Here is a 112,230-nt window from a genome sequence, read left to right as displayed (position 1 = left end):
GCCTCGGCAGCCAGCTCCGTGGCGCGGTAGCGGCCGCTGGGCAGGGCACCGTCCACCAGCCGCAGCAACGCGGGGACGACGGACGCCGGCTCCGGCAGCCCGGAGGCGTCGGGGTCGGCCGCGCGGTGCATGTCGGTGGCCATGTCGCCGGGGTCCACGGCGTACACCCGCAGCGTCGGGTGCTCGACGGCGAGGACGGCGGTCAGCTGGTCCAGCGCGGCCTTGCTCGCGCCGTACCCGCCCCAGCCCTCGTACGCCTCGACCGCGGCGTCGCTGCTGACGTCGAGCACGACCCCGCCGGCCCGCTCGAGCGCCGGCAGCACCGCCTGGACCAAGGCGAGCGGGGCGACGGTGTTCACCGCCAGCACCCGCTCGAGAGCCGCCGGGGAGAGGTCGGCCAGCCGGGGCAGCGGGGTGGGGCCGAGCTCGCTAGCGTTGTTGACCAGCAGGTCGAGCCGGTCGCCGACAGCGGCGGCGAGGGCGGCGCGGTGCGCGGGGTCGGTGACGTCGCCGGGGACGGCGGTGACGAGGTCCGGGCGGGGCAGCGCGGCGACGGTGACGGCCAGCCGGTCGGGCGTGCGGCCGTCGACGACGAGCCGCCAGCCGCGGCGGCTCAGCCCCTCGGCGAGGGCGGCGCCCAGGCCGCGGGAGGCCCCGGTGACGAGTGCGGTGGGAGGTGTCATGGCGCTACCGTCGGACCTCAAGTGGAGTTGAGGTCAAGGGGGAGTGGTGGAGGGTCTGCTGACCATCGGGCAGGTGGCCGAGCGCTCGGGGGTGGCGGTCTCCGCGCTGCGCTACTACGAGTTGCAGGGGCTGGTCACGGCCACCCGGACGCCCGGCGGCGCGCGGCGCTTCCCCCGGAGCGTGCTGCGCCGGCTCGCGTTCGTCCGTGCCGCGCAGAACGTCGGGCTGACACTGCCGGAGGTCCGCGAGGCGCTGGCCACGCTGCCCGACGGACGCACGCCGTCGGCCCGCGACTGGGCCCGGCTCTCGGAGTCGTGGCGGGACCGGCTCGACGAGCGGATCCGCGCGTTGGAACAGCTGCGCGACGGGCTGTCGTCGTGCATCGGCTGCGGCTGCCTGTCGCTGACTCGCTGCGCCCTCTACAACCCCGGCGACATCGCGGGCGCAGAGGGACCGGGGGCGCGCCGGCTGTCCCCGGCGCTGCGGCGGGTGCCGCCGACGTCGAACGCGGGTGACCACGGCGACGGACGCGGGGTGACCACCGCGACGGACGCGGGGTGACCACGGCGACGGACTCGGAGTGACACTTCCCGTGTCGCACGGCGGCCGGGAGCGGGAGAGGATCGCGGCGTGGGGTTGATGCCGGCTGCCTTCATCGGCCACGGCAACCCGATGAACGCGCTCGAGGACAACCGCTATACCCGGGCCTGGCGCGCGTTCGGCCAGGCGGTGCCGCGGCCACGGGCGGTCCTGGTCGTCTCGGCGCACTGGTACGTGCACGCGACGGCCGTGACGGCGATGGGGCGACCCCGGACCATCCACGACTTCTTCGGCTTCCCGCGGCCGCTCTACGACGTGCGCTACGACGCACCTGGGCTGCCCTCGCTGCACCAGGAGGTCGCCGACCTCGTCCACCCGACGTGGGTCGGCGCCGACCTCGACAGCTGGGGCCTCGACCACGGCGCCTGGGCGGTGCTGCGCCACGTCTTCCCCGACGCGGACGTGCCGGTGGTGCAGCTGTCGGTCAACGCGCTGGAGCCGGCCGAGCACCACCTGCGGCTCGGGGCCGCGCTCGCCCCGCTGCGGGAGGACGGCGTCCTCGTGATCGGCAGCGGCAACGTCGTCCACAACCTGAACGCGGTCAGCCGCACGATGCCCGACGCCGGGTTCGACTGGGCGCGGCGCTTCGACGACGCCGTCCGCGAGGTCGTGCTCGAGCGGCCGACCGAGGTCGCGGCCCTCGACGGGCACCCGGACGCCGCGCTCGCCGTCCCCACGCCCGACCACTTCGTGCCGCTCCTCTACGTCGCCGGCATCGCGGGGGCGACCGGCGCGACGGCCGAGCTGCTGGTCGACGGGTTCACCGACGGGTCGCTGTCGATGGCGTCCTACACGGTCGGCATGGCGCCGCTCCGGGTGGACGACGACACCTGAGGCCCGCCCGGGTCGTTGCGGATCGGTCCGTCACCCCTCGGTGAGCTCGTCGTCGTCACCCGGAAGGCGTGCCGATCAGATCCACGGGGGTCGAGGTGCACACGGTGGCCGAGGCTCGCGGCATGGTGCGCTACGAGAACCCGTCCACCGGTCAGCCGGTCGACGGGTTCGGCGTGCCGGAGGTCGATGACGACGACGTCCTGGCGGTCCAAGGGCTCGCAGCCCGGGTCCCGGGCAGGCGGCGATAATGCTCGGGCACGGCCAGGACTCCGCGTACGCGGTCGTCGACGTCCGCCCTGGCCGACGCGCTCAACGGCCAGACGCCGGACGCCGACGTGGCACTGGTGACCCGCGGCGGCGACGTCGACGAGGACGCCGGGGCGAGCGAGGACGACACCGTCGTCTTCGCCACGGTCGTCTGATGCGTGCCTATCCCGCGGCCGCGGGTGCGTCCGGAGTGCCCGCGTCGCTGATCCGCGGGAACGGCCGGGTGGAGAAGACCATCTCGACCGGCAGGCCGAAGAACTCGGCGATGCGCAGCGCCAGGTGCAGGCTGGGGTTGTACTCGCCGCGTTCCAGGTAGCCGACGGTCTGGTAGTGCACGCCGAGGGCGTCGGCCAGCTCCCGCCGGGTGATGCCCTGCTCGGCGCGCAGCAGCGCGATCCGGTTGTAGACGGCGTCCCCGGGCCGGTCGCCGGTCACCGCACCCACTGCAGGGCGGCGTCGCGGGCCGCGGCGACCTGGGAGCCGGACTGCCGACGCGCCATCCGCCGCAGCACCCCGGGGGTCACCAGCAGGCCGGCGACGGCCCAGGCGGCGAGCACGAGGGCGACCTGCCCGGTCCGCCACGAGCCGCCGAGTTCGAGGGAGGCGGCGGCGTCGGGCAGGAAGGCCGAGCGCATGCCCAGGCCGATCCAGTAGGTCGGGAACACCTGCGCCACCGTCTGCACCCAGCCCCACAGTGCCTGGACCGGGACGAAGATCCCCGAGATCCCCGTGACGACGAGGACGGGGAGCATCCCCCAGGTGCCGACCTTCTGGGTGTTGGGCACCACCGAGCCCAGGACCATCCCGATCGGGAGCGTGGCCAGCATGCCGAGGACCAGCACCCACGCGACGGTCAGCCAGCCACCCACTCCGGAGGGCATCACGTCGTCGAACAGCAGCGCGCTCGGCACCAGGATCACGAGGAACTGGGGGAGGGCGCTCAGCGAGTGGAAGACGAGCTGCCCGGTGACGTAGCCCTCCATGCCGTGCGGCAGGGCCTTGTGCCGCAGCAGCGTGCCGTCCTCCCGCTCCATGGCGAGGGCGAACGCCGGCCCGATGACGACGCCGAAGGCCACCAAGGCGCCGAGGATGCTCGGCAGCGCGACGGTCGGGTACAGCAGCGTCGTCCCCTCGACCGTGTCGTCGCGGTTGAACCACAGGAAGGCCAAGGTGGCGACGCCCGTGAACAGGTAGAAGCCCTGGTCCTGCGGGCTGCGCACGCTGTTGAGGAACTCCGTCCAGCCCCGGCGGACCCCGAGCCGGACGGCGTTCAGGGTCAGGGTCACCGGGCCACCTCCTCCAGTTGGGGCCGGACGCCCGCCTCGTGCTGGGCGACCATGGCGATGTAGGTGTCCTCGAGGCTCGCCCGGCGGACCTCCAGGTCGGCGACCTCGTCGCCGTGCTGCTCGAACAGTTGCCGGACGAACGAGGTCGGCTGGTCGGTGGCGTGCACGAAGCGCTCACCGTGCAGCCTCCAGCGCACCTCGCTGGTGCCGGCCACCCGACGGGTGAGGGCCTCCGCGCTGCCGTCGGCGACGATCCGGCCACCGGCGAGGATGAGGATCCGGTCGGCCAGCCGCTCGGCCTCGGCCAGGTCGTGCGTCGTGAGCAGGATGCTCGTGCCCTCCAGGTCGGAGAGCCGGTGCACCAGGTCGTGGAAGTCCCGACGGGCCTGCGGGTCGAACCCGGCGGTCGGCTCGTCGAGGAAGAGCAGTTCCGGGCGGCCGATGATCCCGACCGCGACGTCGAGCCGCCGACGCCGTCCGCCGGAGAGGGTGGCGATCCTGCGGTCGGCGTCGTCGGTCAGGCCGACGGTGTCGAGCAGCCAGTCGACGTCGTACGGGCGGGGGTGCGTAGACGTCGAGTAGGGGCGGTAGAAGCCGCCGAGCTGGGTGAGCAGCCGGCGCGGCGTCCAGCGGCCGTGGTCGCGCCAGGACTGCAGCACCACCCCGACCCGGGCCCGCCACGCGTCGCCGGCACGAGCGGGGTCGGTGCCGAGCACCTCGACGTCCCCGGCGGACGGCAGCCGGAAGCCCTCGAGGACCTCGATCGTGGTCGTCTTCCCCGCGCCGTTGGGCCCGAGCAGGCAGACCACCTCACCGGAGTGGACGTCGAAGTCGACACCGGTCAGCACCTCGTGGGCGCCGTAGCTCATCCGCAGGCCGCGCACCCGGACGACCGGCTGCTCGGGAACCTCTCGGGTCATCGCCCCTCCTGGAGGGCTTGTCGGTAAGGCGATAGTAGGTGTACTACATCCGCAGTACAACTGCTCCACGGCCTGGCCGCCAGGTCGCCGGACGACGGGGGGTCGGGATGACGGCGCGGACGGTGCTCCTGTCGGCAGCCCGGTGGCTGGCCGTGGTGATCCCGCTGACCGACGTCGCGCTGGTGCTCACCGGAGTGCTGTCGCTCCGGACCGGCATCGTCGTCGCGCTGGCCCTGGAGGCGCTGCTGGTCGTCGTCCTGGTCGTGGAGGCGGCCGCCTTCCGCAGGGCTTACCGGGCGGTGCGCCGGGACGGCGGTAGCCGGCGGGCGGGGCTGGTGGCGGGCGCGGAGGCCGTGTGGCCACCGGTGGTGCTGCGGCTGGCGCGCGCGGAGGTCGGCGTCGTCCGCGCGCTGTGGTGGGCGGTGCGGCGCCGTTCGGCCGTGGGACCGGAGGAGGTCGCGCTGCCCTACGCTGGCCGCTTCCGCCTGGTCCTCGGCGCGGTGACCGCCCTCGGCGTGCTGGAGACCGCGGTCGTGCACGTGCTGCTCCCGTGGGAGACCGCGCGGTGGGTGCTGCTGGCGGTGTCGCTCTACGCACTGGTCTGGGTGCTCGGCTCGGGCCTGTCGCTGTTCCAGCACCCGCACCTAATCCGTGACGACGAGCTGGTGCTGAGGTTCGGGCACCTGCGCGAGGTCGCCGTCCCGCTGGCCGGCCTGGTCGCGGTCCGGCGCAGCGTGGAGTCGGAGCACAAGCGGGTCCTGCTGCGCGACGGCGACCGGCTGGTGCTGTCGGTCATGGGCGACACAGACGTCGAGCTGCGCTTCGACCCGCCGGTGCACGTGGCCGGCCAGGACGAGCCGGTGGCCCGCGTCGCCTTCTGGGCCGACGACCCGCGCGCCGTCGTCCGGCTGCTCCGCGAGCGGTCCGTGCCCGCGGCCGGCTGAGCCCACCGGCGTCCCCGCGGGAGCGCGGCCCCCTCGGGGGGAGCGTGTCGGTGGGAGGTCCCTGGAGGAGTGCAGCCGCGCGGACGTCCCCGCGGGAACGTGGCCCCTGGGCGCCTGGTGACGCCAGGTCTCTGCGGGCGTGCGGCCGTTCGCGTTCCCGCGGGAGCGACGGCGTTGCTCCTCGGCCCAGGCCTCGCGCGACCTCGGCGCTGGCTCGTCGTTCCGCAGGAGCACCGCTGACCTGCGGTTCTGTCACCCCCGCGCCCTAGCCTCCGTACAGGTGTTCGAGGAGGAGGGTCCGGTGTCGGAGGAGCGTGAGAGCGGCGAGCTCCCGCTGGAGGAGCTGGCGCGGCGCGTCACCAGTGGGGCGGTCCGGTTGGCCGCGGCCACGGCGGCGTGGCTGGCGTTGGTGGCCGAGTTCGACCGCCGCGGCGGTTGGGGCGCGGTCGGCATCCGGTCGTGCGCGCACTGGCTGGCCTGGCAGTGCGGGCTCTCACCCGGCGCGGCGCGCGAGCACGTGCGGGTGGCCCGTGCCCTGGGCGTCCTGCCGGCGACCGCGGCGGCCTTCGCCGCCGGCCGGCTGTCCTACGCCAAGGTCCGGGCGCTGACCCGGGTGGCCGACCCGGACACCGAACCGGCGCTGTTGGAGCTGGCCCACGAGCTCACCGCGTCGCAGCTGGAGCGGGTGGTCCGGGAGTGGCGCCGGTCGGACGCCGTCGACGGTGCGACGGTCGCGGCCAGACGGCGCTTCGACTCCTGGTGGGACGACGACGGGATGCTGCAGGTCCGGCTGTCGCTGCCCGCCGAGGAGGGCGCGGCGTTCCTGGCCGGGGTGGACTCCGTGGCCGAGCGCACCGCCCGCCGGGAACGGGCTGCCGCCAAGCGCACGGGTGCCCACCCGACCGGCGCGCAGCAGGACGAGGATGACGAGGTGGCCGCTGCGCGGGACCGCACGACGGCGCGTCGCTGCGCCGCGGTCGCGCAGCTCGCCACCGCGGCCGCCGACGCCGACCGGCGGGCCGGGGACCCGCCGCGCCGGGAGGTGGTGGTCCACGCCGACGCGGCGGTCCTCGCCGACGACGCCGCGGCGGGACGGGCGTACCTGGAGGGCGGCCCGGCCCTGCACCCGTCCCAGGTCCGGCGGATGCTGTGCGAGGCCACCGTGGTGACGATGCTCGAACGCGGCCGGGAGCCGCTGGCCGTCGGTCGCGCGCGCCGTCACGCCACCCGGGCCCAGCGCCGCGCCCTGCACCGCCGCGACGGCGGCTGTGCCCGCCCGGGCTGTCCGGAGACCCGCATCGAGCGGCTGCACGCCCACCACATGCGGCACTGGCTGCACGGCGGGGCGACCGACGTGGCCAACATGGTGCTGCTCTGCGACACCGACCACGGCCTCGCCCACGACCTGGGACTGGTCATGACCCGGCGCGCGGGCCACCTCGTCGTCACCGCTCCCGACGGCCGGCGGGTGTGGGGTGCCGCCGACGCCGCCTTCCACGACGGGGTGGCCGGGCTGGGCGGCGGGGTGGACGACGGACGGGTCGCCGGGGTCCAGCCGCTCGACACCGCGGTCGGACGCCGCCCGACCGCGGTCCGTCGTCCACCGGCCGCCACCGCCGCGCCCGCCGCAGCGGGGACGCCTGCGTCGATCACCCGGCTGCTCTTCCCCGACCGCCAGCCGGACCTGCCCGACGAGATGCACGTCAACGGCGAGCCGATGGACCTCGCCTACGTCGTCGGCGTCCTGCTGGCCAATCGCGACCTCGAACGCCGACTCGCCGCGGAGGACGCGAGGCGGCGGGCCGCCGTGGCCTGACCGGCCCATCGGCCCATCGCCGTTCCCGCGGGAACGCCGATGGATCGGGTCGTCAGCGCGGCGCCCCGAGCTCCGCGCTCAGCCGCACGACCTCGCCGACCACCCAGACGGCGGGCGGCCGGACGTCCTCGTCCGCCAGGGTCCGTGCCAGACCGGCCAGTGTGGTGCGCACGGTGCGCTGGGTCGGCGTCGACCCGTCGGCGACGACGGCGACCGGCGTCTCCGGGGCCCGGCCGTGCTCGACCAGCGCCGCCGCGATGGCCGCGGCCGTGTCGACCCCCATGAGGACGACGACCGTCCCCCGCAGCCGACCCAGCGCCGCCCAGTCGACCAACGACTGCGGATGGCCCGGCGGCACGTGCCCGGAGACCACGACGAACTCGTGGGTCAGCCCGCGGTGGGTGACCGGGATGCCGGCCAGCCCGGGGACGCCGATCGCCGACGTCACCCCGGGCACCACCTCCACCGGCACGCCCGCGGCCACACAGGCCTCGAGCTCCTCCATGCCGCGGCCGAAGACGAACGGGTCGCCGCCCTTGAGCCGCACCACCCGCCTGCCGGCCCGGGCGTGCTCCACCAGCAGCGCGTTGATCTGCTCCTGGGCCATGTACCGGCCGCGCGGCAGCTTCGAGGCGTCGATGACCTCAACCTCCGCGGGCAGCGAGGCCAGCAGCGACTGCGGCGCGAGGTGGTCGGCCACGACGACGTCGGCCTGCGACACCGCCTGCTGGCCGCGCACGGTGATCAGCCCCGGGTCGCCCGGCCCGCCGCCGACGAGCGCGACCGAGCCGGGCCGCCCGCCGGGGACCTCCCGGCCCGTGTGGTCGCGAATGGTGCCGTCGGTCAGGCCCGCCAGGACCGCGTCGCGCACCCCGACCGCGCGCTGCGGGTCGCCGCCGCCGTGCACCCCGACGACGAGGTCGCCCTGCCGGCCGACCGCCGGCGTCCACACGCTGGACGCCGACCGGTCGTCGGCCCGCGCGCAGAACACCCGCGACCGCTCGGCCTCCTCGGCGACCGCCGCGTTCACAGCCGGGTCGTCGGTCGCGGCCACCGCGTACCAGGCGCCGTCCAGGTCGCCGGCCTCGTAGCGGCGGCGCACCCAGGTGACCGCTCCCGGTCCGACCAGCGCCTCCAGCGCCGGGGTCACCTCGGGGCTGACCACGGTGACGCGGGCGCGGGCCTCCAGTAGTCCGGCGACGCGGCGGTGCGCGACCTGCCCGCCGCCCACGACGACCACCTTCCGGTCGAGCAGCCGCAGCCCGACCGGGTAGACGACCCCGCTCGCGGGGTCGACCGGGGTGGCGTTCACGCCTTCTCCGTCACACCGGCCGAGTCGAACGTCGCCACCTCGCGCAGCGCCCGCGCCGCGCTGGCCACCAGCGGCAGCGCCAGCAGCGCGCCGGTGCCCTCACCCAGGCGCAGGTCCAGCCCCAGCAGCGGGCGCAGGCGCAAGTGCCGCAGCGCGATGCCGTGCCCGGGCTCGGCGGAGGTGTGCCCGGCCAGCGCGTGCTCCAGCGCCGCCGGGCACAGCGCGGCCGCCACCAGGGCCGCGGACCCGGCGATCACGCCGTCCAGCAGCACCGGCACCCGCACCGCCGCGGCGCCCAGCACGAAGCCGGCGAGCGCGGCGTGCTCCAGGCCACCGAGCTCGGCCAGCGCCGCCAGCGCGGCCTCCGGGGTCGACGGCCGCTCGGGCACCCGGGCCGCCGCCCGGCCGACCACCTCGACCTTGCGGGCCAGCGTCGGGTCGTCCACCCCGGTGCCGCGACCGGTCGCGGCGGCCGGCGTCGCACCCGTGAACGCGCAGACCAGCGCCGCCGACGCCGTCGTGTTGGTGATGCCCATGTCGCCGGTCACCAGGCAGCCGTGCCCGGCGGCCAGCTCGGTGGCCACCTCGATGCCGACCTCGACCGCCCGCCGCGCCTCGTCGAGCGTCATGGCCGGGCCGACGGCGAGGTCGGCGGTGCCGGACCGAACCTTGCGGGACAGCAGCGCGGGGCTCACCTCGACCGCGTACGGCGTCGCGACCCCGACGTCCACCACGACGACGTCCGCGCCCAGCTGCGCGGCGAAGGCGTTGACCACCGCACCGCCGCGGGCGAAGTTGGCCACCATCTGCGCGGTGACCTCCTGCGGCCAGGGGGTCACGCCCTGCGCGTGCACCCCGTGGTCGCCGGCGAAGACCGCGACCGCGGCGGGGGTGGGCAGCGGCGGCGGGCAGGTACCCGCGGTGCCGGCCAGCTGCGCGGCGACGTCCTCCAGCACGCCCAGCGAGCCCGGTGGCTTGGTCATCCGGTCCAGGCGGTCGCGGGCGGCGCGCTCGGCGGCGGCGTCCCTCGGGGTGATCGCGGCGACCGTCTCGCCCAGGAGGGTGCCGGCGAAGGGGGCGTCGGACGGGGTGGTGGGGCGGCTCAGCGGATCTCCTCGGGGAGGCGGGGCAGGTCCTGGAACGCCGGTGTCCCGGGGTCCAGGATGGCAGCGAGGTCTGCGGCGAGGGCCACCGAGGTCGCGGGATCGCGGACGGCGACCCGCAGGTGGTCGGCGCAGAGCCCGGGGAAGGTCTCGCCGCGGCGCACCGCCCAGCCCCGGTCGCGCAGCGCCGACCGCACCCGCGCGCCGTCGGGCACGCGGAGCAGCACGAACGACGACCGCGGCCGCCCGACCACCTCCACCCCCGGGGGGAGCGCGGCCAGCAGGGCCTCCCGGTCGGCGGTCAGCGCGCGCGCCGCCGCCTCGGCCTCCGCCCGCGCCGCCGGGGCGGTGCAGGCGACCAGCGCCGCCAGCGCCGGCGTGGACACCGGCCAGTGCGGCTGCTGGGCGGTCAGCGCCGCGACCAGGTCCGCGGGGCCGAGCGCGTAGCCGACCCGCAGCCCGGCCAGCCCCCACGTCTTGGTCAGGCTGCGCACCACGAGCAGCCCGGGCAGGTCCCGGCGCCCGGCCAGGGACCCCGGCTCGCCGGGCACCGTGTCGGCGAACGCCTCGTCGACCAGCAGCACCCGCCCCGGCCGGGCCAGCGCGGCGACGGCGTCGGCCGGGTGCAGCACCGACGTCGGGTTGGTCGGGTTGCCGAGCACCACCAGGTCGGCGTCCTCCGGCACCGCCCGCAGCAGGTAGCCGGGCGGCTCCAGCAGCAGCCGCTCGACCGGGTGCCCGCCGGCGCGCAGGGCGGCCTCCGGCTCGGTGAAGGACGGGTGGACGACGACGGCCCGTCGCGGCCGCAGGGCCCGCGCGACCAGGGTGAACGCCTCGGCGGCGCCCGCGGTGAGCAGCACCTCCTCCGGCGGGCGGCGGTGCGCCGCAGCGACGGCGGCGCGCGCCGGACCCGCGTCGGGGTAGGCGGCGGCATCGTCGAGCGCCTGGTGCAGGACGGCGCGCAGCCACGGCGGCGGCGTCCCCGCGCGGACGTTGACGGCGAGGTCGACCAGGCCGGGCGCGAGGTCGGCGTCCCCGTGGTGGTCCAGGTCCGGTTCGAGGGTCACCGGGCCACCGCCACGGTCACCCGCCCGACGACCGTGCGGCCCACCAGCAGCGTCCCGCCGTCCAGGAGCGCCGCGGCCTCGGCGACCGAGGGCGTCCCCACCGCGGCGGCCACCCGCGGCGACGGCGACGGCACCGGGACGGCGGCCAGCGCGGTCGCCGGGTGCCCGGTCAGCGGCCAGCCGCGGGCCGCGGCGGCCGCGACCACCCCGGGCTCGGCGGCGCGGGTGTCGAGGGTGGCCAGTCGGACGCCCGCCGCGCCGGCCGGCAGGACGGCGTCCACCGCGGCCAGCACCTCCGCGGCGCTCACCCCCGGCCGCGCGCCGACGCCGACGACCGTCACGGGGTCACCCCCTCGGGCAGCGCCGCCAGCAGCGACCCGGCGTCGCGGGGGAGGGCGCCGTCGGGCAGCAGGCCCAGCGCGCGCAGCCGGGCGCCGACGGTCAGCGCCCACGGCCGGTCGAGGCGGGCGCGGGCGAGCAGGTCGTCGTCGGCCAGGACGTCGGCGGGGGCGCCCTGCACCACGGCCCGGTCGACGACGACGGCGACGTCGTCGGCCCAGCGCAGCGCCAGGTCGACGTCGTGGGTGCTCATGACGACGGTCGAGCCCGATGTCCGCAGCCGCTCCAGCGCGGCCAGCGCCTCGGCCACCGCCGACGGGTCGAGCCCGGCGGTGGGCTCGTCGAGCAGCAGCACGCACGGGCGCATCGCGACCGCGCCGGCGATGGCCACCCGCTTGCGCTCGCCGTAGGAGAGCTGGTGGGTGGGCCGGCCGGCCAGGTGGGCCACGGCGAGCAGGTCGAGGGCCTCGGCAACCCGCTCGCGGACGGCGTCCTCGGGCAGGCCCAGGTTGAGCGGGCCGAAGGAGACGTCCTGCGCGACCGAGGCGCTGAACAGCTGGTCGTCGGGGTCCTGCAGCACCAGCTGGACCTCCTGCCGGTGCGCGCGCAGGCCGCGCCGGGTGTGCTGCAGCCGGGCCCCGTCGACGGCGACCGTGCCCGCCGCCGGCTCAAGCGCGCCGGACAGGCAGCGCAGCAGGGTCGTCTTGCCCGAGCCGTTGGCCCCGAGCAGCGCCAGCCGGCGCCCGGCCGGCACGGTGAGCGCGGCGCCGTCGAGCACCCGGCGGCCGCGCTCGTAGCCGGCGACCAGCCCCTCGGCGGTGAGCGCCCGGTGGCTCATGCGAGCAGGCCCACCGTGACCAGCGCCGCCAGTCCGACGACGGTGGCGGTCACGAACGCCCGGGACGACGGCAGCACCTCGGGCAGCACCCGAAGACCGGTCTCCATGCCGCGGCCGGCCAGCCCCTCCTGCATCCGGCGGGCGCGGTCCCAGGAGCGGGTGAGCACCGCGGCGGCCAGCGCGCCGGACGAGCGGTAGCCGCGGCCGACGGTGGCGTAGCCCATCCGCGCGGTCTGCGCCTCGCGGACGGCGTGCAGGCTCGCGAGCAGGACGAACAGCAGCCGGTAGGTCACCGCGGCGACCTCGACGACCGCCGCCGGCACCCGCAGACCGCGCAGCGCCGGCAGCAGGTCCGACACCGGGGTGGTGGTGGCCAGCAGCAGCACCGCGGCGCTGCCGGCGAGCGCGTGCCCGGTCAGCGAGCCGGCACGGGTCGCGGCGTCCGGCGCCCAGCCGAGGCCGCCGGTGCCGACGGTGACCACCGAGGTCAACGCGCCGACGGCGATGAACGCCAGCGGCCAGCGCACCGCCCGGCCGAAGGTGCGCGCGGGCACCCGGGCCGGCCCGAGGGCGAGGACGACGGCGGTGAGACCGACCAGCACGCTGCCCGGCCAGGCGGGGAGCGCCAGCGCGCACGCGACCAGGCCGCCGCACAGCAGCAGCTTGTCGGCGGGGGAGCGGCGGCGCCAGGCGCTGGCCCAGGCGGCGTCGTCGACCGCCAGGCCGGTCACGGGCGGCCCGCCGCCGTGATCATCGGCGGGTGGCTGCCGACACGCCGGAAGGGGGCGACCACTCGACGGTGATCACGGCGGAGGGGGCCGCTCACGAGCCGCCATCCTCCCGGGGCCCCTCGGCCCGCGAGCCCTCGGCCGGCCGGCGGCCGCGCAGCCGGCCCAGCACGTAGCCGAGCACGCCCCCGCCGAGCGCCGCCTGCAGCGCGAACAGCCCGGACTCCACGGACGCGGACGAGGGGGTGAACAGCGACTCGAACCAGGGCTCGCGGCCCTCCGCCTCGAGCAGCTCGGTGGCCTGCGCGTCCGAGCCGGCGAACTCCGACGTCCCGCCGTCCAGCACGAGCGGCAGCGCGACGAGCGCGACGACGCCCAGGACCAGCAGCGCGGTGACCAGCCGCGACCGGGTCACCGGGCCGGCTCCGGGCGCAGCAGGCCCAGGCGTTCCAGCTCGGGCCGGGCGTTGGCGGTGAGCACCCGGAACAGCAGCACGCCGAGCAGCCCCTCGCCGACCGCCAGCGGCACCTGGGTGAGGGCGAAGACGGAGAGGAACTTGGCGAACGCGCCGGCGACCCCGGTCCCGGCGTCGGGCAGGGCGAGCGCGAGCTGTCCGGCCGTCGTGACGTAGGTGGCCAGGTCGGCGACGGCCATCGCGGCGAAGACCCCCGGCGGCAGCCCGCCGCCGAGGCGCCGCGTGAGCCGGTAGGCGCCGTAGCCGGCCCACGGCCCGACCACCGCCATGGCGAACGCGTTGGCGCCCAGCGTGGTCAGCCCGCCGTGCGCCAGCAGCAGCGCCTGGAACAGCAGCACGATCGTGCCGAGCAGCGCCATCACCGGCGGCCGGAACAGCACGGCGCCGGCGCCGGTGCCGGTCGGGTGGCTGGAGCTGCCGGTGAACGAGGGCAGCTTGACGGCGCTGAGCACGAAGGTGAACGCGCCGGCCGCGCCGAGCAGCAGCGTGTTCTCCGGGCGCTCGCGGACCTCGGCGACCACCTGCCGGGCCCCGTGGACGACGAAGGGTGCGGCGGCCAGCGTCCAGCCGACCGCGTGCGTCACTGGCAGGAACCCCTCAGCGATGTGCATGCCGTGCCCCTCCCGGGAGGACAGCCGCCGCGCAGGCGAACACGAACCGCTCGGCCAGAGCCGGGAAGCCGGCCCAGTTCAGGTGCAGGTAGGAGGCGTGCACGCTCCCGCTCACGAACCCCTCCGGTCCGGCGCCCGCCCACCGCCAGGCCGGCGTCGGACCCGCGGCGGGCGTGGCGACCGTGCGGTGGAACTCGTGGCCACGCACCCGGGTGCCGGCCGGCGCGAGCACCGAGTCGCCGAGCGCGACGGCCTCCCGGTAGCCCAGGGTCAGCCGCGGCGACATGACCGCGTCGGTGGCCAGGACGCCGCACATCCGGACGCCGTCCAGGCTGCGGGCCAGGTAGAGCAGGCCGGCGCACTCGGCGGCGACCGGACCGCCCCGCGCGGCGAGCGCGGCGACGTCGGCCCGCAGCGTCTCGTTGGCCGAGAGGTCGGCGGCGTGCACCTCGGGGAACCCGCCGCCGACGACCAGTCCGGTGGTCCCCTCCGGGAGCGCCTCGTCGCGCAGCGGGTCGACCGTCACGACCTCGGCGCCGGCGGCCTCGAGCAGCTCGGTGTTCTCCGCGTAGCCGAAGGTGAAGGCCGCCCCGCCGGCGACGGCGATCCGCGGCCGGCCGTCCAGCGGTGCGACCTCGGCGGCGGGGTCCCACGGGGCGGTGTCCAGGGCGGGCGCCGTGCGGGCCAGCTGCAGGACGGCGTCCAGGTCGACCGCGCCGGCCACCACCTCGCCGAGCCGGCCGACGGTCGCCAGCGCCTCGGCCGACCGCTCGGCGGCGGGCACCAGGCCGAGGTGGCGCGAGGGCGTCCCGAGCTCGGCGAGCCGGCGGACCGCGCCGAGCACCGGGACACCGGACCCGCCGAGCGCCTCGCGCAGGATCTCCTCGTGCCGGTCGCTGCCGACCCGGTTGAGCACCACGCCGCCCAGCCGCACGGTCGGGTCGTAGGTCGCGAAGCCGTGCACCAGCGCGGCCACGCTCTGCGCCTGCGCGCTCGCGTCGACGACCAGCACCACCGGGGCGCGCAGCAGCCGGGCCACGTGCGCGGTCGAGGCGAACCCGGGCTCGAGCCCCGGCCGGGTCGCGCCGTCGAACAGGCCCATGACCCCCTCCACGACGGCGACGTCCGCGCCGCGCGCCCCGTGCAGGAACAGCGGGACGACGCGCTCCTCGCCGACCAGCACCGGGTCGAGGTTGCGCCCGGGCCGCCCGGCGGCCAGGCCGGTGTAGCCGGGGTCGATGTAGTCGGGGCCGACCTTGTGCGGGGAGACGGCCAGCCCGCGGGCGGTCAGGGCAGCGACGAGCCCGGTGGCGACCGACGTCTTCCCCGCGTTGCTCGACGGGGCGGCGACGACCACGCGCGGGACGGTCACGGGCGGCCCTCCGTGATCATCGGCGAGTGGCTTCCGACACGCCGGACGCGGGCAGCCATCCGCCGATGATCACGGCTGGAGGGAGCGGGCACCGTCACCACTCGATCCCCCGCTGGCCCTTCTGGCCGGCGTCCATCGGGTGCTTGACCTTGGTCATCTCGACGACCAGGTCGGCGGCCGCGACGAGCGCCGGCGGGGCGTCCCGGCCGGTGACGACGACGTGCTGGGTGCCCGGCCGGTCCGTCAGCGTCCGGACCACGTCGTCGACGTTGACCCAGCCCCACTTCAGCGGGTAGGTGAACTCGTCCAGCACGTAGAAGCGGTGCGCCTCGGCGGCGAGGTCGCGCTTGATCTGCGCCCAGCCCTCCGCGGCGTCGGCGGCGTGGTCGACCTCGGTGCCCTGCCGGCGCGACCAGCTCCAGCCCGAGCCCATCTTGTGCCACACGACCGGCCCGCCCTCGCCCGTCTCGGCGTGCAACCGGCCCAGCGCGGTCAGCGCGTTCTCCTCGCCGACCCGCCACTTCGCGCTCTTGACGAACTGGTAGACCGCGATCGACCAGCCGTGGTTCCACGCCCGCATCGCCATGCCGAACGCGGCGGTGGACTTGCCCTTCATCTCACCGGTGTGGACGGCGAGCAGCGGCCGGTTGCGCCGCTGCTTCGTGGTGAGCCCGTCCTGCGGCGTGACCGCGACCTGTCCCTGCGGCACTAGTCCTCCTCGCTGGCGCTCGTCGGCCGAGTGCCTCGGGGCGCTGTGCTCATCGGTGAGCTCGCACGCTCGCTCACTAGGCCGCCTCCCGCACGCTGCGCACGGTCTGTGCCAGCGACTCGGCGGCCAGCTCCTCCAGCCGGAGGGTCTGTCCGCCGAGCGCCGTCCCGAGCGCGCCGGCCAGGCCGAGCCGCACCGGCCCGGACTCGCAGTCGACGACGACGGTCGCCGTCCCGTCGGCGGCCAGCAGGCCGGCCGCCCGCCGCGCCTCGCCGAGGTGGTCGCCGCCGCGCGCGCCGGTGGCCCGCCCGTCGGTGACGACGACCAGCAGCGGACGGCGCTGAGGATCGCGGACCCGCTCCACCCGCAGCGTCTCGTGTGCCCGCAGCAGCCCGGCGGCCAGCGGGGTGCGCCCGCCGGTGGGCAGCGCGGTGAGCCGGGCCGCGGCGGCCTCGACCGACCAGGTCGGCGGCAGCGCCAGCTCGGCCTCGGCGCCGCGGAAGGTGACCAGGCCGACCTTGTCCCGCCGCTGGTAGGCGTCGAGCAGCAGCGAGAGGACGGCGCCCTTCACCGCGGCCATCCGCGAGCGCGCGCCCATCGAGCCGCTGGCGTCGACGACGAAGAGGACGAGGTTGCCCTCGCGGCCCTCGAGGACGGCCTGCCGGAGGTCCTCGCGGGCGATCCGCAGCCCCGGGCCGGTGCGGCCGCGGGCGACCTGGTGGGGCGCCGCGGCGAGCACCGTGCCGGTCAGGTGCAGCCGGGTGACCGTGCCGTTGGGGCGGGTCGCGCCCACGACGCGGCCCCGGTCGCCCCGTGCCCGCGAGCGCCGGCCGGCCACGCCCGCGCCGGTGCCCGGCACCTCCAGGCGGCGGGTGCGGAACGGGTCGGCGGGCGCGACGGCGGCGCGGTCGGGGGCGGGTGCGGTCCCGGCGGAGCCGTCACTCGTCGAGGGAGGGGGGTCTCCGGTGCCGTCGGCGGTCGACGGGGACTGCGCGGCCTCGCCGTCCCTGGACGGGCCGGGCGGCGGGGGAGGCGGGGTGCCGCCGTCACCGGGGCCCTCGGGCGGGTCCTCGTGGGGGCGGGACTCCTCCAGCGCCTGCTCGAGGGTCTCCTCGTCCAGGCCGGGCGCGTCGAACGGGTTGCGGCGCCGGCGGTGGGGGAGCGCCAGCCGGGCGGCCACCCGGACGTCGTCCTCGGTGACCTCGTCGCGGCCGCACCAGGCGGCGTGCGCGATGGCGGCGCGGGCGGTGACCAGGTCGGCGCGCAGCCCGTCGACGTCGAAGGCGGCGCACACCGAGGTCACCTGGCGCAGCGCGTGGTCCGAGAGGACGACGTGCGGCAGCCGGGCGCGGGCCTCGGCGATGCGGCGCGCCAGGCCGGCCTCCTCGCCGGCCCAGGACGCGGCGAACCCGGCCGGGTCGGCGTCGTGGGCGAACCGGCGGCGCACGACCTCGGCGCGCTCGGCCGGGTCGCGGGGTGCGGCGACCTCCACGGTGAGCCCGAACCGGTCGAGCAGCTGGGGACGCAGCTCGCCCTCCTCGGGGTTCATCGTCCCGACCAGCAGGAACCGCGCCGCGTGCCGCACCGAGACGCCCTCGCGCTCGACGTAGGCGGTGCCCAGCGCGGCGGCGTCCAGCAGCAGGTCGACCAGGTGGTCGTGCAGCAGGTTCACCTCGTCGACGTAGAGGACGCCGCGGTGCGCGGCGGCCAGCAGCCCCGGCTCGAAGGCCTTGACGCCCTCGGTGAGTGCCCGCTCGAGGTCCAGCGAGCCGACGACGCGGTCCTCGGAGGCGCCCACCGGCAGCTCGACCAGCCGCGCGGGGCGGGTGGGTCCCGGGGCGCCGGGGTCGTGCGGGCCGTCGGGGCAGGCGGGGTCCGGGGCGGCGGGGTCGCAGGCGAACCGGCAACCGGCCACGACGGCCACGGGCGGCAGGACGGCGGCCAGCGCACGCACCGTCGTCGACTTCGCCGTCCCCTTCTCCCCGCGGACGAGCACGCCGCCCACGGCGGGGGAGACGGCGTTGAGCAGCAGGGCGAGCCGCATGTCGTCCATGCCGACGACGGCGCCGAAGGGGTACGTCATGCGGGGGCACGTGTCCTCTCCCCGGGTGTCCACGCCCGGAGGTGGCAGGAGGCGACGACGGGAGTTCCTGACTCCCCGGCGACTGCCGGGTCACAGTGGCGGGACCGCGCCGGAGTCGCACCGGGCTTCCTCCACTGCCGTCGCTGTGGCCGCGCCATCAGACCACGACCGCCCCGTCGGATGACACCCCGGCCTCGTCCCTTGACGACGTGGAAAGTGACCGGGCAGTCTTTCCGACATGGAAAGCAACGAGGTCTCCGACCGTGCTGCCGCCGAGGCCGGACTGGCCGCCCTGCGGTCCCAGCGGGCCGCGCTGGCCGAGCGCGCTATGCAGCCATGGTGGTATGACGCCCTGCTGAGCCTGTTGCTGTTCGGGTTCATCTCCTCCTACTCGTTGCGCAACAACTGGGTGACGCTCGCCGCCGTCGTGGTCTTCCTGCTGTGCCTCCGCGGGATGGTGGTCCTGTACCAGCGGCACACCGGCTTCTGGGTGCACGGGTTCCGCAAGGGCAGGACCCGCAAGGCGATCCGCGTGTGGTTCGGGTGCGTGGTGGTCGTGCTCGCCGCCGGCTTCACCGCGGAGCTGGCGCTCGACCTCCGCGGGGCCATGGTGGTCGCGGGCGCGGTGCTCGCGGTCGCCCTCCTGCTGGTCAACCGGTGGTGGAGTCGCATCTACATCGCCGAACTGCGGGGAGAACGGTGACCGCGGTCGCGCCGCGCTTCGACGCGGTCATCCACCCATCGCCCCGGCTGCAGGTCTGCGGCCTGCTCGCCGCCGTCGACACGATGGACTTCGCCACGGTCCGCGACACGGTCGGGGTCAGCGACTCGGTGCTGTCCAAGCACGTCAAGCAGCTGGAGGAGGCCGGCTACGTGCGGGTGCACAAGGCCACCCGCGCCTCCCGGCTGCGCACCAGCCTGTCCCTCACCAAGGAGGGGCGCGCGGCCTTCGACGCGCACGTCGCCGAGCTGCGCCGCATCACCGGCGGCTAGGGGCGGGGTCGCCCGGCAGAGTGGGCCGGGTGGGCAGGGGTGCGCGGGCGGCCGACCTGGCGCTCGTGGTCGTCGCCGCCCTCGCGCTCACGCTGGCCCTCGACGTCCTCGACCTGCCCGCGCCGGCGCTCTTCGGCGGGCTGCTCGCCGGCTTGGCGCGTGGCCTGGCCGGCCGGCTCCGGCTCGCCGTCCCGCGGCCGGTCACCACGGCGGCCCAGGGACTGGTGGGCGTCTCGATAGGCGCGCTGGTCGACGGAGCCACCCTCGAGGCGATTGGCCGCGACTGGCTGCCGGTCCTGCTGGTCACCGCCGGCACCCTCCTGCTCAGCGTGCTGGCCGGTCTCGTCCTGCGGCTGCAGCCGGGGGTCACCCCCGTGACGGCCGCCTTCGCCATGGTCGCCGGGGGCGCCTCGGGCGTCACGGTGATGGCTGGTGAGCTGGGCGCCGACGACCGGACCGTCGCCGTCCTGCAGTACCTGCGGGTGCTGGTCGTCGTCGTCCTCGTGCCGGGAACGGCGGTGACCCTCTTCGATGCCGACCCCGGCTCCGGGGGGACGACGGTGGACGACGCCGGCCCCGGATGGCCGGCTGGGCTGCTGTTCGCGGCGGTCTGCGTGCTCGCCGGTGCACCGCTGGCCCGGCTGCTGCGGATCCCCGTGCCGGCGCTGCTCGGGCCGATGCTGGTCGCCGCCGGGCTCGACCTCGGCGGGCTCTCGGGCGGGGCGGCGGTCCCGGTGCCGCTGGAGGTCGCGGCCTTCCTGGTCATCGGGCTGGTGGTGGGGCTCGGCTTCGACCGCGACGGCCTGCGCGCCGTCGCCCGGACGCTGCCGCTCGGCCTCGCCGTCATCCTCGGCCTGGTCGCCGCCTGCGCCGGGCTGGGTGCGCTGCTGGCCGCCACCACCGGGGCGAGCGCGCTGGACGCCTACCTCGCCACCACCCCCGGCGGCCTGTACGCCGTGCTCGCCACGGCCCGGGACGGTGGCGCCGACGTCACCTTCGTGCTCGCCGTCCAGGTGCTGCGGCTGTTCGCGGTGCTGCTCGCCGCGCCGCTGCTGGCCCGCTGGCTGCGGTACACCGGGGAGTGACCGAGGCCGCCGGCCCGGTGCCGCGGGCGCCGAGCGCGCCTACCCTCGATCCGGTGTCGGAGGAGGTGAGGGAGCTGTCCGAGGACCAGACCGGCGCGGACGCCGGCACGCAGGACGCGGTGCTGCTGTTCGTCGGTGGCCCGCTCGACGGCCGGGTGGAGATCCGGGAGGCGCGGCACGGGGAGCCCCTGCCGACGATCACGCACGTGCACCTGCACGACGGCCCCAAGGTCGTGCACCGCTACGACCTGACCCCGCTGGGCCCGCAGGCCGGGGTCTACCACCTGCGCCCGCGGCAGGCGGTGCGCGACCAGTCCGTCGCAGAGTGACCCGTACACCTGTCACACCCGGGTGCTGACGGACGGCACTGCCCGGGCGGCCGGGCCGGCTGACACCGTCGGCTCATGCCCGGCGACCCGCTGCTCCTGCTCCACGTGACCGCCGGGACGGCGGGCCTGCTGCTCGGTCCGGTGTGGCTCGCCGCCCGCCTGGCGGGGGCGCGAGGGCGGGTCGCGGCCGGCGGCTACCAGGTGGCGGTCGCCGGCGTCGCGGCGAGCGGCGCGGTGCTGGCGCTGTCGGCGCCGGGCCTGGCCTGGCTGCTGGCGGTGGCGGTGGCCACGCAGGGGCTCGCGGTCGCCGGTGCGCTGGCCCGGCGGCGGGGCTGGCGGCACTGGCGGACGCTGCAGCCGCACCTGCTGGGTGGCTCGTACGTCGCGCTGGTGACCGGGCTGCTGGTGGCCGCCACGGGAAACCCGGTGTGGTGGGTGCTGCCGGCGCTCGCCGGCCAGCTGCCCATCGCGGTCGCGAAGCGCCGGCTGCACGGTGCGGGTGCCGCCGCGGGGCCGGCCGGTCAGCCGGCGCGCAGCACCAGCGCGAGGTAGCCGAACTCGTCGCGGTGGGCCTGCCGGACGTCGACCTCGCGGCGGGCCTCGGCCAGGACCGCCGCCGTCCCGGGGTCCGGGTCGGGCCACGCGTCGATCGCCGCGGCGAGCGGGCCGTGGTACTCGTCGGTCCAGTCCGCGTCGGGCAGCAGGTGCGTCGCCAGGACCTCCCAGCCCGCCGACCGGGCCGCCGCGACCAGCGCCGCCTCGTCGCGCATCGCCGGGTACTCGGCCCAGAATCGGCGGGCCTCCCCGGAGGGGGCGGCGGTGGTCCAGACGGCGTCGGTGAGCACGAGGGCGCCGCCCGGGCGCAGCAGCCGGCTCCACTCCCGGAGCGCCCGGTCCACGCCCATGAGGTAGGCCGCGCCCTCGCACCAGAGCAGGTCGAACCCGCCGTCGGGGTGGGGGAGAGCGGTCATCGATGCCCGCTCGACGGCGACCCGCGCGGCCAGGCCCGCGTCCCGCGCCGCGGCCCGGGCGCGCCGCAGGAACGGCTCGTGCAGGTCGACCGCGGTCACCCGGGCACCGTCGGCGGCCAGCACCAGCGACGCCCGCCCGGGACCGCAGCCGACGTCGAGGGCGCGGGGCGACGCCGGCAGCGGCGCGGTGAGCTCCAGCAGGGTCCGGGTGGTGGCGTCCGAGCCCACGCCCTCCCGGGGCAGGTCGCGGTGCAGGGCCCAGAAGACCTCGGCGGCGTCCACTGCCGTCAGTCCGGGTGCAGGCCGCGCAGCGCCGTGACCACGTCGTCGAACACCGCCCGCCCGATGGCCGCGCCCTCGCGGCGCGCCGAGCCGGGCGGGAGCAGCAGCAGCCGGTCCAGCCGCACCTCGCTGGGCCGCCCGCGCGGGTCCCAGCCGCCGCGGCCGACGTCCATCCAGGTCCGGCCGTGCCGGGCCTCGTCGGCGGCGTCCCGGTCGTGGTCCTGGCTCGAGAGCATGAGGCCGACGAGGTCCGCGCCGCGGCTGCCGACGACGAGTACCGGGCGGTCCTTGCCGCGGCCGTCGCCCTCGTCGTAGGGCACCCACGCCCAGACCACCTCGCCGGGGTCCGGCCGGCCGTCGTCCTCCGGGCGGTGCGCGAGGTCGACGCCGGCCAGACCGCCGGGGAGGTCGCGCACGCCGCCGCCGGACGGTGTCCCCCGCCGGGCGGCCGCAGGCCGGGTGGGGGCGGGCCGCAGCGCCGTCCGGAGCAGCGACCTGAGCACCCGGGGCAGGGAGGGACCGGCCATGCCCGGCACGGTACGGGTGGGACTCCCGGGACGGGTGGGACAGGGGAGGTGTCCTGTGTGACACACCGGTGGCAATCGGTCACGAGAACGGTTGCGCCGGCCGATGGAGGGGCACCATGTCCGCACGGGGCCGGGGCGGAGCCGTCTCCGGGAGAGGGGGGTCGTCATGACCTCGGCCGAGCCACTTCCCCCTGCTCAACCGCGGGGGCGCGAGGTGAAGGCGAGCGTGCTCGCCGCCTTCCAGCTTGTGGAGGACGCCCGCTACCTGGGCACCGGTCCGCGCACCCGGCACGGGCGCCGGCGGGCGCTGGCCGAACGCACCGTCGCCTATCGGAAGCTCGCCCGCGACCTGCGCGCCAGCTGAGAGAGGACCCCTGCAGGGGGGCGGCGGGGCCAGGGGGACGGGTCCTTCCTCAGGCGACGCAGAACTCGTTGCCCTCGGGGTCGGTGAGGGTCGCCCACTCGAACGGGCCCTGCAACTGCCGGTAGAGCTCGGTCGCGCCCAGCCGAAGCAACCGGGCGACCTCGTCCTCCCGCCGGTCGGCGCCCACGTGCACATCGAGGTGCACGCGGTTCTTGACGGTCTTGGGCTCGGGGACCCGCTGGAACAGCACCCGCGGCCGGTGGGGGTCGGGGGAGGTGATCGCCGCGCCCGAGTTCCAGACCAGTGCGCCGCGGTGCGTGGTGGTGTCGGCCTCGGTCGCGGCGCCCGACTCGACCATGCGTCGGATGAACGCCTCGTCCTGCGGCTCGACCTGCCAGCCGAGGACCTCGGCCCACCAGTCGGCCAGCCCGTGCGGGTCGGCGGAGTCGATCACGATCTGGACGTCGGTGGCCATGCGCGGACGATAGGGCGGACCACCGACAGGTCCCTCGTCAGAGCTCCTGCGCCAGCTCCGCGCGCATCTCCTCCTGGCCGGGCAGGGGCGTGCTCAGCCCGCAGTGGTCGCGCAGCACCTCGCCCAGCGACGGGAAGGTCGAGCGCTCGACCTGCCGGCCGGCGTCCCACAGCCCGGAGCGCATGACCGCCTTGCCGCACTGGAAGTAGGCCTGCTCGACGGTCAGCACCAGCACCGACCGCGGCGGGCGGCCGAACTCGGTCAGGTCCACGCCCAGGTCGTCCGGGCCCACGAGCATCGTCGTCCCGAAGACCTTGAGGGTCTCCTCGAAGCCGGGCACGAAGAACAGCAGGGCAGCGTGCGGGTTGCCCACGGTGTTGCGCAGGCTGTCGACCCGGTTGTTGCCCTGCCGGTCCGGGAGGGCGAGCGTCCGCTCGTCGAGGACCCGCGCGAACCCCGGGTCGCCGCCGCGCGGGGAGACGTCGGGCCGGCCGTCGGGCGCCGCCGTGGCCAGCGTGGCGAACGGCGACAGCGCGATGAAGGCCCGGCAGTGCCGGTCGAGGTGGTCGACGACCTTGTCCTGCACCAGCTTCGAGGGCGGTCGGTACCCGGCCAGGACGTCGGCAGCGGTGTCCACGGGTGCACCGTAGCCCGGCTACGGTGACCGGCCGTGGCTGCACGGTGGAGCTCCCCGGTCCGGTACGTCGAGTGCGACCAGCAGGGCGTCGTCTTCAACGCCCACTACCTGACCTGGGCCGACGAGACCTCCAACCACTGGTGGGCGGCGATCGGGCTGCCCTGGGAGGACCTCGTCGCCCGCGGCCTCGACCCGCTGGTCAAGGCCAGCTCGCTGGAGTGGACGTCGTCGGCCCGGTGGGGCGACACCGTCACCGTGGACGCCGGGACCGAGCAGCTCGGCCGTACCAGCGTGACCGTGCGGTACACGGTCCGGGTGGGGGAGCGGGTCTGCTGCGTCGTCCGCAACACCTACGTGTGCGTGGCCGACGGCGTGGCCACCCCCTGGCCCGACGACGTCCGGGCCCGGCTCAGCGAGGGCTGAGCGCGTCCCCGGGCGGGAGCACGGGCAGGCCGCCCGGGACGCCGTCCTCGACCAGCCGCCACAGCGCGCCGGTGTCGGCGTGCTCGGCGACCAGGTCGCCGAGGGCGTCCAGCCGCCGCTCGCGGACGGCGGCGAAGTCGGTGTCCGGCGCGGCCACGAAGCGCCGTCCGGCCACCCGGGCGACCTCGGCGAGGAACGCCCGCCGGAAGCCGTCGACCTCCAGCGCCCCGTGCCACGTGGTCCCGAACACCGACCCGGCGCGGGCGCCGTCGAGGAAGGGCTCCGCGGTGTCGTCGATGGTGACCACGCCGTGGTGGATCTCGTAGCCGCGCACCGGCTGCCCGAACGCCGTGCCCTCCGGCCGGCCCAGCGTCTTTCCCCGGGCGAACCGGACGTCGGCCGGCAGCAGCCCGAGCCCGGGCACCGTGCCGGCCCGCGACTCGACGTCGTCGGTGATCGTCCGCGCCAGCATCTGGGAGCCGCCGCAGACGCCGAGCACCGGCCGGCCCGCGGCGGCGTGCCGGGCGACGGCGTCGGCCAGGCCGGTGGCGCGCAGCCAGCCGAGGTCGGCGACCGTGGCGCGGGTGCCGGGCAGCACGACGAGGTCGGCGTCGGCCAGTTCCTCGGGGGTGGTCGCGAAGCGCACCAGCACGCCGGGCTCGGCGGCCAGCGCGTCGAGGTCGGTGAAGTTGGACAACCGCGGCAGCCGGGCGACGGCGACCCGCAGCACTTCCTCGCCGTGCGGCTGGCCGGCGGAGGAGACGCCGGTCGGGACGCCGAGGGAGTCCTCGACGTCCACCGCCGCACCGGGCAGCCAGGGCAGCACGCCGAGCGTCGGCCGGCCGGTGAGCGCAGTGAGCTGCTCCAGCCCGGGCGCGAGCAGCCGGACGTCGCCGCGGAACTTGTTCACCAGGAAGCCCGCGACGAGCCGCTGGTCGGCCGGCGGCATGAGCGCCACCGTGCCGTAGAGGGCCGGGAAGACCCCGCCGCGGTCGATGTCGCCGACGACGACCACGGGCAGCCCGGCCGCGGTGGCCAGGCCCATGTTGGCGATGTCGTCGGCGCGCAGGTTGATCTCGGTGGGGGAGCCGGCGCCCTCGCAGACGACGACGTCGAACCGGGACCGCAGGTCGGCGAGGCTGGCCAACACCTGCTCCAGCAGCGCGGCCTTCATCGGCCGGTACGACAGCGCGGTCACGTCGGCGACCGCCCGGCCGAGGACGACGACCTGGCTGGAGTCCTCGCCGCCGGGCTTGAGCAGCACCGGGTTCATCGCGGCCTCGGGCTCGACGCGCGCCGCGGCGGCCTGCATGACCTGTGCCCGGCCGATCTCCGCGCCGTCGAGGGTGACCATCGAGTTGTTGCTCATGTTCTGCGCCTTGAACGGCGCGACCGACACCCCCTGGCGGACCAACCAGCGGCAGATGCCGGCGGTCACCACCGACTTGCCGGCGTCGGACGTCGTCCCCGCGACGAGCAGGGCGCCGCCGGAGGCCGGGCGCCGGGGAACGGTGCCGCTCATGCCCGCGGCTGCCCCCAGCCGGCCTTCTCCTGGCCGGAGAGCTCGGCGATCGCCTCCATGATCCGGTCGGTCACCACCCGGCGGGCCCGGCCGTTGCCGGCCATCCCGCGCTGCTCGGGGAAGGTCAGCGGCTCGCCGAAGGTCACCGACACCTTGTGCGGCCGCGGCCAGCGGGAGTCGACCGGCTGCACCCGGTCGGTGCCGTGCACGGCCACCGGGACGACGGGGCAGTCGGCGGTCAGCGCGAGCCACGCGACGCCGGTCTTGCCGCGGGCCAGCCGGCCGTCGCGGGAGCGGGTGCCCTCCGGGTAGATGCCGAAGCCCTCACCGCGGCGCAGCACGCCCAGCGCGGTGTCCAGCGCCTCCTGCGCGGCGCGGTGCGTCTGCCGCTCCACCGGCATGGCCCCCAGTGCGGTGAACAGCGTCCGGGTCAGCCAGCCACCGACGCCCGTGCCGGTGAAGTACTCGGCCTTGGCCAGGTAGTGCACGCGGCGCGGCGCCGACAGCGGGATGACCATGCTGTCGATGAAGGACAGGTGGTTGCTGGCGAGGATCACCGGGCCGGTGGCCGGCACGTTCGCCCGCCCCGTCACGCGCATCCGCAGCGCGACGTGGAACAGCGGGCGCAGCAGGAACCGGACGACCAGGTAGAGCACGCCGCGTTCCCCTCTCGGCTCGGGGACCGCCGGAGGGCACCGGCGTCAGCGGCATCCTCTCCTGCGGTCGGGGAGCCGTCGCCTCCCGGGGCGCGTGGCGTGCCTCAGTGGTGCGGGCGGGGCGGGCAGACGTCCCGGATCAGCGCCTGGATGTCCTCCGGCAGCCCGGCGTGCCCGGCGGCGGACTCCACGATGGCCACCGCGACGTCGCGCACCTTGCGGTGCGAATTGCTCGAGATGTGCGCGAGCAGGTCGAAGGCCACCTGCTCGCTGCAGCTGGTGAGCAGCATGAGGATGCCCTTGGCCTGCTCGATCGCCGCGCGGCTGCTCATCGCGGTGCGCAGCTGGGCGACCTCGGTCTCCAGGGCGCGCACCCGGTCGTCCTCGGTCCCCGCGTCCCCGGGCCGGGCCGCCGCCTGGCGGGGCTCCGGGGGGACCTCGACGAGCAGGCCCTCCAGCGCCTCGACCGCCCCGGCCGCGTCGACCACGGGCTCGCCGACGAGGACGGCGGGTCGCTCGAGCCCGCCCCTGCTGCCCAGCCGGACCCGCAGCGCGAAGGGTTCGCCGGCGGTGCAGGCGGCGGCGATCGCGTCGAGCGCCCGGGGCCGGTCGCCGGGGTGCAGCGAGTGGACCAGCAGCTCGGTGCACGGCTGCCCCCCGGTGTGGGCGAGGTTGAGCAGCGCGGAGGTCTCCGGGGACCAGCTCCACGTGCCGGCGCGGCGGTCGTACCGGTAACGGCCGGCCAGCCGCCGGGCAGCCGGGAGGGGCCGTGCCGGCGGCGGCGCTGCCGGACGGGGCCGGCCGACGCTGCTGCGGGCCAGGATCGGGGAAGGGGTCGCTGTCATCTCGACTCCACGGGGTGCCACCGGGCCGGACCCGGCCGGGGCGCCGCCGGCCGTGGGTTCGACCGATGCGGTACGCCGGTGACGGTGTGTCACCAGCCGCTCCGTGTCACCGGACCGTACGGCGTCCCGGGGCGACACGCCCGCCCCTCGGTCCCGGTCTGATCACGGCTCCGCGTGTCCCGTGGTGCCGTACCGCCGAGGGTGACGCACCGGGGTCGGGCTGCGCCGCTGCGTCAGTGGCGGGGCAGCGCCCGCGCCGCGACGGCGAGCGCGGCGGCCGCGGTCCACACCGCCCGGGACAGCCGGACGGCGCGCGGGACGTCGGAGGCTGCGGGCGCCCGGCCGTCGCCCAGCGGCGGGCGCTCCTCCACCCGGCTGCCGTAGACGTTGCGGCCGCCCAGCCGGAGGTCCAGCGCGCCGGCGAGGGCCGCCTCGCACCGGCCGGCGTTGGGCGAGGGGTGGGCCGCGCCGTCGCGGCGCCACGCGGTCCACGCCCCGCGAGCCGAGCCACCCGTCAGCGGTGCGGCCGCCACCGTGAGCGCCGCGGTGAGCCGGGCGGGCAGCCAGTTGGCGACGTCGTCGGTGCGCGCGGCCGCCCAGCCGAACCGGGCGTGGCGTGGCGAGCGGTGGCCCACCATCGCGTCGAGGGTGTTGACCGCGCGGTACGCCAGCAGGCCGGGCAGCCCGGCGAGCGCTCCCCACACCAGCGGCGCGACGGCGGCGTCGGACGTGTTCTCCGCGACCGACTCGACGGTGGCGCGGGCCAGTTCGGCCTCGCCCAGCCCGGCGGGGTCGCGGCCGGCCAGCGTGGGCAGCAGCGCGCGGGCGGCCGGCAGGTCGCCGGCGTCCAGCGTGCGCGCCATCGCCGTCCCGGCGCGGCCCAGCGAGGTGCCCCCGAGCACGGTCCAGGTGGCGGCCGCGGTGACCAGCGTGCGGACGGCGGGCTTGCCGCGGGTGGCCCGGTCGAGCAGGACACCCAGGCCGGCCGCCGTACCGGTCAGCAGCCCGGCGTACGCGGCCCCGGCGGCGAGGGAGTCCCGCCAGAGCCGGCGCTCCAGGACCGCGGCGGCCCGGCCGAACCCGGCGACCGGGTGCCGGTGGCGCGGATCGGCCAGCAGCAGGTCGGCGGCGGCGCCGAGGGCCAGCCCCGCGGCGGTCGGGAGGTCGCGCGGGGGCACGAGGTCCATCCTGGGCCCATCGGGCCGACCGGCGCCGTCCCTAGGATCGACGGTCATGCGCCTGCCCGGCCGTTACAGCGGCGTCGCCCGGCCGATCGTCACCTACGGCACCGACCCGGTCCTGCACCGGCCGTGCGCGCCGGTGACGGCGTTCGGCAAGGACCTCCGCCGGCTGGTCCTCGACATGTTCGCGTCGATGGAGGCCGCCGACGGCGTGGGCCTGGCGGCCAACCAGATCGGCGTCGACGCGCGCGTCTTCGTCATCGACTGTCCGGACGCCGACGGCGAGGACGTCGTCGGCTACGTGGTGAACCCGCAGTTGGCCGTCCTGGAGCCGCACGAGGGGGAGCCGGCCGAGGAGGTCACCGAGGAGGGCTGCCTGTCGGTGCCCGGCCCCTACGCCGAGCTGCCGAGGGCCTTCCGCGCCCGGGTGGACGGCGTCGACGCCGACGGCGTGCCGGTGTCGATCGAGGGCACCGGGATGGCCGCCCGCTGCCTGCAGCACGAGGTCGACCACCTCGACGGCACCGTCTACGTCGACCGGCTGCCCGAGGAGCAGCGGGAGCGGCTGCTGGCGGAGGCGGCCGGGCCGGCGGGGGAGCTGCCCGCGTGAGCACGCCGATCGTGGTCGTCGGCATCGGCGCGGACGGCTGGGACGGGCTCTCGCCGCGGGCGCGTCGGGCGGTCGAGGACGCCGACGTGCTGCGCGGCAGCGCCCGCCAGCTGGCGCTCGTGCCGGACGGCGTCCCCGCCGAGCGGGTGCCCTGGCCCTCGCCGATGGCCCCGGCCCTCGCCGGCCTGCTGACCGAGCACCCGGGCCGGCGGGTCGTCGTGCTGGCCAGCGGCGACCCGATGCTCTCCGGCGTGGGCAGCTCGCTGGTCCGGCTGCACGGCGCGGGCGCGGTGGAGGTGCTCGCGCACCCGTCGTCGGTGACGCTGGCCTGCGCCCGGCTGGGCTGGGCGGTGGAGGAGACCCAGGTGGTGCCCGCGGTGGGCCGGCCGGTCGAGCTGGTCGTGCCGCACGCCACCCCGGGACGGCGGCTGCTGGTGCTCGGCTCGGACGGCGGCACCCCCGCCCAGGTGGCCGCGCTGCTGACCCGGCTCGGCTACGGCGCCAGCCGGCTGGTCGCGCTGGCCCAGCTGGGCGGGCCGGCGGAGCGGCGCTTCACCGGCACCGCCGCCGGCTGGCCGCACGCCGCGACCGACCCGCTCGTGGTCACCGCCGTCGAGGTGGTCGCCGACCCCGGCACCGTCGTCCTGCCGGCCGTGCCCGGGCTGCCCGACGCCGCGTTCGAGGACGACGGCCAGCTGACCAAGCGCGAGGTCCGCGCGGTGACGCTGTCGCGGCTGGCCCCGGTACCCGGGCAGCTGCTCTGGGACGTCGGCGGCGGAGCCGGGTCGATCGGCATCGAGTGGATGCGCACCTCCCCGTCCTGCCGGGCGATCGCCGTGGAGGCCCGCGCCGACCGCGCCGGGCGCATCCGCCGCAACGCCGTCCGGCTGGGCGTGCCGGGGCTCGAGGTGGTCGAGGGCCGCGCGCCCGGGGCGCTCGCCGGGCTGCCGGCGCCGGACGCGGTGTTCGTGGGCGGCGGCGCGACGGCGCAGGGGCTGCTGGAGGCGTGCTGGGCCGCGCTGCCGGCCGGCGGGCGGCTCGTGGCCAACGCGGTGACGGTCGAGAGCGAGGCGGTCCTGGCGACCTGGTTCGCCGGGGTCGGTGGCGACCTCGTGCGGCTGGCGGTGCAGCGGGCGGAGCCGGTCGGCGGCTTCACCGCCTGGCGGTCCGCGATGCCCGTGACGATCTGGGCGGTGGTCAAGCCGTGACCGTGCACTTCATCGGGGCGGGCCCGGGGGCGGCCGACCTGGTCACGCTGCGGGCCGCCCGGATCATCGCGTCGGCCCCGGTCTGCCTGTACGCCGGTGCGCTGGTGCCGCGCGAGCTGATCGACACCGCCCCGGCCGGCGCCCGGCTGGTCGACACCGCCGACCTCGACCTCGACCGCATCACCGCCGAGCTGGTCGCCGCCCACGAGGCCGGGCACGACGTGGCCCGGCTGCACTCGGGCGACCCGTCGGTCTACAGCGCGATGGCCGAGCAGATGCGCCGGCTCGACGCCGCCGGCGTGCCCTACGACGTCGTCCCCGGGGTGCCGGCGTTCGCCGCGGCGGCCGCGTCGCTCAAGCGGGAGCTGACCGTGCCGGGGGTCGGGCAGACCATCGTCCTCACCCGGACCAGCGCGCGGTCCACGCCGATGCCGCCGGGCGAGGAGCTCGCCGCCTACGCCGCCACCGGCGCGACGCTCGTGCTGCACCTCGCCGTCCAGCGGATCGGCGAGCTCGCCCCGCAGCTGGCCGCGCACTACGGGGACGACGGCCCGGTGGCCGTGGTGGCCCGCGCCAGCCGGGACGACGAGCTGGTGCTGCGCGGCACGCTCGCCGACATCGCCGGCCAGGTCGAGGCGGCCGGCGTGCGGCGGACGGCGGTCGTGATCGTGGGCCCCGTGCTCGCGGCGGCGGAGTTCCCCGACAGCCACCTGTACTCGACCACGCGATGTCGCGGCTAGGCGCGCCCGACCACGGTGCCGCCGCGGTCGATCACCACGACGTCGACCGCCACCGGGGCTCCCCGCAGGACGCCGAGTGCGGTGTCCCGCGCGCCGGCCGCCACCAGGTCGCCCAGCGGCAGCCCGGCGGCCCGGCACTGCTGCAGCGCGTCGAGCGCGGTGTTCGCGCCGCGCACGCCCTCGACCAGCTCCGGCGCCCCGCCGGCCTCGCGCACCATCGCGGCGAGCGACTCCGTCGACACCTGCGAGCGGCCCGAGTGCAGGTCGAGGTGGCCGTCGGCGAGCTTGGCCAGCTTGCCGACGCCCCCGGCGATGGTCAGCCGCGGCACCGGGTGGCGGCGCAGGTACTTGAGCACCGCGCCCGCGAAGTCACCCATGTCGAGCAGCGCGTCCTCGGGCAGGCCGTACAGCTCGGCGACCACCCGCTCGCTGGTCGAGCCGGTGCAGCCCGCCACGTGCTGCCGCCCGGCGGCCCGCGCCACGTCGACGCCGCGGCGGATCGAGTCGATCCACGACGAGCACGAGTAGGGGACGACGACGCCCGTCGTCCCCAGGATCGACAGCCCGCCGAGGATGCCCAGCCGCGGGTTCCAGGTCCGCCGGGCCAGCTCCGCGCCGTTCTCCACCGAGACCTCGACGACGACGTCGCCGGTGCCGCCGTGCCGGGCGGCCACCGCGGCGACGTGCTCGCGGATGAACTGCCGCGGCATCGGGTTGATCGCCGGCTCCCCGACCGGCAGCGGCAGCCCGGGCTTGGTGACCGTCCCGACGCCCTCGCCGGCCCGGAAGACGACCCCGCTGCCCCGCGGCCCGGTGGTCACGCGCACGGCGACGAGCGCGCCGTGCGTGACGTCGGGGTCGTCGCCGGCGTCCTTGACCACGGCGGCGGAGGCCGCGTCCGCCTCGAGGTGCTCGGTCGCCAGGGCGAAGGACGGGTGCCGGTCGTTCGGCAGGTCGACCCGGACCGGGTCGGGGAACTCGCCGGTGAGCAGCGCGGTGTACGCGGCGGTCGTGGCGGCGGTCGCGCAGGCGCCCGTCGTCCAGCCGTAGCGGAGCCCCGTGCTGCGCTCGCGCCCCGCCTCGGTCACGGAGTCAGCATGCACGGGCGGCGTGCGTGACCGGCCGGGTGCTGGTCCTGGGCGGCACGGCGGAGGCCCGGCGGCTCGCGGAGCGGCTGGTGGCCGGCGGCGTCGACGTGCTCAGCTCGCTGGCCGGCCGCGTCGCCGACCCGGTGCTGCCGGCCGGGGAGGTGCGGATCGGCGGCTTCGGCGGGACGGCGGGCCTGGCGGCGGCGCTCGACGGCGTGGCCGCGCTGGTCGACGCCACCCACCCGTTCGCGGCCACGATGACCGCGCACGCCGCCGCGGCCGCCGCGGCCACCGGCACCCCGCTGCTGCGGCTGCAGCGCCCCGGGTGGACGGCACAGCCCGGCGACGACTGGCGCTGGGTGGACTCCCTGGCCGACGCGGCGATCGCGGTGGCCGGCTGCCGCTCGGTGCTGCTGACCACCGGCCGGCAGGGGCTCGCGGCCTTCGCCGGGCTGGGCGCGCACTGCGTCGTCCGCTCGGTGGACCCGCCGGAGCCGCCGCTGCCGGCGCGCGCCACGGTGGTCCTCGCCCGCGGCCCGTTCACCGTCGAGGACGAGCGGGCGCTGATGACCGAGCACGGGGTCGACGCCGTCGTCACCAAGGACAGCGGGGGGCCGATGACCGCGGCCAAGCTCACCGCCGCCCGGCAGCTCGGCGTCCCGGTGGTGCTGGTCCGCCGGCCGCCGCTGCCGGCGGGCGTGCCGGTGGTGGCGACGGTCGAGGAGGCGCTGGCGTGGCTGGGCCGGTGAGCCGGTCCGGGCGGGGTCCGGTCAACGGGGAGTGCACGGCGGGGACCGCTCCGCTGCGTCATGGACACGCCGCTCACCCGCCCCGTCGTGACCCCGGCCTGCATACTCGCCAGCGCTGAGGACGCCGCACACCGCCGTCGAGCCGTCCCGAGGGGAGCCGTCATGAGCCGGAGCATCACGCTGGAGCAGTCCCAGGCGATCATCGAGGCCTGCAGGTCGGAGGCCACCACGATCGGGCAGCCGATGAACATCGCCGTCGTCGACGACGCGGGCCACCTCGTCGCGTTCGCCGCCATGGACGACACGAAGCTGATCGGCGAGGACATCTCGCAGAAGAAGGCCCTGACCGCCGTCTACTTCCAGATGGACACCCGCGACCTCGCGCCGCTGGTGCAGCCCGGGCAGCCGCTGTACGGCATCGAGGCGACCACGACCGGCAAGCTGGTCGTCTTCGGCGGCGGGGTGCTCCTGCGCGGGGCGGACGGCCGGATCGCCGGCGGCGTGGGCGTCAGCGCGGGCAGCGTGGACGAGGACCACCAGGTGGCCGAGGCGGGGCGGAAGGTCTTCGCCTGAAGGACGGAGCCTGAGGGCCGACCCCTGCCGGCAGGGCAGCCCGGGTTCAGGCCGACCGGAACGACCAGGCGGCCAGCCACACCGTGCCCACCGTGATCACCAGCGCCAGCGGCAGGTGCGTCACGATCGAGCCCGCGCTGCCCAGGGCCGCCTGCACGAAGGTGAGCACGAAGACCGCCGCGGCCAGCGCGGCCGGCCACCACACCCGCGTGCGCCGGCCGTGCAGCACCGTGGCGCCCAGCAGCAGCCCGGTGGTCACGTGCAGGGCGATCGCCCCGGCACCGTGGCCGCCGAGGGCGTCCTCGCCGACGAGGACCCGGCCGGCGGAGAAGAACTGCCAGAACAGCACCAGCACCGACAGCACTGCGGCTGCCTGTACCGGCCGGAGCGTCGAGACGGGGGTTGCCACGGCGGCGTCGCGGGTCCGGGTCATGGTGTCCTCCGGGACGGGGGGGCGGGAGAGGTGCTTGAAGATCGAAGCAGCAGAGTCCGGTCCGCACCAGGGCCTCGAGTCCCGCCTGGTGCTGTTCGACCTCGACGGCACGCTGGTCGACTCGAGCCCCGGCATCTGGGCCTCCGTCCGGGCGGCGGCCGAGGCGCTGGGCCTGCCGCGGCCGACGCCGGAGCAGTTGCGGGGGATGGTCGGCCCGCCGCTGCAGGACGGCTTCGCCCTGGTCCTCGGCGTGCCGCCGGACGACGTCCCCCGGGCGGTCGCCGCCTACCGCGCGCACTACTCGGGGGGCGCGCTGCTCGACGCGACCGTGTACCCCGGCGTCCCGGAGCTGCTGGCCGCACTGGCCGGGGCGGGTGCCACCCTCGCCGTCGCCACGAGCAAGCCGGAGCCCTTCGCCGTCCGGCTGCTGGCGCACGTGGGCCTGCTGCCGTCCTTCGCCTCGGTGCACGGCGCGACATTCGACGGCGCGGTGCGGCACAAGGACCAGGTGGTGGCCGCCGCGCTCGCCGCGCACGCCGACGGCGTGCGCCCGGTGCTGGTCGGCGACCGAGCGCACGACGTGCTGGGCGCCGCCGCGCACGGGCTGCCCTGCATCGGCGCGGGCTGGGGCCCCGCGCTGCCGGGCGAGCTGGCCGACGCCGGCGCGGCGCTGGTGGCGGCCACGCCGCGGGACGTCCTGACTGCCCTAAAACCCGGGTGACCGTCCGGCGTGCGGGCACGGCTTCCTGGACGCCGTCCGGCGCTGAACTTCCGGCGAGATCGGCGATCTCGCACGTGTGCGGCTGCGTAGCCGTGCGAGATCGGCGATCTCGCCGCTGATGGTCACTTTCAGGCGGCGACGGGCTGGGGCTGCTCGGCGGTCCGCTGCTCGGCTCGGCGCCGGCGCTGCAGCCCCGCCACCGCGCCGAGGGCCAGGGCGACCACGACGACGCCGTACCCGACGGTGGTCGGCCGCAGCCCCACCGCGCCCGACACGAGCCCGGCGGCGACGGCCGGGAGGCTGAAGGCGAGGTAGCCGACGACGAAGACGCTGGAGAGCAGCCCGCCGCGCTCGCCGGGCGCGACGCCCGCGGTCACGGTCGCCACCGCGCCGAGGAAGGCCGCGCCGAAGCCGAACCCGGACACCGCCGTGGCCGCGAAGAACAGCGCGATGCTCTCGGTGGCCAGCGAGACGATCGTGCCGCTGACGCCGGCGGCGAAGACCAGGCAGCCGGTGGTCATCGCCGTGTGCGGCACGGCGTTGCGCAGGCTCACGCTGCCGACGGCGCCCATGCCGTGCATCGCCACGATGACCAGGCTGCCAACGAGGTGGTCGGTCAGGCCGAAGACGCCGGCGGCGACCGACGGCCCCAGCGCCAGGTAGAGGCCGCCCAGGGCCCACATCGCCGCCAGGCACGGCAGCGCGACCAGGAAGGCCGCCCGCTGCGCGGCGGGCACGTGCACCCGCGGCCGCAGCGACGCGAGGGCGCCCGGGGTGCGCGGCGAGGACTCCGGCAGCAGCAGGGCCACGCCGGCGGCGACTCCGAAGAGCACGGTGAGCGTGCCGAACACCCGGTCGGTGGGCGCGGCCACGAGGTCGACCGCCAGCCCGGCGCTGACCGCCCCGAGGGCGATGGCGAAGCCGGGGACGGCGCTGTTGAGCAGCGCGCCGAGCGGGCGGTCGGCGCGCTGGTGGTCCAGCAGCGTCGCGCCCAGGGCGCCGGTCAGGGCCCCGACCGACACGCCCTGCACCACCCGCGCGGCGAGCAGCCAGCCCACCGAGTCGGCGGCCCAGAACAGCGTCATCGCGACGACCTGCAGCAGCATCCCGGCGACGACGACCGGCCGGCGTCCCACGTGGTCCGACAGCGCGCCGACGACCAGCAGCGTGGCGAGCAGCGCGATGGCGTAGATGCCGAAGACCGTCGTCAGCACGCCGGCCGAGAAGCCGAGCCGCTCCTGGTAGACGCGGTAGAGCGGCGAGGGGACGCCGGAGGCCGCCAGCACCAGGACGAGCAGCGCGGCCGCCGTCCAGAAGGAGGCGGCGCGGGACGCGCGGCGGGCGGGCACGCAGCAGGGCAAGCCCGCCGGCCGCACGGGCATTCCCGCCGGTCGGAGCGGCGCGGCGGTCAGCTGCGGGTGAAGTGCGGAGGCAGGACGACGTCCTCGCGGGTCAGGTCGTGCACCGACGCCTTCCCCAGCCCCAGCAGCGCCTCGTCGATGCCCTGCCGGATGATCGCCAGCACGTTCTGCACGCCGCGCTCGCCGTTCGCGGCCATGCCCCACAGGTAGGCGCGGCCGATCATGACGACCGTGGCGCCCAGGGCCATCGCCTTGACGACGTCGGCCCCGCGGCGCACCCCGCCGTCCATGAGCACCTCGACCTGGTCGCCGACCGCGTCCACCACGCCGGGCAGCGAGCGGATCGCCCCCGGCGTGCTGTCGAGGTTGTTGCCGCCGTGGGTGGACACCGAGATGGCGGTGACGCCGGCGTCGACGGCGCGACGCGCGTCGTCGGGGCGGGTGATCCCCTTGAGCATGAACGGCCCGCCCCACTGCTCGCGCAGCCACGCGACGTCCTCCCAGGTGGGCAGCGGGCTGCCCATCCACTGGCCGTAGGCGCCGAAGAAGTTCGGCGGCTGCTCGCCGTCGAGCGCGAGGTTCGGGACGCTCAGCTCGGGGACGCCGCCCGAGCGCAGGTAGGTGGCCAGCCAGCGCGGCCTGCGCAGCACCTCGGGGGCGAACCTGAGCGCGTTCCTGACGTCGATCTTCTCGGGGATGGGCGGGCTGCCCCAGTCGCGTCGGGAGGCGAACGACCAGTCCAGGGTCATGATCAGGCCCTTGGCCCCGGCCGCGCGTGCCCGCTCGGCGCGGGCGAGGATCGTCTCGCGGTCGCCGACCCAGTACATCTGGAAGAACAGCTTCTGCTGGGCCGCGCCGACCTCCTCCACGGGCTTGCTCGCGAAGGAGGACAGCCCCATCGCGACGTCCGCGGCCGCGGCCGCCCGGGCCACCGCCACCTCGCCGTCGGGGTGCACCGCCTGGACGCCGGTGGGGGAGATGAGCACCGGCATGGACACGTCCTGGCCCATGACCGTGGTGGCCAGCTCCCGCTTGGCGTGCAGGTCGGCGACGTGCGGGCGCCAGGTGATCTCGTCGAAGGCGGCGACGTTGTCGCTCGCCGTCAGTCCCTTCTCGGTGCCGGCGACCAGCGCCAGGTAGACCGACCGCGGCAGCCGCTTGCGCGCGCGGTGCTGGGCTTCCTCCACCGTCTCGAACCAGTCCCTGGTGCTCGCCATGAGAGCCCTCCCGCGATCGCCCGGCCGTCGGCGCCGCCTCCCGGGAGGGTGACGCACGCCACTGGCGGGCCATCGTGCCAGCAGCTGGCACTGAGTGTCAGCTGCCCGGTCGGAGGGGCCTCAGGGGTAGGTGCGCGGGCTGTAGACGGCGCCGGTGGCGCTGATCCGGGTCTGCGACGAGCCGACGATGACGCAGCAGCGCATGTCGACGGTCCCCGGGTCGAGCTCGCCGAGGGTGGTGACCCGTATGCTCTCCTCGGGACCGCCGACGTCCCGGCCGACGACGACCACCGTGTCGGCCTTGCGGCCCTCGAGCAGCACCTGCTGGGCCTCGGCGAGCTGGTGCGGCCGGGCCCGGGACCGCGGGTTGTAGAGGGCGAGCACCAGGTCGGCGGCCGAGGCGTGCCGCAGCCGCTCGACGACGACGTCCCACGGCTTGCGGACGTCGGAGAGGCTGACCACGCAGAAGTCGTGGCCCAGCGGGGCGCCGACCCGGGCCGCGACCGCCTGCGCGGCGGTCAGGCCGGGCAGCACCCGCACCGGGACGCCGGCGTACTCCGGCCGCTCGGCGACCTCGAGCACCGCGGCGGCCATCGCGAAGACGCCGGGGTCGCCGCTGGAGACGACCGCGACCCGCCGTCCGGACCGGGCCAGGTCCAGGGCGTGCGCGGCGCGCTCGGCCTCGACCCGGTTGTCGCTGGGGTACCGGGTCTGCCGCGGGTTGACCGGCACCCGATCCAGGTAGGGGCCGTAGCCGACCAGGTCGTCGGCGGCGGCCAGCGCCTCGGCGGCCTCCGGGGTGGTCCAGCAGCGGTCGCCCGGGCCGAGGCCGACGACGACGACCTCGCCGGTGCGGGGCGCGGCGTCCGCGGGCCGGTCGGGGCCGGGCGTCGGGCCGGTCAGCGGGCTGGGCAGCAGGGCGAGGGAGAAGTAGGGGACGGTCGCCGGGTCGACGTCGGCGAGCGGCACGGTGCGCTGCCGGTCGGTGGAGGCGCGCTCGACGTAGAGGGCCCGGTCGAGCACCCCGGCGGCGTCGAAGGCCTCGCGGACGTTGCCGAAGGTGCGACCCAGCTTCATGACGGCAGCGGCGTCGGTGGTGGCCAGCCACTCGGCGAGCTCGTCGGCCGGCAGCGTGCCGGGCAGCACGGTTAGCACCTCGTCGCGCTCGACCAGCGGCCGGCCGACCGCCGCCGCGGCGCCGCTGACGCTGGTCACGCCGGGCACCACCTCGGTCGGGTACCGGTGGGCCAGCCGCTTGTGCATGTGCATGTACGAGCCGTAGAAGAACGGGTCGCCCTCGGCCAGGACGACGACGTCGCGGCCGGCGTCCAGGTGCGCGGCCAGCCGGGCGGCGGCCGTCTCGTAGAACTCGTCGATCGCACCCTGGTAGCCCCCGGGGTGGTCGGTGGTCTCGGTGGTGACCGGGTAGACCAGCAGCTCCTCGACCTGCCCCTCGCGCAGGTACGGGGCGGCCACCCCGCGGGCGACCGAGCGGCCGTGCCGGGCGGCGTGGAACGCGACGACGTCGGCGGCGGTGATGAGCCGGGCGGCCTTGACGGTGACCAGCTCGGGGTCGCCGGGACCCAGCCCGACGCCGTACAGCCGACCGGTGCGCTCAGGTCCCTGTCCGCTCACTCGACGTCGCTCGCGATCGCGTTGACCGCTGCCGCCGTGATGGCGCTCCCGCCGCGCCGTCCGCGGACCACCAGGTGCTCGAGGTCCGAGGCGGCCAGGGCGTCCTTGGACTCCACCGCGCCGATGAAGCCGACCGGGATGCCCAGCACGGCGGCCGGGCGGGGTGCGCCGGCGGCGACCATCTCGAGCAGGTGGAACAGCGCGGTGGGCGCGTTCCCGATGGCCACCACCGCGCCGTCCAGCCGGTCGCGCCACAGCTCGAGCGCCGCGGCGGTGCGGGTCGTGCCGAGGTCGGCGGCCAGCGCCGGCGTGCGAGGGTCGTTGAGCGTGCAGACGACGTCGTTGTCCTTCGGCAGCCTCCGGCGGGTGACGCCCGAGGCGACCATCTCGGCGTCGCAGAGCACCGGCGCACCGGCGTCCAGCGCCTCGCGGGCCCGGGTCACGACGTCGGGGGAGAAGGCGAGGTCCTCGACCAGGTCGACCTGGCCGCAGGCGTGCACCATCCGCACCGCGACGCGGGCGACATCCTCGGGCAGGCCGGCCAGGTCGCTCTCGGCGCGGATCGTGGCGAACGAGCGCCGGTAGATCTCCGCGCCGTCCTTCTCGTACTCGTACATCAGCTCCACCCGACTCGGTATCCGGTCCCTGTCGCCACCACGTCGACGACCTCGCCCCGCGGCCGGCCGCAGCGCCGCTCGCACCCGGCCCAGTGCTGGCGGGCGCCGCCCGCGGGCAGCGTGCCACCGACCACCGCCCGGGCGGCGTCGGCCCGGACGTCGGCCAGCGACTTCGCGCAGCCAGGCCGCCCCGCACAGGCCGTCACCCGGCTCCAGGCGCTGCCCGGGTCGAGCACCAGCCCGGCGTCCGTCAGCCTCGCCGCCGCGGAGTCGTCGGGCAGGTCGGGGACGACGACGCTGCGCCACGGCGTCAGCTGCACCTCGTCGGCGAGGCCGGCCAGCAGGTCGGCCTGCTCCGCGGCGAGCCGGCCGAGCGGCACGACGGCGACGAGCGCGACCAACCCGTCGTCACACCGTCGCCCTCCGGGCGACACCGCGGCCACGTGCCGTCCCCCGGTCGTACCGAGCCGCTGCCCGTGTCCCGGTCGGGGAGCCTCCGGCCCCCGCGACCGGTCCACCCCGACCAGGTGCCGTTCCCCTGTGGAGCTGATCCGCTCCACGACGCGCCTCGGGCCGTCGTCCAGTTCACCCAGTCGCCACGCGGTGCCGCCCTGCGCCGCGCGCTCGTCGAGGAAGGCGCGGGTGGCGGCCAGCGCGACGGGGACGGCGTGGTCGGGGTGCACGCGCAGCCCGGAGTCGGTGCCGGCGAGGGTGAGCGCGACCTCGGCGGCGGGGAGCGCGAGCAGGCCGACGTCCCCGCCGAGGCCGGCGACGTCGCCGCGGCCGTCGTCGAGCGTGGCGAGGTACCGGCCGGGCAGCGCGGTGAGGGCGGGGTCGGCGCAGATCCCGGCGTCCAGCGCGCGGACCCACGGCCGGACGTCGAGGTGCCCGCCCACCCGGCCGGTGAGCGCGCTGGCCAGCACGTTGCGCACCCGCTCGTGCGGCGCGCTGGGCAGCAGGCCGGCGGCGGCGAGCCGCTCGCCGAGCTCGGTCCCCGCGCCGTCGGCCAGGCCGCGCAGCTGCACGTTGCCCCGGCTGGTGAGCTCCAGCGCCCCGTCGCCGAGCTCCCGGGCTGCGGCCGCCAGAGCCCGCAGCCGGTCGCCGGTCAGCAGACCCCCGGGCACACGCACCCGGGCCAGCGCACCGTCGGCTGCGGCGTGGGTCTGCAGCGCCCCGGGGCACGCGTCGGCGCGGACGCGGGCGGCGGGGCGAGCGGTCATGGCGCAGGCGAGGGTACTGAAAGGACCTCGCTGCCCCCCGCCCCTCGCTCCGCTCGGGTCGGGACCCTGCAGCGAGGCCGGCCTGCCGCGGTCAGCGCAGCTCGCGTCCGGCCGCGTCGAAGGACATCCACACCCGGCGGCGGTCGGCCCGACTGTGCACCTGTGCCATGGCCGCCACCCGGCGACGCTGCTCGTTGGTGGCCACGTGCTGGACGACGGCCACCTCGGCGTCGCGCATCGCCCGCTCGGCGGCGATCTCGACCGGGGTCGACGGGAGGTCGCTGCTCAGGTCGAGGTCGGCGTTGTCCATCGTGTCGTGCCGCGCGTACGGGCTGTCGTCCGGCAAGTGGCCGCTGATCCGGCCGTACGCGCCGAGGGTCAGCAGGAGCAGGCCGACGACCACGGAGAAGACGACGTTCTCGAACTCGAACGCCAGGATGTTGAACGACGTCCGGAGCACCGCCAGGTTGACCAGGGCGGAGAGCAGGAACAACGAGCCGGCGACGATCATGATCGTCGAGGTGACCCGGGGGCTGCGGGCCGCGGCGACCAGCAGGACGACGGCCATGACCACCGAGATCGTCGACAGCAGGCCGTTGGAGGACAGGCCGAGGATGCGCTCGCCCTCGGTCGAGAAGTAGTCCAGGCCACCGGCGAAACCGAGCAGGCCGAAGACCAGGAGGGTCAGGGCCACCAGCACGGCGCCGGTGCGCTGGACGGCGTACACGCGGGCGCCGGGGCCTGGGCGCTCCTCCGTGGTGCGGTTGGTGCGGTGCGGGAGGTGCAGTCGCAGTGCCATGGGGACTCCCGGGTGAGTGTGACGATGCCCATTCTTCCCCCGTTCCGGGTCGTTGGATGCACTACAGCCAGCTTTTTCCGCGCGCACCCGTGGGAAGCCTCGGCGGGGCGGGCGGGTTGTCCCGGCATGACCCAGCGCGACCTGCACTCGGAGTTCCTCCGCGCGGACCTGTTCCTCGCGATGGGGCAGCCGATCGAGGCAGCGCGACTGCTCGAGCCGCTCGTCGAGGCGGAGCCGGCCAACGAGGCCGCCCTCGAGCTGCTGGCCCGCGCCTACTTCGGCTCCGCCCAGCTGGCCAGAGCGGAGGAGGCGCTGACCCGCCTGGTGGGGATGGCCCCGGCCAACGGCTGGGCGCGGCGGGCGCTGGCCCGCACGCTGGAACGGCAGAGCCGGGCCGACGAGGCGGTGGCGCACCACCGGGTGGCCGACGCCCTCGGCGCTGCCTGAGGGAGGACGGGGTCCTCGTAGCTGCAGGAGGGCCGCCGTCACGCCGGAGCAGCGGCCAGGCGCTCGATCAGCCCGACCGACGCCTCGGGGTCGAGGGCCATCTCCGCGAGCAGCTCGAAGGCCCGGCCGTACCGGTGCACCTCGGCCTCCCCGTCGACGAAGGCGATGCGGGTCTTGTTCTCCAGGTAGACGACGTCCGGCGTCCCGGTGGCGCGCGACTCGAGGACGGAGAACGAGCCCGCCGTCACCGGGGGCAGCCCGGCGTCGAACGGCAGCACCTGCAGCGTGACGTTCGGCCGGCCGGCCACCTCGGCCAGCCACGCCAGCTGGCCGCGCAGCACCGCCGCGCCGTCGGACGTCCCGGGCGCGCCCGCGGTGCGGCGGAGCACCGACTCGTCGAGCACCGCCCACAGCAGCATCGGGTCGGCCGCGTCGAGGACCTCCTGCCGCCGCCGGCAGACCTGCACCCGGCGGTCCACCTCGGCAGGCGGGGGCCGCTCCCAGGTCGACAGCACCACCTGGCGCACGTAGTCCGGGGTCTGCAGCAGCGCGTGCGGCACCAGGGCGCCGAAGCAGCGCAGCGCCCGCGACCCCGCCTCCAGCCGGATGAGGTTGGCGTACCCGGCCGACAGGGTGTCGGCGTAGGCGTCCCACCAGCCGCGCGGCCGGGCCGACGGGGCGAGCCGGCGCAGCAGGTCGGCGTGGGCGTCGGGGACCCGGTAGAGCTCGAGCAGCCGGTCGAGGTCGTCGGCGGCGATGCCGATCCGGGCGGTCTCGATCCGCGACACCTTCGACGGCGACCACCCGAGCCGGGCCGCCACGTCCTTGGCGTGCAGGTGCTCGCCGGTGCGCAGCTGCCGCAGCTCGCGGGCCAGCCGGCGCTCGCGCACCGACGGCGTGTCCCGGTCGACCACGGAGCGACGGTAACCGTGCGTGCAATCGTGCAAGCGCGCTGGCGTCGCCCGGTGGGCGCCTGCCACCGTGAGCGTGCGGCCGCAGCCCCTCTCGATCCTCGACGCGAAGGACGACGGACATGACCGGAACGCACGTCCCCCTGCTCCGCTCCGACCTGTACGAGATCGCCTATCTGGCCGGCGGCCCCCGACGTGTGGTCGAGACCGCGGTGGTCGCACTGGTGGAGAACGGGCGACTGCGCGTGGACCGCGCCACGGGCCGGCTGCACGTCGTGGACGCCCACCGTCGGCACCCCGTCGAGGCGGTGGTCCTGGACGCCGTGGGACCGCGCGGACGCGCCGTCTGGGGGATCGTCTGGCGAGCGCGGTCGGACCCCCGCCTGGCCGCCGTCGCCGACGGTCTGGCCCGGGACGAGCTGCTCACCCGGCGCGGGGGTGTGGACGCGCGGGAGCGGTCGTTCTGGACGCTGTCGGGTCTGACGCGAGCCGGTCGAGCCGCGCTGCGGCAGGTGCGCCAGAACCCGCCGTCCCCACCGGTCACGGGCGGGAACGCCGCGCTGGCGGTGGCGCTGGCCGGGCCATCCGCGTGGGGCGCCGAGCTCCACACCGCGGTCTTCGACCCGCCTCCCCCGCCCCCGTCGTCCCCCGCGGACGCACGGGCTGCCCGGTACCGCCACGTCCGGTACGACGGTGGCGCGGTCGGCGCCGGAGGCGGCTGGGGCGGTGGCTTCGGCGGTGGCTTCGGCGGCGACTGCGGCGGCGGGGGAGGGGACGGCGGCGGGGGCTGCTGACCGGGCTCAGCCGACGGACTCGGCCGCGGCCCGCATCGCCTCCAGCGCGATCGGCGGCGGGGCCGCGAAGTCGAAGGCGCGGAACAGCACCCCGTGCCCGACCCCCATCGCCCGCCCCTGCAGCGCCGTGATCCCGGTGATCATGGGCCGCGGGGGCGGGTGCCCGGGGATCCCGGCCAGGTACTGCCCGTGCGCCTCCAGCGAGGCGATGCCCCGCTCCAGGGCCTCGCCGGTCACGTCCACGCCGTGGGTCGGGCGGTCGTCGCCGCCGACCAGCAGCCAGCGCACCGTCCAGGGCTCCAGCCCCTCGTCGAGCAGCTCGCGGAAGACCCAGCGGTTCCCGGCGTCGCGCAGCGCGTCGACGGCGGCCAGGCCGGCGACCCGGTGGTCGGCCTGGTTGAGCCCGGCGACGAACTCGACGGCCCACGAGCCGACGAGCAGGGCGTCGGGGCGGAGCTCGCGGATCACGCGCGTGATGTCCCGGCGCAGGCCCAGGCCGTACTCGAGGACGCCGTCCGGGTGGTCGAGGAAGCGGATGTCGCGCACGCCGACCGCCTCGCCGGCGGCCAGCTGCTCGGCCGTCCGCAGCCGGGCGGTCTCCTCCGGGCGCAGCGCGTCCATGCCGGCCTCGCCGCGGGTGAGCAGCAGGTACGCCACGTCGATGCCCTGGGCGGTCCAGGCGGCGACGGCCGAGGAGGTGCCGTACTCGACGTCGTCGGGGTGGGCGACGACGCACAGCACCCGCGAGAACGCGCCGTCGGGGAACGGCGGCACCGGGGGAGGGCCCATGGCCGGACGCTAGGGCCGCGACCCCGGCCGGCCGCGGTCACCCCTCGCGCGACCCCGGCTCCCCGGGGCGTCGCCACCCGCCGGATCCGGCCGGGTCCTCGCCGCGAGGCCCCAGGTCCTCCCGGTAGCGTGCCGTCGGTGTTCACGCTGCTGTCCACCAGCGACACCGACCTGCTCTCCGCCCGCGCCAGCGGCGCTGCCTGGCGGCTGGGCAACCCCGCCCGCCTGGACGACGCCGGGATCGCCGCGCTCGCCGACGGCACGGACCTCGTCGTCGTCCGCATCCTCGGTGTGCGGCGGCAGTACGAGGAGCTGCTCGCGCCGCTGCTGGCCGGGCCGGCGCCGGTCGTCGTCCTCGGCGGGGAGGCGCTGCCCGACGCCGAGCTGATGGAGCTGTCGACGGTCCCGATGGGGGTCGCGACCGAGGCGCACGGCTACCTGGCGCAGGGCGGCCCGGACAACCTGGTGCAGCTGCACCGCTTCCTGTCCGACACCGTGCTGCTCACCGGCGAGGGCTTCGAGCCGCCGGTCGTCGCGCCGGACTGGGGCGTGCTGGAGCGGGTGAGCCGGGGGAGCGGCCCGCGGGTCGCCGTCCTCTACTACCGGGCGCACCACCTGGCCGGGAACACCGCCTTCGTCGAGGCGCTGTGCGGCGCGATCGAGGACGCCGGCGGCTCCGCGCTGCCGCTGTACACCTCGTCGCTGCGCAGCGTCTCCGACGAGCTGCTCGACGTGCTGCGCACCGCCGACGCCCTGGTGGTCACCGTGCTCGCCGCCGGCGGCTCGCGGCCGGCCACCGCGCAGGCCGGCGGGGACGACGGCGCGTGGGACGTCGGCCAGCTGGCCGCGCTCGACGTCCCGGTCGTCCAGGGGCTGTGCCTGACCCGCGCCCGCGAGGAGTGGCTGGCCGACGACGACGGGCTCTCCCCGCTCGACGTCGGCAACCAGGTCGCGATCCCGGAGTTCGACGGCCGGCTCATCAGCGTGCCGTTCTCCTTCAAGGAGACCGACTCCGAGGGCCTGACGCACTACGTCGCCGACCCCGAGCGGGCGGCGCGGGTGGCGGGAACGGCGGTGGCGCACGCCCGGCTGCGGTCCGTGCCGCCCCAGGACCGCCGGATCGTGGTGATGCTGAGCGCCTACCCGACCAAGCACGCCCGCATCGGCAACGCCGTCGGGCTGGACACCCCGGCGTCCGTCGTCCGGCTGCTGGCCGCCATGCACGGCGCCGGCTACGACGTCGGCCCGTTCGACGGCGCCGACGCGCTGCCCGGCGTTGCCGACCTCGACGGCGACGCCCTCGTGCACGCCCTCATCGCCGCCGGCGGGCAGGACGAGAACTGGCTGACCGAGGAGCAGCTGTCGGGCAACCCGGTGCGCATCCCGGCCGCGGAGTACCGGCGCTTCTTCGGCACCCTGCCCGCGGACCTGCGCGAGGCGATGGTCCGGCACTGGGGGCAGCCGCCGGGGTCGCTGTTCGTGGACGGGGACGACATCGTCTTCGCCGCGCTGCGGGCGGGCAACGTCGTCGTGATGGTGCAGCCGCCACGCGGCTTCGGCGAGAACCCGATCGCGATCTACCACGACCCGGACCTGCCGCCGTCCCACCACTACCTGGCCGCCTACTGGTGGCTGCGGTCGGTGTTCGGCGCGCACGCGCTGGTCCACGTCGGCAAGCACGGGAACCTGGAGTGGCTGCCGGGCAAGACGGTCGGGCTGTCGGCCTCGTGCGGGCCCGACGCGGCCCTCGGCGACCTGCCGCTGGTCTACCCGTTCCTGGTCAACGACCCGGGCGAGGGCTCGCAGGCCAAGCGCCGGGCGCACGCCACGCTGGTCGACCACATGGTGCCTCCGATGGCCCGCGCCGACTCCTACGGCGACATCGCCCGGCTGGAGCAGCTGCTCGACGAGCACGCCAACGTCGCGGCGATGGACCCGGCGAAGCTGCCCGCCGTCCGGGCGCAGATCTGGACGCTGCTGCAGGCGGCGAAGCTCGACCACGACCTCGGGCTCGCCGAGCGGCCCAAGGACGACCACTTCGACGAGATGATCCTGCACGTCGACGGGTGGCTCTGTGAGATCAAGGACTCGCAGATCCGCGACGGCCTGCACGTGCTCGGCACGCCGCCGTCCGGCCAGGACCGGGTCGACCTGGTGCTCGCGATGCTGCGCGCCCGCCAGATCTGGGGCGGTCAGGTGGCGCTGCCGGGGCTGCGCGAGGCGCTCGGCCTGCCGGAGGGGGCCGATCGCGTCACGACCGACGCCGTCGAGGCGCAGGCCGCCGATCTCGTCTCCGGCATGGAGGCGGCCGGCTGGACCGGGGGCGCCGTCGGGCCCGTCGTCCGCGGGGTGCTCGGGCGCGAGGACGAGCAGGTGGCCGCCGTGCTGCGGTTCGCCGTCGACGAGGTGGTGCCCCGGCTGGAGCGCACCACCGACGAGCTGGACGCGACGCTGCACGCCCTCGAGGGCGGTTACGTGCCCGCCGGGCCGTCGGGCTCGCCGCTGCGCGGGCTGGTCAACGTGCTGCCGACCGGCCGCAACTTCTACTCGGTCGACCCGCGGGCCATCCCGTCGCGGCTGGCCTGGGAGACCGGGCAGGCGATGGCCGACTCCCTCGTCGAGCGCTACCTCGCCGACACCGGGGAGTACCCGGCCTCGGTCGGGCTGTCGGTGTGGGGCACCTCGGCGATGCGCACCTCGGGGGACGACGTCGGCGAGGTGCTCGCGCTGCTCGGCGTCCGCCCGGTGTGGGACGACGCCTCGCGGCGGGTGACCGGCCTGGAGCCGGTCCCGCTCGAGGAGCTCGGCCGTCCGCGGATCGACGTCACCGTGCGCATCTCCGGCTTCTTCCGGGACGCCTTCCCGCACGTGGTGACCATGCTGGACGACGCCGTGACGCTGGTCGCGGGGCTGTCCTCGGAGTCCGACGACGAGAACCACGTGAAGGCCCACGTGGACGCCGACGTCGCCGGGCACGGCGACCGTCGCCGGGCCACCACCCGGGTGTTCGGCTCCAAGCCGGGCGCGTACGGGGCCGGGCTGCTGCCGCTCATCGACTCACGCGACTGGCGCGGGGACGCCGACCTGGCCGAGGTGTACGCCGTCTGGGGCGGCTACGCCTACGGCCGCGGGCTGGACGGCGTGCAGGCCCGCCCGGACATGGAGACGGCCTACCGGCGGATCGCGGTGGCCGCGAAGAACGTCGACACCCGCGAGCACGACATCGCCGACTCCGACGACTACTTCCAGTACCACGGCGGGATGGTGGCCACGGTCCGCGCGCTGACCGGCTCGGCGCCGCGGGCCTACATCGGTGACTCGACCCGGCCGGAGTCGGTGCGCACCCGCTCGCTGACCGAGGAGACCGCCCGGGTGTTCCGCGCGCGGGTGGTCAACCCGAAGTGGCTGCAGGCGATGCGCCGGCACGGCTACAAGGGCGCCTTCGAGCTGGCCGCGACCGTCGACTACCTGTTCGGCTACGACGCCACGACCGGCGTGGTCGCCGACTGGATGTACGAGAAGCTCGCGCAGACCTACGTGCTCGACCCGGAGAACCGCGCGTTCCTCGAGCAGTCCAACCCGTGGGCGCTGCACGGCATCGCCGAGCGGCTGCTGGAGGCCGTCGACCGGCAGATGTGGGCGGCGCCGGACCCGGAGCTGCTCGCCGAGCTGCAGCGGGCCTACCTCGACACCGAGGGCGACTTGGAGGGCGGGGAGACGCCGGCGTCGACCCGTTCTTGATCTCCCCCGCGCATCGACCGGCGGGGTCCTGGGTAGGCCCGACACATGAGCATCCTCGGACGACTGATGGGCACGGCAGAGAACACTGCGCGCACCGCGGCCCGCGGCGGGCGGACCGGGCGGGGCATGCCCCGTTCCACCGGGCGGATGTCGACCGGTCGCGGCTACGGCCGGGCGACCTCCGGCCGCGCGGGCCGTGGGCGCCCCGCGACCCCCGCGGCCTCCGGGCTCGGTGGGCTGCTCGGCGGCCTGCTGCGCCGCCGCTGAAACAAGGACCCCCTCGCCCCCCACGCCTCGCTCCGCTCGGCGCGGGGCCCTGCGAGGGGGCCGTTCCAGAACGTCACCAGGGGAGGGCGGCGGCGGTCACCAGCAGGGTGACCGCGGCCGCCGTCTCGCCCATCGCCCCCATCACGTCGCCGGTGACGCCGCCCAGCCGGGCGCGCGCCCGGCGCAGGAGCAGCTCGGCCGCGAGCAGCCCGGCCGCGGCACCGGCTACCAGAGCCTGGTCGGCGACGGTGAGCACGGCCGCAGTGAGGAACACCCAGCCGGCCAGCCAGGTCGCCGAGACCGTGCCGGCCACCGACCGCCCGAGCGCGGAGCCCGCGGCCATCGGGACGCCGGCCAGCCCGGTGCGGGCCATCGCGAGCCGGGCCACGAGCGGCGCGGCCACGAGCGCGGCCCAGCCCCGGTCGGCCTCGAGCAGGGTGGCCGCGGCGGCGACCTGCAGCAGCACGGTGAACAGCAGCGCGACCACGCCGAACGGGCCGACGTCCCCCTGGCGCATGACCTCGAGCGCCCGCTCGCGACCGCGCAGCGGGCCCAGGCCGTCGGCGGTGTCGGCCAGGCCGTCGAGGTGCAGGCCCCGGGTCAGCGCGGCCAGGAGCGCCACGGCGAGCACCGCTCCGGTGAGCGGGGAGACCAGGCGGGCGCCGGCGACACCGACCCCGGCCGCGAGCGCGCCGAGCACCAGACCGACCAGCGGCGCCCACGGCAGCACGCCGCGGGTGGACGCCGCCGCCCGCGCCGGCACCCGCAGGACGGTGAGCAGGGCGGCGGACTCCAGCGGGCCGGTCCACCTCATCGCAAGCGCTGTGGCAGCCCGGCCACCACGAACCACACCTCGTCGGCGGTGCCGGCCAGCCGCTGGTTGACCGTGCCGAGGGTGTCGCGGAACAGCCGCCCGGCGGGGGTCTCGGGGACCACGCCCAGCCCCACCTCGTCGGACACCGCCACCACGTGCGCGGGCGTCATCGTCCAGGCCTCGACCAGCGCGTCGCAGCGGCGGGCCAGGCGGTCCGCCGCACCGGCCTCGTCGGTCCAGACACCCGTCTCGTCCATCAGCGCGGCCACCCAGGTGGTGACGCTGTCGACCAGCACCGTGCCGCGGCGCAGCAGGTCGCTGGGGGCGGTCGTCTCCAGCGTCGTCCAGCCCGTGGGGCGCCGGGCCCGGTGCGCGGCGACCCGCTCGGCCCACTCGGCGTCCCCGGGGAACGGGGGAGAGGTGGCCAGGTAGGTGACGTCGCGGGCGTCGGCGACCAGTGACTCGGCGTGCGCGGACTTGCCCGACCGAGACCCGCCCAGCACCAGGACCCGGCTCACCGCCCGGCCGCCCTCGCGGCACTCACAGCGCCAGCTCGAGCGCGGTCACGGTGCCGTTGTGCGGGGTCACCGCGGGCATCGCGTCCGGCCCCAGCCCGGCGGCGACCGCCTGCGCGGCCCGGATCGTGTCGCCGTGGGTCACCAGCGCGATCATCTCGCCCGGCGGGTCGGCGGACAGCGCCTTCAGGTACGCGCCGACGCGGGCGTGCAGCTCGGCCAGGCTCTCCCCGCCCTGCGCCGCCCAGTGCGGGTCGGTCCAGTCGACGACGTCCCACAGCTCCAAGGAGGGCCGTCCCTCGAGCACCCCGTAGCCCTGCTCGCGCAGCGCCGGCGTGGTCGTCAGCGGCAGACCCGTGGCGCGGGCGCAGTGCTCGGCGGTCTGCACCGCGCGGCGCAGGTCGCTGGATACGAGCACCCCGGGACGCAGGGACGCCAGCTCCCGCGCCGCCGCGGCCGCCTGCGCGTGCCCGAGCTCGGTCAGCGGCACGTGCGCCGTCTGGCCCTGCATCAGGCCCGCGGCGTTCCACTCGCTCTGCCCGTGGCGGACGAGCAGGAGGGTGAGGGGCCGGGCCATGGTGGCAGGCAGCCTAGTCAGGGCCCTGGCCGGGGTCCGCTGGTTCCCGCGGTCCGCCTCGTACCGTCGGGACGTGACGATCCCCGTGCGTCCCGGCGCCGCCCGCCCGGCGGGCCGCCCGGCCGCTGCCGACCCGCTCGCCCCGCTGCTCGACCTGCCCGGCGTGCGGGACGCCGCCGAGGCCGCCCGCACCGGGATCGACCGGCTGCTGCGGCACCGGCTGATGCGCAACCGGTCCGCCGAGGTCAGCACCGAGTCGGCGCTGCGGGGAGCCCGGGCGTCCGCCGCGCTGGAGGGGGTCGACGTGCCGTTGGCCGACCTGCGGGCGGGGCAGGTCGACGACCCGGTCGTGCAGGGCGCGCTGCGCGCCTCGGTCGCCCTCGGCTCGGTGCAGGACACCTGGACCCGGGCGCCGGGCCAGGTGCTCGCCCGGCTGCACGTGCTGGCCGCCGCGGACCTCGCGGACCGTGCCGACCTCGGCCGTCCCGCCGCGCCCGCTGGTCCCCGGCTCGGCGGGCTGTTCTCGCTGGTCACCGGAGAGAGCGCGGTGCCGGCCGTCGTCCTGACCGCGGTCGTGCACGGCGAGCTTGCGGCCGTCGCCCCCTTCGGCACCGCGGACGGCGTCGTCGCGCGCGCCGCGGCCCGGCTGACCGGCATCACCCGCGGCCTGGACCCCAAGGCGGTGTCGGTGCCGGAGGTCGGCTTCGTCGAGCTCGGTCGCGAGGAGTACGCCCGCGTGCTGGCCGGCTACGCCTCCGGGCAGCCCGACGGGGTCGCGGCGTGGCTGGTGCACTGCTGCCGCGCCACCGAGCACGGCGCGCTGGAGGGGCTGGCGATCGCCGAGGCCCTGCTCCGCGGCTGACGGGCGGGCAGACTGGGGCCCGTGCGACACCTCGACGTCGACGGGCTCGGTGCGGTCAGCCGCGTGGGCCTGGGCACCTGGCAGTTCGGCTCCCGCGAGTGGGGCTACGGAGACGCCTACGCCTCCGGTGAGGCCAGGGCGATCGTCCGGCGCGCCCGCGAGCTCGGCGTCACCCTGTTCGACACCGCGGAGATCTACGGCTTCGGCCGCAGCGAGCGGATCCTCGGGGAGGCGCTGGGCGAGGAGCGGGCGGACGTCGTCGTCGCCAGCAAGCTCTTCCCGGTGGCCCCGTTCCCGCCGGTGGTCCGCAGCCGGCTGGCCGGCAGTGCCCGCCGGCTGGGGCTGGACCGCGTGCCGCTCTACCAGGTGCACCAGCCCAACCCGGTGGTGCCCGACTCGGTGACCATGACCGGCATGCGCGAGCTGCTCGACGCCGGCCGCATCGGCGCCGTCGGCGTCTCCAACTACTCGCTGGAGCGCTGGCGGGCCGCCGACGCCGCCCTCGGCAGGCCGGTGGTCAGCAACCAGGTGCACTTCTCGCTCGCGGCGCCGTCGGCGCTCGACGACCTGGTGCCCTTCGCCGAGCGCGAGGGCCGGGTGGTCATGGCCTACAGCCCGCTGGCCCAGGGCCTGCTCGGCGGGCGGTACGGCGTCGACAACCGGCCCGGTGGCGTCCGCGCGGCCAACCCGCTCTTCGGCACCGAGAACCTGCGCCGCGTCGAGCCGCTGCTCGGCGTCCTCCGGGAGGTCGCCGCCGCCCACGACGTCACCCCCGCGCAGATCGCGTTGGCCTGGCTGGTCTCGCTGCCGCGGGTCGTCGTGATCCCCGGCGCCTCCAGCGTCGCCCAGGTCGAGGCCAACGCCGCGGCGGCCGACATCGAGCTGCGGCCGGACGAGCAGGCGGCGTTGACCGCGGCGGCCCGGGCGTTCCGGCCGGTGTCCGCCGTGCGCACGCTCGTGGAGCGAGTCCGGGAGCGCCTGCCGCTCTGAGGTGCTGGGACGGCGCCATTGCCGTAGCAGGGACCCCGTCTTCGGCCTCGTCCCGAGGCTCGCCGCGAGCCCCGTCCCGGGTCCCGCCCTGAGCTTGCGAAGGGCGGGGAGGACGGGGGTCCTTCCACGGTGAGGAGGACGGGTCCTCTCAGGCGCCGCGGCGCCGCCACCGGCCGGGCGCCGGTGCGGGCGGGGTGTCGGCGACCACCCGGAGGGCACGCCGGCGGGCGTACCAGGTCAGGCCCACCACGGCGGCGCCCACGCTCATCGCCGCACCGGTGACCACCGGCGCGGACGGGACCGGGAACCGCGAGCGCACGGTCACCGGCCAGGTGAACTCCAGCACCGGCCAGCCGTGCTCGGCCGCCGCCCTCCGCAGCGCCCGGTCGGGGTTGACCGCCGTGGGGTGGCCGACCGCAGCGAGCATCGGCAGGTCGGTGATCGAGTCGCTGTAGGCGTAGCAGTCGGCCAGGTCGTAGCCGTTCTCGGCGGCGACCTGCCGGACGGCAACAGCCTTGTTCTCCCCGTAGGCGTAGAAGTCAATCTCGCCGGTGTAGCGGCCGTCGACGGTCACCATGCGCGTGGCCACCACGCGGTCGACGCCGAGCAGCTGGCCGATCGGCTCGACCATCTCCGCCCCACTGCTGGAGACGATGACGATCTCCCGGCCGGCCGCCCGGTGCTCCTCGATCAGGTCGGCGGCCTCGGCGTAGACCATCGGCTCGACGATGTCGTGCAGCGTCTCGCGCACGATCTCGTGGACGGTGGCGACGTCCCACCCGGTGCACATCTGGGTGATCTGCGCCCGCATGCGCTCCATCTGCTGAGCGTCGGCACCGGCGAGGGAGAAGACCAGTTGCGCGTAGGCGCCCTTGAGGACGGCGCGCCGGTTGATGAGCCCGCCCTGGAAGAACGGGCGGCCGAAGGCCAGGGTGCTGGACTTGGCGATGACCGTCTTGTCCAGGTCGAAGAACGCCGCTGCGCGGGTCACGGTTCACGACTGTAAAAGAGCACGACGACAGTGACCTGTCCCACTGCGCCGTCCACACCCCTTCGGGTCGTCCACAGATCCCGGCCGTCCCTCGCGGCACGCCCGCCCCGCCGCTGGGCTGGCCGCCGTGTCCGCCTTCCGGTCCCCGCCACCCCGTCCACTCGTCGCCAGTGCCGACGAGGACCTGCTCGACGACCTGCTGCGGCTGCTCGCGGCGGCCGGCGCCGAGCCGGAGGTCGCCTCAGGCGGCCCGGCGCTGCGCCGCGCCCACCGGGAGGCGCCCCTGGTGCTCCTCGGCGCCGACGTCCTGGCGTCCGCGCCGGTGCGCGGGCTGCCCCGCCGTCCCGGCGTGGTCGTCGTCGCGGCCGAGGAGCCCCCGGCGCCGGTCTGGGCGGCCGCTGTCGAGCAGGGCGCGGAGCGGGTGGCGGTGCTGCCCGCGGACGAGGGCTGGCTGGTCTCCCGGGTGGCCTCGGCGCTGCGCCGTCCGGTCGACCGTGGCTGGCTGGTCGTGGTCGGCGGGAGCTGCGGTGGGGCCGGCGCGAGCACCCTCGCGACGGCGCTGGCCCTCACCGCCGCGCCAGGCGGGGACGGTGTCCTGCTGGTCGACACCGACGGCTGGGGCGGCGGCCTGGACCTGCTCCTCGGCGCCGAGCGCGACGAGGGTGCGCGCTGGCCGGACCTCGCCGGGCTGCGCGGGCGGGTGGCCGGCGACGCGCTCATGGCGGCGCTGCCGGAGGTCGGCGGCGTGTCGGTGCTCGCCGCCTCGCGCTCGGCACCCGGGGAGGTGCCCGCCGAGGCGCTCACCGCGGTCGTCGAGGCGGCACGGGCCGGCGGCTGGCCGGTGGTCGTCGACCTGCCGCGCACCGCGGGCCCGGAGGCGACCGCCGCCGTGCTGGCCGAGGCCGACCTCGCGGTGCTCCTCGTCCCGGCCCGGCTCCGGGCGGCGTCGGCGGCCCGGCTGCTCGTCGAGCCCGCCGGAGACGGCCGGCCGGCGCCGTGGTCCGTCGCGCAACTGGTGCTGCGGCCGGTGCCCGGCGGGCTGTCCTCCGACGACGTCGCCGACGTGGTCGGCCGCCCGGTGCTGGCGGAGCTGGCCACCGACCGCAGCGCGCCGTCCCGCGGCGAGCAGGGCCGGCCGCCGCAGGTGGGCGCCTGCTCGCCGCTGGGTGCGCTGTCCCGCCGGCTGCTCGTCCAGCTCGGCCGGGCGGACGGGGTGGCGGCGTGAGCGAGCTCCTGAGCACAGCGGCGCCGCGGGCCCGGTCGACGGGCGCCGGCGAGGAGAGCTCGTGAGCGGGGCGCTGGTCGACCGGGTCCGGGCGCGGCTCGTCCTCGAGCCCGGGGTGCCGACGCGGGCCGCCGTGGCCGCGCTGGTCCGGGAGGAGTCCGGCGGCCTGCTCGGCGACGACGACGTGCTGCGGGCGGTGCGGGACGCGGTCGACGAGCTGGCCGGGGCCGGTCCGCTCGAGCCGCTGCTGCGGGAGCCGGGGGTGAGCGACGTGCTGGTCAACGGCCCGGACGAGGTGTGGGTGGACCGCGGCGGCGGGCTGGAGCTCACGCTGGTGCGCTTCCCGGACGAGGACGCGGTGCGCCGCCTCGCCGTCCGCCTCGCCGCCGCGGCGGGGCGGCGGCTCGACGACGCCGCGCCATGGGTGGACGCCGGCCTGCCCGACGGCACCCGGCTGCACGCGGTGCTGCCGCCGGTCTCGGGCAGCGGCACCTGCCTGTCGCTGCGGGTGCTCCGCCGGGCGTCGCTGTCCTTCGCCGACCTCGCCGGGCGCGGTGCCCTCCCTGGCGCGTCCGGGGAGCTGGTGCGGGCGCTGGTCGCCCGGCGGCTGGCGTTCCTCGTCACCGGTGGCACCGGCTCGGGCAAGACGACGCTGCTGTCGGCGCTGCTCGGGCTCGTCCCGCCGGGTGAGCGGCTCCTGCTGTGCGAGGACGCCCCGGAGCTGGTGCCGGCGCACCCGCACGTCGTCCGACTGGCCACCCGGCCGCCCAACGTCGAGGGCGTCGGGGAGGTGACCCTGCGCGACCTGGTCCGGCAGGCGCTGCGGATGCGACCCGACCGGCTGGTGGTCGGCGAGGTCCGCGGCGCCGAGGTCACGGATCTGCTGACCGCGCTGAACACCGGGCACGACGGGGGTGTGAGCACCCTGCACGCCAACCGGCCGGCCGAGGTACCCGCGCGGCTGGAGGCGCTCGGCGTCGCAGCCGGCCTGGACCGGCTGGCCGTGCACAGCCAGGCGGCCGCGGCCCTGTCCGTGGTGGTGCACCTGCGCCGGTCGCCGTCGGGACGGCGGGTCGAGGAGATCGGCGTGGTCCGCCGCGCCGGGGACCTCGTCGTCGTGGAGCCCGGGTGGCGGGCCGACGGTGGTCCCTGCCCGGGCGCAGCACGGCTGGCCGACCTGCTCTCGGCGGGGCCCGGATGAGCAGCGGGCTGCTGCTCGCCGCCGCCCTGCTGCTGTGGCCGGGCCGCGCGGCACTCCGCCGCGAGCGCCGGCGGTGGCTGAGCCCGCGGGCGGACCCCGCCCCCCGCCTCGGTGCCAGGGTGCCGCTGCCGGCCCTCGCGGCGGCCGCCACCGGCGGTGTCGCGGTGCTGCTGAGCACCCCGCTGGTGGCGGTCCTGGCCGGCGGCTGCGCGGCGCTGGGGGCCCGGGCCGAGCTGCGCCGGCGGGTCGGCCTGCAGGAGGAGGCCCGGGTGACCGCGCTGGTCGAGGCGCTGACCGCCCTGGGCGCGGAGCTGCGCGGTGGTCGCTCGCTGGAGGAGGCCACCCGCGCCGCCGTCGCCGCCTGCGCCGACGTGGACAGCGGCCGGGCGCTCGCGCGGGCGGTGCGCTCTCCGGGGGACGGCGGCCCAGGGGCCGACGGGGAGCTGGGGCGGGTACTGGCACGGGTGGCGGCGGCCGCGCGGCTGAGCGCGCGCACCGGCTGCTCGCTGGCCGCCGTCGTCGGCGCGGTGGAGGACGACCTGCGCGCCCGGTCCCGGCAGCGGCTGGAGCTGCGCTCGGCCACCGCCGGATCGCGGGCCAGCGCGGCGCTGCTGGCGGGGCTCCCCGTGCTCGGCCTGGTCATGGGCGGAGGCGTGGGCGCCGACCCCTGGCACGTGCTGACCACCTCCCCGACCGGCCAGGTGCTGCTCGTGGCGGGCGTGGGCCTGGAGGTCGCCGGACTGGCCTGGTCGGCCCGGCTCGTGTCCCGGGCCGCGCGGTGAGCGCCGCCGCGGTCGCACTCCTGGCGGTGGGCGCCCTGCTCTGCTGGCCGGTCCGCTCGCCGGTCGCCGTCCGCGCCCGGTGGCTGGCCGGCGGGGACGGCGGGGCGCGCGCACCCGGACCGCCGGCACCCGGCCAGTCGGCACCCGGCCAGTCGGCACCCGGGCCGGCCGGCACCCGGCGGTGGCTGCTGGCCGGTGCGGCCGGGGTGGCCGCAGGGGTGCTGGTCGGTGGCACGGCCGGGATGGTGGTCGCCGGCCTGGTGGTGGTCGGTGGGGAGCGGCTGCTGCGCCGTGGCGGTCGGGAGGGCTCGCGGGCCGGCCCGGCGCCCGAGGCGGACCTCCCGGTGGCCTGCGACCTGCTCGCGGTCTGCCTGGAGGCGGGGCTGCCGGTGGGCGGTGCGCTGGCCGCGGTCGCCACCGCGCTGCCCGGTCCCCTCGGCCCCGAGCTCGCGACGGTGGCCGGCCTGTACCGGCTGGGCGCGGCGCCGCGGCGGGCGTGGGCCGACGTGCCACCGGGGCTGGCCGCCCCCGGCCGGGTGCTGGTGCGGGCCGGCGAGTCGGGGTCGACCGTCGTGCCGGCGCTGCGCTCCCTGGCCGCCGACGTCCGCGCCGGTGAGCGCAGCCGGGCCGACGCCGCGGTCCGCCGGGCGGGCGTGTGGGTGCTCGCGCCGCTCGGCGCCTGCTTCCTGCCGGCCTTCCTCTGCCTGGGCGTGGTGCCGCTGGTGCTCGGCATCGCCGCCGACGTCTTCGGCTGATGCCCCCGGCCCCGGCCTGCGTCCACAGCGGACGGCGGCGTCCACAGATCTCCCCCGCACCTGTGCCCGGGCCGCGCACCCGGCGAGGGTCGGGAGCGACGGCCCGGGAGACGGGCTGCGAACCCGAGGAGGCACCGTGACCGGACCCTGCGACACCGCCCTCGACGAGGAGCCGCCCGCCGCGGACGGGCCCCCGGCCGAGCGGCCGACACCCCGCGGCCTGCGAGCGCGCTGGGCCCGCGTGCGGGCCGCCGGCGAGGCCGGCATGAGCACCGCCGAGTACGCCGTCGGCACCGTCGCGGCCTGCGCCTTCGCCGCCGTGCTCTACCGCGTCGTCACAGGCGGGTCGGTCGTCGACGGGCTCAGCGCGCTGGTCGCCGACGCGCTGGCCACCCTGTCCTGATGGCGCGGCGGCGGCGCGGGCACGCCGGGGTCCGTGGCGAGGCCGGCATGGTGACGGCCGAGACGGCGGTCGTGCTGCCGGTGCTGCTCCTCGTGCTCGCCGGTGCCGTCGCCGCGGTGACCGTCGTGGGGGCGCAGCTGCGCTGCGTCGACGCCGCCCGCGAGGGGGCGCGGGCCGCCGCGCGGGGCGAGGACGCCGGGCTGGTGACCGCGCTCGCCGGCCGGGCCGCACCCGAGGGGGCGGCGGTCACGGTCGCCGTCGACGGCGCGACGGTGACCGTCACGGTCACCGCGGAGGTGGACCCGCTGGGCCCGGTCCCGCTGCGGGTGCCCGTGTCGGCCGCCGCGGTGACCCAGCGCGAGCCCGGGGAGGCGGGGTGACCGTCCTGTCCCGGGTCGCGGGGGAGCGGGGCTCGGCCACGGTGTGGGTGGTCGCCCTCGCCGGCGTCCTGGCCGCCATCGGGGTGGCGGCGGTGCTGCTCGGGGCGGCGGTGGTGGGCCGGCACCGGGCCACCACCGCCGCGGACCTCGCGGCCCTGGCCGCCGCCGAGCACGCCGTCCGCGGCGCCCCCGGGGCCTGTGCCGTGGCCGGGGAGGTGGCCGGCGCCAACGGCGCCCGGCTGACCGCCTGCACGGTCGGCGACGCGACGGTGGTGGACGTCGCCGTGGCGGTGCCCGTGCGGCTCGGCCCGCTGGGCGTCAGCCGGGCCGGCGCCCGCGCCCGCGCCGGCCCGGTGCCGCCCTGAACCGTGGCCGTCCTGCCGGCCCCGCTCGACGACGTGGACGTCCCCGGGAGCGCGGAGGACCCGCGGCGCAGCCAGCAGTCGATCATCATGACCACCGCCGGGGGCAATCGTCGAAGGCGCCGGTGGAGGCGACGACGCCGGACAGCAGGTCGGGGTCCGGCAACCGGGAGGGGCGGTTCCCCCGTCGACGACCGGGACCTCAGAGGTCCTGTGGCCCCACCCGCCCACCGGACCGACGAGGAGGCCAGGTGACCGGCTCCGCAGCACAGCCCGTCCGCGAGGTGGTCGACCTCTCGCACCCGCTGGACGACCACACCCCGGTCTACCCCGGCGACCCGGTCGCCCGGTTCACGCCGGCCGCCACGGTCGCGGCCGACGGCTACAACGTCCTGCATGTGCGGATGGGGTCCCAGACCGGCACCCACGTCGACGCCCCGTACCACGTCCTCGACGACGGGGCGCGCATCGACGAACTCCCGCTCGAGTACTTCCTCGGGCCGGCCGTCGTCGCCGACGTCCGCGGCAGGCCGCCCCACGGGCGGATCGAGTGGGCGGACCTGCAGCCGTGCGCGCACCTGCTCGCGCCCGGGCGGATCCTGCTGCTCCGGACCGGCTGGGACGAGCACTGGGGGACCGACGCCTACAGCGAGCACCCGTACCTGACCGGGGACGCCGCTGCGCGGGTGGTGGCCGCCGGGGTGCGCACGGTCGGGCTCGACGCGCTGAGCCTCGACGAGACCGTCATCGGCGGCACGCCCGCGGACGGGTTCGCCGCCCACCTCGCGGTGCTCCGCGCGGGCGGTGTGATCGTGGAGAACCTGCGCAATCTGGGTGCCGTCCCGCAAGTGGACCCGGTGGTCAGCGTCCTGCCGCTGCGACTGGCCGGTGCCGACGGCGCCCCCGTGCGCGCGGTGGCGTTCGGCCTCGGCCGCTGAGGCTCGGGGTCGCAGCGGCCGGCCTCGGCCCAGGGTGGACAGCGACCGGAACGGCGTCGGGTCCGAGGTCGCGGGCGAAGGTCTCGGTCGGAGCCCTGGGGTCGACGGCCACGTCACCTGCCGTGGGCACCCGCCGACGTCGGGTCACGCGGTCGGCGTCCCGGTCCGCCGACCGCCCGGGGCGGCGCGGTCGGCCAGGTCAGAACACGAGGTCGTCCTCGACCGGTCCGGGCTCCTCCTGTCCGCCGGCGTCGTCCTCGGTGCCGGTCTCGTCGGCAGCACTCTCACCGGCCGCCTCGGCGGCGGCCAGCTCGTCGAGGACGACGTCGAGCACCCGCACCGCGCCGGCCTTGTCCAGCGGCTCGTTGCCGTTACCGCACTTCGGCGACTGCACGCAGGAGGGGCAACCGCTCTCGCACTCGCAGCTGGCCACCGTCGCCCGGGTCGCCTGCAGCCAGCGCCGCAGCTCGGCGAACCCGCGCGCGGCGAAGCCCGCCCCGCCCGGGTGCCCGTCGTAGACGACGATCGTGGCCGCGCCGGTGTCGGGGTGCAGGGCGGTGGAGACCCCACCGAGGTCCCACCGGTCGCAGGTGGCCAGCAACGGCAGGATGCCGATGGCGGCGTGCTCGGCGGCGTGCAGCGAGCCGGGCAGCTCGGCGTCGTCCACCTCGGCCCGGCCGACGGCCCGCTCGTCGAGAGTCAGCCACACCGCGCGGGTGCGCAGCTGGCGGGCCGGCAGGTCGAGCGGGAACTCGGCGAGCACCTCGCCCGTGCCCAGCCGGCGGCGCTGGTAGGCCACCACCTGGTTCGTCACGTCGACGACGCCGGTGTGGGCCGTGACCGTGCCCAGCGACCGGGACCGGTCGAGAGCGACGATCGCGAGGTCGGTGACGTCGCGGGCCACCGTCGTCCACTCGGGGCTCTCCGGGTGGACCACCGCGACGGCCTCGTCCACGTCGAACTCGTCGACGACGTAGGTCTCGCCGCGGTGCACGTAGACCGCTCCGGTGTGGACGGTGGCGTGGGCGGCGTCGCCGTCCACGGTGCCCAGCAGCCGGCCGGTGTCGCCCTCGATGATCGTCACCGGTGCCAGGCCGCTGCCGCGGATGTCGACGTCCGGCCGGCCCCGCCCGGCCCAGTACCAACCGGTGGGGCGACGGCGCAGCGCTCCCTCGGCGACCAGCTCCTCGACCCGTGCCTCGGCCGCCGGGCCGCCGAAGTCGGCCAGGTCCTCGGGCACCAGGGGGAGCTCCGCGGCCGCGCAGCACAGCTGCGGACCCAGCACGTAGGGGTTGGTGGGGTCGGTGACGGTGGCCTCGACCGGCCGGCCGAACACCGCGCGGGGGTGGTGGGCCAGGTAGTGGTCGAGCGGGTCGTCGCGGGCGACGAAGACGACCAGGGACTCCCGCTGGGCCCGCCCCGCCCGGCCGGCCTGCTGCCACAGCGACGCGAGGGTGCCGGGGTAGCCGGCGAGCACGACGGCATCGAGGCCGGCGATGTCGATGCCCAGTTCGAGGGCGTTGGTGGTGGCCACCCCGAGCAGCGTGCCGGTCGACAGCGCCCGCTCCAGCTCCCGGCGCTCCTCGGGCAGGTAGCCGCCGCGGTAGGAGTCGACCCGGCGGGCGAGGTCGGCGCGGCCGCGGTCGCGCAGCACGTGCCGGGCCTGCTCGGCGACCGACTCGGCGCTGCGGCGCGACCGCACGAACGCCAGCGTGCGGGCGCCACGCTCGACCAGGTCGGCCAGCAGGGTGGCGGCGTCCGCGGCCGCCGAGCGGCGCAGCGGGGCGCCGTGCTCGCCGGTGCGCTCGGTCAGCGGCGGTTCCCACAGCGCGAAGGTCGCGCCGGGCCGCGGCGAGCCGTCCTCGGTCACGGCGACGACCGCAGCGCCGACCAGGCGGGTGGCCGCCGCGGCCGGCTCGGCCACCGTCGCCGAGGCCAGCAGGAACACCGGCTCGGCGCCGTAGCGGCGGCAGATCCGCCGCAGCCGGCGCAGCACGTGGCCCACGTGCGAGCCGAAGACCCCGCGGTAGGCGTGGCACTCGTCGACGACGACGTAGGCCAGCCGGCGCAGCGTGCTCGACCACCTCTGGTGGGCGGGCAGCACGCCGCGGTGCAGCATGTCGGGGTTGGTGACGATCCAGCGCGAGTGCCGCCGGACCCACTCCCGCTCCTCCATGGGGGTGTCGCCGTCGTACGCGGCGGGGCGCACCGAGGGGTCGGCCAGCCCGGCCACCGACGTCAGCTGGTCGCGTGCGAGGGCCTTGGTGGGCGCGAGGTACAGCACGCAGGCACGGGGGTCCTCGGCGAGCCGGGTGAGCGCCGGCACCTGGTAGGCCAGCGACTTGCCCGACGCCGTCCCGGTGGCCACCACGACGTGCGAGCCGTCGCGGGCCAGCTGGGCGGCCTCGACCTGGTGCCGCCACGGTGCCGACACGCCCTGGGCCTCGAGCCGCGCCCGCAGCTCCGGGCTGACCCAGGCCGGCCAGGGCAAGGTGCGGCTGTCCCGCACCGGCACCCGGTGCACGTGGGTGACCGGCTGCTCCTCCTCCGGTGTCCCGGAGAGGACGGCGTCCAGCAGGTCGGCCCCCGGCAGTGGCGTGCCGGCGGAGGAGGGCGAGCCACCCCGGGGAAGAGGGTCCGTGCCGGGAGGGGGAGCCGACCGGACCGGGTGGAGCGTGGTCACCCCACAACTGTCACACCTGCCGACGACCTCGCGCCGTGCGCGAGCGCGGATCGGTGCCGGATCCGGGACTACCGGTACTGGGTGTGACCTCCCTTACACTCCGGCGGCACCAGCCGCGCGGACCCGTGCGTGCTGGACACGTGCCTCCGCCGACCGGGTCGAGTGTGCCGCGGCGGCAGCCCACCAGTGGGAGGAACACATGCCGGACAGTGCACTCTCCGGCGGGGACATCGTGCTGGTCACGATCGTCCTCGCCGTCTCGCTCGCCGCTCTCGCCTTCGCGGCCTACCTGGTCCGCGCCGTCATGGCGGCCGACCAGGGCACTCCGACGATGCGCGAGATCGCGCAGGCGGTGCAGGAGGGTGCCGCGGCGTACCTGCGCAGACAGTTCAAGACCCTCGGCGTCTTCGCGGTCATCGTCTTCCTGCTCCTGCTGGTGCTGCCGGTGCACGACGGCGGTTGGGGGACCCGCATCGGCCGGGCGTTGTTCTTCCTGGTCGGCGCGCTGTTCTCGGCCCTCGTCGGCTTCATCGGCATGACCCTGGCCACCCGCGGCAACGTGCGCGTGGCCGCGGCCGCGCGCACGGGCGGCTACCGGCCGGCCTTCCGCATCGCGTACCGCACCGGCGGCGTCTGCGGGATGATCACCGTGGGCCTCGGCCTGTTCGGCGCGGCCCTCGCACTGCTGCTGTTCGACGAGACCGCCCCGGTCGTGCTCGAGGGCTTCGGCTTCGGCGGGGCGCTGCTGGCGATGTTCATGCGCGTCGGCGGCGGCATCTTCACCAAGGCCGCCGACGTCGGCGCCGACCTCGTCGGCAAGGTCGAGGCCGGCATCCCCGAGGACGACCCGCGCAACGCGGCCACCATCGCCGACAACGTGGGCGACAACGTCGGTGACTGCGCGGGCATGGCCGCCGACCTGTTCGAGTCCTACGCGGTCACCCTCGTCGCCGCGCTCATCCTCGGCCAGGTCTTCTTCGGCGCCGTCGGCATGGTCTTCCCCCTCGTGGTCGCCGCCATCGGGGTGATCGCCTCGGTCGTCGGCATCCTGGCCAGCAACCCGAGCAAGAACGACGCGAGCGGTCTGGCGCCGATCAACCGGGGCTTCTTCACCTCCGCGGTCGTCTCCCTCGTCCTCGTCGCGGCCGCCTCCTTCACCGTGCTGCCCGACGTGGCCGACGTCCCCGACAGCGTGGTGAGCCCGCAGGTGCTCGGCTTCGTGGCGGTCCTGGTCGGCATCGTGCTCGCCGCTGCCATCCAGCAGCTCACCGGCTACTTCACCGAGACCAGCCGCAAGCCGGTCCAGGACGTCGGGCGCAGCTCGCTGACCGGCCCCGCGACGGTGATCCTCTCCGGCATCTCGCTGGGGCTCGAGTCGGCGGTGTACGCGGCCCTGCTCATCGGCGGGGCGGTCTACGGGGCCTTCCTGATCGGCGGCGGTGCCGCGCTCTACGCGGTCGCGCTCGCCGGTTGCGGCCTGCTGACGACGGCCGGCGTCATCGTCTCGATGGACACCTTCGGCCCGGTCAGCGACAACGCGCAGGGGATCGCCGAGATGTCCGGCGACATCGACGAGGAGGGCGCGCGCGTGCTCACGGACCTCGACGCGGTGGGCAACACGACCAAGGCCATCACCAAGGGGATCGCGATCGCCACCGCCGTCCTCGCGGCGACGGCGCTGTTCGGTTCCTACAACGAGCAGGTGCGCGCGGCAGTCGACGGCGCGGACCTGGGCGAGGCGTTCAGCCTGGTGGACCCGAGCAACGTCGTGGGCGCGGTGCTCGGCGCGTCGGTCGTCTTCTTCTTCTCGGGTCTGGCGATCAGCGCCGTCTCCCGGGCGGCCGGGCGAGTGGTGTTCGAGGTGCGGGAGCAGTTCCGCACCCACCCCGGGATCATGGACCGCACCGAGCGGCCGGACTACGGCGCGGTCGTCGACATCTGCACCAAGGACTCGCTGCGCGAGCTGGCCACCCCCGGCCTGCTCGCCGTCCTCGCCCCCGTGGCGGTCGGCTTCGGGCTCGGCGTCGGCCCCCTGGCGGCTTACCTGGTCGGGGCCATCGCGGCCGGCACCCTCATGGCCGTCTTCCTCGCCAACTCCGGCGGCGCCTGGGACAACGCCAAGAAGATGGTCGAGGACGGCGCCTACGGCGGGAAGGGCAGCGAGGCGCACGCCGCCACGGTCATCGGCGACACCGTCGGCGACCCGTTCAAGGACACCGCGGGCCCCGCGATCAACCCGCTGATCAAGGTGATGAACCTGGTGGCCCTGCTCATCGCGCCGGCCGTGGTCGGGCTGTCGGTGGGCGAGGACCAGAACACGGCCGTCCGCATCGCGATCGCGGTGGTCGCGGCCCTGGTGATCGTCGGCGCCGTCGTCGTCTCCAAGCGCCGGTCGGTCGTGGTCGGCGGTGCCTCCGCCGACGCCCCGACCTCGCTGACCACCAGCGTCCCCTGACCGCACGCACCGCACCCTCGGGCACGGGCGCGCCGCCTGGCGCGTCCGTGCCCGGTCTGTGGACGTCGACCGTCGCTGTGGACGGGCACCCGGGCGACGGCACCGGATCGGCCTAGCGTCCCGCCGCACCGGACCCGCCGTGGGCCCGGGCAGACGCCGGGAGGTCCTGACGTGTCCACCACGATCGCCGCCGAGTTCGACGCCATCGACACGCTGGCCGCCGAGCTCGTCGGCCTCGCCGCCGAGCTCTCCGGGGACGCGCAGCTGTGCCGGTCCACCGCGGGCTCCCTGGGGACGGCGGTGAGCGGGGGAACCGGGGAGCGGGCCGGCGCCACGGGCTCGGGGTGGGCCGCCACGCTGGAGCTCCTGGGCCGGCAGGCCGGTGCGCTGGCCGCGACCCTGTCGGCGGCGGTCGACTCCTACCGGATGGCGGACGCGGCGCTGGCCGACCGGGTGCTCGCCCGCCGCCACGCCCCGACCGCCCGGTGAGCGCTCCGGCCCTCGCCGAGGTCGCCGGGTGGGACCTCCCGTTGCTGCGCGGAGCGGTCTGGACCCTCGACTCGGTCGCCGCCGGGCTGCCCGCATGGCGGTCCCGGATCGAGGTCGTCGGCCGCTCGCTGGAGGACGCGCACTGCTGGTACGGGGCGGCAGCGCAGTCCGCCGGTGCCGCGCTGGTGGAGGTCTCGACGGTCGCCACCGCGGTCACCGCCGCGCTCGACGAGTCGTTGGGGCACGCGCAGCGCCTGCTCGCCGAGGCGAAGGTCGCGCAGGAACTGGCCGAGCGGGCGCTGGCCGTCGCCGCGTCCGTCCCCGTCGTGCTGGACGGCGCCGGGCGGTTGGTCGCGCTGCCGGCCGTGCCGATCGGCGCCGAAGCAGGTCTCGGCGTCGACCAGACCGCCGCCGCGCTGCAGGCCCAGGAGCTGGCCGAGGAGGCTCTGCAGTCGGCGGCGCGGGCTCAGCTCGCGGCGGACGAGGCCGGGAGCGCCCTCACGCGGGTGGGAGTCGGCGGCGGCCTCGTCCCGGCCACGTTCGACGACCTCCTCGGGCCGGTCCGGGCCGGCGCCGGCATCGCCGCGGTCCTCCCGCCGCCGGGCGGGTCCGATGACCGGGCGGCGTGGTGGTCGGGTCTGTCGGCAGCGGACCGGCTCACCGCGATCCGCGAGATCCCCGGCCGGATCGGCCAGCTCGACGGCCTGCCGGCCTGGGCCCGCGACCAGGCCAACCAGGAGCTGGTGGACCGGGCGCTGGCGGACCCGTCAGTGCCCGGGCACGCGGTCGCCGTCTCGGTGTCGGCGGAGATCGCCAGGAGGGAGGTCGCGGGCGAGGAGGTGCAGCTGCACGAGTTCCAGCCGGCGGAGGGGCTGGTCGCCCTGGCGATCGGCGACCTGGACACCGCGGACCACGTGGGGTTGCTCGTGCCCGGCACCGGCACCGACCCGATCGGGGACCTGGACGACCTCGCCGACGACGCGGGCACGGTGGCGGACGCCACGACGGTGGCGGCTCCGGCGGCCACCGTCGCGACCATCGCCTGGATGGGCTACCGGGCGCCGTCGAACCTCGCCCAGGCCGCCAGCCCCCACTACTCCTGGGCGGGCGGCCGGGCACTGGACGCGACCCTGGACGGGCTCGCGTCGGCGCGGGCGGCGACATCGGGTGGACGTCCGCACACCACCGTGATCGGGCACAGCTACGGCACCCTGGTGGTCGACCGAGCGGCCGATGCCCCGGGTCGGCTGGCCGCCGACGACGTGGTCCTGCTCGGGAGTCCGGGGATGGACAACACGGCCGCCGAGCTCGAGGTCGACGGGGTGTACGAGGCGTCGGCGCCGTTCGACCCGGTCAGTTCCGTGCTCGACGTCCACGGATCGCGGACCGACAGCTGGCTCTTCGGGGCCGAGGCGCTGCCGACCGACTGGCGCAACTGGCACACCGGCTACTACGACGAGGACGGCCCGACGGCCACCGCGATGGGCGAGGTGGTGGCCGGTGTCCGCGAGCCGGCCTGACCCACGCGGGCGCGGGAACACGGCGCGACCCCCGACCATTGGAGCGGGTGACGGCACGCCCACGGTGGGTCGCCACCGGGCTCCCGGTCGGCCTCGTGGCCTACCGTGGCGTCGCCGAGGGCGTGCGGACAGCGACCGCGTCGTCCGGCGCCAGACCTCCGGCGCGCACCGAGCACCCCCGACAGGAGCACCGTGGCACCCACGAAGACCACGAAGACCGGCACCTCTGCCGCGGCCTCGACGGCCGGTGGCACGAGCACCCCTGCCCGCCGCCGGACCGCGGCGAGCGGCGGCGGCCGCCCGCTGGTCATCGTGGAGTCGCCGACCAAGGCCGGGAAGATCGCCGGCTACCTGGGCAACGGCTACGTCGTCGAGGCCAGCGTCGGGCACATCCGCGACCTGCCGCGCAACGCCGCCGACGTGCCGGCCGAGCACAAGGGCGCGTCCTGGGCGCGGCTCGGTGTCGACGTCGACAACGCCTTCGAGCCGCTGTACGTGGTCAGTCCCGACCGCAGGCAGCAGGTCAGCCGGCTCAAGCAGCTGGTGAAGGACGCCAGCGAGGTCTACCTCGCCACCGACGAGGACCGCGAGGGCGAGGCCATCGCCTGGCACCTGGTCGACACGCTCAAGCCGCGGGTCCCCGTGCGCCGGATGGTCTTCCACGAGATCACCCCCGAGGCGATCGCCCGCGCCGTCGCCAACCCCCGGGAGCTGGACACCGCGCTGGTCGACGCGCAGGAGACCCGCCGCATCCTCGACCGGCTCTACGGCTACGAGGTCAGCCCCGTGCTGTGGAAGAAGGTGCTGCCGAAGCTCTCGGCCGGCCGGGTGCAGTCCGTGGCCACCCGGATCGTCGTCGAGCGCGAGCGGGAGCGGATGGCCTTCCGCTCGGCCGACTACTGGTCGCTGGAGGGCACGTTCGCGGTCGCCGGCCAGCGCAGCGGTGCCGACGAGGGCGAGCCCACGACGCTGCGCGCCCGGCTGGTCAGCGTCGACGACAGCCGGGTCGCGACCGGTCGCGACTTCGACCCCGCCACCGGCCAGGTCACCGGCGAGGTCGTGCACCTCGACGAGGCCGGCGCCCGCGGCCTAGCCGCCCGGCTCGAGGGCCGGCAGGTGACGGTCAGCCGGGTCGATGAGAAGCCCTACCGGCGTCGTCCGTACGCGCCGTTCACCACCTCGACGCTGCAGATGGAGGCCGGCCGCAAGCTCGGCTGGTCGTCCGCGCAGGTCATGCGGGTGGCTCAGCGGCTGTACGAGAACGGCCACATCACCTACATGCGGACCGACTCGACGAACCTGTCGAACGAGGCGATCAACGCCGCCCGCACCCAGGCCCGCGAGCTGTACGGCGACGCCTACGTCCCCGCCGAGGCGCGCCGCTACGCCAAGAAGGCCAAGGGCGCGCAGGAGGCGCACGAGGCGATCCGCCCCGCCGGCGACAACTTCCGCACCCCCGGCCAGCTCGCCGGTCAGCTGGCCCGCGACGAGTTCCGGCTCTACGAGCTGGTCTGGCAGCGCACCATCGCCTCCCAGATGGCCGACGCGGTCGGGCAGAGCGTGAGCATCCGGCTGGCCGGGCGCAGCAGCACCGACGAGGCGGTCGAGTTCACCGCCAGCGGCCGCACGATCACCTTCCCCGGCTTCCTCCGCGCCTACGTGGAGTCCCGGGACGAGAGCCCGGCCGGCGACGACGACCAGGGCAGCGACGACGCCGAGCGCCGGATGCCGCGGGTGGAGCGCGGTCAGCAGCTCGACACCCGGGCGCTGGAGGCCAAGGGCCACTCGACGACCCCGCCGTCGCGCTACACCGAGCCGAGCCTGATCGCCCGGCTGGAGGAGCTGGGCATCGGCCGGCCCTCCACCTACACGTCGATCCTGCAGACCATCCAGGACCGCGGGTACGTGTGGAAGAAGGGCGCCGCGCTGGTGCCCACCTTCGTGGCCTTCGCCGTGGTCAACCTGCTGGAGCAGCACTTCGCCCAGCTGGTCGACTACGACTTCACCGCCTCGCTGGAGCAGGAACTCGACGAGATCGCGGCCGGCGCCCTCGGCCGGGTCGACTGGCTGACCGAGTTCTACTTCGGCGGCGAGGGCCGGCACGCCGGTGGCATCGCGGCCTCCGGTGGGCTCAAGTCGGTCATCGGGCAGCAGCTGGAGGAGATCGACGCCCGCGGGGTCAACTCGATCCCGCTGCGGGCCACCGGACCGGAGGGCGAGCCGGTCGTCGTCCGCGTGGGGCGTTACGGCCCCTACCTGCAGGTCGGCGGGGAGGAGGGGCCGCGCGTCAGCCTGGCCGAGGACCTCGCGCCCGACGAGCTGACGCAGGAGAAGGTCGAGGAGCTGCTCGCCGCGCCGTCCGGCGACCGCGAGCTCGGCGCCGACCCCGAGTCCGGCCACCCGGTCGTGGTCAAGGCCGGCCGCTACGGCCCCTACGTCACGACGGTCGTGCCCGAGGGCAGCAAGGGGAGCCCGCGGACGGCGAGCCTGTTCTCGTCGATGTCGCCGGAGACGGTGACCCTCGACGACGCCCTCACGTTGCTGACCCTGCCGCGCACGGTCGGCACCGCGCCGGACGGCGAGGAGATCCAGGCGCTCAACGGCCGCTACGGGCCCTACCTGAAGAAGGGCACCGACTCGCGCTCGCTGGAGTCCGAGGACCGGCTGTTCACCGTCACGCTCGACGAGGCGCTGGCCGTCTTCGCCCAACCCAAGCAGCGGGGGCGCCGCGCCGCCGCAGCACCGCTGAAGGAGCTGGGCGCCGACCCGGTCACGCAGGGCACCGTCACCGTCCGCGAGGGCCGGTTCGGCCCGTACGTGACCGACGGCGAGACCAACGCCAGCCTGCGCAAGGGCGACGACGTCGAGACCATCACCCTCGGGCGCGCCGCGGAGCTGCTCGCCGACCGGCGCGCCAACCCGAGTACCAAGAAGAAGGCCACCAAGAAGAAGGCCGCCGCCAAGAAGACGACGGCGGGGAAGGCGACCACCAAGAAGACGCCGGCCGCGAAGACGACCGCCGGGAGGGCCACGAGGAAGGCGACGGCGGGTAACGACGCCGTCCCCGCGAGCTGACGGCCGCCGTGCCGGGCCACGAGCTCGACGCCGAGAGCCGGCGGCAGCGAGCGGCCTCGTTCGGCTCCGTGGCCGCCGGCTACGCGGCGCACCGGCCGGCCTACCCGGCCGACGCCGTGGTCTTCCTGGTGGGGAACCGCCCGCGCCACGTGCTCGACCTGGGCGCCGGAACCGGGCTGCTCACCGGCGGGCTGCTCGCGGCCGGGCACGAGGTGGTCGCCGTCGACCCCGCCGAGCCGATGCTCGCCGAGCTCCGCGTGCGGTACCCGCAGGTGCCCACGCACGTCGGGGACGCGGAGGCCGTCCCCCTGCCCGACGGCAGCGTCGACGCCGTCGTCGCCGGGCAGGCCGCGCACTGGTTCGACCCGGAGCCCGCGGCCGCGCAGCTGCGGCGGGTGCTGCGTCCCGGCGGCGTGATCGGCCTGGTGTGGAACACCCGCGACGAGGAGGTCTCGTGGGTGACCGCGCTCGGCCGGGCGCTGGCGGCCGAGGCCCGCGGTCACGAGGCCGACCAGGGCGTCGTCGAGGCCTTCGCCCGCGCACTGGGCGCCCGGGTCGAGCACCACCGCTCCGGGATCGTGCAGCGTCTCGGCCCCGAGCAGGTGGTCGCCGGCATCGCCACGCGCAGCTACGTCGCCATGATGGACGCCGACCGGCGGGAGCAGTTTGTCGGCGAGGTCCGCGCGGTGCTCGACACCCACCCCGACACCCGCGGCCGCGACCTCGTCGACCTGCCCTACCGCACGGACGCCTACCGGCTGACCCCCGGCTGACCCCTGACGACTCAGGTGGCGTGCCCGACGGCGAACACCCGCCGGAAGGGCAGCAGCGTCGTCCCGTCCGGGCGGCGCGGGTAGGCAGTCCGCAGCGCCGCGGCGTACTCGGCGGTGAGCTCGGCGGCGTCGTCCTCCTCCAACTGCGCGAGCACCGGCCGCAGCACGGTCGAGCGCACCCAGGCCAGCACCGGGTCCTCCCCGCGCAGCACGTGCAGGTAGGTCGTCTCCCACGCCTCGACGGCCAACCCCGCGCCGGCGAGGACCTCCAGGTAGCCGGCCGGGTCGAGCACCGCGTCCTCCGCCGGCGCCGCGTCGCCCACGAGCCCGGCCCATCGGGGCGAGCGGCACAGCGCGGCCAGCAGCGCGTGCGTCGGCGCCCGCCAGTTGCCGGGCACCTGCAGCGCCAGCCACCCGCTGGGCGCGAGCTGTCCGGTCCACCGGCGCAGCAGGTCGGCGTGGCCGGGCGCCCAGTGCAGGACGGCGTTCGTGACCAGGACGTCGACCGGCTCGTCGGGCCGCCACTCCCGGACGTCGCCGAGGGCGAAGGCCACCCGGCCGGGGACGGCGTGCGCGGCGGCCGCGGCGAGCATCTCCGGCGAGGAGTCGACCCCGGTGACCCGCGCGCCCGGCCACCGCTGCGCCAGCGACGCGGTCAGCGCGCCCTCGCCGCAGCCGAGGTCGACCACGGTCCGCGGCTCGCGGGCGCCGACACGGGCCAGCAGGTCGGCGAACGGCCGCGCCCGCTCGTCGCCGAAGCGCAGGTAGCCGGTGGGGTCCCACGGGGCGCTGCTCGTCACGGCCCGACCCTAGGGCCGGGAGCCGGGGACCGTCGGTCCCGGCCGGTAGCGTGACCGTCGCCGTACCGCCACCCACGCAGCCCGGGAGCCCCGTGTCCGACGACGGTCCACCCGCCCTCCCCGTCGAGGCCGCCGCCCACCCCCGCGGGCTGTTCGTCGCGTTCGAGGGTGGCGAGGGCGCGGGCAAGTCCACCCAGGTCCGGCTGCTGTGCGAGTGGCTGACCGCGCAGGGCCGGGCGGCGCGGGCCACCTTCGAGCCCGGCGGCACCCCGGCCGGTGCGGCCGTCCGGGCGATCGTGCTCGACCGCGCGCACACCGGGCTGTCCCCGCGCGCCGAGGCGCTGCTGTACGCCGCCGACCGCGCCCAGCACACGCACGCCGTCCTCCACCCCGCACTGGCGGCCGGCGAGGTGGTCGTGACCGACCGGTACGTCGACAGCTCGCTGGCCTACCAGGGCGCCGGGCGCACCATCGGCCTGGACGACGTCGCGGCGATCTCCCGGTGGGCCACCCAGGGGCTGCGCCCGGACCTCACCGTGCTGCTCGACCTGTCCCCGGAGACCGGGCTGGCGCGCGCCCGCGGCCGGGCGGTCGCCGACCGGCTGGAGTCGGAGTCGCTGGAGTTCCACGAGCGGGTCCGCGACACCTTCCGCACGCTCGCCGCGGCCGAGCCGGGGCGCTACCTCGTGCTCGACGCCACGCGCAGCGTCGACGAGCTCGCCGCCGACGTCCGGGAGCGGGTGGGCGCGCTGCTGGGGGTGCGGTCGTGAGTGGCGTCTGGGACCGGGTCATCGGCCAGCCGGCGGTCGTCGCCGAGCTGCAGGCAGCCGTCGCCGACACGACGGCGATGACCCACGCCTGGCTGTTCACCGGCCCGCCGGGGTCGGGGCGGTCGGTCGCCGCCCGCGCCTTCGCCGCCGCGCTGCAGTGCCCCGACGGCGGCGACGGCACCTGCCACGCCTGCCGGACGGTGCTCGCCGGGACACACTCCGACATCACCGTCATCGACCCGGAGGGGCTGTCCATCGGCGCCAAGGAGGCGCGGGAACTGGTGTTCATCGCCGGCCGCGCGCCGTCCCAGGGACGCTGGCAGGTGATCATCGTCGAGGACGCCGACCGGATGACGGAACACGCAGCCAACGCCGTGCTGAAGATGATCGAGGAGCCGCCATCGCGCACGGTCGTCATGCTGTGCGCGCCGAGCTTGCACCCCGACGACATCAAGGTCACCATCCGCTCGCGGTGCCGGGTGGTCGGCCTGCGCACCCCGGCGGTCGACGCGGTCGCCGACGTCCTGGTCCGCCGAGACGGCGTCGACCCCGCGCTGGCCGCCTGGTCCGCCGGTGCCTCCGGCGGCCATGTCGGACGTGCCCGGCGGCTCGCTCGGGACGAGGAGGCCCGGCTGAGCCGCAAGGCAGTGCTCGACATCCCGCTCTCGCTCGTCTCCCTCGCCGCCTGCCTGAACGCCGCGGACGACCTCGTCGGTGCGGCGCAGGAGGAGACCGACACAGCGACCGATGCCCTGGACGCCGCCGAGACGGAGGCGCTCAAGAACAGCCTGGGTGTGGGCGCCCGCGGCCCCGGTGTCGCCGCCGCGAGCCGAGGGAGCGCCGGGCAGCTGAAGGAGCTCGAGCGCCGGCAGAAGGTGCGGGCGACGCGCATCGGTCGTGACTCCCTCGACCGCGCCCTGGTCGACCTCGCCGGGATCTACCGGGACGCGCTGGTCCTCAACTCCGCGCCGGCGGAGCCGTTGCCCTTGAACCACCCGGACCGCCGCGCCGACGCCCAGGAGTTGGCGCGGCGGATCGGCGCGGAGGGGGCCCTCCGCCGCATCGAGGCCGTCCTGGCCTGCCGCGTCGCGATCGAGCAGAACGTGAAGCCGCAGATCGCGATGGAGGCGCTCACCGTGGCGCTGCGGCTGCCATCGTGACCCGCCGGGGCCTGCGCCGGGGGAGCGGAGCGGTCACGTAAGCTGGCTGGGCACGCGCGCCGCCTTAGCTCAGTCGGTAGAGCATCTCACTCGTAATGAGAAGGTCGTCGGTTCGATTCCGACAGGCGGCTCCACCCAGCGGCCCCGTCCACCGGACGGGGCCGCTGTCGTCCGCACGGGGCCCAGACACGCTGACGGCGGCGCACCTCGTGGGGTGCGCCGCCGTCGACGTCCGTCGTGCGCTCGGCGGCCGCTCGGTGGCGGGCCAGGGTGTCCACCCTCCAGACTCCCGCGCCGAGCGTGGGCGGAAGGGTGGTCCTTCCTCAGTGGTGGGGTTCGGCTTCCTCGGCCCGCTGCAGTGAGGCGTTGATCTCCGCCTCCGCCTCGGAGTGGCCGACCCACTCCGCGCCCTCGACCGACTTGCCCGGCTCGAGGTCCTTGTAGGTCTCGAAGAAGTGCTGGATCTCCAGGCGGTCGAACTCCGACACGTCGTGGATGTCGATCAAGTGCGCCATCCGCGGGTCCGTCGCCGGCACGCAGAGGACCTTGTCGTCCCCTCCGGCCTCGTCGGTCATCCGGAACATGCCGATGGCGCGGCAGGTGATCAGGCATCCGGGGAACGTCGGCTCGTCGAGGATCACCAGGGCGTCGAGCGGGTCGCCGTCCTGCCCCAGGGTGTTCTCGATGTACCCGTAGTCCGCCGGATAGCGGGTGGAGGTGAACAGCATCCGGTCCAAGCGGATGCGTCCGGTGGCGTGGTCCAGCTCGTACTTGTTCCGCTGGCCCTTCGGGATCTCTACCGTCACGTCGAACTGCACGGGACGTAGTGTGGCGGATCGGACCCCGGAGGACCGCCGGAGGTCGCTTCAGGGGGTGGGCACCATCGCGTCCAGCGGGTCGGCGACCGTCACGCCGAAGTACTCCCGGTTCCGTCGCCGCCTCGTCCTCGTGGTGCTCGCGCTGCTGCTCGTGGCGGGTGCCGGCGTCTGGTTCGTCGCCGCCCCGCAGGGGGACGACGGCGCTCCGGAGGTCGCCGCCGCGGACGCCCGGCTGCCCGACGTCGAGCCGGCCGCCCCGGTGCTCGCGGCGCTGTCGTCGCAGGCGCCCGCTCCGAACGCCACGGTGCTCGCGGGCGAGCTGGCGCCGCTGCTGGCCGCTCCCGCCCTGGGCCCCGGCGTCGAGGCGCAGGTGGTCGACGTCGCCTCCGGCGACGTGCTGCTCGACCAGAACGGGGACGACCCGTCCACGCCGGCCTCGACGGCCAAGCTGCTGACGGCAGTCGCCGCGCTGACCACCCTGGGCCCCGACGCCACGCTGGAGACCACCGTGGTCGCGGGCGCCGCTGCGGACGAGGTGGTGCTCGTGGGCGGTGGCGACCCGACGCTGTCGCGGACGGTCCCCTCGCTGACCTACCCCGGGGCGCCCACCGTCGCCGAGCTCGCCGCACAGGTGGGGGCCGCCCTGCCGCCGGGCACCGAGGTCAGCCGCGTCGTCGTCGACAACTCGCTGTTCGACGGCCCGCTCACCGCCGCCAGCTGGGGGCCCGGCGACGCGCCGTCCACCTACGCCGCCCCGGTCACCGCGACCGCCGTCGACGGCGCCCGGGTCAGCCCCACGGAGCTGCAACGCAGCGGCGCCCCGGGCACCGACGCCGGCACCGCGCTGGCCGTCGCGCTCGGCGCGCCCGACGCGACCGTCGTCCTGGGCGACGCGCCGCAGGGCGCGCAGACCCTGGGGAGCGTGCGGTCGGCGCCCGTGGCCCGGCTGGTCGAGCAGGCGCTGTCCCAGTCGGACAACCTGCTCACCGAGTCGCTGGCCCGCCACGTCGCGCTCGCCGGCGGCCTGCCGGCCACCTTCGAGGGGTCCGCCGAGGCGGTCACCGACGCGCTGGCCGGCGCCGGGCTCGACGTCACCGGCGTCTCGCTGGCCGACGGCAGCGGCCTGTCCACCACCGACCGGGTCCCCGTCTCGCTGCTCGCCGACCTGCTCACCGGCGCCGCCGACGGCACGCTGGCCGACGCCTCCGCGGTCCTCTCCGGGCTGCCCGTCGCCGGCTACGACGGCACGCTGGCCGAGCGCGGCGACGAGGACCCGCAGACGGCGCCGGGCTCGGTGCGCGCCAAGACCGGCACGCTGCTGGGCGTGCACGGCCTGGCCGGCACGGTGGTCACCGCCGAGGGCCGGCTGCTGGTCTTCGCCGTCCTCGCCGACAGCGCGCCGGCCAACGGGCTGGCCGCCGAGGCCGCGCTGGACGACGTCGCCTCGGCGCTGGCCGCGTGCGGCTGCCGCTGAGAGCGGCCTCCTGGCCCCACCGTGGAAGGCCTCCGTCCTCGCCGCCCTTCGCACGCTCGGGGCAGGACCCGGGAAGGGGCCGGCGGCGGGCGCCTGCGGGAGGGCCTACCGTGAGGCGATGAGCAGCGCCGCCTCGATGGTCGACTGGGACCTCGCCGGACGCACCGCCCGCCGCCTGGTCGGCCCGGGGCCGGAGACCACGCGCGAGGAGGCCGCCGCCGTCGTCCGAGAGCTGCACGAGGCCGCCGCCACCGCCGTCGCGCACGTCGAGGGCCTCACCGGCCTGCGTCCGGTGCCGGGCGGCCCGGTGCCCGAGGTCGCCGTCGTCGACCGGCCCGGCTGGGTGGACGCCAACACCCAGGGGATGTCCGCGCTGCTCGACCCGCTGGTCGACGCGCTCGCCGCCCGGCAGGAGCACCGGCCCGGCCCTCTGGCCACCGCCATCGGCGCCCGCGCCACCGGTGTGCAGGCCGGCGGCGTGCTCGCCTTCCTCTCCGCCCGCGTGCTCGGCCAGTACGAGGTCTTCGGCACCGGCGGCAGGCTGCTCCTGGTGGCCCCGAACATCGTGGACGCCGAGCGCCGCCTCGGCGTCGACCCCGGCGACTTCCGGCTGTGGGTGTGCCTGCACGAGGTCACCCACCAGCTGCAGTTCACCGCCGTCCCGTGGCTCAAAGACCACCTCGAGGGACAGATGGCCGAGTTCGTCGAGGCCACCGACCTCGACCCCGACGTACTGCGCGACCGGCTCCGCGACGTGCTGCGCAGCGTCCTCGACGCCGCCCGCGGCGCCGACGGCGGGGACGACGCCGGGCTCATGGCGCTCGTGCAGGACCCCGCGCAGCGCGTCGTCCTGGACCGGGTCACCGCCGTCATGAGCCTGGTGGAGGGGCACGCCGAGTTCGTGATGGACGGCGTCGGCCCGGACGTCGTCCCGTCGGTGCGGACGCTGCGCAAGCGGTTCGCCCAGCGCCGCAAGGGCCGCGGCCCGATCGACCGCGTGCTGCGCCGGCTGCTCGGCCTCGAGCAGAAGATGCGGCAGTACGCCGAGGGCCGGGTGTTCGTCGGCGGGGTCGTCGACCTCGTCGGCATGGAAGGCTTCAACCGGGTGTGGGAGGGGCCGGAGAACCTGCCCCGGATCGAGGAGCTCACCGACCCCGCGCGCTGGGTCGAGCGGGTGCACGGCCGCCCCGCCATCCCCGCCTGAGAGGTCCCGTGACAGGTCCACCGCGGGCCGTCGCGGTCCTCCGCACGGCGGTGCGCCACGGCCTGCGGGCCGGCGACCGGCCGGTGCTCGTCGCGTGCAGCGGAGGAGCGGACTCCGTGGCCCTGGCCGCCGCCCTGGCCTTCGAGTCCCGGTCCGCCGGCGTGCCCGTCGGCGCGGTCACCGTCGACCACGGCCTGCAGCCGGGCTCCGCGCAGCGGGCCGAGCGGACGGCGCAGCTGCTCCGCGGGCTGGCCCTGGACCCGGTGCTCGTCCGCCGGGTGGCGGTCGGTGCGGACGGCGGGCCCGAGGGTGCCGCCCGCGCGGCGCGGTACGGGGCGCTCGCCGCCGTGGCCACCGACCTTGGCGCCCGCGTCGCGCTCGGGCACACCCTCGACGACCAGGCCGAGACGGTGCTCCTCGGGCTGGGCCGCGGTTCGGGGCCGCGGTCGGTCGCCGGCATGGTCGCCGAACGGACGACCGACGGCGTCCGCTGGTGGCGGCCGCTGCTCGGCGTCCGCCGGGCCACCGCCCGCGAGGCGTGCGCGGACCAGGGGTTGCCGGTCTGGGACGACCCCTGGAACGCCGACCCGGCGTACACCCGCGCCCGGCTGCGCGGCGAGGTGCTGCCGCTGATGGAGGAGGTGCTCGGCGGCGGTGTCGCGTCCGCCCTGGCCCGCACCGCCGAGCTGCTCCGGGACGACCTCGACGCCCTCGACGAGCTGGCCGCGGCGCAGCTGGCCCGCCTCGCCGGCGGGGACGGACTCGGCACCAGCGAGCTGGCCGGACTGCCCGCGGCGCTGCGCCGGCGGGTGCTCCGCGGGTGGCTGCGCAGCGCCGGCGTCCCCGACGTCCAGGCGGTGCACCTGCGGGCGGTGGAGGCGCTCGTCACGGCCTGGCGGGGGCAGGGCCGGGTCGATCTACCCGGCGGTGCAGGGGCCCTCCGGATGTCTGGCAGGCTGGTGCTGTCGCCCCCCGTCGTGCGGGGCCCCCGTCCCGAGGACGCACCCCACACCCGCGAGGAGTCCCACCCGTGAGCGAGCCCGCCAGCGCTCCAGCCGAGCTCGGCAACGACCACGGCTACGGCCCGGACATCGACCACGTGCTGCTCGGCGAGGAGCAGATCCAGGCCAAGATCGGGGAGCTCGCCGACCAGGTCGCCCGCGACTACGCCGGGCGCGAGGTGCTGCTCGTCGGTGTCCTCAAGGGCGCGGTGCTGTTCATGAGCGACTTCGCACGGGCGCTGCGGCTGCCCACACAGATGGAGTTCATGGCCGTCTCCTCCTACGGCTCGGCCACCAGCTCCTCCGGCGTCGTGCGCATCCTCAAGGACCTCGACCGCGACATCAGCGACCGGCACGTGCTGGTCATCGAGGACATCATCGACTCCGGGCTGACCCTGTCCTGGCTGCTGAAGAACCTCGGCGGACGGGGTCCGGCCTCGCTCGAGGTCTGCGCCCTGCTGCGCAAGCCCGAGGCGGTGAAGGTCGAGGTCCCGGTGCGCTACGTCGGCTTCGACATCCCCAACGAGTTCGTCGTCGGCTACGGCCTGGACTACGCCGAGCGCTACCGCGACCTGCCCTACATCGCGACCCTCAAGCCCGAGGTCTACCAATGACACCGCGGTCCTCCGGACCGCACCGCGGCCAGGTGCCGTCCCCCCGCTGAGCTGAGCCCGACCGTCGCACCCGGCGCGGACCCTCCGGGCCCGTCGGCGGGCGCGACTCTCGCCGGGCGGGTCACGTCGGGATCGCGCCATCGGGACCGCGATGTCAGGGCCCACCCGACGGGGGGTTGCCAGCCGGGACGCGGTCGCTGCACAGCTGTCGCACAGGCGCGCCGGTGTACCGTCGATCGCAACGACGCTGCACCGTAGCGCCAGGGTGCCCGCCCGGGCCGCAGGGGGCGTCCCCCGGACGATCAGGAGGGTGGACGGGACAGGCCGGAGCACCCGGCCGCCCGGCATCGGTGTATGGAACGCAAGAAGATCTTCCGCTCCGTGTGGTTCTGGGTCGTCCTCGTCGTCCTCCTGGCGCTGGCGTTCTCCTCGCTGTTCCGCGGCAACGGCGGCTTCCAGGAGGTCAGCACCGCCACCGCGCTCGAGCAGATCGAGAACGGCAACGCGCGACAGGTCACCATCAACGACAAGGAACAGACGCTCGACGTCGAGCTGGCCGACGCGGTCGAGGGCAGCGACCAGATCACCGCCTCCTACCCGCTGGGTGCCGCCGACGACGTCTTCGACCTGGTCTCCGGGCTGGGTGACGGCGACGGCGTCGACTTCAACACCAACGTCACGCAGGACAGCGTCCTGGTCAGCCTGCTGATCAGCTTCCTGCCGTTCGTGATCCTCCTGCTGCTGCTGTTCTGGCTGTTCAACTCCATGCAGGGCGGCGGCCGCGGGGTCATGGCCTTCGGCAAGTCCAAGGCCAAGCAGGTCACCAAGGACACCCCGAAGACGACGTTCGCCGACGTCGCCGGCGCGGACGAGGCCATCGAGGAACTGCAGGAGATCAAGGACTTCCTCGCCAACCCGGTCAAGTTCCAGGCCGTCGGCGCGAAGATCCCCAAGGGCGTGCTGCTGTTCGGCCCGCCCGGCACGGGCAAGACGCTGCTGGCCCGCGCCGTCGCCGGCGAGGCCGGGGTCCCGTTCTTCTCCATCTCCGGCTCGGACTTCGTCGAGATGTTCGTCGGCGTCGGCGCCAGCCGTGTGCGCGACCTGTTCGAGCAGGCCAAGCAGAACGCCCCGGCGATCATCTTCGTCGACGAGATCGACGCGGTCGGCCGGCACCGCGGCGCCGGCATGGGCGGCGGCCACGACGAGCGCGAGCAGACGCTCAACCAGATGCTCGTCGAGATGGACGGCTTCGACGTGAAGGGCGGCGTCATCATGATCGCCGCCACGAACCGGCCGGACATCCTCGACCCCGCGCTGCTGCGCCCGGGCCGCTTCGACCGCCAGATCGCCGTCGACCGCCCCGACCTCGAGGGCCGCAAGCGGATCCTCGAGGTGCACGCCAAGGGCAAGCCGCTCGCCCCGGACGTCGACCTGGAGACCGTGGCCCGCCGCACGCCCGGCTTCACCGGCGCCGACCTCGCCAACGTGCTCAACGAGGGCGCGCTGCTCACCGCCCGCACCAACGGCACGGTGATCACCGACGACCTCCTCGAGGAGGCGATCGACCGCGTCGTCGCCGGCCCGGAGCGCAAGACGCGGGCGATGAGCGAGAAGGAGAAGAAGGTCACCGCCTACCACGAGGGCGGCCACGCCCTGGTGGCGCACGCACTGCCCAACCTGGACCCGGTGCACAAGGTGACGATCCTGCCGCGCGGCCGCTCGCTCGGGCACACGCTCGTGCTGCCGACCGAGGACAAGTACACCCAGACCCGGTCGGAGATGATCGACACCCTCGCCTACGCCCTCGGCGGCCGGGCGGCCGAGGAGCTCGTGTTCCACGAGCCCACCACCGGCGCCGGCAACGACATCGAGAAGGCCACCGGGATGGCGCGGGCCATGGTCACCCAGTACGGCATGAGCGCCAAGCTCGGCGCGGTGAAGTACGGCACCAATGACGCCGAGCCGTTCATGGGTCGCGACATGCACTCCCGGCCGGACTACTCCGAGGCCGTCGCCGCCGACATCGACGCGGAGATCCGCGCCCTCATCGAGGCCGCGCACGACGAGGCGTGGGAGATCCTGGTCGAGTACCGGGGGGTCCTCGACCAGCTCGTGCTCGAGCTGATCGATAAGGAGACCCTGTCCAAGGAGGACATGGCCCGCATCTGCGCGCCGGTCACCAAGCGGCCGTCGCTGGCGCCGTACAACGGCTTCGGCAAGCGGACGCCGTCGGACCAGCCGCCGGTGCTCACCCCCGCCGAGCGGGCCGCGCAGAACGGCAACGGCCACGTCGGCCACGGCAGCACCGCCGTGGGGGACGTCGGCGCTCCCGCGCAGAGGTGAGCGAGCTCGCGAGCTCACCCGTGAGCACGGCAGCGCCGCGGACGTGTCCGACGAGCGCCGGCGAGGAGGTGGCGTGAGCGAGGTCCCGGCCGAGCCGGACGACCTGCTGCTGGAGCGGGCGCGGGCGGGCGTCGACCACGCCCGGGCCGCGGCCGCCGTCCGCGAGCTGCTGATCGCCGTCGGCGAGGACCCCGACCGTCCGGGCCTGCAGGACACCCCGGCCCGGGTCGCCCGCGCGTACGCGGAGACCTTCGCGGGGCTGTGGCAGGACCCGGCCGAGGTCCTGTCGACCACCTTCGACGAGGACCACGACGAGATGGTCCTGGTGAAGGACATCCCGATGTACTCGACCTGCGAGCACCACCTGGTGCCCTTCCACGGGGTCGCGCACATCGGCTACATCCCGGGCGAGGACGGGCGGGTCACCGGCCTGTCCAAGCTGGCCCGCCTGGTCGAGGTCTACGCCCGCCGCCCGCAGGTGCAGGAGCGGATGACCAGCCAGATCGCCGACGCGCTGGCCGACGTCCTCAAGCCGCGCGGCGTGCTGGTCGTCATCGAGGCCGAGCACCTGTGCATGGCCATGCGCGGCGTCCGCAAGCCCGGCTCGTCGACGGTGACTTCCGCCGTGCGCGGCATCTTCCGGGAGAACGGCGCCACCCGCAGCGAGGCGATGAGCCTCGTGCTGGGCCGGTGACGAGGCGAAGGCGACAGCGAGTGAGCAGCGCAGCGAGCCGTGCGAGCGAGGAGCGGAGCGAGCGCGGAGCCGAGCGGTGACCCTGCTCCAGCTGCCGCGCCCCGGCCACTGCGTGGTCATGGGGGTCCTCAACGTCACGCCCGACTCCTTCTCCGACGGCGGCTGCTTCGCCGACGCGGACACCGCCGTCGCGCACGGCCTGGCGATGCACGCCGCCGGCGCGGACTACGTCGACGTCGGCGGGGAGTCCACCCGCCCCGGGGCCGACCGGGTGGACGCCGCCGAGGAGTGCCGCCGGGTGGTGCCCGTGATCCGCGCGCTGTCCGCGGCCGGGGTGCGCACCAGCGTCGACACGACCCGCGCCGAGGTGGCCGAGGCGGCCCTCGAGGCGGGTGCGGTCCTGGTCAACGACGTCAGCGGCGGCCTGGCCGACGGGAACATGGCCCGGCTCGTCGCCGGGGCCGGCGTCCCCTGGGTGCTCATGCACTGGCGCGGGCACAGCCGCGAGATGTACGCCGCGGCCCAGTACGGCGACGTCGTCACCGAGGTCTGCGCGGAGCTCACCGCCCGGGTGGAGGACGTCGTCGCCGCGGGCGTCAGCCCCGGGCAGCTCGTCCTCGACCCCGGCCTGGGCTTCGCCAAGCGTGCCGAGCACAACTGGCGACTGCTCGCCGGCCTCGACCGCATCGTCGGCCTGGGCCTGCCGGTGCTCGTCGGCGCCTCCCGCAAGTCCTTCCTCGGCCGCCTGCTCGCCGCCGCCGACGGCACGCTGCGCCCGGCCGAGCAGCGGGACGCCGCCACCCTGGCCACCACGGTGCTGGCCGCGGAGGCCGGCGCGTGGGGGGTGCGCGTGCACGACGCGGCGGCCTCGGCCGACGCCGTCCGCACCGTCGCCGCCGTCCGGGCGGCCCGCCGCCAGGGGGAGCGCCGTGGCTGACGCCCGACCCGACCGCATCGCCGTCCGCGGGCTGACCGCGCACGCCTTCCACGGGGTGTACGAGGCCGAGCGGCGGCTGGGGCAGACCTTCCGCGTCGACGCCGTCCTCGAGCTCGATACCGCGCCGGCCGCGGCCGGCGACGACCTCGAGCGCACGGTCAACTACGCCGAGCTGGCCCGCGCGCTGCACGGCGTGCTGACCGGTGAGCCGGTCGACCTGCTGGAGACCCTCGCCCAGCGGCTGGCCGACGTCTGCCTGAGCGACCCGCTGGTCGACGCCGTCGAGGTCACCGTGCACAAGCCCGAGGCCGACCTCGGCGTGCCCTTCGACGACGTCACGGTCACCATCCGGCGGTTGAAGGACCCCGGAAGGACCCGCTCCTCCCCACGACTCGCACGCTCGTCGCGGGCCCCTGGGACGGGCCAGGACCCGCCGACCGAACAGGGCTCCGGTGTCTAGGGCGGTGCTGTCGCTGGGCGCCAACCTGGGGGACCGCGCCGCCGCGCTGCGCGCCGCGATCACCGCCCTCGAGGACGACGGCGTGCTCGTGGCCCGCTCGACGCTGTACGAGACGCCGCCGTGGGGGCCGGTCGAGCAGCCGCCCTACCTCAACGCGGTCGTCGTCGTCCGCGGCGACCGGGACGCGGCCGGCTGGCTGGCCCGCGCGCACGAGCTGGAGCAGGCCGCCGGGCGGACCCGCGACGTGCGCTGGGGGCCGCGCACCCTCGACGTCGACGTCGTCACGGTCACCGGGGACGACGACCGGCCGGTCCACTCCGACGACCCCGCGCTCACGCTGCCGCACCCCCGGGCGCACGAGCGCGCCTTCGTGCTGGTGCCGTGGGACAGCCTCGACCCCACCGCGGTGCTGCCCGGCCGCGGCCGGGTGAGCGACCTGCTGGCCGCGCTGCCGCCGGAGGACGTCGCGGCCGTCGTCCGCTGGGAGCACCTGCATTGAGCCCGGTGAACCGGCGCGACCTGCTGGTCCTCGCCGCCGGCCTGGCGGTCGCCGCCTGGCTGGTGGTGCGGGCGGGCTACGGCTCGCTGCCCACGCTGCGCTGGTGGCTGCCGGTGCCGCTCGGTGTCCTGGCCCTCGCCGAGGTCCTCGGCGCCCGCACGCTGCGCGCCCGGCTGGCCGCCCAGCGGGACCGCCGGCCACCGGCGGAGCGGAGCAGCGCGCCGGTCCGGCCGGTCGAGCCGATGCTGGTCGCCCGGCTCGCGGTCCTGGCGCAGGCCAGCGCCTACGTCGGCGCGGCCTTCGTCGGCATCTGGGTGGGCGTGCTGCTCTACGTGGGGCCGGCGGTCTCGCGGCTGCAGACGGCCGGGTCCGACACCGTCACCGGCGTCGTCGGCGTGGCCTGCTCGGCGGCGCTGGTCGCGGCCGCGCTGTGGCTGGAGTCCATCTGCCGCATCCCGCCGGGCCCCGATGACGAGACCCCGCAGGCCGACCCGGTCGCGTAGTCCCACCGGGGCGGACCGGTCGCGGGGGCCCGCAGGCCCCCTCCAGGGCACCGCAGCCCCCCCCGCAGGGGCGGGGGGAGGGGGTCCTTCTACGAGGGGTGGGGAGGAGGGGGTCCTTCCACCGACCGGGACACGGGCAGCGGCTCAGCGGCGATCGGGGCCGGTACCTGGCCGCGCTGTCGGCCGGTAGGCCGACGATGTGATCGACCGGCGGAGCGTGGCGTGCACCGAGGACGGGGTGAGGACGCCGAGGTAGCGGTCGCCGTCGAGCACCGGCACCCAGCCCGCGTCGGTCTGCAGGATCGTGGCCAGTGCCGTCCGCAGCGAGGCCTGCACCGGCACCGCGCCGTCCGAGCGGACGACGGCCGAGGCGACCGTCCCGGCACCCGCGGCGCGGCCGGCGGGCAGCCACCCGGCCGGGCGGCCGGCGTCGTCGAGCACCACGGCCCAGCCGGCGCCGGCGCGGTCGAGCGTGGCGCCCGCCTCCGCGAGCCCGTCGACGAGCCCGACCACGGGGGGCTGCTCGAGGTCGGCGGGCTCGATCGGCGTCACGGCGAGGCGCTTGAGCCCGCGGTCGGCGCCGACGAAGTCGGCCACCGTCCGGTTGGCCGGCCGGCCCAGCAGCTCGGCGGGCGGGGCGAACTGCTCGACGTGCCCGCCGGTGCTCATCACGGCGATGCGGTCGCCGAGCCGCACCGCCTCCTCGATGTCGTGGGTGACGAAGACGATCGTCTTCCGCACCGTCTCCTGCAGCCGCAGGAACTCCGACTGCAGGCGCTCGCGGACCACCGGGTCGACGGCGGAGAACGGCTCGTCCATCAGCAGGACGCCGGGGTCCGCGGCCAGCGCCCGGGCGACGCCGGCCCGTTGCCGCTGCCCGCCGGAGAGCTGGGCGGGATAGCGGTCCCCGTGGACGGCGGGATCGAGGCCGACCAGGCCGAGCAGCTCCTCGACCCGATCGCGGATCTCCCGGCGGTCCCAGCCCAGCAGCCGCGGCACGGTGGCGACGTTGGCGCGCACCGTCTGGTGGGGGAACAGCCCGACGCTCTGGATGACGTAGCCGATGCGTCGGCGCAGCCGGTCGGCGTCGACCCCGGTGACGTCTTCGCCGCCGAGCAGGATGCGGCCGGTGGTGGGCTCGATGATCCGGTTGACCATCTTCATCGTCGTCGTCTTGCCGCAGCCCGATGGCCCGACCAGCACCGACAGCTCCCCGGCGGCGAACGTCAGGTCGAGCTCGGCCACGCCGACGGTGCCGTCGGGGTAGACCTTGCTGACCCCCTCCAGCCGGATCTCGGGGGCGTCGCCGGCCGCGCGGTGGGCCGTGCGCAGCGCGGGGGGAGCGGCAGTAGCGTCCACGGCGTGGCCTCCCTGGGTGCGCTGAGCGCGGTGAGCGTCCCGGCGGCCCCGGTGCTCGCCGCGGACGCGGCGCCGAACCCCTGGTTCGACCCGTCGTACGTGACCGACAACTGGGACACCATTGTGGGCCACCTCGGCCAGCACGTCAGGCTCACGGTCGGCGCGGTGCTGCTCGGGGCGCTGATCGCCCTGCCGCTGGCGCTGCTCGCCCGGCGCACCCGGTTCCTGGCCGGCCCGGTGCTCGGCCTGAGCTCGATCGTCTACACGATCCCGTCGCTGGCGATGTTCGCTTTCCTCGCGCCCTTCACCGGCTCGCTCTCGGCCACCACGGTGCTGGTCGGCCTGACCCTCTACACGCTCGTCATCCTGGTGCGGAACTTCCTCGCCGGGTTGCAGGGCGTGCCCGCGGACGTCCGCGAGGCCGCCCGCGGCATGGGCTACGGCTCCGCGCGGCTGTTCCTGCGGGTCGACCTGCCGCTGGCCCTCCCGGCCTTCATGGCGGGCCTGCGGATCGCCACCGTCTCGACGGTCGCCCTGGTCACCGTCGGGGTGATCACGGGCAACGGCGGGCTGGGGCAGCTGATCGTCGGCGGCCTCAACGCGAACTTCTACCGGGCCGAGATCGTCACCGGCGCCGTCGGTTGCGTGCTGCTCGCGCTGGTCGCCGACGTGCTGCTGGCCGGGCTGGAGCGGCTGCTCACCCCGTGGACGAGGGCGGCGCGGTGAGCGCCTTCGGCGACGCCTTCGTCTACCTCAACGACCCGTTCAACTGGACCCGGTCCGGCGGCATCCTCGACCTGCTGGTCGCGCACCTGCGGATCTCCGCGCTGGCCGTGCTGCTCGCCGCCGTCCTCGCCGTCCCCACCGGGGTGCTGCTGGGCCGCAGCGGCCGGGGCGGCGGAGCCGTCGTCGTCCTCTCCAACGTCAGCCGGGCCGTGCCCACCCTCGCCCTGCTCACCGTCCTGGCGGTGACCCCGCTGGGGTTCAGCGAGCTCGGCACCGTCCTGGCGCTGGCCGCCTTCGCCGTCCCGCCGATGCTCACCAACACGTACGTGGGCTTCCGCGAGGTGGACCGGGACGTCCGGGAGGCCGCCCGGGCGATGGGCATGAGCCGCGGCCAGATGCTGACCCGGGTCGAGTTCCCGCTCGCCCTGCCGCTGGTCGCGACCGGCGTGCGGACGGCGGCGGTGCAGGTCGTCGCCACCGCGACCCTCGCCGCCCTCGTCGGCGGGGGTGGGCTCGGGCGGATCATCAACCTCGGCTTCGGCCAGCAGGATCACGGCCTGATCCTCGCCGGCGCCGTGCTGGTGGCCGCCCTCGCGCTGCTCACCGAGCTCGTCCTCGTGCTCGTGTCGGCGGCGCTGACGCCCGGCCCGCGCCGGTGGCCCGTGCGCCCCGTGCGGGCGCCGCGCGCCGGGCAGCCGGAGCCGACGTCGTCCGGCGTACCGCTCTGACGGCCGCCGGGGTCCTCCTGTCTGCGGGGGGCCTTGCGTAACAACCGGGCAACAGCTGGCCGGTGCGCGTGACCCGGTGGGGTGAGCAGCGGTTCCATGACTGCGCGGGGCTCCTCCCGCCAGACACGCGCCGCGGTCGGACGACCGCGCGGGACACAGAAGGCGGTCGGTATGCACAGCCGTGCACGGATCCTCGTTCCCCTCGCCCTCACCGGGCTGCTGCTCACCGCCTGCGGGGAGTCCGGCTCGTCGGGCACCGGCGGTGCCGAGGCCAGCGGGGGCAGCGCGTCCGGCGACGCCTGCGCGCCCGTGGCCGGCGAGCAGCTGGTGGTGCTCGAGGACGACCAGCGGCTGCAGAACGCCGACAACGTCGTCCCGGCGGTCAACATGGCCACCGCGATGGCCAACCCCGCCCTGCTGCCGGCGCTCGACGCGGTGTCCGCGGCGCTGACCACCGAGGAGCTCATCGAGCTCAACGCCGCCGTCGACCTCGAGCGGCAGAGCGCCGAGGACGTCGCCGCCGCCTGGGTCGAGGAGAACGTCGACGCCGCCACCCTCGAGCAGGGCAGCGGCCCGGTCGTGGTGGGGGGCTCGAACTTCACCGAATCGACGATCCTGGCCAACGTCTACGCCGACGTGCTCGGCGCCGCGGGCTTCGACGCCTCGGTGCGCGAGGTCGGCAACCGCGAGCTGTACCTGCCCGCGCTCATCTCCGGCTCGGAGATCCAGGTCTTCCCGGAGTACCTGTCGACGGTGACCGACGAGCTCAACGAACTCACCAACGGCCCCACGGACGACGGCCCGGCCACCGGCGACGTGCAGGAGACGCGGACCGCGCTGCAGCCGCTGGCCGAGCAGGCCGGCCTGGTCTTCGGCGAGCCGTCCGAGGCCGCCGACCAGAACGCCTTCGCCGTCACCCAGGCCCTCGCCGACGAGCTCGGCGTGGCCACGCTCTCCGAGCTGGCCGACGCGTGCGGCGACGGCTCGCTGGTCCTCGGCGGCCCCACGGAGTGCCCGGAGCGGCCGCAGTGCCAGCCGGGTCTGGAGGAGACCTACGGCCTGCAGTTCGCCGATTTCCGGGAGCTCGACGCCGGCGGTCCGCTGACCAAGGCGGCGCTGCAGCAGGGCGAGGTCTCGATCGGCCTCGTGTTCAGCTCGGACGGCGCGCTCGCGCAGCAGGGCTGAGCGGGCCGGCGCTCCCGTCGGTGCGGCACCGGCCGCCCGGCGGGAGCGCTCCCGCCGCACGAGGGGTGGGCGCTCTCCCGGGGTCGTGACCCGGTATGGGCACACGAGGGCTCAAGGAGGACGCACGGGACGCCGATGGGTCCCTGACCGTTCCCGGAGGAGTCCTGGTGATCACCCGTCGTCGCCCGCGAGGCCGCCACGCCGCACCGCCGCGTCGGCGCGCCGTCGCCGCGGCGCGTCGACGGGGGCGGCTCGCGGTCGTCGCGGCGGCCGGGCAGGTGCGGGTCGGCGACGTCGTGGTCCACGCTCTCGCCCGCTCCGGCCGCACCCCGGTGCACCGGATGGGCAGGCACGGACCGTCGTGAGCGAGCACCACGCGCACCCCGGGCGGGCCCGGCTGCGCCGGCCCGCGGCCCGGGCCGCGCTGGCCGGCTGCGCGGCCCTCCTCACCGCCGTCCTCGCCCTCGCCGCCCCTGGCGGAGCCTGGGCGACCTTCACCGCCAGCACGGGCAGCACGGGCAACCAGCTGGCGGCCATGGCCGTCTTCCCCGACTACCGCACCGCCGTCCAGAGCAGCGGTCCGGTCGTGTACCACCCCTTCGACGACGCGTACGGCAGCTCGACGGCCGCGGCCCTCGCGGGCTCGGCGGGCACGTACAACGGCGCCGCAGCCCCCTCGAGCGCCACCGCCACGGCGATCGCAGCCGGCGCAGGCGGTCCACGAGGGGCCGTGCGCTTCCCCGCCGGCACCCACGCCGCAGCCGACACCAGCACCTCGATCACCGGCGCCGCGGTGAACACGGTCGCGCTGACCCTCGAGGCCTGGGTGCGCACCGGGTCCGGCGGAGCGGTGGTGAGCCTGCTCCCGGAGGGCTCCGACCCGACCGGTGGCAGGCCGCAGATGTACGTCAACGCGGCCGGTCAGGTCTGCGTCGGACTGACCCTGCAGTCCCCGTACACCCTGCAGGAGGTGTGCGGCTACGACGCCTCCGACACCAAGGCGTGGACCCCCGCCGACCAGGCCTCCCCTGCGTGGCACCACGTCGCCGCGGTGGTCGACCCCACCGCTCCGGCCGGCACCGTGCCGTGCGACTCCGCCGGCACGCAGGTCGTCGTCTACGTCGACGGCGCGGTCGTCTACGACCGGGGGCTCTGCGCGACCTGGCCCCAGAGCGTGGCCGGGCGCTGGCGGGTGGGCAGCGCACCGATCCCGACCGACGTCATCGCCGCGACCGGCGAGCAGGAGGGTCCGGCGCCGGACACCTACACCGGCGACGTCGACGAGGTCGCCGTGTACGCCGGGGCGCTGACCGCGGCCGAGATCAAGACGCACCACGACCTCGGCAGGGGCACCGTCGCCGGCGACTACGCGGCGACCGTGAAGGCCACCCCCTCCCTGCACCTGTACTGGCAGCTGGACGGCGTTCCGGGTGCCGGCGCCGCGCGGACCGTCGCCGACGCGTCCACCCACTCCCGCGCCGGAACGCACCGCAGCCACCCCGACCTCGGAGTGGGCGGGGCACCCACCGGGACGCCGACCCCCGGGACCGCGGTCGGGCTCAGCGGCGTCGACGACATCTCCACCGGCGCCGGCCGTACGACGCCGACGGCCTTCTCCGCCGAGGTGTGGTTCCGCTCCTCCGGCGGCACGGGCCCGCTGGCCAGCTTCGGCCCCACCCGGACGGGCAGCGCGACGGTGCCCGACGTGGCGGTCCACCTGACCGCCGGCGGCAGCCTGGCCTTCGCTGTCCGCAGCCCCCAGCGGACCGTGGTTTCCGCCCGCGACCACCGCGACGGCGCCTGGCACCTGGTGACGGCCACGATGAGCTCCGGTGGGCGTATGCGCCTGTACGTCGACGGCGTCCTGGTGCAGGAGGACGTGTCGTCCACGGCGACCTCGACGCTCACGGGCTTCTGGCGCTGGGGTGGCGGCGGCGACTACAGCGCCTTCGCGACCCGGCCGGGGGCGCCGTTCTTCACCGGCCGGCTGGACGAGGCGTCGGTGTACGACCGGGAGCTGTCCCCGGAGGACGTCGCCGTCCACTGGGCTGCTCGCTGACCGCCGCCCCGCCTGACGACGGAGCGGCCCGCGCGAGGCCGCCGTCCCGGGAGGGGCGGCGTTCCCGGCGTCTCGACGTTCCGTTGCGTGGTCAGGAGGCTCCGCGCCGTTACGCTGACCGACGTGCGGGGGGACCGGGACGACGCGTCGGCGCACCCGGTTGCGGGTCCGGCGTCCCCGGGCCTGCGGACGCTGGGCCTGGTCGCGGGCTCCGTCCTGGCAGTCGCGGCCACCGTCGTCGTCCTCCTCACCGACGACCCGCGGGTGCTCCGGCTGGCCGTCGTCGCCGCCGCGTGGGGGTTCGTGCTCGCCGCGCTCGTCGCCTCCCGGCGCTCCCCGGGGGGCGCCCCGGCCGGCGGCGACGAGCGGGCGGCCGTCGAGCGCGCGGCCGCCGTCGAGCGCGCCGAGGTCGAACGCGCGGCCGCCGAGCGCGAGGCCGAGCTGCGGCTGGCGCACGAGCTCGAGCTCGAACGGGAGGTCGCGGGCCGCCGCGAGCACGAGCTGCGGGTGGAGAACGAGCTGCGCCGCACGGCCGAGCAGTCGATGCGCACGGAGCTGGAGGCGCTGCGCGCGGAGCTGGCCTCGGTCGGCGAGCTGCGGCGGGACATGGCCCAGCTGGCGGAGCTGCGGCAGGAGGTGGGCCAGCTCGCCGGCCTGCGCCGTGAGGTGGCCGAGGTCGCCGCGCTGCGCCAGGACCTGACCGGTCTCGCCGAGCTGCGCACCGCCCTCGCCGGCCTGGATCTCACCGCCCTGACCGAGCTGCGCACCGACGTCGGCCGGCTGCGCGCCGAGCTGACCGAGCAGCTGTCCGGCGAGATGCTCGTCGAGCGGGTCCTGCTGCGCACCCAGTCCATCCGGACCGCCCCCGCCGCCGCACCCGAGCACCCCGCGCCCCGGACGGTCGACGCCGACGGCTGGACCTCCCCGGCACCGGAGCTGACCGCTGCCCTGCCGGCGGTGCGGGCCGACGAGCCGGGCCCCGGCACCCGCCAGGTGGCGCAGGTCCGCGCCGAGCCGCGCCGCGCGCCCGCCCCGCCGCCCCCGCCGCTGGACTGGCTGGCCGGGCGGTCGCTGATCGAGCCCGACGCCGCGGCCGAGGCGCGGGACACCCGGCACGCGACCGCCGCCGAGGCGCCCCCGCCGTCGTTGGACCGGCCGGCCGATCGGTCGCTGCCGCCCCTCCCGACGTCCGGCGAGACCGAGCCGAGCCGACGCCGCACCGACGCCCTGGCACCCGCCGCCCCGCCCGCGCCGGACGAGCTGCTCGCCACCGAGCGGCCGTCCCCCCAGCGGCAGCGCCCGCCGGTCCCCGTGCCGACGGCGGCCGCGCCGGCCGCCGAGGCGCCCGTCCCGGCGGGCGAGGACTCCGGGCGGCGGCTGACGGAGCTGCTGGCCGAGAGCGGCCTCACCCCGCCGTCCGGCGGGCGCCGCCGACGCCGCTACCGCGAGGACGACGAGCCCGACGACGTCCTCGCGCGGGTGCTCGGCCTCAGCTGAGCAAGGACCCCCGTGCCCCCCACCGCTCGCGAGCTCGCGGCGGGCCCCTGCACGGGGGCCGCGGACCTCACGCCGGACCGCGGGAGAGCGCACCGCCGTCGAGCACCAGCGTCTGGCCGGTGACCCAGCCCGCGCCGTCGCCGAGCAGGTAGGCCGCGGCCTCGCCGACGTCCTCGAGCACGCCCAGCCGGCCGACCGGGTACTGCGCCGCGACCTCCGCCTCGCAGCCCTCGTAGAGCGCCCCTGCGAAGCGGGTCTTCACCACCGCCGGCGCGACCGCGTTGACCCGCACCGTCGGGCCGAGCTCGACGGCGAGCTGGGTGACCAGGTTGACCAGCGCCGCCTTGCTCACCCCGTAGCCGCCGATCATCGGCGAGGCCTTCGGCCCGGCCACCGAGGCGACGACGAGCACGGAGCCGCCGTGCTCGGCCATACACGCCCGCCACCGCCTCCTGGACCAGGCCCAGGGTGCCGACGACGTTGGTGTCGAGGATCTTGCGGAAGCCGTCCAGCGGGAGGTCGACCAGCGGGCCGTACACCGGGTTGATGCCGACGTTGCCGACCAGCACCTCCAGGCCGCCGAAGGTGTCGACGGCGGTGCGCACGGCCTCGGCCCCGTGCGCGGCGTCCCCGCGTTGCCGGCGACGCCCACCGCCACCTCCGGGCCGCCCAGCGCGGACACCGCCTCGGCCAGCGCGCCGGGCGTGCGGCCGGTGACGACGACTCGCGCGCCCCGCGCCACCAGGCTCCGCGCGATCCCCAGGCCGATGCCCCGGCTCCCGCCGGTGACCAGCGCCGTCCGTCCCTCGAACGTGCCCACCCCTCTCCTCCCGCCGTGCGTCCGCGTCGCCGCCGGACACCGTAGGTGGCCCTGTGAGGTGCCCCACACATCAGGGGTGAGACGTTGCAGACGTCCTGAACCGGTCACACACTCGCGTTCGGCGCGACACCTGCGTGACACCTCCGGTCGCAGCGGGTCCAGCGCCGGCACCACCGCACAGCCGTGACACCCGACGGGCTCCGACGGGGGAGTCCGCGACCACCGAGTCCGGTACCCGCGAGGGACTGGAACGAGAGGTGCACCGATGCCTGCTGCCCGCAGGACGCTCCGCGCTGCCGGTCTCAGCCCGGCCGACTCCGCTCCCGCCCGCCTCCGCGTCGGCATCGTCGGCGCCGGGCGCGTCGGCGCCGTCCTCGGCGCCGCCCTCACCGCCGCCGGCCACGACGTCGTCGCCGCCGCCGGCCTCTCCACCGCCTCCGCCGAGCGCGCCGCCCGGCTGCTGCCCGGCGTGCCGCTGCTACCCACCGACGAGGTCGTCGCCGCCGCGGACCTCGTGGTCCTCACCGTCCCCGACGACAGCCTGGCCGGTCTGGTCTCCGGCCTGGCCGAGACCGGGATCTGGCGCGCCGGGCAGCTGGCCTTCCACACCTCGGGGGCCCACGGCCTGGCCGTCCTCGCCCCCGCCGCGCGGGCCGGCGTCCTGCCGCTGGCCCTGCACCCGGCGATGACCTTCACCGGCGCCCCCGAGGACGCCGACCGGCTCGCCGGCGCCCCCTTCGGCGTCACCAGCGCCCCGGAGCACCGGGCGGTGGCCGAGACGCTGGTCCTGGAGATGGGCGGCGAGCCGTTCTTCGTCGCCGAGGCCGACCGCGGGCTGTACCACGCCGCGCTGGTCACCGGCGCGAACCACCTGGTCACGCTGGTCGCCGAGGCCGCGGACCTGCTGCGCACCGCGGGCGTCGCCGAGCCCGGGCGGGTGCTCGCCCCGCTGCTCACCGCCGCACTCGACAACGGCCTGCGCCGCGGCGACCGGGGGCTCACCGGCCCGGTCAGCCGCGGGGACGTCGGCACCGTGCGCCGGCACCTGGACACCCTCACCGAGCGGGCGCCGGACTCGGTCGCGGCCTACGTCGCGCTGGCCCGGCGCACCACCGAGCGCGCCCTCGCCACCGGCCGGCTCAAGCGGCACGAGGGCTCCCCGCTGGTCGAGCTGTTCGATGGCCACGGGCCGGGTGCCCTCGCGAGCGTGCGAGCGGAGGGCTGACCGTGGTCCCTCCACCCGCGGGCTCCCGGTGAGGAGCACCCCCGCCGTCGCGGAGACCGTCGCCGAGCTGCGCACGCTCGTCGCCCGGCTGCCCGGCCCGGTCGCACTGGTGCCCACGATGGGTGCGCTGCACGAGGGCCACCGGGCGCTCGTGCGCGCTGCCCGGGAGCGGGCCGGCAGCGTCGTCGTCTCGGTGTTCGTCAACCCGACCCAGTTCGGCCCCGGCGAGGACTTCGACCGCTACCCGCGCACCTGGGACGCCGACCTCGCCGCGCTGGCGGAGGAGGGCGCCGACGTCGTCCTCCACCCGCCGGTCGAGGAGGTCTACCCGCCCGGCGCGGTGGGCGTCACCGTCCACCCCGGCCGCCTGGGCGACGTCCTCGAGGGCGCCGTCCGGCCCGGCCACTTCGCCGGCGTGCTGACCGTCGTCGCCACGCTGTTCGGCCTGATCCGTCCCGACCTCGCCGTCTTCGGCGAGAAGGACTACCAGCAGCTCACGCTCATCCGCGCGATGGCCCGCGAGCTGGCGCTGGGTGTCGAGGTCGTCGGCGTGCCCACGGTCCGTGAGGACGACGGGATGGCGCTGTCCTCCCGCAACCGCTACCTCTCACCGGAGCAGCGGGCCACCGCCGTCACGATCTCCCGCGCGCTGCGCGCCGGGGCGGACGCCGGGCCGCGGGGTGCCGACGCCGTCCTGGCCGCCGCCCGCGCCGTCCTCGCCGAGGCACCCGACCTGCTCCCGGACTACCTGGAGCTGACCGACCCCGACCTCGGGCCCCCGCCGGCCGCCGGCCCGGCCCGCTTGCTCGTCGCCGCCCGTGCCGGCAGCACCCGCCTGCTCGACAACACCGCTGTGACACTCGCCCGCCCAGCCCAGCCCTCGGGAGCCACCCGATGATGCGCACGATGCTGAAGTCCAAGATCCACCGTGCGACGGTCACCCAGGCCGACCTGCACTACGTGGGCTCGGTGACGATCGACGAGGACCTGCTCGACGCCGCCGACCTCCTCCCGGGCGAGCAGGTCGCGATCGTCGACGTCACCAACGGCGCGCGGCTGGAGACCTACGTCATCCCCGGCGAGCGGGGCAGCGGCGTCATCGGCATCAACGGCGCCGCCGCGCACCTGGTGCACCCCGGCGACCTGGTGATCGTGATCAGCTACGGCCTCATGGACGAGACCGAGGCGAAGTCGCACGTCCCGAGGGTCGTGCACGTCGACGCCGCCAACCGCGTCGTCGAGCTGGGTGGCGACCCCTCGGCCCCGGTCCCGGGCGCAGAGGACCATCGGCGGAGCCCGCTCGCAACTGGTTCCCGGCCTCGTCCCGGGTCCCCTCGCGGACTCGCGAGCGGAGGGCAGGACGAGCACGAGGACCCCCTCCTCCCCGCCCCTCGCATGCTCGGAGCGGGACCCGGGAGGGGGCCGGAAGGGCGCGGCGACCGCGGCGTCCCGGTCCGGTGACGTCCCTGGCGGCGCCGGTCACCGGTCTGCCCACCCGGCTGGCCGCACCGGCGCCCGGCTGGGAGCTGACCGCCGACGTGTGCGTCGTCGGCTCCGGCATCGCCGGGCTGTGCGTGGCGCTGCACGCCCGGGCGGCCGGGCTGTCGGTCGCCGTCGTCACCAAGGTCCGGGTGGACGACGGGTCGACCCGCTGGGCGCAGGGCGGCATCGCCGCCGTGCTCGACCCCGCGGACACGCCGGAGGCGCACGCCCGCGACACCGAGGTCGCCGGGGTGGGGCTGTGCGAGCCCGACGCGGTCTCCTTGCTGGTGTACGAGGGCCCCGGGCGGCTGCGCCAGCTGATCGACTGGGGCGCCGCGTTCGACCGCGACCCCACCGGCCGGCTGCTGCTCACCCGCGAGGGCGGGCACTCCGCCGACCGGATCGTGCACGCCGGCGGCGACGCCACCGGCTCGGAGGTGCAGCGCGCGCTGCAGGACGCCGTCCGCGCCGACCCGGGCGTCACCCTCGTCGAGCACGCCATGGTGCTCGACCTGCTCACCGACGCCACCGGCCGCGCCGCGGGCGTGACCCTGCACGTGCTGGGCGAGGGCAGCGCGGACGGCGTCGGCGCGGTGCGCGCCCGCGCGGTCGTGCTCGCCACCGGCGGCATGGGCCAGGTCTACGCCGCGACCACCAACCCGCCGGTCTCCACGGGGGACGGCGTCGCCCTCGGCCTGCGCGCCGGCGCGGTGGCGACCGACCTGGAGTTCGTCCAGTTCCACCCCACCGCCCTGTACCTGGGCCCGGGCGCCCGCGGTCAGCAGCCGCTGGTCAGCGAGGCGCTGCGGGGCGAGGGCGCGGTGCTGCGCGACGGGGCGGGGGAGCGGTTCATGCTCGGCGTCCACCCGCTGGCCGAGCTGGCCCCCCGCGACGTCGTGGCCAAGGCCATCACCCGGGTGCAGCTGCGCGACGGTGTCGACCACGTCTGGCTCGACGCGCGCGGCCTCCCGGACGTGGCCCGGCGGTTCCCGACGATCGTGGCCAGCTGCCGCGCGGCCGGCGTCGACCCGGTCACCGACCTGGTCCCGGTCACCCCGGCGGCGCACTACGCCTCCGGCGGCCTGGTCACCGACCTGGCCGGCCGGACGACGGTGCCCGGGCTGTACGCCTGCGGCGAGGTCGCCTGCACCGGCGTGCACGGCGCCAACCGGCTGGCGTCGAACTCGCTGCTCGAGGGCCTGGTCTTCGCCGCCCGCATCGGCGCGGAGCTCGCCGCGGCCCTGCCGCCGTCCGCCCCCGCCGTGGCGTCGGCGGCCGCGTCGTCCGGGCTGCTCGACCCCGGCGGCCGCCGCGTGGTGACCGAGACGATGTCGGCGCGCGTCGGCGCGCTGCGCAGCGGCGCGGGGCTGGCCGAGGCGACCGGGCGGCTCGCCGCTCTGGCCGAGGGGCTCGGCCCGGACGTCGCGCCGGGCGTGGCCGGCTGGGAGGCCACCGACCTGCTGACCGTCGCCGGCGCGCTGGCGACCGCGGCCGCGGCCCGCGAGGAGACCCGCGGCTGCCACTGGCGGGAGGACCACCCCGGGACCGAGGAGGACTGGCGGGTGCACCTGGACGTACGGCTCGAGGACGACGGCGCCCTGCAGGTGACCCGCCGCCCGGTGGGGGCTGCGGTGGTGCAGGGGTGGTGAGCGAGCGTGCGAGCTCGCCGCTGGGCGGGCGGGGTGAGACGGTGACCGTCGACGCGCGCTCGCTGGAGGGCACCGGCCTGGCCGAGGCGTGGGTGGCCGAGCTGGTCGAGCGCACCCTGGCCGAGGACCTCACCGGCGGCGCGCCCCTGCCCAGTGCCCCGGACCTGGCCGTCGCCCACGACGTCACCAGCGCCGCCACCGTGCCGGCCGCCCAGCTGGGCACCGCCGACCTGGTCGCCCGCGCCGACGGCGTCGTCGCCGGCCTGCCGGTCGCCGCCCGCGTCTTCACCCGGCTGGCTCCGGGCGCCACGCTCACCGCCGGCGCCACCGACGGCGACCGGGTGGCGCGGGGCGACGTGCTGCTGACCGTCCGCGGGCCGGTGCGCGCACTGCTGGCCGCCGAGCGCAGCGCGCTGAACATCGCCGGCCGGGCCAGCGGCATCGCCACCCTCGCCCGCCGCTGGGTGGACGCGGTCGAGGGCACCGGCGCGGTCGTGCTCGACACCCGCAAGACCACGCCGGGACTGCGGCCGCTGGAGAAGTACGCCGTCCGCTGTGGCGGCGGGTCGAACAAGCGCATGGGGCTCTACGACGTCGCCATGGTCAAGGACAACCACGTCGCCGCCGCCGGCTCGGTGGCCGCCGCCGTCGCCGCGGTGCGGGAGCGGGCGCCGCGGGTGGCGGTGCAGGTCGAGGTCGACGTGCCCGCCCAGGCGGTCGAGGCGGTCGAGGCCGGCGCGGACTTCCTGCTCTGCGACAACATGTCGCCCGACACGCTGCGCGAGGTCGTGGCCCTGGTCGGCGGCCGGGCCGAGCTCGAGGCGACCGGCGGGCTGACCCTCGAGGTGGCCCGGGCGGTCGCCGAGACCGGCGTCGACTACCTCTCGGTCGGCGGGCTGACCCACTCCGCGCCGATCCTCGACCTCGCCCTCGACCTGCGGGCGGGCTGACCGGTGCTGCTCACCGTCGACGTCGGCAACAGCCAGACCGTCCTGGCCACCTTCGACGGCGCGCGCCTGGTCGGCGGCTGGCGGGTGACCACGGCGCCGCGGGCGACCAGCGACGAGCTGCGGATGCTGTGGCGCGGGCTGCTGCGCGACACCCAGGTCACCGGGGTGTCGGCCTGCTCGACGGTGCCCGCGCTGCTGCCGGCGCTGCGCACCCTGCTCGACTCCCTGGACGTGCCCGTCGTCCTCATCGGGCCGGGCGTGCGGACCGGCGTCCCCCTGCACGTGGACAACCCGCGCGAGGTCGGCGCCGACCGCGTGGTCACCGCGCTGGCCGCGCACGAGCTGTACGGACGGCGTCCCGACGGCAGCGGCCGCCCGGTCGTCGTCGTCGACTTCGGCACCTCCACCAACGTCGACGCGGTGGGGCCCCAGGGGCAGTTCCTCGGCGGCGCGCTGGCCCCCGGCGTCGAGGTCAGCCTCGAGGCGCTGGCCACCCGCGCGGCGCAGCTGCGGTCGGTGGAGCTGAGCGTGCCGGCGCACGCGATCGGCAAGAACACCGTCGCCGCGCTGCAGTCGGGCCTGGTGCTCGGCTTCGCCGGGCTGGTGGACGGGCTGGTGTCGCGGATCGCCGCCGAGCTCGTCGCGCAGTTCGGCGACGCACCGGTCGTCGTCGCCACCGGCGGGCTGGCGCCCCTGGTGGCCGGCAGCTGCCGGTCGATCGGCGAGCGGGAGCCCGACCTGACCGTGCACGGGCTGCGGCTGGCCTTCGAGCGCCACCAGGGTCGCTGACCGGCCTCCCCGTAGGCTCGGGTCCCGTGAGTGAGCAGCCCCCGGGTGGTGCGGGAACACCGGTCGACGACGAACTCCCCGAACAGCTCCGCGTCCGCCGGGCCAAGCTCGACCGGATGCGCGAGGCCGGCGTCGACCCCTACCCGGTCACGGTCGCCCGCACGACCACCCTGGCGGAGGTCCGGGAGGCGCACCCCGACCTCGAGCCCGACACGATGACCGGCGAGCGGGTCGGCGTCACCGGCCGGGTCATCTTCGTCCGCAACACCGGCAAGCTGTGCTTCGCGACGCTGCGCGAGGGAGACGCCGAGCTGCAGGCGATGCTCTCCCTCGACCGCGTGGGCGAGGAGTCGCTGGCCGCCTGGAAGGCCGACGTCGACCTCGGCGACCACGTGTTCGTCGAGGGCGAGGTGGGCACGTCGCGGCGGGGCGAGCTGTCCGTGTTCGCCGACTCCTGGCAGCTGACCGCCAAGGCGCTGCGGCCGCTGCCGGTCGCGCACAAGCCGATGAGCGAGGAACTGCGGGTCCGCCGTCGCTACGTCGACCTCATCGTGCGCGACGAGGCGCGCCGCACCGTCCGGCAGCGAGCCACCGTGATGTCGACGCTGCGCGGGGGGCTGGGTGCGCGCGGTTATCTCGAGGTCGAGACGCCGATGCTGCAGACCGTGCACGGCGGTGCCGCGGCGCGGCCGTTCCGCACCCAGATGAACGCATTCGACCTCGACCTGTACCTGCGCATCGCGCCGGAGCTGTTCCTGAAGCGGTGCATCGTCGGCGGGCTCGAGCGCGTCTTCGAGATCAACCGCAACTTCCGCAACGAGGGTGCCGACAGCACGCACTCGCCGGAGTTCGCGATGCTCGAGGCGTACCAGGCCTATGCCGACTACCAGGTGATGGCCACCCTCACCCGTGAATTGACCCAGGAGTGCTGCGAGGCGCTGTTCGGCGACCACGTCGCGCGGCACAACGACGGCACCGAGATCGACCTGTCGGGGGAGTGGCGGCAGGTGCCGCTCTACACGCTGGTCTCCGACGCCGTCGGCGAGGAGGTCACCCCCGAGACGCCGCTGGAGGCGCTGTGCACCCTCGCCGAGCGGCACGAGGTCGGCGTCGACCCGGCCTGGGTCCCGGGGAAGGTGGTCGAGGAGCTGTTCGAGGCGCTGGTGCAGGACACGCTGCAGGAACCGACCTTCGTCGTCGACTACCCGCTGGACACCTCACCGCTGACCCGGGCCCACCGCTCGCATCCGGGACTGGCCGAGAAGTGGGACCTCTACGTCGCCGGGGTCGAGCGGGCGACGGCCTACTCCGAGCTGGTCGACCCGGTGGCGCAGCGCGAGCGCCTGGTCGCCCAGGCCGTGCTCGCCGCAAAGGGCGATCCCGAGGCGATGGCTTTCGACGAAGACTTCCTCGAGGCGCTCGAGTACGGGATGCCGCCGACCGGTGGCATGGGCATGGGCATGGACCGGCTCATGATGACGCTCACCGGATTGGGCATCCGGGAGACGATCCTGTTCCCCTTGGTGCGGCCGCTCCCATCCTGAACCGGACCGTCTGCTTCTCACTCCATTGTGCGTAGTGTGTTTCTTCCTACCGCGAATGGTCTATCGTCCTCCCCGACCGAGAGAACTGGTTGCGAGTGCGGGGCGAAAGCCCCGTGGGAGTGGAGAAGCGAATGGCGCGCAAGGTGCAGGTCATCCTCAGTGACGACCTCGACGAGAACGTCGCCGCTGACGAGACGGTGAGTTTCTCGCTCGACGGCACGAGCTACGAGATCGACCTGTCGGACAAGAACGCGCAGGAGCTGCGTGACGCGTTCTCCCGCTACGTGCAGGCCGCGCGCAAGGTCGGTCGCGGCAGCGGTCGCGCCTCCGGAGGTGGCCGGTCGCGCGCCACCGGCGGTGGCGGCCGCATGGACCGGGAGCAGGCCGGTGCGATCCGCGACTGGGCCCGCAAGAACGGCCACGCGGTCAGCGACCGCGGGCGGATCCCGGCCAGCGTCGTCGAGGCCTACGAGGCCGCGCACTGAAAGAGGACCCCGGTAAGGACCCCGTCCTCCTCACCGCTCGCAGGCTCGCGGTGAGCCTCTGGACGGGGCCGTACAGGGCCGACCGGCGGCCCGGCACCCTCCCGAGGGTGCCGGGCCGCCGTCGTCCGCGATACCGCTGTCGGACGCTCACTGTTCGTCACCGGCGGCCCGGATCAGGGACTTTCGGCCCTAGGGGGTGTCGGACCGGTTCGTGACGGTTGTGGCATGAGCCAGGACGCGGCCGAGACGACCGTCCCGCGCGGCCCGGGGGAGCTCACCGGCCGGGGGACGGTGGACCCCTTCCCCCAGGCCCCGACCTTCACCGCCAGCCTCGACCAGCGCCAGGGCGTCGTCCGGGCGCGCGGACACCTCGACGTCCTCGCCGCGGACCTGCTGTGCGGCAGCATCGTCGCCCTCCAGCGCCGGGGGCACCGGCAGGTCACCGTCCGGCTCCGGCCGTTGGCCACCGCCGACGACGCCGCCCGCGAGCTGCTCGCCCGGCTCGCCGACACGCTGGCCGCCGAGGGCGTCCGGCTGGTGGTCGAGTGAGCACCGTCGAGGGGCCCTGGTCGGCCGCCGGACGCCGTCCCGCCGCCTCCCCGCGCCAGGACCGCTGGACCGTCGGCGTGGACGCGGCGGCGCCGCGGTCGCCCTGGGGTGGGACGGCGCCCAGCCGGCTGCACGCCGTCGGGGACGCCGGGCTGGTCGCCGGCCGGGCCCTCTGCCTGGCCCCGGTCACCCTCCTCGACCCGGCGCTGTGGGTCTGGCCGGACGACGGCGACGAGGAGTGGCCGCTCTGCTGGGTCTGCCTCGCGCTGACCTGCTGAGGGACGCGCGACCCGACGTCCACGGTGGGCGCGACGGACCGGTCGCCGTCCGGGCGGCGACGCGCCGTCCGCTGTCGGCGTAACCGGTCCGGAACACCGGTCGGTCACCATCGGTTGGACCGGGCAGCTCCACTCCTCCGCACGGGCTGTTGTGCCGACGGAGGGTCGGAGTCCGCGACTACAGTGGAAAGACCGGTGCCCCGCGCGCCGACGGACGTCGGGTGCTCCTCCCCACCGGGGAGGGCAGCGCCGGACCAGCCGGTCAGAGGAGAAGCAGCAGATGTTCGAACGGTTCACCGACCGAGCCCGCCGCGTGGTCGTCCTGGCCCAGGAAGAGGCCCGGATGCTCAACCACAACTACATCGGCACCGAACACATCCTCCTGGGGCTGATCCACGAGGGTGAGGGTGTCGCCGCCAAGGCTCTCGAGTCCCTGGGCATCTCGCTGGAGGGTGTCCGCCAGCAGGTGGAGGAGATCATCGGCCAGGGCCAGCAGGCCCCGTCCGGACACATCCCCTTCACCCCGCGGGCCAAGAAGGTGCTCGAGCTGTCGCTGCGCGAGGCGCTGCAGCTGGGCCACAACTACATCGGCACCGAGCACATCCTGCTCGGCCTGATCCGCGAGGGCGAGGGCGTCGCCGCCCAGGTGCTGGTGAAGCTGGGCGCCGACCTCAACCGCGTCCGCCAGCAGGTCATCCAGCTGCTCTCGGGCTACCAGGGCAAGGAGCCGGCCGCGGCCGGCGGCCCGGCCGAGGGCACGCCGTCCACCTCGCTGGTGCTCGACCAGTTCGGCCGCAACCTGACCCAGGCCGCGCGCGACTCCAAGCTCGACCCGGTCATCGGGCGGGCCAAGGAGATCGAGCGGGTCATGCAGGTCCTCTCGCGGCGGACCAAGAACAACCCCGTCCTCATCGGCGAGCCCGGTGTCGGCAAGACCGCCGTCGTCGAGGGCCTGGCCCAGGCGATCGTCAAGGGCGAGGTCCCCGAGACGCTGAAGGACAAGCAGCTCTACACCCTCGACCTCGGCGCCCTCGTCGCCGGCTCCCGCTACCGCGGTGACTTCGAGGAGCGGCTGAAGAAGGTCCTCAAGGAGATCCGCACCCGCGGCGACATCATCCTGTTCATCGACGAGATCCACACCCTCGTCGGGGCCGGTGCCGCGGAGGGCGCGATCGACGCCGCCAGCATCCTCAAGCCGATGCTGGCCCGCGGTGAGCTGCAGACCATCGGCGCCACCACGCTCGACGAGTACCGCAAGCACCTGGAGAAGGACGCCGCCCTCGAGCGCCGCTTCCAGCCGATCCAGGTGGGCGAGCCGACGCTCACCCACACGATCGAGATCCTCAAGGGGCTGCGCGACCGGTACGAGGCGCACCACCGGATCAGCATCACCGACGGCGCGCTCGTCGCCGCCGCGACGCTGGCCGACCGGTACATCTCCGACCGCTTCCTCCCGGACAAGGCGATCGACCTGATCGACGAGGCCGGTGCCCGGATGCGGATCAAGCGGATGACCGCCCCGCCGGACCTGCGCGAGTTCGACGACCGGATCGCGGCCATCCGCCGGGAGAAGGAGTCGGCGATCGACGCGCAGGACTTCGAGAAGGCCGCGTCGCTGCGCGACAAGGAGAAGCAGCTCCTGGGCGAGAAGGCCGAGCGCGAGAAGCAGTGGAAGGCCGGCGACATGGACGTCGTCGCCGAGGTCGACGACGAGCAGATCGCCGAGGTGCTGGCCAACTGGACCGGCATCCCCGTCTTCAAGCTCACGGAGGAGGAGACCACCCGTCTCCTGCGCATGGAGGACGAGCTCCACAAGCGGATCATCGGCCAGGAAGAGGCCATCAAGAGCGTCAGCCAGGCGATCCGGCGCACGCGGGCGGGCCTCAAGGACCCGCGCCGTCCGGGTGGCTCCTTCATCTTCGCCGGCCCCTCGGGTGTCGGTAAGACGGAGCTGGCGAAGGCACTGGCCCAGTTCCTGTTCGGTGAGGACGACGCGCTCATCCAGATCGACATGGGTGAATTCCACGACCGCTTCACCGTGTCGCGGCTCGTCGGTGCCCCTCCCGGCTACGTCGGCTACGACGAGGGCGGCCAGCTGACCGAGAAGGTGCGGCGCAAGCCGTTCTCGGTGGTCCTCTTCGACGAGATCGAGAAGGCGCACGCGGACGTCTTCAACACGCTCCTGCAGGTGCTGGAGGACGGCCGGCTCACCGACGGTCAGGGCCGGATCGTGGACTTCAAGAACACGATCCTGATCCTCACGACCAACCTCGGGACGCGGGACATCTCCAAGGCCGTGGGGCTGGGCTTCCAGGTCGGCAACGACAGTCAGTCCAACTACGAGCGGATGAAGAACAAGGTCAACGAGGAGCTCAAGCAGCACTTCCGGCCGGAGTTCCTCAACCGCATCGACGACATCGTCGTGTTCCACCAGCTGACCGAGGAAGAGATCATCGAGATCGTCGACCTCATGGTCGCCCGCGTGGAGGGCCAGCTGGCGAACAAGGACATGTCGCTGGAGATCACGCAGGACGCCAAGAAGCTGCTGGCGGCCCGCGGGTTCGACCCGGTGCTCGGTGCCCGGCCGCTGCGCCGGACCATCCAGCGCGAGATCGAGGACGCGCTGTCGGAGAAGATCCTCTACGGCGAGCTGACCGCCGGTCAGATCATCGTGGTGGACGTCGAGGGCGAGGGCGCCGAGCAGCGGTTCACGTTCCGCGGCGAGGCCAAGCCGATCGACGTGCCCGACACCCCGCCGGTCGCCCTCTCGGGCGGCGACGAGGAGGGTCCGGCCGCCCAGGCCGAGTGACGGAGGCCCCCGTCCTCCTCACCCCTCGCGAGCTCGGGGCGAGCCTCTGGACGGGGCCAGCGACAGGGGCCGTCTCCCAGCCGGGAGGCGGCCCCTTCGTCATGCTCGCCCGGACGACGCGGCCGGGTGTCGTCCCGACCGCCGATGACCGGCTGCCCCACCATCGGCGCGTGGCGGCTCCTGCCGGCGCGTCGATCAGCCACCCGCCGATGGTCAGGCCACCGCCTCGCTCGGCGTCCTGCCGGCCGCTGCCCCACACGCGGCCGACTGCGTGACCGCGTCCAACGGCGTACCTCGGCGCGCAGTCAGCCGGCGGTCCTCACAGCCGACGGTTGATCATGGGGTTGGTGCAGGCGACACGCGGCGACGTGCCGCAGCAGCGCGCGACGATCCCATGATCAACGCCAGGAGGCGGTCGGGCGGGGCAGCGACCTCAGGCGGGCAGGGTGAAGCGGCCGTCGGCGGTCTGTTCGACCAGCCCGTCGGCGACCAGCGAGTCCAGGCAGCGAGATCGCTGAGCGGCGTCGTCCCACGCGGCGTCGAGCTCCGGTGCCGCCACGGGCCCCTCAGCGGCCCGCAGCACGTCCAGGAGCCGGCCGCGCACTTGCCGGTCCGTGCCGGCGAACCTCTGCACCCGACGGGGCGGACCGTCGGACGCCGGGTAGCCCGCCAGCCGCCAGGCGCAGTCGCCGCGCACCGGGCAGGCCGCGCAGCGCGGCGTCCGGGCCACGCACACCAGCGCGCCGAGCTCCATGACCGCCACCGCGAAGCGCACCGCCCGCCCGGGGTCGGCCGGCGCGAGTGCCGCGACATCGGTCAGGTCGGCGGTGCGTGCCGGCGCGGCCTCCGCCCGGCCGTGCACCAGCCGGGCGACCACCCGCCGCACGTTGGTGTCGACCACCGGCTGCGGCTGCCCGTGCCCGAAGCAGGCGACGGCTCGGGCGGTGTAGGTGCCGATGCCCGGCAACGCCTCCAGCGCCGCCACGTCGGCGGGGACGACGCCGCCGTGCCGCTCGGTGAGGGCGACCGCGGTCTCCCGCAGCCGCAGCGCCCGCCGGGGGTAGCCGAGCTTCCCCCAGGCCCGGATCACCTCGGCGGGCGACGCCGCGGCCAGCGCCGCCGGGGTGGGCCAGCGCGTCACCCACTCCCGCCACACCGGCTCGACGCGGGCGACCGGCGTCTGCTGCAGCATCACCTCGCTGACCAGCACGGCCCACGGGTCGGTGTCCGGCCGGCGCCACGGCAGGTCGCGCGCGGCGCCGGCGAACCAGTCGACGAGGACCTCGCCGATCGGGGCGGACGACGGGGGGAGGGCGCGGGCCGGGCTGTCCACGGGGTCCCAGTGTGCCGCGCCCCGGGGTCGGCGTGCCGCCGCAGGTCAGCGGGCCGCCGCGCACTACGGTTCTCGGCGTGCTGCACCCCGTCGGCCCCCTGCCCGCGGCGGTCTACTGGAGGCGGCGGCTGCTGGTGCTGACCCTGCTGCTGGCGGTGCTCGGCGGCGGGGGCTGGCTGCTCGTCGCTGCGCTGACCGGCAGTGGGAGCGGCGGGACGGCGACCGCGGCGGCCACGACGTCGCCCACCGCGGAACCGGCCGCCGAGCCCCCCGCCCTGGAGCGGGTGGTGCCGTCCCTGGCCAGCGTGCAGACCCCGACGCCGGCACCCGAACCGCCCGCCGAGCCGGCGCCCGAGCCGGCTCCGACCCCGGGCGGCCCCTGCAGTGACGACATGATCGAGCTGGCGGTGCGCACCCCCGGCAGCGCGCCGGTCGGCGGCAAGCCCACCTTCGAGCTGGTGGTCACCAACGTCTCGACGGTGCCCTGCGTCCGGGTGCTCGACGCCGGCCTGCAGGAGGTGCTGCTGCTCGACGGGGGCGGCAACCGGGTGTGGGGGAGCAACGACTGCTTCCCGGAGTCCAGCAGCGACACCCGCACCCTCGCGCCGGGGGAATCGGTGACCTTCCCGCTGGTGTGGGGCGGGCTGACCAGCGAGCCGTCCTGCACGGCCGAGCGGACGACGCCGGCCCCGGGGCAGTACGCGGTGCGTGGCCGGCTCGACACGGAGGTCAGCGCCGAGGTGCCCTTCACGATCAGCTGAGGGAGGACCCTGTCCCATGGGCACCCGGCGCCTTGCAGGGCCATCGGGGCCCCGTTCCGAGCCTGCGAGGGATGGGGAGGACAGGCGGAAGGACCGCCTCCCCACGACTCGCGAGCTCGTCGCGGGCCCTGGAGGGAGGCCTCAGCTGTAGCGGTCGAGGATCGAGGTCTCGGCCAGCCGGGAGAGGCCCTCGCGGATGCCGCGGGCGCGGGCCTCGCCCACGCCCTCGACGGCCAGCAGGTCCTCGATGGTGGCCGCGAGCAGCTTCTGCAGCCCGCCGAAGTGGTCCACGAGGCGGTCGATGATCCCGGCCGGCAGCCGCGGCACCCGGGCCAGCAGGCGGTAGCCCCGGGGGCTGACGGGGGAGTCCAGCGCGTCGGCGGAGGTCGGCAGGCCGTAGCAGCGGGCCACTGCGGAGAGGTCGAGCAGCTCGGTGGCCGAGAGCGCGCGGAGGTCGGCCAGCACCTCGTCGATGCTCCTGGGACGGCGGAGCCCGGAGGGCACGTAGTCGCGCACCAGCAGGGCGCGGTCCTCCTCCACCCCGGCGAGCATCTCGTCGAGCTGCAGCGCCAGCAGCCGCCCGTCGGTGCCCAGTTCGACGACGAAGCCCTCGATCTCGTCGGCGATCCGGCGGACCATCTCCAGCCGCTGGCTGACGCTCATCGCGTCGCGGACGGTGACGAGGTCCTCGATCTCCAGTGCCGACAGCGTGCTGGCCACCTCGTCGAGGCGCAGCTTGTACCGCTCGAGCGCGGCCAGCGCCTGGTTGGCGCGGGCCAGGATCGTCGTCGGGTGCTCCAGCGTGTAGCGCCGTCCGGCCACGTAGACGCTGATGATGTGCATCGACTGGCTCACCGAGATCACCGGGAAACCCGTCTGGATGGCGACCCGCTCGGCGGTGCGGTGGCGGGTGCCCGACTCCTCGGTGGGGACGGTCGGGTCGGGCATCAGGTGGACGCCGGCCCGCACGATCCGGCTGCCGTCGTAGGAGACGATCACCGCGCCGTCCATCTTGGCCAGCTCGCGCAGCCGGGTGGCGGAGAGGGCGACGTCGAGGGCGAACCCGCCGGTGCAGATGGACTCGACGACGCGGTCGTAGCCGAGCACGATGAGCGCGCCCGTCCGGCCGGCCAGGATGCGCTCCAGCCCGTCACGCAGCGCCGTGCCCGGTGCGATGCGGCCGAGCAGTTCGCGGAGCGCGACCTCGGAGTCCACAGCGGGGGGCACGAGCGCTCCTGACGTTCGACGTGGTGGCGGCTGAGTCTACGTGCTCCAACGGTACTGGCGGGCGCCGGTGACCCACCTCACCGGCGCCCGGGACCACGGGCCCCGCAGGCCTCAGAACAGACGGGCGAAGGCCGCCCCGAGGTCGGGGACCTCGACCAGCCGCAGGCCCTTGGGCGCACTGCCGGCGTCCTCCGGGACGAGCGCGACCTTGTACCCCTGCCGGGCCGCCTCGGCCAGCCGCCGGCCGGTGCCGCCGACCCGCCGGATCTCCCCGGACAGCCCCACCTCGCCGACGGCGACCAGGCCGCGGGGCAGCGGGACGTCCTTGGCCGCCGACGCGATCGCCAGCGCCAGCGCGAGGTCGGCCGCGGGCTCGGCGATGCGCACCCCGCCGACGGAGGCGGCGAAGACGTCGGCGTCGGCGAGCCTGACCCCGCCCCGCCGCTCGACCACCGCGTTGACCATGGCCACCCGCTGGGAGTCCAGCCCGCTGACCGCCCGCCGCGGGGAGCCGCCGCCTCCGCTGCTGGACGCGACCAGCGCCTGGACCTCGGCCAGCAGCGGCCGGCTGCCCTCCATGGTCACCGTGACACAGCTGCCGGGCACCGGCGCGGCGCGGCGGGAGACGAACAGGTGCGAGGGGTCGGGGACGCCGACCACGCCGGTGTCGCCGATCTCGAAGCAGCCGATCTCGTCGGCCGGGCCGAAGCGGTTCTTCATCGCCCGGATCAGGCGCAGCGTCGAGTGCCGCTCGCCGTCGAAGGAGACGACGACGTCGACGAGGTGCTCCAGGGCGCGCGGCCCGGCGATCGCGCCGTCCTTGGTGACGTGGCCGACCAGGATCGTCGTCATCCCGCGGCTCTTCGCGATGCCGGTGAGGGCGCTGGCGACCGCCCGCACCTGCGTGGCGCCGCCGTCGGTGCCCTCGACAGCGGGGGAGCGCACGGTCTGCACGCTGTCGAGGACCAGCAACGAGGGCGCGACCTCGTCGACGTGCGCGAGGACCGCCGACAGTTCGGACTCGGCGGCCAGGTAGAGCCGGTCGTGCAGTGCGCCGATCCGCTCGGCCCGCAGCCGCACCTGGGCCGCGGACTCCTCGCCGGACACGACGAGGGCGGGACCGTTCGTGGCGGCCACCCGGTGGGCCACCTCGAGCAGCAGCGTCGACTTGCCCACGCCCGGCTCGCCGGCCACGAGCAGCACCGCGCCGGGCACCAGTCCGCCACCGAGGACGCGGTCGAACTCCTCGATGCCGGTGGGCACCGCGCGGGCGGCGGCGAGCTCGACCTGCGCGATGGGCACCGCCGGCGCGGTCACCGGACCGGCAGCGACGGCGCGCAGCGGGGAGGCGGGGGTGCCGACCTCCTGGATCGTCCCCCAGGCCTGGCACTCGGGGCACCGGCCGACCCACTTGGCGGAGGCGTAGCCGCACTCGGTGCAGCGGTGGGCGGGGCGGGACCTCACTCCGGCAGGTGGCACCCCTCGACGCTAACCGCCGGGTACGACAGGACCGGGCACGGACGCGCGCCCTCCCCGCGAGGACCCACCGCGGCCCCCTGGAGGGTCCTGTCCCGAGCGGAGGGAGGGGTGGGGGCAGGGGGTCCTGCTACTACTCGGTCTCGGTGTCCTGCTCGTTGTCGCGGCTCTCGGAGCCGCCCTCCTCGTGGTGGAAGTCGAAGGGCTCCTCGCGGGGGACCACCCGCTCCGGCGTGGCGACCAGCGCCTGGACGGTGACCTCACCGGCGCGCTCGAAGGTCAGGGTGAGCTCGATGCTCTGCCCGGCGGTGAGCTCCTCGGTGAGGTCGGCCAGCTCGACCGTCGCGCCGCCGGCGCCGCCGAGGAACACCGTGGAGCCCGCCGGGATCGCGATGTCCACCTCGGAGCTGGCGCTCGGCGTGGACGGCGCCGCGGGGACGCTCGGCGTGGGCACTGCGCCGGGGCTGGGCGTCGCCCCGGGGGCGGTGGTCTGCGGTGCGGCGCCCGGAGTGGTCGGGGTCGCAGGGGTGGTGGCCACCGGGGCGGCGCCCGGTGTGGTCGGGACGGCGGCGGCCTGACCCGACACGATGACGCCGTCGAAGGCCTCGCCCTCGATGCCCACGAGCGTGTCGGACTCGGTGTCGCCGTTGACGATCGCCAGCTGCAGCTCGGCGGAGTCGCCCTCCTCGTACAGCCCCTCCTGGGGGTGGGCCAGGGTGATCTGGCGGAGCGTGATGTCGCCGACCGCCGCTTCGGGGCCGACCTTGTCCCGGTTCTGGGTGGCCGTCTGGGCGACCTGCCCGGCGCTGCACGCGGTGAGCGCGACCGGGCTGAGGAGCAGGACACCCATCGTGGCGGCGCGCAGTGCGCGGTTCACAGCCGTCGACCTCCAGGGACGTGCCGGCCACCGCAGGTCGATGGCCCGAGTCGCGCCGAGCCTAACGCTCACCCCACGATGGCCGCCGGGAGGTGAGGCGGTGGTGCCCGGCATGCCGCGACGGCCCGCGGGCGACCCCGCGCTGGCCGCGTTCCCCGCCCGCGCACCGGCCACCCGGCGGTGGTGCTTCGCCGACCAGCTCGGCCCGCACTTCCTCGACCGTCCGGACCAGCCGGTGCTGCTCATCGAGTCGAAGGCGGTCTTCGCGCGCCGCCGGTTCCACCGCCAGAAGGCCCACCTGGTGCTGTCGGCGCTGCGCCACCGGGCCGCGGAGCTCGGCGACCAGGCGGAGCTCCGCCAGGTACACACCTACGCCGAGGCGCTGGACCGGGTGCGCGAGCCGCTGAGCGTCTGCGCGCCCACCACCTGGAGCAGCCGCGACTACGTCCTGCGCCGTCCCGACCTCGCCGTCCTCGCCGCCCGGGGGTTCGTCGCGACCCAGGAGGAGTTCGCCGGCTGGGCCGAGCGGAGGGGGCGGCAGCGGCTGCTCATGGAGGACTTCTACCGGGACAACCGGCGCCGCCACGACGTCCTCATGGACGGCGTGGAGCCGGTCGGCGGGCGCTGGAACCTCGACCACGACAACCGGGAGCCGCCGCCGTCGGACGGGCGGCTCGACGTCCCCGAGCCGTGGTGGCCGGAAGAGGACGAGATCGACGAGCGGGTGCGCGCCGACCTCGACCGCTGGGAGGCCGACGGGGACGTCGCGTTCGTGGGGGACGACGGTCCGAGGCTCTTCCCGGCCAACCGGCAGGAGGCTCTGTACCGCCTGAGGGACTTCCTCGACACCCGGCTCGGCGCCTTCGGCCCGCACGAGGACGCGATGCTCGACGGCGACCGCTGGATGGCGCACTCGCTGCTCTCCCCGGCCCTCAACCTCGGCCTGCTCGACCCGGTCGAGGTGGTGCACGCCGCCGAGCGGCGCTACCGCGACTCGGTGGCGATGAGCGACCCGCTGCCGCTCAACAGCGTCGAGGGGTTCGTCCGCCAGGTCATGGGGTGGCGCGACTACATCTGGCACACCTACTGGCACTTCGGCCGGGACTTCCGGCACGCGAACGCCCTGGCCGCGCACGAGCCGGTGCCCGAGTGGCTGGCCGACCTCGCCGACGGCGCGGTCGACGCCGCCTGCCTGTCCGACGTCCTCGGCGACCTGCGCCGTGACGGCTGGGTGCACCACATCCCGCGGCTGATGGTGCTCGGCAACTACGCGCTGCAGCGCGGCATCGACCCGCTGGCCATGACCGACTGGTTCCACCGCACCTTCGTCGACGGCTACGACTGGGTGATGGTCGCCAACGTCGTCGGCATGAGCCAGCACGCCGACGGCGGGCTGCTGGCCACCAAGCCCTACGCCGCCGGCGGCGCCTACATCGACCGGATGAGCGACTACTGCGGCGGCTGCCGCTACGACCCGCGCAAGCGGCTGGGCGAGGACGCCTGCCCCTTCACCGCCGGCTACTGGGCCTTCCTCGAGCGCAACCGGGAGCGGCTGGCACCCAACCAGCGGATGCGCCGCGCGCTGCAGGGGCTCGACCGGCTCAAGGGCCTGGAGGAGGTCGTCGAGCAGGAGCGGCTGCGGGGCACCGAGGCCATCTGATCGGGGGACGGCGGTCCAGTCCGGGCCCGCGGCTGCCGATCCCCCTCCCGTACGCGAGTGCGGCGGGAGGTGCGGATGGCGACGGGTCCGGCGTTCGACGACGTCCTCGCGGCGGCCCAGGCGGGCGCCGCGTGGGCCTTCGAGGTGCTCTACCGGGACCTCTCCCCGGCGGTCACCGGGTACCTGCGGCTGCACGGCGCCCTCGACCCCGACGACCTGGCGAGCGAGACCTTCCTCGCCGTCTTCCGCGGCCTGGCCGGCTTCTCCGGCGACGAGGACGCCCTGCGCTCGTGGGTGTTCACCATCGCCCACCGCCGGCTGGTCGACGACTGGCGCCGCCGCAGCCGCCGTCCGCAGTTGGCCGAGGACGCCGGCGACCTGCTGCCCGAGACGCCCGGCGGCGACGTGGAGGACGACGTCCTGACCCGGCTGGGCACCGAGACCGTGCACCGCCTCTGCGCGGGGCTGCCCGCCGACCAGCGCTCGGTCCTGCTGCTGCGGGTGCTCGCCGACCTCACCGTCGAGCAGGTCGCGGCGGTGATGGGCCGCTCCGTGGGGTCGGTCAAGGCCCTGCAGCGGCGCGGCCTGCGCCGGCTGCGCGCCGAGCTCGAGGCGGCCGGGACCCCCCGGACGGGTGAGGCGTCAGTGACCACTGGGACGGCGGGCGCACCCCTGGTGGCCCGTCCGGCGATGACGGGAGCGAGATGACCACGCCAGCCGACGCCCGGACCGACGAGGAGGCCTTCGCGGCCTGCCTCGCCGGCCGTCCCGTGCCCGCGGGCGCGCAGGGCCTGGCCGCGTTCACCGACGCGGTCCGGTCGAGCGCCACCGCGCCCGGGCGGCCGAACGCGGCCCTGGCCGAGCTGCTGGCGACCGGTCTGCTCGTCCCCACCCAGGAACCGTCCCGCGGGACGGCCGGGCGCCCCGCCCGGACCTCACGGAAGAGGCCACACGTGCTGATCCCCACCCTCGTCGCCAAGTTCGCCGCCGCCGGTGCCGTCGCCAAGGCGGCCGCCGCGGGCGGTGTCGTCGCCGTCGCGCTGACCGGTGCCGCCACCGCCGGGGCCCTCCCCGGCCAGCAGGACACCGCCGTCGTCGAGAGCAGCGACACCATCGACACCACCACCGACGAGCCGACCGGCACCACCGACGGCACCGGCGACGTCACGGACGAGCCTGCCGCCGGGGAGCCGGCCGCCGAGGAGCCGGTGGTCGAGGAGCCTGGCACCGAGCCCGTGGTCGAGGAGCCTGTGCCCGTGGTCGAGGAGCCCGCGGTCGAGGTCCCCGTGACCGACCCGGCGCCGGAGTCCCCGGAGACCTCCGAGGGCGGGAAGCCGACCGACCAGCAGAAGTTCGATCGGCACCCCGAGAACCCCGGCCGGGCGGCCAGTGCCGAGGCGCACCAGCGCAACGCCGAGCGCAAGGCCGAGCGGGCCGTGCAGCCGGAGGCCGGGACGCCCGAGGACGAGGGGACTGATGAGGTCCTCGAGGCCGAGC

General features: G+C 76.1%; 114 protein-coding genes, 1 tRNA gene, 3 pseudogenes and 1 riboswitch (2 of these 119 running past the window's edge). Of the genes and pseudogenes, 70 read left to right on the top strand and 48 right to left on the bottom strand.

The annotated features are described in order from the left end of the window. Window positions 1–683, bottom strand: the 5' portion of a protein-coding gene (locus BLW63_RS09685; RefSeq protein ID WP_091154393.1) for an SDR family NAD(P)-dependent oxidoreductase. It extends 10 nt beyond the left edge of the window; 683 of the gene's 693 nt are visible here — the first part of the coding sequence; its start codon is at window positions 681–683; the stop codon falls past the left edge of the window. A 46-nt stretch (window positions 684–729) separates the two neighbouring features. Between BLW63_RS09685 and soxR the strand changes: the two genes are divergently transcribed. The 3 genes from soxR (at window position 730) to BLW63_RS26765 (ending at window position 2,366) form a co-directional block, all read left to right on the top strand. Then, entirely contained in the window at window positions 730–1,245 is a 516-nt protein-coding gene (gene soxR, locus BLW63_RS09680) for a redox-sensitive transcriptional activator SoxR (protein WP_091154890.1), read from the top strand. 78 nt (window positions 1,246–1,323) lie between these two features. Further along, window positions 1,324–2,118 carry a 4,5-DOPA-extradiol-dioxygenase gene (gene ygiD / locus BLW63_RS09675; protein WP_091154388.1) on the top strand — a complete coding sequence of 265 codons (795 nt, stop codon included), beginning with the start codon at window positions 1,324–1,326 and terminating at the stop codon, window positions 2,116–2,118. A gap of 68 nt (window positions 2,119–2,186) precedes the next feature. Beyond that, complete coding sequence (locus BLW63_RS26765) at window positions 2,187–2,366, top strand: hypothetical protein (protein ID WP_211517060.1); 180 nt, start codon at window positions 2,187–2,189, stop codon at window positions 2,364–2,366. Window positions 2,367–2,547: 181 nt separating this feature from the next. Here the strand turns inward: BLW63_RS26765 and BLW63_RS09670 are convergent, their stop codons facing one another. The 3 genes from BLW63_RS09670 to BLW63_RS09660 are packed head-to-tail and all read right to left on the bottom strand — an operon-like array spanning window position 2,548 to window position 4,591. Next, the gene (locus BLW63_RS09670) at window positions 2,548–2,820 is read right to left on the bottom strand and encodes a helix-turn-helix transcriptional regulator (protein ID WP_091154886.1); all 273 of its coding nucleotides are present in this window, start codon (window positions 2,818–2,820) and stop codon (window positions 2,548–2,550) included. Then, the gene (locus BLW63_RS09665; protein WP_091154384.1) at window positions 2,817–3,671 is read right to left on the bottom strand and encodes an ABC transporter permease; all 855 of its coding nucleotides are present in this window, start codon (window positions 3,669–3,671) and stop codon (window positions 2,817–2,819) included. The genes BLW63_RS09670 and BLW63_RS09665 overlap by 4 nt, the downstream gene beginning before the upstream one ends. Further along, the gene (locus tag BLW63_RS09660) at window positions 3,668–4,591 is read right to left on the bottom strand and encodes an ABC transporter ATP-binding protein (RefSeq protein ID WP_170856712.1); all 924 of its coding nucleotides are present in this window, start codon (window positions 4,589–4,591) and stop codon (window positions 3,668–3,670) included. The genes BLW63_RS09665 and BLW63_RS09660 overlap by 4 nt, the downstream gene beginning before the upstream one ends. Window positions 4,592–4,698: 107 nt before the next feature. Between BLW63_RS09660 and BLW63_RS09655 the strand changes: the two genes are divergently transcribed. Further along, window positions 4,699–5,535 (top strand): hypothetical protein, encoded by an 837-nt coding sequence (locus BLW63_RS09655; RefSeq protein WP_091154380.1) that lies wholly within the window; start codon window positions 4,699–4,701, stop codon window positions 5,533–5,535. 301 nt (window positions 5,536–5,836) lie between these two features. Then, window positions 5,837–7,351, top strand: a complete 1,515-nt coding sequence (locus BLW63_RS09650) for an HNH endonuclease signature motif containing protein (RefSeq protein ID WP_091154376.1) — start codon at window positions 5,837–5,839, stop codon at window positions 7,349–7,351. 52 nt (window positions 7,352–7,403) lie between these two features. Here BLW63_RS09650 and cobA read toward each other — a convergent pair whose 3' ends face one another. From cobA to BLW63_RS09595, 11 genes are all read right to left on the bottom strand, one after another. After that, complete coding sequence (cobA, locus tag BLW63_RS09645) at window positions 7,404–8,663, bottom strand: uroporphyrinogen-III C-methyltransferase (RefSeq protein ID WP_091154373.1); 1,260 nt, start codon at window positions 8,661–8,663, stop codon at window positions 7,404–7,406. Continuing rightward, entirely contained in the window at window positions 8,660–9,721 is a 1,062-nt protein-coding gene (gene cobT, locus BLW63_RS09640) for a nicotinate-nucleotide--dimethylbenzimidazole phosphoribosyltransferase (protein ID WP_280140509.1), read from the bottom strand. Before cobT ends, cobA begins: the two co-directional genes overlap by 4 nt. Window positions 9,722–9,765: 44 nt before the next feature. After that, window positions 9,766–10,833 (bottom strand): Rv2231c family histidinol phosphate aminotransferase CobC, encoded by a 1,068-nt coding sequence (gene cobC, locus BLW63_RS09635; protein WP_091154369.1) that lies wholly within the window; start codon window positions 10,831–10,833, stop codon window positions 9,766–9,768. Beyond that, window positions 10,830–11,174 (bottom strand): cobalamin biosynthesis protein, encoded by a 345-nt coding sequence (locus tag BLW63_RS09630; RefSeq protein ID WP_091154366.1) that lies wholly within the window; start codon window positions 11,172–11,174, stop codon window positions 10,830–10,832. The genes cobC and BLW63_RS09630 overlap by 4 nt, the downstream gene beginning before the upstream one ends. Next, window positions 11,171–12,010, bottom strand: a complete 840-nt coding sequence (locus tag BLW63_RS09625; RefSeq protein WP_091154362.1) for an energy-coupling factor ABC transporter ATP-binding protein — start codon at window positions 12,008–12,010, stop codon at window positions 11,171–11,173. Before BLW63_RS09625 ends, BLW63_RS09630 begins: the two co-directional genes overlap by 4 nt. Then, on the bottom strand, window positions 12,007–12,741 hold the full coding sequence (gene cbiQ / locus BLW63_RS09620; RefSeq protein ID WP_091154359.1) for a cobalt ECF transporter T component CbiQ: 735 nt from the start codon (window positions 12,739–12,741) through the stop codon (window positions 12,007–12,009). The genes BLW63_RS09625 and cbiQ overlap by 4 nt, the downstream gene beginning before the upstream one ends. Window positions 12,742–12,832: 91 nt before the next feature. Next, complete coding sequence (locus BLW63_RS09615) at window positions 12,833–13,153, bottom strand: energy-coupling factor ABC transporter substrate-binding protein (RefSeq protein WP_091154356.1); 321 nt, start codon at window positions 13,151–13,153, stop codon at window positions 12,833–12,835. Further along, window positions 13,150–13,824, bottom strand: coding sequence for an energy-coupling factor ABC transporter permease (locus BLW63_RS09610; protein WP_091154352.1), 675 nt, complete (start codon window positions 13,822–13,824; stop codon window positions 13,150–13,152). Before BLW63_RS09610 ends, BLW63_RS09615 begins: the two co-directional genes overlap by 4 nt. Then, window positions 13,811–15,196, bottom strand: coding sequence for a cobyrinic acid a,c-diamide synthase CobB (locus tag BLW63_RS09605; RefSeq protein WP_091154349.1), 1,386 nt, complete (start codon window positions 15,194–15,196; stop codon window positions 13,811–13,813). The genes BLW63_RS09610 and BLW63_RS09605 overlap by 14 nt, the downstream gene beginning before the upstream one ends. 94 nt (window positions 15,197–15,290) lie before the next feature. Continuing rightward, window positions 15,291–15,905 carry a cob(I)yrinic acid a,c-diamide adenosyltransferase gene (gene cobO, locus BLW63_RS09600; RefSeq protein ID WP_091154346.1) on the bottom strand — a complete coding sequence of 205 codons (615 nt, stop codon included), beginning with the start codon at window positions 15,903–15,905 and terminating at the stop codon, window positions 15,291–15,293. Between the two features lie 76 nt (window positions 15,906–15,981). Then, on the bottom strand, window positions 15,982–17,988 hold the full coding sequence (locus tag BLW63_RS09595) for a putative cobaltochelatase (RefSeq protein ID WP_091154342.1): 2,007 nt from the start codon (window positions 17,986–17,988) through the stop codon (window positions 15,982–15,984). Between the two features lie 61 nt (window positions 17,989–18,049). After that, window positions 18,050–18,120: riboswitch (cobalamin riboswitch) on the bottom strand. A 106-nt stretch (window positions 18,121–18,226) separates the two neighbouring features. Here BLW63_RS09595 and BLW63_RS09590 point away from each other — a divergent pair. The 5 genes from BLW63_RS09590 to BLW63_RS09570 all read left to right on the top strand — a co-directional run bounded on the left by BLW63_RS09590 (window position 18,227) and on the right by BLW63_RS09570 (window position 20,947). Continuing rightward, the gene (locus BLW63_RS09590; RefSeq protein WP_091154338.1) at window positions 18,227–18,691 is read left to right on the top strand and encodes a hypothetical protein; all 465 of its coding nucleotides are present in this window, start codon (window positions 18,227–18,229) and stop codon (window positions 18,689–18,691) included. Further along, entirely contained in the window at window positions 18,688–18,981 is a 294-nt protein-coding gene (locus BLW63_RS09585) for a transcriptional regulator (protein WP_091154335.1), read from the top strand. The genes BLW63_RS09590 and BLW63_RS09585 overlap by 4 nt, the downstream gene beginning before the upstream one ends. A 29-nt stretch (window positions 18,982–19,010) precedes the next feature. Then, a complete protein-coding gene (locus tag BLW63_RS09580) occupies window positions 19,011–20,066 on the top strand; it encodes an AbrB family transcriptional regulator (protein WP_244522468.1) in 1,056 nt (351 codons plus the stop codon). Between the two features lie 53 nt (window positions 20,067–20,119). Next, on the top strand, window positions 20,120–20,395 hold the full coding sequence (locus BLW63_RS09575; protein WP_244522467.1) for a hypothetical protein: 276 nt from the start codon (window positions 20,120–20,122) through the stop codon (window positions 20,393–20,395). A gap of 75 nt (window positions 20,396–20,470) precedes the next feature. Continuing rightward, window positions 20,471–20,947, top strand: coding sequence for a hypothetical protein (locus BLW63_RS09570; RefSeq protein ID WP_091154329.1), 477 nt, complete (start codon window positions 20,471–20,473; stop codon window positions 20,945–20,947). Here BLW63_RS09570 and BLW63_RS09565 read toward each other — a convergent pair. Next, on the bottom strand, window positions 20,917–21,648 hold the full coding sequence (locus BLW63_RS09565) for a class I SAM-dependent methyltransferase (RefSeq protein ID WP_091154325.1): 732 nt from the start codon (window positions 21,646–21,648) through the stop codon (window positions 20,917–20,919). The genes BLW63_RS09570 and BLW63_RS09565 overlap by 31 nt on opposite strands. Before the next feature lie 5 nt (window positions 21,649–21,653). Next, entirely contained in the window at window positions 21,654–22,175 is a 522-nt protein-coding gene (locus BLW63_RS09560) for a type II toxin-antitoxin system PemK/MazF family toxin (RefSeq protein WP_091154322.1), read from the bottom strand. 226 nt (window positions 22,176–22,401) lie between these two features. On the opposite strand from BLW63_RS09560, the gene BLW63_RS26760 reads away from it, so the two are divergent. Then, complete coding sequence (locus tag BLW63_RS26760; RefSeq protein WP_170856711.1) at window positions 22,402–22,539, top strand: hypothetical protein; 138 nt, start codon at window positions 22,402–22,404, stop codon at window positions 22,537–22,539. A gap of 49 nt (window positions 22,540–22,588) precedes the next feature. On the opposite strand, the gene BLW63_RS09555 is transcribed toward BLW63_RS26760, so the two are convergent. After that, on the bottom strand, window positions 22,589–23,014 hold the full coding sequence (locus tag BLW63_RS09555; RefSeq protein WP_091154318.1) for a VOC family protein: 426 nt from the start codon (window positions 23,012–23,014) through the stop codon (window positions 22,589–22,591). A 37-nt stretch (window positions 23,015–23,051) separates the two neighbouring features. Then, window positions 23,052–23,651, bottom strand: coding sequence for an MSMEG_1061 family FMN-dependent PPOX-type flavoprotein (locus BLW63_RS09550; protein WP_091154314.1), 600 nt, complete (start codon window positions 23,649–23,651; stop codon window positions 23,052–23,054). A gap of 33 nt (window positions 23,652–23,684) precedes the next feature. On the opposite strand from BLW63_RS09550, the gene BLW63_RS09545 reads away from it, so the two are divergent. After that, window positions 23,685–24,074, top strand: a complete 390-nt coding sequence (locus BLW63_RS09545) for an acyl-CoA thioesterase (protein WP_091154310.1) — start codon at window positions 23,685–23,687, stop codon at window positions 24,072–24,074. On the opposite strand, the gene BLW63_RS09540 is transcribed toward BLW63_RS09545, so the two are convergent. The 4 genes from BLW63_RS09540 to BLW63_RS09525 all read right to left on the bottom strand — a co-directional run bounded on the left by BLW63_RS09540 (window position 24,061) and on the right by BLW63_RS09525 (window position 28,284). Then, window positions 24,061–25,596, bottom strand: coding sequence for a cobyric acid synthase (locus tag BLW63_RS09540; protein WP_091154306.1), 1,536 nt, complete (start codon window positions 25,594–25,596; stop codon window positions 24,061–24,063). The genes BLW63_RS09545 and BLW63_RS09540 overlap by 14 nt on opposite strands. After that, window positions 25,593–26,252 (bottom strand): lysophospholipid acyltransferase family protein, encoded by a 660-nt coding sequence (locus tag BLW63_RS09535; RefSeq protein ID WP_091154303.1) that lies wholly within the window; start codon window positions 26,250–26,252, stop codon window positions 25,593–25,595. The genes BLW63_RS09540 and BLW63_RS09535 overlap by 4 nt, the downstream gene beginning before the upstream one ends. A gap of 104 nt (window positions 26,253–26,356) precedes the next feature. Then, entirely contained in the window at window positions 26,357–27,097 is a 741-nt protein-coding gene (locus BLW63_RS09530; RefSeq protein WP_091154299.1) for an ANTAR domain-containing response regulator, read from the bottom strand. Window positions 27,098–27,330: 233 nt separating this feature from the next. Continuing rightward, the gene (locus BLW63_RS09525; protein WP_091154295.1) at window positions 27,331–28,284 is read right to left on the bottom strand and encodes a cobalamin biosynthesis protein; all 954 of its coding nucleotides are present in this window, start codon (window positions 28,282–28,284) and stop codon (window positions 27,331–27,333) included. Window positions 28,285–28,330: 46 nt separating this feature from the next. Here BLW63_RS09525 and def point away from each other — a divergent pair, with 46 nt between their 5' ends. Genes def through cobM form a run of 3 tightly spaced genes read left to right on the top strand, consistent with a single transcriptional unit; the run spans window position 28,331 to window position 30,836 of the window. Further along, window positions 28,331–28,888, top strand: a complete 558-nt coding sequence (def, locus tag BLW63_RS09520; protein WP_091154291.1) for a peptide deformylase — start codon at window positions 28,331–28,333, stop codon at window positions 28,886–28,888. Continuing rightward, window positions 28,885–30,096, top strand: a complete 1,212-nt coding sequence (gene cbiE, locus BLW63_RS09515) for a precorrin-6y C5,15-methyltransferase (decarboxylating) subunit CbiE (protein WP_091154288.1) — start codon at window positions 28,885–28,887, stop codon at window positions 30,094–30,096. Before def ends, cbiE begins: the two co-directional genes overlap by 4 nt. Next, window positions 30,093–30,836 carry a precorrin-4 C(11)-methyltransferase gene (gene cobM / locus BLW63_RS09510; RefSeq protein ID WP_091154284.1) on the top strand — a complete coding sequence of 248 codons (744 nt, stop codon included), beginning with the start codon at window positions 30,093–30,095 and terminating at the stop codon, window positions 30,834–30,836. Before cbiE ends, cobM begins: the two co-directional genes overlap by 4 nt. Here cobM and BLW63_RS09505 read toward each other — a convergent pair. Beyond that, complete coding sequence (locus BLW63_RS09505; protein WP_091154872.1) at window positions 30,833–31,924, bottom strand: cobalt-precorrin-5B (C(1))-methyltransferase; 1,092 nt, start codon at window positions 31,922–31,924, stop codon at window positions 30,833–30,835. The two genes, cobM and BLW63_RS09505, sit on opposite strands and share 4 nt — an antisense overlap. Window positions 31,925–31,950: 26 nt before the next feature. Here BLW63_RS09505 and BLW63_RS09500 point away from each other — a divergent pair, with 26 nt between their 5' ends. Then, complete coding sequence (locus BLW63_RS09500; RefSeq protein ID WP_091154280.1) at window positions 31,951–32,673, top strand: cobalt-precorrin-6A reductase; 723 nt, start codon at window positions 31,951–31,953, stop codon at window positions 32,671–32,673. A gap of 162 nt (window positions 32,674–32,835) precedes the next feature. Next, window positions 32,836–33,246 (top strand): GlcG/HbpS family heme-binding protein, encoded by a 411-nt coding sequence (locus tag BLW63_RS09495; protein WP_091154277.1) that lies wholly within the window; start codon window positions 32,836–32,838, stop codon window positions 33,244–33,246. Between the two features lie 46 nt (window positions 33,247–33,292). Here BLW63_RS09495 and BLW63_RS09490 read toward each other — a convergent pair whose 3' ends face one another. Further along, the gene (locus BLW63_RS09490) at window positions 33,293–33,679 is read right to left on the bottom strand and encodes a hypothetical protein (RefSeq protein WP_091154273.1); all 387 of its coding nucleotides are present in this window, start codon (window positions 33,677–33,679) and stop codon (window positions 33,293–33,295) included. A gap of 34 nt (window positions 33,680–33,713) precedes the next feature. On the opposite strand from BLW63_RS09490, the gene BLW63_RS09485 reads away from it, so the two are divergent. Then, on the top strand, window positions 33,714–34,400 hold the full coding sequence (locus BLW63_RS09485; protein ID WP_244522466.1) for an HAD hydrolase-like protein: 687 nt from the start codon (window positions 33,714–33,716) through the stop codon (window positions 34,398–34,400). Window positions 34,401–34,528: 128 nt separating this feature from the next. Here the strand turns inward: BLW63_RS09485 and BLW63_RS09480 are convergent, their stop codons facing one another. The 6 genes from BLW63_RS09480 to BLW63_RS09455 all read right to left on the bottom strand — a co-directional run bounded on the left by BLW63_RS09480 (window position 34,529) and on the right by BLW63_RS09455 (window position 41,249). Beyond that, window positions 34,529–35,749: an MFS transporter gene (locus tag BLW63_RS09480; protein WP_244522465.1), complete on the bottom strand. Its 1,221-nt coding sequence runs from the start codon at window positions 35,747–35,749 to the stop codon at window positions 34,529–34,531. Window positions 35,750–35,808: 59 nt separating this feature from the next. After that, complete coding sequence (gene mftD, locus BLW63_RS09475) at window positions 35,809–36,978, bottom strand: pre-mycofactocin synthase MftD (protein ID WP_091154265.1); 1,170 nt, start codon at window positions 36,976–36,978, stop codon at window positions 35,809–35,811. Between the two features lie 120 nt (window positions 36,979–37,098). Continuing rightward, on the bottom strand, window positions 37,099–38,613 hold the full coding sequence (locus BLW63_RS09470) for a precorrin-2 C(20)-methyltransferase (protein ID WP_091154261.1): 1,515 nt from the start codon (window positions 38,611–38,613) through the stop codon (window positions 37,099–37,101). Then, entirely contained in the window at window positions 38,610–39,230 is a 621-nt protein-coding gene (locus BLW63_RS09465) for a precorrin-8X methylmutase (RefSeq protein ID WP_091154865.1), read from the bottom strand. The genes BLW63_RS09470 and BLW63_RS09465 overlap by 4 nt, the downstream gene beginning before the upstream one ends. After that, window positions 39,230–40,450 carry a precorrin-3B synthase gene (locus BLW63_RS09460; RefSeq protein WP_091154258.1) on the bottom strand — a complete coding sequence of 407 codons (1,221 nt, stop codon included), beginning with the start codon at window positions 40,448–40,450 and terminating at the stop codon, window positions 39,230–39,232. Before BLW63_RS09460 ends, BLW63_RS09465 begins: the two co-directional genes overlap by 1 nt. A gap of 91 nt (window positions 40,451–40,541) precedes the next feature. Next, complete coding sequence (locus BLW63_RS09455) at window positions 40,542–41,249, bottom strand: DUF4383 domain-containing protein (RefSeq protein ID WP_091154254.1); 708 nt, start codon at window positions 41,247–41,249, stop codon at window positions 40,542–40,544. A 126-nt stretch (window positions 41,250–41,375) separates the two neighbouring features. Between BLW63_RS09455 and BLW63_RS09450 the strand changes: the two genes are divergently transcribed. Continuing rightward, complete coding sequence (locus tag BLW63_RS09450) at window positions 41,376–41,696, top strand: tetratricopeptide repeat protein (protein ID WP_091154251.1); 321 nt, start codon at window positions 41,376–41,378, stop codon at window positions 41,694–41,696. A 38-nt stretch (window positions 41,697–41,734) separates the two neighbouring features. Here the strand turns inward: BLW63_RS09450 and BLW63_RS09445 are convergent, their stop codons facing one another. Beyond that, window positions 41,735–42,610 (bottom strand): helix-turn-helix domain-containing protein, encoded by an 876-nt coding sequence (locus BLW63_RS09445; RefSeq protein ID WP_091154246.1) that lies wholly within the window; start codon window positions 42,608–42,610, stop codon window positions 41,735–41,737. 110 nt (window positions 42,611–42,720) lie between these two features. On the opposite strand from BLW63_RS09445, the pseudogene BLW63_RS09440 reads away from it, so the two are divergent. Beyond that, window positions 42,721–43,401, top strand: a pseudogene (locus BLW63_RS09440) (TIGR04222 domain-containing membrane protein); the annotation flags it as partial. Window positions 43,402–43,407: 6 nt separating this feature from the next. Here BLW63_RS09440 and BLW63_RS09435 read toward each other — a convergent pair. Beyond that, on the bottom strand, window positions 43,408–44,190 hold the full coding sequence (locus tag BLW63_RS09435; protein ID WP_091154240.1) for a PIG-L deacetylase family protein: 783 nt from the start codon (window positions 44,188–44,190) through the stop codon (window positions 43,408–43,410). A gap of 138 nt (window positions 44,191–44,328) precedes the next feature. Between BLW63_RS09435 and cobN the strand changes: the two genes are divergently transcribed. Beyond that, window positions 44,329–47,931: a cobaltochelatase subunit CobN gene (gene cobN, locus BLW63_RS09430; protein WP_091154863.1), complete on the top strand. Its 3,603-nt coding sequence runs from the start codon at window positions 44,329–44,331 to the stop codon at window positions 47,929–47,931. A 45-nt stretch (window positions 47,932–47,976) separates the two neighbouring features. Then, a complete protein-coding gene (locus BLW63_RS09425; RefSeq protein WP_091154236.1) occupies window positions 47,977–48,198 on the top strand; it encodes a hypothetical protein in 222 nt (73 codons plus the stop codon). A 73-nt stretch (window positions 48,199–48,271) separates the two neighbouring features. Here the strand turns inward: BLW63_RS09425 and BLW63_RS09420 are convergent, their stop codons facing one another. The 3 genes from BLW63_RS09420 to BLW63_RS09410 are packed head-to-tail and all read right to left on the bottom strand — an operon-like array spanning window position 48,272 to window position 50,104. Further along, window positions 48,272–49,012, bottom strand: a complete 741-nt coding sequence (locus tag BLW63_RS09420; protein ID WP_091154233.1) for an adenosylcobinamide-GDP ribazoletransferase — start codon at window positions 49,010–49,012, stop codon at window positions 48,272–48,274. Continuing rightward, the gene (gene cobU / locus BLW63_RS09415; protein WP_091154230.1) at window positions 49,009–49,530 is read right to left on the bottom strand and encodes a bifunctional adenosylcobinamide kinase/adenosylcobinamide-phosphate guanylyltransferase; all 522 of its coding nucleotides are present in this window, start codon (window positions 49,528–49,530) and stop codon (window positions 49,009–49,011) included. Before cobU ends, BLW63_RS09420 begins: the two co-directional genes overlap by 4 nt. A gap of 22 nt (window positions 49,531–49,552) precedes the next feature. Continuing rightward, a complete protein-coding gene (locus BLW63_RS09410; protein ID WP_091154227.1) occupies window positions 49,553–50,104 on the bottom strand; it encodes a histidine phosphatase family protein in 552 nt (183 codons plus the stop codon). Between the two features lie 73 nt (window positions 50,105–50,177). On the opposite strand from BLW63_RS09410, the gene BLW63_RS09405 reads away from it, so the two are divergent. Both BLW63_RS09405 and BLW63_RS09400 read left to right on the top strand, forming a co-directional pair. Further along, window positions 50,178–50,966, top strand: a complete 789-nt coding sequence (locus tag BLW63_RS09405; RefSeq protein ID WP_091154860.1) for a Fic family protein — start codon at window positions 50,178–50,180, stop codon at window positions 50,964–50,966. Between the two features lie 21 nt (window positions 50,967–50,987). Next, the gene (locus BLW63_RS09400) at window positions 50,988–51,956 is read left to right on the top strand and encodes an aldo/keto reductase (protein WP_091154223.1); all 969 of its coding nucleotides are present in this window, start codon (window positions 50,988–50,990) and stop codon (window positions 51,954–51,956) included. A gap of 148 nt (window positions 51,957–52,104) precedes the next feature. Here the strand turns inward: BLW63_RS09400 and BLW63_RS09395 are convergent, their stop codons facing one another. Beyond that, a complete protein-coding gene (locus tag BLW63_RS09395) occupies window positions 52,105–52,947 on the bottom strand; it encodes an HAD family hydrolase (protein ID WP_091154219.1) in 843 nt (280 codons plus the stop codon). 127 nt (window positions 52,948–53,074) lie between these two features. Here BLW63_RS09395 and ssd point away from each other — a divergent pair, with 127 nt between their 5' ends. The 8 genes from ssd (at window position 53,075) to BLW63_RS09355 (ending at window position 58,993) form a co-directional block, all read left to right on the top strand. Next, window positions 53,075–54,172, top strand: a complete 1,098-nt coding sequence (gene ssd, locus BLW63_RS09390; protein ID WP_091154216.1) for a septum site-determining protein Ssd — start codon at window positions 53,075–53,077, stop codon at window positions 54,170–54,172. 61 nt (window positions 54,173–54,233) lie between these two features. Beyond that, window positions 54,234–55,373 (top strand): TadA family conjugal transfer-associated ATPase, encoded by a 1,140-nt coding sequence (locus tag BLW63_RS09385; RefSeq protein ID WP_091154212.1) that lies wholly within the window; start codon window positions 54,234–54,236, stop codon window positions 55,371–55,373. Then, window positions 55,370–56,155: a type II secretion system F family protein gene (locus BLW63_RS09380; protein WP_091154208.1), complete on the top strand. Its 786-nt coding sequence runs from the start codon at window positions 55,370–55,372 to the stop codon at window positions 56,153–56,155. Before BLW63_RS09385 ends, BLW63_RS09380 begins: the two co-directional genes overlap by 4 nt. After that, window positions 56,152–56,910, top strand: coding sequence for a type II secretion system F family protein (locus BLW63_RS09375; RefSeq protein ID WP_091154205.1), 759 nt, complete (start codon window positions 56,152–56,154; stop codon window positions 56,908–56,910). The genes BLW63_RS09380 and BLW63_RS09375 overlap by 4 nt, the downstream gene beginning before the upstream one ends. A 136-nt stretch (window positions 56,911–57,046) precedes the next feature. Then, window positions 57,047–57,313, top strand: coding sequence for a DUF4244 domain-containing protein (locus BLW63_RS09370; RefSeq protein ID WP_091154202.1), 267 nt, complete (start codon window positions 57,047–57,049; stop codon window positions 57,311–57,313). Continuing rightward, entirely contained in the window at window positions 57,313–57,693 is a 381-nt protein-coding gene (locus BLW63_RS09365) for a TadE family type IV pilus minor pilin (RefSeq protein ID WP_244522464.1), read from the top strand. Before BLW63_RS09370 ends, BLW63_RS09365 begins: the two co-directional genes overlap by 1 nt. Then, complete coding sequence (locus BLW63_RS09360) at window positions 57,690–58,058, top strand: Rv3654c family TadE-like protein (protein WP_091154199.1); 369 nt, start codon at window positions 57,690–57,692, stop codon at window positions 58,056–58,058. The genes BLW63_RS09365 and BLW63_RS09360 overlap by 4 nt, the downstream gene beginning before the upstream one ends. A gap of 248 nt (window positions 58,059–58,306) precedes the next feature. Further along, on the top strand, window positions 58,307–58,993 hold the full coding sequence (locus tag BLW63_RS09355) for a cyclase family protein (RefSeq protein WP_091154195.1): 687 nt from the start codon (window positions 58,307–58,309) through the stop codon (window positions 58,991–58,993). A 199-nt stretch (window positions 58,994–59,192) separates the two neighbouring features. Here BLW63_RS09355 and BLW63_RS09350 read toward each other — a convergent pair whose 3' ends face one another. Next, the gene (locus tag BLW63_RS09350) at window positions 59,193–61,676 is read right to left on the bottom strand and encodes a DEAD/DEAH box helicase (protein WP_244522463.1); all 2,484 of its coding nucleotides are present in this window, start codon (window positions 61,674–61,676) and stop codon (window positions 59,193–59,195) included. 199 nt (window positions 61,677–61,875) lie between these two features. Here BLW63_RS09350 and BLW63_RS09345 point away from each other — a divergent pair, with 199 nt between their 5' ends. The 5 genes from BLW63_RS09345 (at window position 61,876) to BLW63_RS09325 (ending at window position 69,988) form a co-directional block, all read left to right on the top strand. After that, complete coding sequence (locus tag BLW63_RS09345; RefSeq protein ID WP_091154191.1) at window positions 61,876–64,131, top strand: sodium-translocating pyrophosphatase; 2,256 nt, start codon at window positions 61,876–61,878, stop codon at window positions 64,129–64,131. 171 nt (window positions 64,132–64,302) lie between these two features. Beyond that, entirely contained in the window at window positions 64,303–64,620 is a 318-nt protein-coding gene (locus BLW63_RS26755; protein ID WP_091154187.1) for a hypothetical protein, read from the top strand. After that, on the top strand, window positions 64,617–66,140 hold the full coding sequence (locus BLW63_RS09335; RefSeq protein WP_091154184.1) for an alpha/beta hydrolase: 1,524 nt from the start codon (window positions 64,617–64,619) through the stop codon (window positions 66,138–66,140). Before BLW63_RS26755 ends, BLW63_RS09335 begins: the two co-directional genes overlap by 4 nt. 192 nt (window positions 66,141–66,332) lie before the next feature. Continuing rightward, on the top strand, window positions 66,333–69,215 hold the full coding sequence (gene topA / locus BLW63_RS09330; RefSeq protein WP_091154181.1) for a type I DNA topoisomerase: 2,883 nt from the start codon (window positions 66,333–66,335) through the stop codon (window positions 69,213–69,215). Window positions 69,216–69,223: 8 nt separating this feature from the next. Then, window positions 69,224–69,988, top strand: a complete 765-nt coding sequence (locus BLW63_RS09325) for a class I SAM-dependent methyltransferase (protein WP_091154178.1) — start codon at window positions 69,224–69,226, stop codon at window positions 69,986–69,988. An 11-nt stretch (window positions 69,989–69,999) separates the two neighbouring features. On the opposite strand, the gene BLW63_RS09320 is transcribed toward BLW63_RS09325, so the two are convergent. Continuing rightward, window positions 70,000–70,788, bottom strand: a complete 789-nt coding sequence (locus BLW63_RS09320; RefSeq protein WP_091154174.1) for a trans-aconitate 2-methyltransferase — start codon at window positions 70,786–70,788, stop codon at window positions 70,000–70,002. Window positions 70,789–70,880: 92 nt separating this feature from the next. Here BLW63_RS09320 and tmk point away from each other — a divergent pair, with 92 nt between their 5' ends. From tmk to BLW63_RS09305, 3 genes are all read left to right on the top strand, one after another. After that, window positions 70,881–71,558: a dTMP kinase gene (gene tmk / locus BLW63_RS09315; RefSeq protein WP_091154171.1), complete on the top strand. Its 678-nt coding sequence runs from the start codon at window positions 70,881–70,883 to the stop codon at window positions 71,556–71,558. Beyond that, on the top strand, window positions 71,555–72,718 hold the full coding sequence (locus BLW63_RS09310; protein WP_091154167.1) for a DNA polymerase III subunit delta': 1,164 nt from the start codon (window positions 71,555–71,557) through the stop codon (window positions 72,716–72,718). The genes tmk and BLW63_RS09310 overlap by 4 nt, the downstream gene beginning before the upstream one ends. A 58-nt stretch (window positions 72,719–72,776) precedes the next feature. Then, window positions 72,777–72,852 (top strand) — tRNA-Thr (locus tag BLW63_RS09305). Window positions 72,853–73,041: 189 nt separating this feature from the next. Here BLW63_RS09305 and BLW63_RS09300 read toward each other — a convergent pair. Next, complete coding sequence (locus BLW63_RS09300; protein ID WP_091154163.1) at window positions 73,042–73,536, bottom strand: inorganic diphosphatase; 495 nt, start codon at window positions 73,534–73,536, stop codon at window positions 73,042–73,044. A gap of 55 nt (window positions 73,537–73,591) precedes the next feature. On the opposite strand from BLW63_RS09300, the gene dacB reads away from it, so the two are divergent. The 10 genes from dacB to BLW63_RS09250 all read left to right on the top strand — a co-directional run bounded on the left by dacB (window position 73,592) and on the right by BLW63_RS09250 (window position 83,265). After that, the gene (dacB, locus tag BLW63_RS09295) at window positions 73,592–75,010 is read left to right on the top strand and encodes a D-alanyl-D-alanine carboxypeptidase/D-alanyl-D-alanine endopeptidase (protein WP_244522462.1); all 1,419 of its coding nucleotides are present in this window, start codon (window positions 73,592–73,594) and stop codon (window positions 75,008–75,010) included. A gap of 118 nt (window positions 75,011–75,128) precedes the next feature. Continuing rightward, the gene (locus tag BLW63_RS09290; protein ID WP_091154157.1) at window positions 75,129–76,214 is read left to right on the top strand and encodes a zinc-dependent metalloprotease; all 1,086 of its coding nucleotides are present in this window, start codon (window positions 75,129–75,131) and stop codon (window positions 76,212–76,214) included. A gap of 8 nt (window positions 76,215–76,222) precedes the next feature. Further along, the gene (tilS, locus tag BLW63_RS09285) at window positions 76,223–77,248 is read left to right on the top strand and encodes a tRNA lysidine(34) synthetase TilS (RefSeq protein ID WP_091154153.1); all 1,026 of its coding nucleotides are present in this window, start codon (window positions 76,223–76,225) and stop codon (window positions 77,246–77,248) included. Continuing rightward, a complete protein-coding gene (gene hpt / locus BLW63_RS09280) occupies window positions 77,245–77,829 on the top strand; it encodes a hypoxanthine phosphoribosyltransferase (protein ID WP_091154150.1) in 585 nt (194 codons plus the stop codon). The genes tilS and hpt overlap by 4 nt, the downstream gene beginning before the upstream one ends. 354 nt (window positions 77,830–78,183) lie before the next feature. Next, window positions 78,184–80,172: an ATP-dependent zinc metalloprotease FtsH gene (ftsH, locus tag BLW63_RS09275; RefSeq protein WP_091154146.1), complete on the top strand. Its 1,989-nt coding sequence runs from the start codon at window positions 78,184–78,186 to the stop codon at window positions 80,170–80,172. 73 nt (window positions 80,173–80,245) lie between these two features. Then, the gene (gene folE / locus BLW63_RS09270) at window positions 80,246–80,866 is read left to right on the top strand and encodes a GTP cyclohydrolase I FolE (protein WP_091154142.1); all 621 of its coding nucleotides are present in this window, start codon (window positions 80,246–80,248) and stop codon (window positions 80,864–80,866) included. A 76-nt stretch (window positions 80,867–80,942) separates the two neighbouring features. After that, on the top strand, window positions 80,943–81,803 hold the full coding sequence (folP, locus tag BLW63_RS09265; RefSeq protein ID WP_091154139.1) for a dihydropteroate synthase: 861 nt from the start codon (window positions 80,943–80,945) through the stop codon (window positions 81,801–81,803). After that, the gene (gene folB, locus BLW63_RS09260; protein ID WP_244522461.1) at window positions 81,796–82,263 is read left to right on the top strand and encodes a dihydroneopterin aldolase; all 468 of its coding nucleotides are present in this window, start codon (window positions 81,796–81,798) and stop codon (window positions 82,261–82,263) included. The genes folP and folB overlap by 8 nt, the downstream gene beginning before the upstream one ends. Then, window positions 82,256–82,762: a 2-amino-4-hydroxy-6-hydroxymethyldihydropteridine diphosphokinase gene (gene folK, locus BLW63_RS09255; protein ID WP_091154135.1), complete on the top strand. Its 507-nt coding sequence runs from the start codon at window positions 82,256–82,258 to the stop codon at window positions 82,760–82,762. Before folB ends, folK begins: the two co-directional genes overlap by 8 nt. 5 nt (window positions 82,763–82,767) lie before the next feature. After that, on the top strand, window positions 82,768–83,265 hold the full coding sequence (locus tag BLW63_RS09250) for a DUF3180 domain-containing protein (RefSeq protein ID WP_244522460.1): 498 nt from the start codon (window positions 82,768–82,770) through the stop codon (window positions 83,263–83,265). Window positions 83,266–83,409: 144 nt separating this feature from the next. On the opposite strand, the gene BLW63_RS09245 is transcribed toward BLW63_RS09250, so the two are convergent. Continuing rightward, window positions 83,410–84,624 (bottom strand): ABC transporter ATP-binding protein, encoded by a 1,215-nt coding sequence (locus BLW63_RS09245; protein ID WP_244522459.1) that lies wholly within the window; start codon window positions 84,622–84,624, stop codon window positions 83,410–83,412. 3 nt (window positions 84,625–84,627) lie between these two features. Here BLW63_RS09245 and BLW63_RS09240 point away from each other — a divergent pair, with 3 nt between their 5' ends. The 5 genes from BLW63_RS09240 (at window position 84,628) to BLW63_RS09215 (ending at window position 90,819) form a co-directional block, all read left to right on the top strand. Next, the gene (locus BLW63_RS09240; RefSeq protein WP_091154128.1) at window positions 84,628–85,350 is read left to right on the top strand and encodes an ABC transporter permease; all 723 of its coding nucleotides are present in this window, start codon (window positions 84,628–84,630) and stop codon (window positions 85,348–85,350) included. Then, entirely contained in the window at window positions 85,347–86,078 is a 732-nt protein-coding gene (locus BLW63_RS09235) for an ABC transporter permease (protein WP_091154848.1), read from the top strand. The genes BLW63_RS09240 and BLW63_RS09235 overlap by 4 nt, the downstream gene beginning before the upstream one ends. A 171-nt stretch (window positions 86,079–86,249) precedes the next feature. Then, entirely contained in the window at window positions 86,250–87,263 is a 1,014-nt protein-coding gene (locus BLW63_RS09230) for a glycine betaine ABC transporter substrate-binding protein (RefSeq protein WP_091154124.1), read from the top strand. A gap of 361 nt (window positions 87,264–87,624) precedes the next feature. Next, window positions 87,625–89,322 (top strand): LamG domain-containing protein, encoded by a 1,698-nt coding sequence (locus BLW63_RS09220; RefSeq protein WP_091154117.1) that lies wholly within the window; start codon window positions 87,625–87,627, stop codon window positions 89,320–89,322. Window positions 89,323–89,445: 123 nt separating this feature from the next. Next, entirely contained in the window at window positions 89,446–90,819 is a 1,374-nt protein-coding gene (locus BLW63_RS09215; RefSeq protein ID WP_091154114.1) for a coiled-coil domain-containing protein, read from the top strand. 67 nt (window positions 90,820–90,886) lie between these two features. Here the strand turns inward: BLW63_RS09215 and BLW63_RS09210 are convergent, their stop codons facing one another. The 3 genes and pseudogenes from BLW63_RS09210 to BLW63_RS27870 form a co-directional block, all read right to left on the bottom strand. Beyond that, window positions 90,887–91,252 (bottom strand): SDR family oxidoreductase, encoded by a 366-nt coding sequence (locus BLW63_RS09210; protein ID WP_280140508.1) that lies wholly within the window; start codon window positions 91,250–91,252, stop codon window positions 90,887–90,889. 70 nt (window positions 91,253–91,322) lie between these two features. After that, window positions 91,323–91,388 (bottom strand): annotated as a pseudogene (locus BLW63_RS28545) (hypothetical protein); the annotation flags it as partial. Between the two features lie 107 nt (window positions 91,389–91,495). Continuing rightward, window positions 91,496–91,984: pseudogene (locus BLW63_RS27870) on the bottom strand (SDR family NAD(P)-dependent oxidoreductase); the annotation flags it as partial. Here BLW63_RS27870 and BLW63_RS09205 point away from each other — a divergent pair. The 11 genes from BLW63_RS09205 to BLW63_RS09155 all read left to right on the top strand — a co-directional run bounded on the left by BLW63_RS09205 (window position 91,905) and on the right by BLW63_RS09155 (window position 103,399). Continuing rightward, the gene (locus BLW63_RS09205) at window positions 91,905–92,864 is read left to right on the top strand and encodes a Rossmann-like and DUF2520 domain-containing protein (protein ID WP_091154110.1); all 960 of its coding nucleotides are present in this window, start codon (window positions 91,905–91,907) and stop codon (window positions 92,862–92,864) included. The pseudogene BLW63_RS27870 and the gene BLW63_RS09205 sit on opposite strands and share 80 nt — an antisense overlap. A gap of 28 nt (window positions 92,865–92,892) precedes the next feature. Continuing rightward, entirely contained in the window at window positions 92,893–93,762 is an 870-nt protein-coding gene (gene panC, locus BLW63_RS09200; protein ID WP_091154107.1) for a pantoate--beta-alanine ligase, read from the top strand. 8 nt (window positions 93,763–93,770) lie between these two features. Further along, window positions 93,771–94,325, top strand: a complete 555-nt coding sequence (gene panD / locus BLW63_RS28540; protein ID WP_280140506.1) for an aspartate 1-decarboxylase — start codon at window positions 93,771–93,773, stop codon at window positions 94,323–94,325. Beyond that, window positions 94,322–95,995 carry an L-aspartate oxidase gene (locus tag BLW63_RS09190; protein ID WP_091154105.1) on the top strand — a complete coding sequence of 558 codons (1,674 nt, stop codon included), beginning with the start codon at window positions 94,322–94,324 and terminating at the stop codon, window positions 95,993–95,995. Before panD ends, BLW63_RS09190 begins: the two co-directional genes overlap by 4 nt. Further along, the gene (nadC, locus tag BLW63_RS09185) at window positions 95,992–96,945 is read left to right on the top strand and encodes a carboxylating nicotinate-nucleotide diphosphorylase (protein ID WP_244522458.1); all 954 of its coding nucleotides are present in this window, start codon (window positions 95,992–95,994) and stop codon (window positions 96,943–96,945) included. Before BLW63_RS09190 ends, nadC begins: the two co-directional genes overlap by 4 nt. A gap of 3 nt (window positions 96,946–96,948) precedes the next feature. Continuing rightward, window positions 96,949–97,734 (top strand): type III pantothenate kinase, encoded by a 786-nt coding sequence (locus tag BLW63_RS09180; protein ID WP_091154102.1) that lies wholly within the window; start codon window positions 96,949–96,951, stop codon window positions 97,732–97,734. A 26-nt stretch (window positions 97,735–97,760) separates the two neighbouring features. Then, window positions 97,761–99,278: a lysine--tRNA ligase gene (gene lysS / locus BLW63_RS09175; RefSeq protein WP_091154097.1), complete on the top strand. Its 1,518-nt coding sequence runs from the start codon at window positions 97,761–97,763 to the stop codon at window positions 99,276–99,278. A gap of 131 nt (window positions 99,279–99,409) precedes the next feature. Then, on the top strand, window positions 99,410–99,763 hold the full coding sequence (locus tag BLW63_RS09170) for a histone-like nucleoid-structuring protein Lsr2 (protein WP_091154094.1): 354 nt from the start codon (window positions 99,410–99,412) through the stop codon (window positions 99,761–99,763). 225 nt (window positions 99,764–99,988) lie between these two features. Next, window positions 99,989–100,312, top strand: a complete 324-nt coding sequence (locus BLW63_RS09165) for a hypothetical protein (protein WP_091154091.1) — start codon at window positions 99,989–99,991, stop codon at window positions 100,310–100,312. After that, window positions 100,309–100,590 carry a hypothetical protein gene (locus BLW63_RS09160; RefSeq protein WP_244522457.1) on the top strand — a complete coding sequence of 94 codons (282 nt, stop codon included), beginning with the start codon at window positions 100,309–100,311 and terminating at the stop codon, window positions 100,588–100,590. The genes BLW63_RS09165 and BLW63_RS09160 overlap by 4 nt, the downstream gene beginning before the upstream one ends. A 280-nt stretch (window positions 100,591–100,870) precedes the next feature. After that, a complete protein-coding gene (locus tag BLW63_RS09155) occupies window positions 100,871–103,399 on the top strand; it encodes an ATP-dependent Clp protease ATP-binding subunit (protein ID WP_091154087.1) in 2,529 nt (842 codons plus the stop codon). 433 nt (window positions 103,400–103,832) lie between these two features. On the opposite strand, the gene BLW63_RS09150 is transcribed toward BLW63_RS09155, so the two are convergent. Beyond that, window positions 103,833–104,732 (bottom strand): HhH-GPD family protein, encoded by a 900-nt coding sequence (locus tag BLW63_RS09150; protein ID WP_091154083.1) that lies wholly within the window; start codon window positions 104,730–104,732, stop codon window positions 103,833–103,835. Between the two features lie 77 nt (window positions 104,733–104,809). Here BLW63_RS09150 and BLW63_RS09145 point away from each other — a divergent pair, with 77 nt between their 5' ends. Further along, entirely contained in the window at window positions 104,810–105,493 is a 684-nt protein-coding gene (locus BLW63_RS09145; protein WP_091154080.1) for a MucR family transcriptional regulator, read from the top strand. A gap of 141 nt (window positions 105,494–105,634) precedes the next feature. Here BLW63_RS09145 and disA read toward each other — a convergent pair whose 3' ends face one another. The 3 genes from disA to BLW63_RS09130 all read right to left on the bottom strand — a co-directional run bounded on the left by disA (window position 105,635) and on the right by BLW63_RS09130 (window position 109,073). Beyond that, on the bottom strand, window positions 105,635–106,720 hold the full coding sequence (gene disA, locus BLW63_RS09140; protein ID WP_091154077.1) for a DNA integrity scanning diadenylate cyclase DisA: 1,086 nt from the start codon (window positions 106,718–106,720) through the stop codon (window positions 105,635–105,637). A 111-nt stretch (window positions 106,721–106,831) separates the two neighbouring features. Further along, complete coding sequence (gene radA / locus BLW63_RS09135) at window positions 106,832–108,199, bottom strand: DNA repair protein RadA (protein WP_170856709.1); 1,368 nt, start codon at window positions 108,197–108,199, stop codon at window positions 106,832–106,834. A 130-nt stretch (window positions 108,200–108,329) separates the two neighbouring features. After that, window positions 108,330–109,073 carry a copper chaperone PCu(A)C domain-containing protein gene (locus BLW63_RS09130; protein WP_091154070.1) on the bottom strand — a complete coding sequence of 248 codons (744 nt, stop codon included), beginning with the start codon at window positions 109,071–109,073 and terminating at the stop codon, window positions 108,330–108,332. A 112-nt stretch (window positions 109,074–109,185) separates the two neighbouring features. Between BLW63_RS09130 and BLW63_RS09125 the strand changes: the two genes are divergently transcribed. From BLW63_RS09125 to BLW63_RS09115, 3 genes are all read left to right on the top strand, one after another. Next, a complete protein-coding gene (locus BLW63_RS09125) occupies window positions 109,186–110,733 on the top strand; it encodes a cryptochrome/photolyase family protein (RefSeq protein ID WP_211517058.1) in 1,548 nt (515 codons plus the stop codon). A 75-nt stretch (window positions 110,734–110,808) separates the two neighbouring features. Further along, the gene (locus BLW63_RS09120; protein WP_091154067.1) at window positions 110,809–111,441 is read left to right on the top strand and encodes an RNA polymerase sigma factor; all 633 of its coding nucleotides are present in this window, start codon (window positions 110,809–110,811) and stop codon (window positions 111,439–111,441) included. Then, window positions 111,438–112,230 carry the 5' portion of a hypothetical protein gene (locus BLW63_RS09115; RefSeq protein WP_091154064.1) on the top strand. The gene runs 68 nt beyond the window's last position, so the window shows 793 of its 861 coding nt (coding positions 1–793); its start codon is at window positions 111,438–111,440; its stop codon lies off the right edge, out of view. Before BLW63_RS09120 ends, BLW63_RS09115 begins: the two co-directional genes overlap by 4 nt.

This window comes from Geodermatophilus africanus (assembly GCF_900107105.1).
Taxonomy (GTDB): Bacteria; Actinomycetota; Actinomycetes; order Mycobacteriales; family Geodermatophilaceae; genus Geodermatophilus; species Geodermatophilus africanus.
This window is presented reverse-complemented; position numbering and strand designations above follow the sequence as displayed.

Coding starts and splice junctions, on each gene's coding strand:
- ygiD (WP_091154388.1), top strand. CDS start 1,324: ATGCCGGCTGCCTTCATCGGCCACGGCAACCCGATGAACGCGCTCGAG.
- BLW63_RS09660 (WP_170856712.1), bottom strand. CDS start 4,591: ATGACCCGAGAGGTTCCCGAGCAGCCGGTCGTCCGGGTGCGCGGCCTG.
- BLW63_RS09655 (WP_091154380.1), top strand. CDS start 4,699: ATGACGGCGCGGACGGTGCTCCTGTCGGCAGCCCGGTGGCTGGCCGTG.
- BLW63_RS09625 (WP_091154362.1), bottom strand. CDS start 12,010: ATGAGCCACCGGGCGCTCACCGCCGAGGGGCTGGTCGCCGGCTACGAG.
- BLW63_RS09610 (WP_091154352.1), bottom strand. CDS start 13,824: ATGCACATCGCTGAGGGGTTCCTGCCAGTGACGCACGCGGTCGGCTGG.
- BLW63_RS09595 (WP_091154342.1), bottom strand. CDS start 17,988: ATGACGTACCCCTTCGGCGCCGTCGTCGGCATGGACGACATGCGGCTC.
- BLW63_RS09590 (WP_091154338.1), top strand. CDS start 18,227: ATGGAAAGCAACGAGGTCTCCGACCGTGCTGCCGCCGAGGCCGGACTG.
- BLW63_RS09570 (WP_091154329.1), top strand. CDS start 20,471: ATGCCCGGCGACCCGCTGCTCCTGCTCCACGTGACCGCCGGGACGGCG.
- BLW63_RS09560 (WP_091154322.1), bottom strand. CDS start 22,175: ATGGCCGGTCCCTCCCTGCCCCGGGTGCTCAGGTCGCTGCTCCGGACG.
- BLW63_RS09555 (WP_091154318.1), bottom strand. CDS start 23,014: ATGGCCACCGACGTCCAGATCGTGATCGACTCCGCCGACCCGCACGGG.
- BLW63_RS09540 (WP_091154306.1), bottom strand. CDS start 25,596: ATGAGCGGCACCGTTCCCCGGCGCCCGGCCTCCGGCGGCGCCCTGCTC.
- BLW63_RS09530 (WP_091154299.1), bottom strand. CDS start 27,097: ATGACAGCGACCCCTTCCCCGATCCTGGCCCGCAGCAGCGTCGGCCGG.
- BLW63_RS09525 (WP_091154295.1), bottom strand. CDS start 28,284: ATGGACCTCGTGCCCCCGCGCGACCTCCCGACCGCCGCGGGGCTGGCC.
- def (WP_091154291.1), top strand. CDS start 28,331: ATGCGCCTGCCCGGCCGTTACAGCGGCGTCGCCCGGCCGATCGTCACC.
- BLW63_RS09495 (WP_091154277.1), top strand. CDS start 32,836: ATGAGCCGGAGCATCACGCTGGAGCAGTCCCAGGCGATCATCGAGGCC.
- BLW63_RS09490 (WP_091154273.1), bottom strand. CDS start 33,679: ATGACCCGGACCCGCGACGCCGCCGTGGCAACCCCCGTCTCGACGCTC.
- mftD (WP_091154265.1), bottom strand. CDS start 36,978: ATGGCGAGCACCAGGGACTGGTTCGAGACGGTGGAGGAAGCCCAGCAC.
- BLW63_RS09465 (WP_091154865.1), bottom strand. CDS start 39,230: ATGTACGAGTACGAGAAGGACGGCGCGGAGATCTACCGGCGCTCGTTC.
- BLW63_RS09460 (WP_091154258.1), bottom strand. CDS start 40,450: ATGACCGCTCGCCCCGCCGCCCGCGTCCGCGCCGACGCGTGCCCCGGG.
- BLW63_RS09455 (WP_091154254.1), bottom strand. CDS start 41,249: ATGGCACTGCGACTGCACCTCCCGCACCGCACCAACCGCACCACGGAG.
- BLW63_RS09450 (WP_091154251.1), top strand. CDS start 41,376: ATGACCCAGCGCGACCTGCACTCGGAGTTCCTCCGCGCGGACCTGTTC.
- BLW63_RS09435 (WP_091154240.1), bottom strand. CDS start 44,190: ATGGGCCCTCCCCCGGTGCCGCCGTTCCCCGACGGCGCGTTCTCGCGG.
- BLW63_RS09425 (WP_091154236.1), top strand. CDS start 47,977: ATGAGCATCCTCGGACGACTGATGGGCACGGCAGAGAACACTGCGCGC.
- BLW63_RS09420 (WP_091154233.1), bottom strand. CDS start 49,012: ATGAGGTGGACCGGCCCGCTGGAGTCCGCCGCCCTGCTCACCGTCCTG.
- BLW63_RS09410 (WP_091154227.1), bottom strand. CDS start 50,104: ATGGCCCGGCCCCTCACCCTCCTGCTCGTCCGCCACGGGCAGAGCGAG.
- BLW63_RS09380 (WP_091154208.1), top strand. CDS start 55,370: ATGAGCAGCGGGCTGCTGCTCGCCGCCGCCCTGCTGCTGTGGCCGGGC.
- BLW63_RS09365 (WP_244522464.1), top strand. CDS start 57,313: ATGGCGCGGCGGCGGCGCGGGCACGCCGGGGTCCGTGGCGAGGCCGGC.
- BLW63_RS09345 (WP_091154191.1), top strand. CDS start 61,876: ATGCCGGACAGTGCACTCTCCGGCGGGGACATCGTGCTGGTCACGATC.
- BLW63_RS09290 (WP_091154157.1), top strand. CDS start 75,129: ATGAGCAGCGCCGCCTCGATGGTCGACTGGGACCTCGCCGGACGCACC.
- ftsH (WP_091154146.1), top strand. CDS start 78,184: ATGGAACGCAAGAAGATCTTCCGCTCCGTGTGGTTCTGGGTCGTCCTC.
- BLW63_RS09230 (WP_091154124.1), top strand. CDS start 86,250: ATGCACAGCCGTGCACGGATCCTCGTTCCCCTCGCCCTCACCGGGCTG.
- BLW63_RS09210 (WP_280140508.1), bottom strand. CDS start 91,252: ATGGCCGAGCACGGCGGCTCCGTGCTCGTCGTCGCCTCGGTGGCCGGG.
- BLW63_RS09205 (WP_091154110.1), top strand. CDS start 91,905: ATGCCTGCTGCCCGCAGGACGCTCCGCGCTGCCGGTCTCAGCCCGGCC.
- panD (WP_280140506.1), top strand. CDS start 93,771: ATGCTGAAGTCCAAGATCCACCGTGCGACGGTCACCCAGGCCGACCTG.
- BLW63_RS09170 (WP_091154094.1), top strand. CDS start 99,410: ATGGCGCGCAAGGTGCAGGTCATCCTCAGTGACGACCTCGACGAGAAC.
- BLW63_RS09165 (WP_091154091.1), top strand. CDS start 99,989: ATGAGCCAGGACGCGGCCGAGACGACCGTCCCGCGCGGCCCGGGGGAG.
- BLW63_RS09155 (WP_091154087.1), top strand. CDS start 100,871: ATGTTCGAACGGTTCACCGACCGAGCCCGCCGCGTGGTCGTCCTGGCC.
- BLW63_RS09125 (WP_211517058.1), top strand. CDS start 109,186: ATGCCGCGACGGCCCGCGGGCGACCCCGCGCTGGCCGCGTTCCCCGCC.
- BLW63_RS09120 (WP_091154067.1), top strand. CDS start 110,809: ATGGCGACGGGTCCGGCGTTCGACGACGTCCTCGCGGCGGCCCAGGCG.